109 protein-coding genes, 4 tRNA genes and 1 pseudogene (2 of these 114 cut by a window edge) are annotated in these 114,239 nt (G+C 74.1%); 56 read left to right on the top strand and 58 right to left on the bottom strand.

The window, feature by feature from the left end:
• Together O2W16_RS03425 and O2W16_RS03420 are read right to left on the bottom strand one after the other, a co-directional pair.
• Positions 1-638, bottom strand: partial view of a hypothetical protein gene (locus tag O2W16_RS03425; RefSeq protein ID WP_269157384.1) — the 5' portion only. The gene continues 49 nt to the left of window position 1, outside the view; the window shows 638 of its 687 coding nt (coding positions 1-638); the start codon lies at positions 636-638; the stop codon falls past the left edge of the window.
• A gap of 52 nt (positions 639-690) precedes the next feature.
• A tRNA-Leu gene (locus tag O2W16_RS03420) sits at positions 691-771 on the bottom strand.
• A gap of 64 nt (positions 772-835) precedes the next feature.
• Between O2W16_RS03420 and O2W16_RS03415 the strand changes: the two genes are divergently transcribed.
• The 6 genes from O2W16_RS03415 to O2W16_RS03390 are packed head-to-tail and all read left to right on the top strand — an operon-like array spanning position 836 to position 4,788.
• The gene (locus O2W16_RS03415; RefSeq protein WP_269157383.1) at positions 836-1,141 is read left to right on the top strand and encodes a DUF3618 domain-containing protein; all 306 of its coding nucleotides are present in this window, start codon (positions 836-838) and stop codon (positions 1,139-1,141) included.
• A 39-nt stretch (positions 1,142-1,180) separates the two neighbouring features.
• Positions 1,181-1,678 (top strand): DUF427 domain-containing protein, encoded by a 498-nt coding sequence (locus O2W16_RS03410; RefSeq protein ID WP_269157382.1) that lies wholly within the window; start codon positions 1,181-1,183, stop codon positions 1,676-1,678.
• A complete protein-coding gene (locus O2W16_RS03405; protein WP_269157381.1) occupies positions 1,675-1,938 on the top strand; it encodes a hypothetical protein in 264 nt (87 codons plus the stop codon). Before O2W16_RS03410 ends, O2W16_RS03405 begins: the two co-directional genes overlap by 4 nt.
• Before the next feature lie 43 nt (positions 1,939-1,981).
• Positions 1,982-2,275, top strand: coding sequence for a metal-sensitive transcriptional regulator (locus O2W16_RS03400; protein WP_269157380.1), 294 nt, complete (start codon positions 1,982-1,984; stop codon positions 2,273-2,275).
• 39 nt (positions 2,276-2,314) lie between these two features.
• Positions 2,315-2,521 (top strand): heavy-metal-associated domain-containing protein, encoded by a 207-nt coding sequence (locus O2W16_RS03395; protein WP_269157379.1) that lies wholly within the window; start codon positions 2,315-2,317, stop codon positions 2,519-2,521.
• Positions 2,518-4,788 carry a heavy metal translocating P-type ATPase gene (locus tag O2W16_RS03390; RefSeq protein WP_269157378.1) on the top strand — a complete coding sequence of 757 codons (2,271 nt, stop codon included), beginning with the start codon at positions 2,518-2,520 and terminating at the stop codon, positions 4,786-4,788. Before O2W16_RS03395 ends, O2W16_RS03390 begins: the two co-directional genes overlap by 4 nt.
• 20 nt (positions 4,789-4,808) lie before the next feature.
• On the opposite strand, the gene O2W16_RS03385 is transcribed toward O2W16_RS03390, so the two are convergent.
• Positions 4,809-5,429: a TetR/AcrR family transcriptional regulator gene (locus tag O2W16_RS03385; protein WP_269157377.1), complete on the bottom strand. Its 621-nt coding sequence runs from the start codon at positions 5,427-5,429 to the stop codon at positions 4,809-4,811.
• A gap of 120 nt (positions 5,430-5,549) precedes the next feature.
• Between O2W16_RS03385 and O2W16_RS03380 the strand changes: the two genes are divergently transcribed.
• Positions 5,550-6,629 carry an EAL domain-containing protein gene (locus O2W16_RS03380; RefSeq protein WP_269157376.1) on the top strand — a complete coding sequence of 360 codons (1,080 nt, stop codon included), beginning with the start codon at positions 5,550-5,552 and terminating at the stop codon, positions 6,627-6,629.
• A gap of 46 nt (positions 6,630-6,675) precedes the next feature.
• Here O2W16_RS03380 and O2W16_RS03375 read toward each other — a convergent pair whose 3' ends face one another.
• Both O2W16_RS03375 and O2W16_RS03370 read right to left on the bottom strand, forming a co-directional pair.
• Complete coding sequence (locus tag O2W16_RS03375) at positions 6,676-7,275, bottom strand: histidine phosphatase family protein (RefSeq protein WP_269157375.1); 600 nt, start codon at positions 7,273-7,275, stop codon at positions 6,676-6,678.
• Positions 7,268-8,551, bottom strand: coding sequence for an MFS transporter (locus tag O2W16_RS03370; RefSeq protein ID WP_269157374.1), 1,284 nt, complete (start codon positions 8,549-8,551; stop codon positions 7,268-7,270). The genes O2W16_RS03375 and O2W16_RS03370 overlap by 8 nt, the downstream gene beginning before the upstream one ends.
• A gap of 166 nt (positions 8,552-8,717) precedes the next feature.
• On the opposite strand from O2W16_RS03370, the gene O2W16_RS03365 reads away from it, so the two are divergent.
• The gene (locus tag O2W16_RS03365) at positions 8,718-9,572 is read left to right on the top strand and encodes an aldo/keto reductase (protein ID WP_269157373.1); all 855 of its coding nucleotides are present in this window, start codon (positions 8,718-8,720) and stop codon (positions 9,570-9,572) included.
• Positions 9,573-9,642: 70 nt separating this feature from the next.
• Positions 9,643-10,797: an acyl-CoA dehydrogenase family protein gene (locus O2W16_RS03360; protein WP_269157372.1), complete on the top strand. Its 1,155-nt coding sequence runs from the start codon at positions 9,643-9,645 to the stop codon at positions 10,795-10,797.
• 91 nt (positions 10,798-10,888) lie between these two features.
• Here the strand turns inward: O2W16_RS03360 and O2W16_RS03355 are convergent, their stop codons facing one another.
• The 5 genes from O2W16_RS03355 to O2W16_RS03335 form a co-directional block, all read right to left on the bottom strand.
• Positions 10,889-11,968: an NAD-dependent epimerase/dehydratase family protein gene (locus O2W16_RS03355; protein WP_269157371.1), complete on the bottom strand. Its 1,080-nt coding sequence runs from the start codon at positions 11,966-11,968 to the stop codon at positions 10,889-10,891.
• A 29-nt stretch (positions 11,969-11,997) separates the two neighbouring features.
• Positions 11,998-13,503 carry a PP2C family protein-serine/threonine phosphatase gene (locus O2W16_RS03350; protein ID WP_331253725.1) on the bottom strand — a complete coding sequence of 502 codons (1,506 nt, stop codon included), beginning with the start codon at positions 13,501-13,503 and terminating at the stop codon, positions 11,998-12,000.
• Between the two features lie 316 nt (positions 13,504-13,819).
• Positions 13,820-14,698: an alpha/beta fold hydrolase gene (locus O2W16_RS03345; RefSeq protein WP_269157370.1), complete on the bottom strand. Its 879-nt coding sequence runs from the start codon at positions 14,696-14,698 to the stop codon at positions 13,820-13,822.
• Positions 14,699-14,713: 15 nt separating this feature from the next.
• On the bottom strand, positions 14,714-15,157 hold the full coding sequence (locus O2W16_RS03340; protein WP_269157369.1) for a PPC domain-containing DNA-binding protein: 444 nt from the start codon (positions 15,155-15,157) through the stop codon (positions 14,714-14,716).
• Positions 15,158-15,162: 5 nt separating this feature from the next.
• Entirely contained in the window at positions 15,163-15,393 is a 231-nt protein-coding gene (locus O2W16_RS03335; protein ID WP_269157368.1) for a hypothetical protein, read from the bottom strand.
• Between the two features lie 179 nt (positions 15,394-15,572).
• Here O2W16_RS03335 and O2W16_RS03330 point away from each other — a divergent pair, with 179 nt between their 5' ends.
• The 4 genes from O2W16_RS03330 (at position 15,573) to O2W16_RS03315 (ending at position 22,034) form a co-directional block, all read left to right on the top strand.
• Positions 15,573-17,360 (top strand): thiamine pyrophosphate-requiring protein, encoded by a 1,788-nt coding sequence (locus O2W16_RS03330; protein ID WP_269157367.1) that lies wholly within the window; start codon positions 15,573-15,575, stop codon positions 17,358-17,360.
• Between the two features lie 3 nt (positions 17,361-17,363).
• Entirely contained in the window at positions 17,364-20,453 is a 3,090-nt protein-coding gene (locus O2W16_RS03325) for an FAD-binding and (Fe-S)-binding domain-containing protein (protein WP_269157366.1), read from the top strand.
• Complete coding sequence (locus O2W16_RS03320; RefSeq protein ID WP_269157365.1) at positions 20,453-21,583, top strand: enolase C-terminal domain-like protein; 1,131 nt, start codon at positions 20,453-20,455, stop codon at positions 21,581-21,583. Before O2W16_RS03325 ends, O2W16_RS03320 begins: the two co-directional genes overlap by 1 nt.
• 64 nt (positions 21,584-21,647) lie before the next feature.
• Positions 21,648-22,034: a DUF2267 domain-containing protein gene (locus O2W16_RS03315; protein ID WP_269157364.1), complete on the top strand. Its 387-nt coding sequence runs from the start codon at positions 21,648-21,650 to the stop codon at positions 22,032-22,034.
• A gap of 39 nt (positions 22,035-22,073) precedes the next feature.
• Here the strand turns inward: O2W16_RS03315 and O2W16_RS03310 are convergent, their stop codons facing one another.
• Positions 22,074-24,638 (bottom strand): EAL domain-containing protein, encoded by a 2,565-nt coding sequence (locus tag O2W16_RS03310; RefSeq protein WP_269157363.1) that lies wholly within the window; start codon positions 24,636-24,638, stop codon positions 22,074-22,076.
• A 149-nt stretch (positions 24,639-24,787) separates the two neighbouring features.
• On the opposite strand from O2W16_RS03310, the gene idi reads away from it, so the two are divergent.
• A complete protein-coding gene (gene idi, locus O2W16_RS03305) occupies positions 24,788-25,387 on the top strand; it encodes an isopentenyl-diphosphate Delta-isomerase (RefSeq protein WP_269157362.1) in 600 nt (199 codons plus the stop codon).
• Positions 25,388-25,449: 62 nt separating this feature from the next.
• Here idi and O2W16_RS03300 read toward each other — a convergent pair whose 3' ends face one another.
• Positions 25,450-26,484 carry an ATP-binding protein gene (locus tag O2W16_RS03300; protein WP_269157361.1) on the bottom strand — a complete coding sequence of 345 codons (1,035 nt, stop codon included), beginning with the start codon at positions 26,482-26,484 and terminating at the stop codon, positions 25,450-25,452.
• Positions 26,485-26,840: 356 nt separating this feature from the next.
• Here O2W16_RS03300 and O2W16_RS03295 point away from each other — a divergent pair, with 356 nt between their 5' ends.
• From O2W16_RS03295 to O2W16_RS03275, 5 genes are all read left to right on the top strand, one after another.
• Positions 26,841-27,656 carry a methylenetetrahydrofolate reductase gene (locus O2W16_RS03295; RefSeq protein ID WP_269157360.1) on the top strand — a complete coding sequence of 272 codons (816 nt, stop codon included), beginning with the start codon at positions 26,841-26,843 and terminating at the stop codon, positions 27,654-27,656.
• Entirely contained in the window at positions 27,653-28,417 is a 765-nt protein-coding gene (locus O2W16_RS03290) for a class I SAM-dependent methyltransferase (protein ID WP_269157359.1), read from the top strand. The genes O2W16_RS03295 and O2W16_RS03290 overlap by 4 nt, the downstream gene beginning before the upstream one ends.
• A gap of 44 nt (positions 28,418-28,461) precedes the next feature.
• Positions 28,462-29,511, top strand: coding sequence for an FAD-dependent oxidoreductase (locus O2W16_RS03285; RefSeq protein ID WP_269157358.1), 1,050 nt, complete (start codon positions 28,462-28,464; stop codon positions 29,509-29,511).
• A gap of 181 nt (positions 29,512-29,692) precedes the next feature.
• Complete coding sequence (locus tag O2W16_RS03280; protein WP_269157357.1) at positions 29,693-30,724, top strand: ice-binding family protein; 1,032 nt, start codon at positions 29,693-29,695, stop codon at positions 30,722-30,724.
• On the top strand, positions 30,721-31,362 hold the full coding sequence (locus tag O2W16_RS03275; protein ID WP_269157356.1) for a class F sortase: 642 nt from the start codon (positions 30,721-30,723) through the stop codon (positions 31,360-31,362). Before O2W16_RS03280 ends, O2W16_RS03275 begins: the two co-directional genes overlap by 4 nt.
• Before the next feature lie 36 nt (positions 31,363-31,398).
• Here the strand turns inward: O2W16_RS03275 and O2W16_RS03270 are convergent, their stop codons facing one another.
• From O2W16_RS03270 to O2W16_RS03260, 3 genes are read right to left on the bottom strand one after another with little or no spacing between them, the layout of a single operon-like run.
• On the bottom strand, positions 31,399-33,786 hold the full coding sequence (locus tag O2W16_RS03270; protein ID WP_269157355.1) for a SpoIIE family protein phosphatase: 2,388 nt from the start codon (positions 33,784-33,786) through the stop codon (positions 31,399-31,401).
• On the bottom strand, positions 33,783-33,911 hold the full coding sequence (locus O2W16_RS03265) for a hypothetical protein (RefSeq protein WP_269157354.1): 129 nt from the start codon (positions 33,909-33,911) through the stop codon (positions 33,783-33,785). The genes O2W16_RS03270 and O2W16_RS03265 overlap by 4 nt, the downstream gene beginning before the upstream one ends.
• Before the next feature lie 41 nt (positions 33,912-33,952).
• Entirely contained in the window at positions 33,953-35,149 is a 1,197-nt protein-coding gene (locus tag O2W16_RS03260; protein WP_269157353.1) for a PucR family transcriptional regulator, read from the bottom strand.
• Between the two features lie 147 nt (positions 35,150-35,296).
• Here O2W16_RS03260 and O2W16_RS03255 point away from each other — a divergent pair, with 147 nt between their 5' ends.
• Positions 35,297-36,229 (top strand): proline dehydrogenase family protein, encoded by a 933-nt coding sequence (locus tag O2W16_RS03255; protein WP_269157352.1) that lies wholly within the window; start codon positions 35,297-35,299, stop codon positions 36,227-36,229.
• A gap of 55 nt (positions 36,230-36,284) precedes the next feature.
• Complete coding sequence (gene pruA, locus O2W16_RS03250; protein WP_269157351.1) at positions 36,285-37,910, top strand: L-glutamate gamma-semialdehyde dehydrogenase; 1,626 nt, start codon at positions 36,285-36,287, stop codon at positions 37,908-37,910.
• Positions 37,911-37,965: 55 nt separating this feature from the next.
• Here pruA and O2W16_RS03245 read toward each other — a convergent pair whose 3' ends face one another.
• Positions 37,966-38,514, bottom strand: a complete 549-nt coding sequence (locus tag O2W16_RS03245; protein ID WP_269157350.1) for a gluconokinase — start codon at positions 38,512-38,514, stop codon at positions 37,966-37,968.
• 103 nt (positions 38,515-38,617) lie between these two features.
• On the opposite strand from O2W16_RS03245, the gene O2W16_RS03240 reads away from it, so the two are divergent.
• A complete protein-coding gene (locus tag O2W16_RS03240) occupies positions 38,618-39,748 on the top strand; it encodes an MFS transporter (protein ID WP_269157349.1) in 1,131 nt (376 codons plus the stop codon).
• 3 nt (positions 39,749-39,751) lie between these two features.
• Here O2W16_RS03240 and O2W16_RS03235 read toward each other — a convergent pair whose 3' ends face one another.
• Genes O2W16_RS03235 through O2W16_RS03225 form a run of 3 tightly spaced genes read right to left on the bottom strand, consistent with a single transcriptional unit; the run spans position 39,752 to position 41,696 of the window.
• Complete coding sequence (locus O2W16_RS03235; RefSeq protein ID WP_269157348.1) at positions 39,752-40,123, bottom strand: hypothetical protein; 372 nt, start codon at positions 40,121-40,123, stop codon at positions 39,752-39,754.
• A 20-nt stretch (positions 40,124-40,143) separates the two neighbouring features.
• A complete protein-coding gene (locus tag O2W16_RS03230; RefSeq protein WP_269157347.1) occupies positions 40,144-40,938 on the bottom strand; it encodes an enoyl-CoA hydratase/isomerase family protein in 795 nt (264 codons plus the stop codon).
• Between the two features lie 32 nt (positions 40,939-40,970).
• Positions 40,971-41,696 carry a GAF and ANTAR domain-containing protein gene (locus O2W16_RS03225; protein ID WP_269157346.1) on the bottom strand — a complete coding sequence of 242 codons (726 nt, stop codon included), beginning with the start codon at positions 41,694-41,696 and terminating at the stop codon, positions 40,971-40,973.
• A gap of 326 nt (positions 41,697-42,022) precedes the next feature.
• Here O2W16_RS03225 and O2W16_RS03220 point away from each other — a divergent pair, with 326 nt between their 5' ends.
• The gene (locus tag O2W16_RS03220) at positions 42,023-42,760 is read left to right on the top strand and encodes a GAF and ANTAR domain-containing protein (RefSeq protein WP_269157345.1); all 738 of its coding nucleotides are present in this window, start codon (positions 42,023-42,025) and stop codon (positions 42,758-42,760) included.
• Between the two features lie 67 nt (positions 42,761-42,827).
• Positions 42,828-43,673, top strand: coding sequence for a GNAT family N-acetyltransferase (locus O2W16_RS21645; RefSeq protein ID WP_442928896.1), 846 nt, complete (start codon positions 42,828-42,830; stop codon positions 43,671-43,673).
• Here the strand turns inward: O2W16_RS21645 and O2W16_RS03215 are convergent.
• Both O2W16_RS03215 and O2W16_RS03210 read right to left on the bottom strand, forming a co-directional pair.
• Complete coding sequence (locus O2W16_RS03215; protein WP_269157344.1) at positions 43,627-45,069, bottom strand: polysaccharide deacetylase family protein; 1,443 nt, start codon at positions 45,067-45,069, stop codon at positions 43,627-43,629. The genes O2W16_RS21645 and O2W16_RS03215 overlap by 47 nt on opposite strands.
• Before the next feature lie 336 nt (positions 45,070-45,405).
• Positions 45,406-45,478: transfer RNA gene (locus O2W16_RS03210), tRNA-Lys, on the bottom strand.
• Between the two features lie 199 nt (positions 45,479-45,677).
• Between O2W16_RS03210 and O2W16_RS03205 the strand changes: the two genes are divergently transcribed.
• Positions 45,678-46,892: a L,D-transpeptidase gene (locus tag O2W16_RS03205; protein ID WP_269157343.1), complete on the top strand. Its 1,215-nt coding sequence runs from the start codon at positions 45,678-45,680 to the stop codon at positions 46,890-46,892.
• A gap of 81 nt (positions 46,893-46,973) precedes the next feature.
• On the opposite strand, the gene O2W16_RS03200 is transcribed toward O2W16_RS03205, so the two are convergent.
• Positions 46,974-47,516 carry a DUF1353 domain-containing protein gene (locus O2W16_RS03200; RefSeq protein WP_269157342.1) on the bottom strand — a complete coding sequence of 181 codons (543 nt, stop codon included), beginning with the start codon at positions 47,514-47,516 and terminating at the stop codon, positions 46,974-46,976.
• A gap of 135 nt (positions 47,517-47,651) precedes the next feature.
• Between O2W16_RS03200 and O2W16_RS03195 the strand changes: the two genes are divergently transcribed.
• The 4 genes from O2W16_RS03195 to O2W16_RS03180 are packed head-to-tail and all read left to right on the top strand — an operon-like array spanning position 47,652 to position 49,414.
• A complete protein-coding gene (locus O2W16_RS03195) occupies positions 47,652-48,008 on the top strand; it encodes a DMT family transporter (protein ID WP_269157341.1) in 357 nt (118 codons plus the stop codon).
• Complete coding sequence (locus tag O2W16_RS03190) at positions 48,005-48,325, top strand: DMT family transporter (RefSeq protein ID WP_269157340.1); 321 nt, start codon at positions 48,005-48,007, stop codon at positions 48,323-48,325. The genes O2W16_RS03195 and O2W16_RS03190 overlap by 4 nt, the downstream gene beginning before the upstream one ends.
• A 43-nt stretch (positions 48,326-48,368) precedes the next feature.
• Entirely contained in the window at positions 48,369-48,767 is a 399-nt protein-coding gene (locus tag O2W16_RS03185; protein WP_269157339.1) for an ArsR/SmtB family transcription factor, read from the top strand.
• Positions 48,764-49,414, top strand: coding sequence for a cation diffusion facilitator family transporter (locus tag O2W16_RS03180; protein WP_269157338.1), 651 nt, complete (start codon positions 48,764-48,766; stop codon positions 49,412-49,414). The genes O2W16_RS03185 and O2W16_RS03180 overlap by 4 nt, the downstream gene beginning before the upstream one ends.
• Positions 49,415-49,421: 7 nt before the next feature.
• Here O2W16_RS03180 and O2W16_RS03175 read toward each other — a convergent pair whose 3' ends face one another.
• The 4 genes from O2W16_RS03175 to O2W16_RS03160 form a co-directional block, all read right to left on the bottom strand.
• The gene (locus tag O2W16_RS03175; RefSeq protein WP_269157337.1) at positions 49,422-50,732 is read right to left on the bottom strand and encodes a PP2C family protein-serine/threonine phosphatase; all 1,311 of its coding nucleotides are present in this window, start codon (positions 50,730-50,732) and stop codon (positions 49,422-49,424) included.
• 160 nt (positions 50,733-50,892) lie between these two features.
• Entirely contained in the window at positions 50,893-51,654 is a 762-nt protein-coding gene (locus tag O2W16_RS03170) for an energy-coupling factor transporter transmembrane component T (protein ID WP_269157336.1), read from the bottom strand.
• Positions 51,654-53,408 carry an ABC transporter ATP-binding protein gene (locus tag O2W16_RS03165; protein WP_269157335.1) on the bottom strand — a complete coding sequence of 585 codons (1,755 nt, stop codon included), beginning with the start codon at positions 53,406-53,408 and terminating at the stop codon, positions 51,654-51,656. Before O2W16_RS03165 ends, O2W16_RS03170 begins: the two co-directional genes overlap by 1 nt.
• On the bottom strand, positions 53,405-54,139 hold the full coding sequence (locus O2W16_RS03160) for a hypothetical protein (protein WP_269157334.1): 735 nt from the start codon (positions 54,137-54,139) through the stop codon (positions 53,405-53,407). The genes O2W16_RS03165 and O2W16_RS03160 overlap by 4 nt, the downstream gene beginning before the upstream one ends.
• Before the next feature lie 224 nt (positions 54,140-54,363).
• On the opposite strand from O2W16_RS03160, the gene O2W16_RS03155 reads away from it, so the two are divergent.
• The 3 genes and pseudogenes from O2W16_RS03155 to O2W16_RS03145 form a co-directional block, all read left to right on the top strand.
• Complete coding sequence (locus O2W16_RS03155) at positions 54,364-55,077, top strand: TVP38/TMEM64 family protein (RefSeq protein ID WP_269157333.1); 714 nt, start codon at positions 54,364-54,366, stop codon at positions 55,075-55,077.
• Between the two features lie 111 nt (positions 55,078-55,188).
• Positions 55,189-55,389, top strand: coding sequence for a hypothetical protein (locus tag O2W16_RS03150; protein WP_269157332.1), 201 nt, complete (start codon positions 55,189-55,191; stop codon positions 55,387-55,389).
• A gap of 21 nt (positions 55,390-55,410) precedes the next feature.
• Positions 55,411-55,644, top strand: a pseudogene (locus O2W16_RS03145) (OsmC family protein); the annotation flags it as partial.
• A gap of 6 nt (positions 55,645-55,650) precedes the next feature.
• On the opposite strand, the gene O2W16_RS03140 reads toward O2W16_RS03145, so the two are convergent.
• The 6 genes from O2W16_RS03140 to orn form a co-directional block, all read right to left on the bottom strand.
• Positions 55,651-56,322, bottom strand: a complete 672-nt coding sequence (locus O2W16_RS03140) for a haloacid dehalogenase type II (RefSeq protein ID WP_269157331.1) — start codon at positions 56,320-56,322, stop codon at positions 55,651-55,653.
• Between the two features lie 64 nt (positions 56,323-56,386).
• Entirely contained in the window at positions 56,387-57,160 is a 774-nt protein-coding gene (locus tag O2W16_RS03135) for a hypothetical protein (RefSeq protein ID WP_269157330.1), read from the bottom strand.
• Positions 57,150-57,995 carry an alpha/beta fold hydrolase gene (locus O2W16_RS03130; RefSeq protein ID WP_269157329.1) on the bottom strand — a complete coding sequence of 282 codons (846 nt, stop codon included), beginning with the start codon at positions 57,993-57,995 and terminating at the stop codon, positions 57,150-57,152. Before O2W16_RS03130 ends, O2W16_RS03135 begins: the two co-directional genes overlap by 11 nt.
• Positions 57,992-58,480: a vitamin K epoxide reductase family protein gene (locus O2W16_RS03125; protein WP_269157328.1), complete on the bottom strand. Its 489-nt coding sequence runs from the start codon at positions 58,478-58,480 to the stop codon at positions 57,992-57,994. The genes O2W16_RS03130 and O2W16_RS03125 overlap by 4 nt, the downstream gene beginning before the upstream one ends.
• 263 nt (positions 58,481-58,743) lie before the next feature.
• Positions 58,744-58,819 (bottom strand) — tRNA-His (locus O2W16_RS03120).
• Positions 58,820-58,881: 62 nt separating this feature from the next.
• Positions 58,882-59,562: an oligoribonuclease gene (gene orn / locus O2W16_RS03115; protein ID WP_269157327.1), complete on the bottom strand. Its 681-nt coding sequence runs from the start codon at positions 59,560-59,562 to the stop codon at positions 58,882-58,884.
• Between the two features lie 139 nt (positions 59,563-59,701).
• Between orn and O2W16_RS03110 the strand changes: the two genes are divergently transcribed.
• Both O2W16_RS03110 and O2W16_RS03105 read left to right on the top strand, forming a co-directional pair.
• Positions 59,702-60,925 carry a hypothetical protein gene (locus O2W16_RS03110; RefSeq protein ID WP_269157326.1) on the top strand — a complete coding sequence of 408 codons (1,224 nt, stop codon included), beginning with the start codon at positions 59,702-59,704 and terminating at the stop codon, positions 60,923-60,925.
• 118 nt (positions 60,926-61,043) lie between these two features.
• Positions 61,044-62,816, top strand: a complete 1,773-nt coding sequence (locus O2W16_RS03105; RefSeq protein WP_269157325.1) for a hypothetical protein — start codon at positions 61,044-61,046, stop codon at positions 62,814-62,816.
• 10 nt (positions 62,817-62,826) lie between these two features.
• On the opposite strand, the gene O2W16_RS03100 is transcribed toward O2W16_RS03105, so the two are convergent.
• Complete coding sequence (locus O2W16_RS03100) at positions 62,827-63,423, bottom strand: SACE_7040 family transcriptional regulator (protein ID WP_269157324.1); 597 nt, start codon at positions 63,421-63,423, stop codon at positions 62,827-62,829.
• A gap of 63 nt (positions 63,424-63,486) precedes the next feature.
• Here O2W16_RS03100 and O2W16_RS03095 point away from each other — a divergent pair, with 63 nt between their 5' ends.
• Positions 63,487-65,088 (top strand): carboxyl transferase domain-containing protein, encoded by a 1,602-nt coding sequence (locus O2W16_RS03095; protein ID WP_269157323.1) that lies wholly within the window; start codon positions 63,487-63,489, stop codon positions 65,086-65,088.
• Between the two features lie 52 nt (positions 65,089-65,140).
• Here O2W16_RS03095 and O2W16_RS03090 read toward each other — a convergent pair whose 3' ends face one another.
• Positions 65,141-65,671: a ferritin gene (locus O2W16_RS03090; protein WP_269157322.1), complete on the bottom strand. Its 531-nt coding sequence runs from the start codon at positions 65,669-65,671 to the stop codon at positions 65,141-65,143.
• A 98-nt stretch (positions 65,672-65,769) separates the two neighbouring features.
• On the opposite strand from O2W16_RS03090, the gene O2W16_RS03085 reads away from it, so the two are divergent.
• The 4 genes from O2W16_RS03085 to O2W16_RS03070 all read left to right on the top strand — a co-directional run bounded on the left by O2W16_RS03085 (position 65,770) and on the right by O2W16_RS03070 (position 71,661).
• Positions 65,770-65,955 (top strand): hypothetical protein, encoded by a 186-nt coding sequence (locus O2W16_RS03085; protein WP_269157321.1) that lies wholly within the window; start codon positions 65,770-65,772, stop codon positions 65,953-65,955.
• Positions 65,956-66,010: 55 nt separating this feature from the next.
• Positions 66,011-68,005 carry an ATP-binding protein gene (locus tag O2W16_RS03080; protein WP_269157320.1) on the top strand — a complete coding sequence of 665 codons (1,995 nt, stop codon included), beginning with the start codon at positions 66,011-66,013 and terminating at the stop codon, positions 68,003-68,005.
• Positions 68,002-69,162 carry an acyl-CoA dehydrogenase family protein gene (locus O2W16_RS03075; RefSeq protein WP_269157319.1) on the top strand — a complete coding sequence of 387 codons (1,161 nt, stop codon included), beginning with the start codon at positions 68,002-68,004 and terminating at the stop codon, positions 69,160-69,162. Before O2W16_RS03080 ends, O2W16_RS03075 begins: the two co-directional genes overlap by 4 nt.
• Before the next feature lie 168 nt (positions 69,163-69,330).
• A complete protein-coding gene (locus O2W16_RS03070; RefSeq protein ID WP_269157318.1) occupies positions 69,331-71,661 on the top strand; it encodes a LamG-like jellyroll fold domain-containing protein in 2,331 nt (776 codons plus the stop codon).
• 92 nt (positions 71,662-71,753) lie between these two features.
• Here O2W16_RS03070 and codB read toward each other — a convergent pair whose 3' ends face one another.
• Together codB and O2W16_RS03060 are read right to left on the bottom strand one after the other, a co-directional pair.
• Positions 71,754-73,049 (bottom strand): cytosine permease, encoded by a 1,296-nt coding sequence (gene codB, locus O2W16_RS03065; protein ID WP_269157317.1) that lies wholly within the window; start codon positions 73,047-73,049, stop codon positions 71,754-71,756.
• Positions 73,046-73,549, bottom strand: a complete 504-nt coding sequence (locus O2W16_RS03060) for a nucleoside deaminase (RefSeq protein WP_269157316.1) — start codon at positions 73,547-73,549, stop codon at positions 73,046-73,048. Before O2W16_RS03060 ends, codB begins: the two co-directional genes overlap by 4 nt.
• Before the next feature lie 149 nt (positions 73,550-73,698).
• Here O2W16_RS03060 and O2W16_RS03055 point away from each other — a divergent pair, with 149 nt between their 5' ends.
• Complete coding sequence (locus O2W16_RS03055; RefSeq protein WP_269157478.1) at positions 73,699-75,228, top strand: helix-turn-helix domain-containing protein; 1,530 nt, start codon at positions 73,699-73,701, stop codon at positions 75,226-75,228.
• Here O2W16_RS03055 and O2W16_RS03050 read toward each other — a convergent pair.
• The 4 genes from O2W16_RS03050 to O2W16_RS03035 form a co-directional block, all read right to left on the bottom strand.
• Positions 75,225-76,238, bottom strand: coding sequence for an NADPH:quinone reductase (locus O2W16_RS03050; protein WP_269157315.1), 1,014 nt, complete (start codon positions 76,236-76,238; stop codon positions 75,225-75,227). The genes O2W16_RS03055 and O2W16_RS03050 overlap by 4 nt on opposite strands.
• A gap of 38 nt (positions 76,239-76,276) precedes the next feature.
• On the bottom strand, positions 76,277-76,540 hold the full coding sequence (locus tag O2W16_RS03045) for a WhiB family transcriptional regulator (protein ID WP_269157477.1): 264 nt from the start codon (positions 76,538-76,540) through the stop codon (positions 76,277-76,279).
• A 391-nt stretch (positions 76,541-76,931) separates the two neighbouring features.
• A complete protein-coding gene (locus O2W16_RS03040; RefSeq protein WP_269157314.1) occupies positions 76,932-78,611 on the bottom strand; it encodes a DUF885 domain-containing protein in 1,680 nt (559 codons plus the stop codon).
• Positions 78,612-78,653: 42 nt separating this feature from the next.
• On the bottom strand, positions 78,654-79,103 hold the full coding sequence (locus O2W16_RS03035) for a cupin domain-containing protein (RefSeq protein WP_269157313.1): 450 nt from the start codon (positions 79,101-79,103) through the stop codon (positions 78,654-78,656).
• Positions 79,104-79,236: 133 nt separating this feature from the next.
• Between O2W16_RS03035 and O2W16_RS03030 the strand changes: the two genes are divergently transcribed.
• Both O2W16_RS03030 and O2W16_RS03025 read left to right on the top strand, forming a co-directional pair.
• On the top strand, positions 79,237-80,082 hold the full coding sequence (locus O2W16_RS03030) for an SRPBCC family protein (RefSeq protein ID WP_269157312.1): 846 nt from the start codon (positions 79,237-79,239) through the stop codon (positions 80,080-80,082).
• A 155-nt stretch (positions 80,083-80,237) separates the two neighbouring features.
• Positions 80,238-82,163: a glycosyl hydrolase family 28-related protein gene (locus tag O2W16_RS03025; protein WP_269157311.1), complete on the top strand. Its 1,926-nt coding sequence runs from the start codon at positions 80,238-80,240 to the stop codon at positions 82,161-82,163.
• A gap of 42 nt (positions 82,164-82,205) precedes the next feature.
• Here the strand turns inward: O2W16_RS03025 and O2W16_RS03020 are convergent, their stop codons facing one another.
• Together O2W16_RS03020 and yczE are read right to left on the bottom strand one after the other, a co-directional pair.
• Positions 82,206-83,186, bottom strand: a complete 981-nt coding sequence (locus tag O2W16_RS03020; RefSeq protein ID WP_269157310.1) for a LacI family DNA-binding transcriptional regulator — start codon at positions 83,184-83,186, stop codon at positions 82,206-82,208.
• A gap of 79 nt (positions 83,187-83,265) precedes the next feature.
• Complete coding sequence (gene yczE, locus O2W16_RS03015) at positions 83,266-83,922, bottom strand: membrane protein YczE (RefSeq protein WP_269157309.1); 657 nt, start codon at positions 83,920-83,922, stop codon at positions 83,266-83,268.
• A gap of 60 nt (positions 83,923-83,982) precedes the next feature.
• Between yczE and yczR the strand changes: the two genes are divergently transcribed.
• The gene (yczR, locus tag O2W16_RS03010) at positions 83,983-85,365 is read left to right on the top strand and encodes a MocR-like transcription factor YczR (RefSeq protein WP_269157308.1); all 1,383 of its coding nucleotides are present in this window, start codon (positions 83,983-83,985) and stop codon (positions 85,363-85,365) included.
• 8 nt (positions 85,366-85,373) lie between these two features.
• Here yczR and O2W16_RS03005 read toward each other — a convergent pair whose 3' ends face one another.
• Positions 85,374-87,974: a bifunctional FO biosynthesis protein CofGH gene (locus tag O2W16_RS03005; RefSeq protein ID WP_269157307.1), complete on the bottom strand. Its 2,601-nt coding sequence runs from the start codon at positions 87,972-87,974 to the stop codon at positions 85,374-85,376.
• 230 nt (positions 87,975-88,204) lie between these two features.
• Complete coding sequence (locus O2W16_RS03000; RefSeq protein WP_269157306.1) at positions 88,205-88,714, bottom strand: flavin reductase family protein; 510 nt, start codon at positions 88,712-88,714, stop codon at positions 88,205-88,207.
• 26 nt (positions 88,715-88,740) lie between these two features.
• Between O2W16_RS03000 and O2W16_RS02995 the strand changes: the two genes are divergently transcribed.
• The gene (locus tag O2W16_RS02995) at positions 88,741-90,165 is read left to right on the top strand and encodes a dihydrolipoyl dehydrogenase family protein (RefSeq protein WP_269157305.1); all 1,425 of its coding nucleotides are present in this window, start codon (positions 88,741-88,743) and stop codon (positions 90,163-90,165) included.
• 3 nt (positions 90,166-90,168) lie between these two features.
• On the top strand, positions 90,169-91,152 hold the full coding sequence (locus O2W16_RS02990) for an NAD(+)/NADH kinase (protein ID WP_269157304.1): 984 nt from the start codon (positions 90,169-90,171) through the stop codon (positions 91,150-91,152).
• Between the two features lie 12 nt (positions 91,153-91,164).
• On the opposite strand, the gene O2W16_RS02985 is transcribed toward O2W16_RS02990, so the two are convergent.
• Entirely contained in the window at positions 91,165-91,950 is a 786-nt protein-coding gene (locus O2W16_RS02985; RefSeq protein ID WP_269157303.1) for a transglutaminase-like domain-containing protein, read from the bottom strand.
• Positions 91,951-92,059: 109 nt separating this feature from the next.
• Here O2W16_RS02985 and O2W16_RS02980 point away from each other — a divergent pair, with 109 nt between their 5' ends.
• On the top strand, positions 92,060-92,890 hold the full coding sequence (locus tag O2W16_RS02980; RefSeq protein WP_269157302.1) for an SGNH/GDSL hydrolase family protein: 831 nt from the start codon (positions 92,060-92,062) through the stop codon (positions 92,888-92,890).
• 56 nt (positions 92,891-92,946) lie between these two features.
• Here O2W16_RS02980 and O2W16_RS02975 read toward each other — a convergent pair whose 3' ends face one another.
• The 3 genes from O2W16_RS02975 to O2W16_RS02965 form a co-directional block, all read right to left on the bottom strand.
• Positions 92,947-95,265 (bottom strand): putative bifunctional diguanylate cyclase/phosphodiesterase, encoded by a 2,319-nt coding sequence (locus O2W16_RS02975; protein WP_269157301.1) that lies wholly within the window; start codon positions 95,263-95,265, stop codon positions 92,947-92,949.
• A gap of 96 nt (positions 95,266-95,361) precedes the next feature.
• Positions 95,362-95,775 carry an STAS domain-containing protein gene (locus O2W16_RS02970; protein ID WP_269157300.1) on the bottom strand — a complete coding sequence of 138 codons (414 nt, stop codon included), beginning with the start codon at positions 95,773-95,775 and terminating at the stop codon, positions 95,362-95,364.
• A gap of 112 nt (positions 95,776-95,887) precedes the next feature.
• Positions 95,888-96,190, bottom strand: coding sequence for a DUF427 domain-containing protein (locus O2W16_RS02965; protein ID WP_269157299.1), 303 nt, complete (start codon positions 96,188-96,190; stop codon positions 95,888-95,890).
• A gap of 131 nt (positions 96,191-96,321) precedes the next feature.
• Here O2W16_RS02965 and O2W16_RS02960 point away from each other — a divergent pair, with 131 nt between their 5' ends.
• Entirely contained in the window at positions 96,322-97,374 is a 1,053-nt protein-coding gene (locus O2W16_RS02960; protein WP_269157298.1) for an LLM class flavin-dependent oxidoreductase, read from the top strand.
• Between the two features lie 9 nt (positions 97,375-97,383).
• Here O2W16_RS02960 and O2W16_RS02955 read toward each other — a convergent pair whose 3' ends face one another.
• On the bottom strand, positions 97,384-98,118 hold the full coding sequence (locus O2W16_RS02955; protein ID WP_269157297.1) for a GAF and ANTAR domain-containing protein: 735 nt from the start codon (positions 98,116-98,118) through the stop codon (positions 97,384-97,386).
• Positions 98,119-98,420: 302 nt separating this feature from the next.
• On the opposite strand from O2W16_RS02955, the gene O2W16_RS02950 reads away from it, so the two are divergent.
• Positions 98,421-99,545 carry a hypothetical protein gene (locus tag O2W16_RS02950; protein WP_269157296.1) on the top strand — a complete coding sequence of 375 codons (1,125 nt, stop codon included), beginning with the start codon at positions 98,421-98,423 and terminating at the stop codon, positions 99,543-99,545.
• Between the two features lie 70 nt (positions 99,546-99,615).
• Here O2W16_RS02950 and O2W16_RS02945 read toward each other — a convergent pair whose 3' ends face one another.
• Positions 99,616-100,290 (bottom strand): response regulator transcription factor, encoded by a 675-nt coding sequence (locus tag O2W16_RS02945; RefSeq protein ID WP_269157295.1) that lies wholly within the window; start codon positions 100,288-100,290, stop codon positions 99,616-99,618.
• Between the two features lie 319 nt (positions 100,291-100,609).
• Here O2W16_RS02945 and O2W16_RS02940 point away from each other — a divergent pair, with 319 nt between their 5' ends.
• Positions 100,610-101,287, top strand: coding sequence for a response regulator transcription factor (locus O2W16_RS02940; RefSeq protein WP_269157294.1), 678 nt, complete (start codon positions 100,610-100,612; stop codon positions 101,285-101,287).
• Here O2W16_RS02940 and O2W16_RS02935 read toward each other — a convergent pair.
• On the bottom strand, positions 101,271-102,050 hold the full coding sequence (locus tag O2W16_RS02935) for a formate/nitrite transporter family protein (RefSeq protein WP_269157293.1): 780 nt from the start codon (positions 102,048-102,050) through the stop codon (positions 101,271-101,273). The two genes, O2W16_RS02940 and O2W16_RS02935, sit on opposite strands and share 17 nt — an antisense overlap.
• Before the next feature lie 439 nt (positions 102,051-102,489).
• On the opposite strand from O2W16_RS02935, the gene O2W16_RS02930 reads away from it, so the two are divergent.
• The 3 genes from O2W16_RS02930 to O2W16_RS02920 all read left to right on the top strand — a co-directional run bounded on the left by O2W16_RS02930 (position 102,490) and on the right by O2W16_RS02920 (position 104,059).
• Positions 102,490-102,663, top strand: coding sequence for a hypothetical protein (locus O2W16_RS02930; RefSeq protein ID WP_269157292.1), 174 nt, complete (start codon positions 102,490-102,492; stop codon positions 102,661-102,663).
• A gap of 169 nt (positions 102,664-102,832) precedes the next feature.
• Positions 102,833-103,633 (top strand): TIGR02587 family membrane protein, encoded by an 801-nt coding sequence (locus tag O2W16_RS02925; protein ID WP_269157291.1) that lies wholly within the window; start codon positions 102,833-102,835, stop codon positions 103,631-103,633.
• A gap of 12 nt (positions 103,634-103,645) precedes the next feature.
• Positions 103,646-104,059 (top strand): hypothetical protein, encoded by a 414-nt coding sequence (locus O2W16_RS02920; protein WP_269157290.1) that lies wholly within the window; start codon positions 103,646-103,648, stop codon positions 104,057-104,059.
• Positions 104,060-104,076: 17 nt separating this feature from the next.
• Here the strand turns inward: O2W16_RS02920 and O2W16_RS02915 are convergent.
• Positions 104,077-104,149: transfer RNA gene (locus O2W16_RS02915), tRNA-Arg, on the bottom strand.
• A gap of 201 nt (positions 104,150-104,350) precedes the next feature.
• Here O2W16_RS02915 and O2W16_RS02910 point away from each other — a divergent pair.
• Both O2W16_RS02910 and ettA read left to right on the top strand, forming a co-directional pair.
• Positions 104,351-104,878 carry a single-stranded DNA-binding protein gene (locus tag O2W16_RS02910; protein ID WP_269157289.1) on the top strand — a complete coding sequence of 176 codons (528 nt, stop codon included), beginning with the start codon at positions 104,351-104,353 and terminating at the stop codon, positions 104,876-104,878.
• A gap of 114 nt (positions 104,879-104,992) precedes the next feature.
• Entirely contained in the window at positions 104,993-106,663 is a 1,671-nt protein-coding gene (ettA, locus tag O2W16_RS02905; protein WP_269157288.1) for an energy-dependent translational throttle protein EttA, read from the top strand.
• A 148-nt stretch (positions 106,664-106,811) separates the two neighbouring features.
• Here ettA and O2W16_RS02900 read toward each other — a convergent pair whose 3' ends face one another.
• Complete coding sequence (locus O2W16_RS02900; RefSeq protein ID WP_269157287.1) at positions 106,812-107,243, bottom strand: protein-tyrosine phosphatase family protein; 432 nt, start codon at positions 107,241-107,243, stop codon at positions 106,812-106,814.
• A gap of 81 nt (positions 107,244-107,324) precedes the next feature.
• Between O2W16_RS02900 and O2W16_RS02895 the strand changes: the two genes are divergently transcribed.
• Complete coding sequence (locus O2W16_RS02895; protein WP_269157286.1) at positions 107,325-107,738, top strand: acyl-CoA thioesterase; 414 nt, start codon at positions 107,325-107,327, stop codon at positions 107,736-107,738.
• Positions 107,739-107,826: 88 nt separating this feature from the next.
• Here the strand turns inward: O2W16_RS02895 and O2W16_RS02890 are convergent, their stop codons facing one another.
• The 4 genes from O2W16_RS02890 to O2W16_RS02875 all read right to left on the bottom strand — a co-directional run bounded on the left by O2W16_RS02890 (position 107,827) and on the right by O2W16_RS02875 (position 111,877).
• Entirely contained in the window at positions 107,827-108,426 is a 600-nt protein-coding gene (locus tag O2W16_RS02890) for a biotin transporter BioY (protein ID WP_269157285.1), read from the bottom strand.
• A gap of 95 nt (positions 108,427-108,521) precedes the next feature.
• Positions 108,522-110,033, bottom strand: a complete 1,512-nt coding sequence (locus O2W16_RS02885) for a glycoside hydrolase family 13 protein (protein WP_269157284.1) — start codon at positions 110,031-110,033, stop codon at positions 108,522-108,524.
• A gap of 126 nt (positions 110,034-110,159) precedes the next feature.
• A complete protein-coding gene (locus O2W16_RS02880) occupies positions 110,160-110,558 on the bottom strand; it encodes a globin (protein WP_269157283.1) in 399 nt (132 codons plus the stop codon).
• Positions 110,555-111,877: an MFS transporter gene (locus tag O2W16_RS02875; protein WP_269157476.1), complete on the bottom strand. Its 1,323-nt coding sequence runs from the start codon at positions 111,875-111,877 to the stop codon at positions 110,555-110,557. The genes O2W16_RS02880 and O2W16_RS02875 overlap by 4 nt, the downstream gene beginning before the upstream one ends.
• A 322-nt stretch (positions 111,878-112,199) precedes the next feature.
• On the opposite strand from O2W16_RS02875, the gene O2W16_RS02870 reads away from it, so the two are divergent.
• On the top strand, positions 112,200-113,171 hold the full coding sequence (locus O2W16_RS02870) for an ABC transporter substrate-binding protein (RefSeq protein ID WP_269157282.1): 972 nt from the start codon (positions 112,200-112,202) through the stop codon (positions 113,169-113,171).
• Between the two features lie 18 nt (positions 113,172-113,189).
• Here O2W16_RS02870 and O2W16_RS02865 read toward each other — a convergent pair whose 3' ends face one another.
• A protein-coding gene (locus tag O2W16_RS02865; RefSeq protein WP_269157281.1) for a prolyl oligopeptidase family serine peptidase crosses the window boundary here: on the bottom strand, positions 113,190-114,239 show its 3' portion. Its footprint extends 1,029 nt past the window's final position; the window shows 1,050 of its 2,079 coding nt (coding positions 1,030-2,079); the start codon falls outside the window, past its right edge — the gene reads right to left on this strand; its stop codon occupies positions 113,190-113,192.

Raw genomic sequence — 114,239 nt, 5'->3', positions numbered from 1 at the left:
AGGAAGTAGGCGCCCAGCGCGCCGGCCAGCGTGGCGAACACCGCGACCGAGTAGACGGCCAGGGCCACCTCGAGGAAGCGGGCGAGACCGTGGTCGGTGTCGAGCACCTGCCCGGTGATCGTCGCCAGCGCGGCGTCGTGCAGGGCCGGTCCGTAGGTGTCGTAGGCCCCCACCACGTAGAGCAGCTGGCTGCTGGCCAGGACGACGACGCCGGTCACCGCGGTGAGCCAGCCGATCCGGTTGGTGAGCAGCCGGCCGGCCGACCGGGAGCCGCGGACGGCGGCGGACAGCACGCCGCCGATGCGGGCGGTCCGCAGCAGGGTGAGGGCGCGGGCGAACCGGAGGAACGGCAGCGCCAGGAAGATCAGCTGCCACCAGTTGCGCAGCCAGAAGCGCCGCTGGCTGGGCGCCCGGACCGCACGGAAGACGAACTCGGCCACGAAGACCGCCCAGCAGATCCAGCCCAGGACGGTCAGCGTCGTGACCAGCCAGGGCTCCCGGGCCAGTGCCTGGCCCAGGACGATGAGCACGAACACCAGGCCCAGCGCGCCCATCGGCCGGTCGAGCCGGGTGGCCAGCCCCTCGGTCTCGACCGCCGGGTCGGGAGGGGGTCTGCGGGTCGTGCCCTCGTCGCGCATGGGACAAGCCCTACCCGCCGGCATCCGGCGGCCGCACGTCGGTGTCCGCCCGTGCGGGAGGCGGGAGTCGAACCCGCACGCCCGAAGGCACCAGATCCTAAGTCTGGCGTGGCTGCCGTTACACCACTCCCGCGTTGGAGGGAGTGTAGGAGGCTCCCGTTCGGCCGCGGCCGGACCGATCTGGCAGGCTGTCGCCCGTGCCGAGGACCCCTGAGCAGATCCAGCAGGAGATCGACGCCGCCCGCGAGTCGCTGGGGGCCACCCTGGACGACCTGGCGTTCCGCACGAACCCGCAGCGCCTGGCCGACCAGGGCAAGGCGAAGGTGCAGGAGTTCCTGCAGAGCCCGCCCGGGATCGCGCTCGTCAGCGTGGTCGGCCTGACGGTCACCTTCGTGGTGACCCGGAAGGTCGTCCGCCGCGTCCGGGGCACCGACCGCCGCCGGGTCGAGCCCGTGGTCACCTACCGCCGGGAGCCCGTGGTCACCTACCGCAGGGTGCGCTGACCCGACCGGCCTCCGCCGGTGAGGCGCACACTCGACGGCGTGTACCCGCCGCCGCGTGACCCCGTCGGACCCGGCCAGGAGTCGGTCTGGAGCTACCCGCGCCCGCCGTCGGCCGAGGTGACCGGACGACGCATCGAGCTGACCCTGGGCGGGCGGGTCGTCGCCCGTACCGACCGCGCCGTCCGGGTCTGCGAGACCAGCCACCCGCCGGTCTTCTACGTGCCGCGCGAGGACGTCGAGGCCGAGGTGCTGGAGCGGGGCGCCGGCTCGTCGTGGTGCGAGTTCAAGGGCATGGCCACCTACTGGGACGCCGTGGTCGACGGGGTGCGGCACCCGTCGATCGCCTGGTCCTACGAGCAGCCCACCGCCGGCTACGAGCAGCTGTGCGGCGCGCTGGCCTTCTACCCGAGCCGGCTGGACGGCGCGACGGTCGACGGTGAGCCGGTGCGGGCGCAGTCCGGCGACTTCTACGGCGGCTGGATCACCGACGAGGTGGTCGGCCCGTTCAAGGGGGAACCCGGCACGCGCGGCTGGTGAGCTGGAGCCGTCTCGCCACGCTGGCCGCGACCATCCGCGTCAGCGGGGAGCGGGCGGCGGAGGTCGGCGTCGTCCTGGAGTCGAGTCGGGACGTGCGGTACTGCGCGGACGGCGACGCCCGGCCGGCCGCCGACCACGTCGCCCTGGAGAACACCGCGTACTCCCACCCGGAGCTGGTCACCGTGGGCAGGTGGACCCGGAGCGGGGTGACCGGCAGCTGTCCGGACGAGCGCGACCGGGTCTGCCTGCCCCTCGGCTGACCCGGGCTTGTCACCCCTACCCCCTAGGGGTATCTTTGCGGTCGTGACGGGCTACGACGGCAACAAGGACCAGCTGCTCGCGCGACTCAAGCGCGTGGAGGGCCAGGTCCGCGGCATCGCGCGGATGGTCGAGGACGACACGTACTGCATCGACGTCCTCACCCAGGTCTCCGCCGCGACCAAGGCGCTGCAGGCGGTCGCCATCGGCCTGCTCGACGACCACCTGGCGCACTGCGTGCGGGAGGCCGTCGCCAGCAGCGCCGAGGACGACGGCGCCGCCGCCGACGCCAAGATCGCCGAGGCTTCCGCGGCCATCGCCCGGCTCGTCCGTTCCTGACCCAGCCACCCTGACCCAGCCACCGAGGAGAGAATCACCGTGCAGACCCTGGACTTCACCGTCACCGGCATGACCTGCCAGCACTGCGTCGCCTCCGTGACCGAGGAGGTCACCGAGCTCTCCGGCGTGCAGGAGGTCGACGTCGACCTGGCCACCGGCCGGCTGCACGTCGTCGGTGACGTGACCGCCGACCAGGTGCAGGCCGCCGTGGCCGAAGCGGGCGACTACACCGCCCAGCCGGCATGAGCGCCGGGCCCCAGGCGGAGCGGTCGGCAGCCGGGGGCCCGGCCGCCGAGGACGAGGTCCGCCTCGACATCACCGGCATGACCTGCGCGAGCTGCGCGAACCGGATCGAGCGCAAGCTCAACAAGCTCGACGGCGTCGAGGCCAGCGTCAACTACGCCACCGAGGCCGCCACCGTCCGGTTCGACCCGACGCGGGTCGACCCCGACCAGCTGGTGGCCACGGTGGCAGCCGCCGGCTACTCCGCCGCGCTGCCGGCCCCGCCGGTCACCGAGGACGACGCCGGGGCACCGGACGAGGCGGCCCGGACGCCGGAGGCCGCGCTGCGGCAGCGGCTGCTGGTCAGCGCCGCGCTCACCCTGCCGGTCCTGGTGCTGTCGATGGTCCCGGCGCTGCAGTTCGACAACTGGCAGTGGCTGGCGCTCACCCTGGCCAGCCCGGTCGCGGTCTGGGGTGCCTGGCCGTTCCACCGTGCCGCGGTGGTCAACGCCCGGCACGGCGCCAGCACGATGGACACCCTGGTCTCGATCGGGATCAGTGCCGCTTATCTCTGGTCGCTGTGGGCGCTCTTCCTCGGCGACGCGGGGATGCCGGGCATGCGGATGGAGTTCACGCTCCTCCCCGAACGCGGCGCCGGCACGCACGAGATCTACCTGGAGGTGGCCGCGGCGGTCACCGTCTTCCTGCTCGCCGGCCGCTGGGCCGAGGCGCGCGCCAAGCGCCGGTCCGGTGCCGCGCTGACCGCGCTGCTCGAGCTGGGGGCCAAGGACGCCGCGGTGCTGCGGGACGGGCGCGAGGTGCGGGTGCCGATCGGCCAGCTCGCCGTCGGCGACCGGTTCGTCGTCCGGCCGGGGGAGAAGGTCGCCACCGACGGCGTCGTCGTCAGCGGCAGCTCCGCGGTCGACCTGTCCATGCTGACCGGGGAGAGCGTGCCGGTCGAGGTCGCCGCCGGCGACCGGGTCACCGGTGCGACGGTCAACGTCGGCGGCCGGCTGGTCGTCGAGGCGACCCGGGTGGGCACCGACACGACGCTGGCCCAGCTCGGCCGGCTGGTCACCCAGGCGCAGAGCGGCAAGGCGCCGGTGCAGCGGCTGGCCGACCGGGTCTCGGCGGTCTTCGTCCCCGTCGTCCTGCTCATCGCGGTGGCCACGCTGGTCACCTGGCTGGTCGTGACCGGCGACGTGACGGCGGCCTTCACCGCCGCGGTCGCCGTGCTCGTGATCGCCTGCCCGTGCGCCCTGGGCCTGGCCACGCCCACCGCGCTGCTGGTCGGCACCGGTCGCGGCGCCCAGCTCGGCGTGCTGATCAAGGGCCCGGAGGTGCTGGAGAGCACCCGCCGGGTGGACACCGTGCTGCTGGACAAGACCGGCACCGTCACCACCGGCCAGATGAGCCTGGTGGACGTGGCCGGGCACCCGGAGACGCTGCGGCTGGCGGCCGCGGTGGAGGCCGGGTCCGAGCACCCGATCGCCCGGGCGATCGTCGCCGGCGCCGGGGAGCTCCCCGAGGTCGAGGGCTTCGCCAGCGAGCAGGGGATCGGCGTGCGGGGCCGGGTCGAGGGCCGGGACGTCGTCGTCGGGCGGACCTCGGCGATGCCGGCCCCGGTGCCGGCCGAGCTGGCGCGGGTCGTCGAGCGCGCCGAGCAAGCCGGGCAGACCGCCGTCCTGGTCGCCGTGGACGGCGCGGTCGCCGGGGTCTGCGTGGTCGCCGACACCGTCAAGCCCACCAGTGCGGCGGCGATCGTGCGGTTGCGGGAGCTGGGCCTGGCGCCGGTGCTGCTGACCGGTGACAACGCCGGCGCCGCCGCAGCGGTGGCCCGCTCGGTCGGGCTGGACCCCGACCGCGGCGAGGTCATCGCCGGGGTGCTGCCCGCGGGCAAGGTCGACGTCGTCCGGCAGCTGCAGGCGCAGGGCCGGGTGGTGGCGATGGTCGGGGACGGCGTGAACGACGCCCCCGCGCTGGCCCAGGCCGACCTCGGGCTGGCGATGGGCTCGGGCACCGACGTCGCGATCGAGGCCAGCGACCTGACCCTGGTGCGCGCCGACCTGGACGCCGCGGTCGACGCCGTCCGGCTCTCCCGGCGGACCCTTGCGGTGATCAAGGGCAACCTGTTCTGGGCGTTCGCCTACAACGTGGCGCTGGTGCCGCTGGCCGCCCTGGGGTTCCTCAACCCGCTGCTGGCCGGGCTCGCGATGGCGGCGTCCTCGGTGCTGGTGGTCACCAACAGCCTGCGGCTGCGCGCCTTCCGGTCCAGCGCGCCGGCGGCCTGAGGCCGCCGGCGCAGGCCGGCTCAGGCCGCGCGGCGGGCCTGGACCAGCGGCAGGACGACGTCGGTGAGCACCTCGTCGGCGAACTCGACCGGGACCGGCCCCCCGCCGAAGAGCCAGCGCTGCAGGATCGGCGAGCTCGCCGTCGAGGCCACCGCGGTGCCCAGCGCGGCCGGGTGCACCTCGCCGCGGGCCTCGGCCCGCTCCCACACCTGACGGAAGGACGAGCTCCAGACCTCCATCGGGCCCTGGTGGAAGGCCTCGCGGAGCTCAGGCTCGTGCGGCAGGGCCGACAGCAGCGACAGCGTGGCCGCGCCGAGCGGGCCGTTGACCGCATCGACCAGCCAGCGCAGCAGCAGCCGGAGGTCACCCTCCAGCGAGCCGGTGTCGGGCGGTTCGATCGACTTCTCGCTCAGGTCGGCCACCGCGTCGGCCACCAGCTCGGACTTGGTGCGCCACCGCCGGTAGATCGTGGCCTTGCCGACGCCGGCGGCCGAGGCGACGGCGTCCATGGTCAGCGCCCCGTAGCCGGACTCCGCCAGCACCTGGAGGATCGCTGCCCGGATGGCCCCGTCACGGGAGGGATCGCGGGGCCGGCCGCCGCGACCGGAGGGTGCACCATCGGCGGGAGTAAGGGGAGGCACACCTGGGACAGTAACCGAGTTGATCTTCGATGGCCTGTGACGTCGGGCAACCCGGACCCGGTGGCGCCCCGGTCCGCGCGCCTGCGTGTTCACGGGGTCACCGTCGGTCATCCTGCAGCGGTGAACGGGCCTGCCGACGTCGTCCGTCCCTCCTGGGAGACCCCCCAACGCGCTCGCCGGCTGTTGCTGGCCAGCACGCTCAGCCACGTGCTGCCCAGCATCTCCCGGATCGCCGGGGCGATGGGGCTGCGGATCGGCACTGCCCCCGGTCTCCTGGACATCGTCGACGACGAGGGCGGCCGACGGGTCGACCGGCTGTTCCAGCGGCTGGCCCGGGAGCTCACCGCCGCGGAGACCGAGGCCGTCCGGGTGACCACCGACCCGCCGAGCGACGGGGTCGCCCTGGCCACCCGGCTGCTCATCGCACCCACGCTCGCCGTCGAGCTGGCCCGCCGCGGGGTGACCGTGGAGATGGCGCTGCTCACCGACGCCGAGCTGTGGCCGGTCTACCAGCCGATCATGTCCCTCACGACCGGCGGGATGGTCGGCCACGAGGCGCTGCTGCGCGGCCGGGTCGACGGGCGCGAGGTGGGCGGCGGCGACCTGTTCTTCCTCGCCGAGCGGGCCGGCTGGCTGCGCCGGCTGGACCGGGTGGCCCGCGAGGCCGCGATCCGCGGCGCGGCCGGCTGGCTGGGCAGCGCCGACCTCTACGTGAACTCCGACCCGGCGGCTGTCCACCGGCCCTCGGTCTGCCTGGCCAGCACCGAGCGGGCGGTGCACGACAGCGGCATCGACCCGCGGCAGCTGGTCTTCGAGGTGGTCGCCTCGCACGCGGTGATCGACCACGAGCACCTGCTCTCGGTGCTGGAACACCACCGTTCGCTGGGCTGGCGGGTCGCGCTGGACGACGTCGGCGTCGGCTGGTCGAGCCTCGCCCTGGTCAGCGTGGTCCGCCCCGACGTCGTCAAGCTCAGCAAGACCCTGGTGTCCCGGCTGCACGAACCCGGCGCGCACGCCATCGCCCGGGCCCTCACCGAGCTGACCCACCTGCAGGGCGGCGTGGTGGTGGCCGAGGGGATCGAGTCCGAGCGGATCGCCGACCAGGCGCGCGCGGTGGGGGCCGACCTCGGCCAGGGCTGGCTGTTCGGCCGGCCCGTGCGCCCGGAGCCCGAGGCCGAGCCGGAGCTCGCCTTCGCCTGACGGAGGACCTCGCCCCCGGCCGCGAGCTCGCGGCCGGGGGTCTCCGTCAGGGGCAGCCGGCGTTCCAGCTGGTCAGTGCGGGCCACTCGTGGTCGAACCCGAGCGTGCCGTACCGGCCGGTGGCGAGCGGCAGCAGCGCGCCCCGCTCCGGGCCGAAGCCGATCCAGCGGGCGGCGAGGACCCGCAGCACGTGGCCGTGCGCCACCAGTGCGACGTCGCCGTCGGCCAGCAGCGGGCGGGCCTTCTCCAGCACCCGGTCGACCCGCTCGGCCACCTGCGCCAGCGTCTCGCCCGGGGAGTCGCCGGGGACCGTGCCGTCGTGCCACAGCGACCAGGACCGGCCGACCCGCTCGCTGATCTCCGGCGTCGTCAGCCCCTCCCAGCCGCCGTAGTCCACCTCGACGAGGTCGGGCTCCAGCCGGGCGTCGATGCCGTCCTCGAACAGCCCGGCGAGCTCGGCGGTGTGCCGGGCCCGGATCAGGGGGCTGACGAAGGCGTGCGTGATCTCCCGCTGCTCGAGCACCGAGCGCAGCCGCCGGCCGTCGTCCTCGCCGTTCGGCAACAGCGGCAGGTCGGTCAGGCCGGTGTGCTGCCCGCTCGCGCTCCACTCGGTCTGTCCGTGCCGGACGACCACCAGCTCACCCACGGTGTTCCTTTCCCGCGGGGACCGGTGCCGGCCCCGCCTCGGTTGCGTTCTCGGTCCGGCCCCCGGCGGATGCCGTGCCGGCCACTGCCATGACGATCACGGAGCCCAGGATGACCAGCAGCGGTGCGCTCCAGCCACCGCTCGCCTCGTGCACGCTGCCGATCACCAGGGGACCGGTCGCGGCCACGACGTAACCGCCACCCTGCACCATCGCCGAGAGGCGGCGGTTCTCGGTCAGGTCCCGGGACCGGCGCACGATCGCGATGAAGACGATCGTGATGCCACCACCCTGGGCGATCCCGGCCAGCGAGCACCACAGGGCCCACAGCGACGGGGCGGTCAGCAGCCCCAGCGGCAGCGCCGCCCAGACGACGGTGACCGCCAGCAGCACCAGCGACGGGCGCTTCCACCAGGCCACCAGCGCCGGCACGGAGAAGGCGCCGACGACGGCGAACACCTGGAACAGCGCGGAGCTGGCGCCGGCCGCCGCCCGGGACATCCCGTTCACGTCGGCCAGCAGGGTGGGCAACCAGGCGGTCGCCCCGTAGTAGCTGAACGCCTGGCCGGCGAACGCCAGCGTCAGGCCCCAGGCCGCCGGCTGCCGCCAGACCGAGCGGCCGGGCGCGACCGGTGCCGGCGGGGGCGGTGCGGTGCCCGCCGCCTCGGCCGCGGCGGTGCGGGCGACCTGCTGCCGCAGTGCGGCGGTCCAGACGGTGGCGGCGACGACGACCAGGAGCCCCCAGGCGGCCAGGGCCAGCTGCCAGCCGACCAGGTCGGCGAGGGGGGCGGTGAGCGCGGAGGTGAGCGTGGAACCGACGTTCAGGGCGGCGGTGTAGGCGGCGGTCACCACGTTGGTGGCACCGGGGAAGTCGCGGCCGATGACGACCGGGACGACGACGTTGCCGACGGTGATCGCCAGGCCGATGACGACGGTGCCCGCGATCGCGGCCGTGGGGCTGCCCAGCGAGCGCAGCAGCGTGCCCGCGAGCACCCCGGCCATCGAGACGACGACCGCGCGGTGGACCCCGGTGCGGGCGATGAGCAGCGAGGCCAGCGGGGCGGCCAGCCCGAAGCAGAGCACCGGGATGCTGGTCAGCAGCCCGATCGTGCCGGTGGAGACCTGCAGGTCGGCCCGCATGGCGTCGACCACGGGGGCGATCGCCACCAGCGGCCCGCGCAGGTTCAGCGCGACCAGCACGACCGCGGCCAGCAGGAGGAACGGCAGAGCCGTCGTCCCGGCCCGCCCTCTCGGCTGCGCCAGGCCACCTCGTTGCACCGGTCCACCTTCCTCCAGTCGAGGGCGCGGGTCGACGGCGGGGGACGAGGGGTGGTGCCGGTCACAGTCGGCCCAGGTGGGAAGGGTCGGCGAACGGAACACCTTGTGCACAACAGGACCCGCCGGCACGGCCGCGGGCACCAGGACCCGATGCGCAGGAGGACCCATGACCACCGCCACCACCCCGCTGACCTTCGACCTCGGTGGGGACCTGACCGTCCACCGCCTGGGCTACGGCGCCATGCAGCTCACCGGCCCCGGCGTCTGGGACGAGCCGGCCGACCGCCCGGGCGCGATCAAGGTCGTGCAGGCCGCGATCGAGGCGGGGGTCGACTTCATCGACACCGCCGACTCCTACGGTCCCCAGGTCAGCGAGCAGATCATCGCCGAGGCGGCGTTCCCCTACCCCGACGGCCTGGTCATCGGCACGAAGGCCGGCCTGACCCGGACCGGCCCCGGCGTGTGGCCGATCTGCGGGCGCCCGGAGTACCTCACCCAGCAGGTCGAGCTGTCGCTGCGCAACCTGAAGGTGGACCGGATCGACCTGATCCAGCTGCACCGGATCGACCCGCAGGTGCCGCTCGCCGACCAGCTCGGCGCCTTCGCCGACCTCAAGGAGCAGGGCAAGGTGCGCCACATCGGCGTCTCCGAGGTCTCCGTCGAGGAGCTGAAGGCCGCCCGCGCGATCACCGAGATCGTCAGCGTGCAGAACCTCTACAACCTGACCAACCGGCAGTCCCAGGACGTGCTGGACTACGCCGAGGCCGAGGGCATCGCCTTCATCCCGTGGTTCCCCATCGCCACCGGTGACCTGGCCAAGCCCGACAGCCCGGTCGCGGCCGTGGCGAAGGAGCTCGACGCCACCCCGTCGCAGGTCGCGCTGGCCTGGCTGCTGCAGAAGTCCCCGGTGCTCCTGCCCATCCCGGGCACCAAGTCGATCGACCACCTGACCGAGAACCTCGGCGCCGCGCAGCTCACGCTCTCCGCCGACGAGATGGCCCGGCTCGACGAGCTCGCGTAGTCGTCCGCCCGACGACGGTGTGCTGGACCCCCGGTCGCGATCCCTGCGGCCGGGGGTTCAGCATGTCGGCATGGACACCGATGTCTTCCGCCAGGTCAAGGACGCCGTCCGGCAGCTGGTCCGGGAGGTGGTCGTCCCCCGCGAGGAGGAGATCGACCTCGACGACCGGATTCCCGACGAGCTGCGCAGCGCGGCCGCGGAGATGGGGCTCTTCGGCTATGCACTGCCCGAGGAGCACGGCGGCCTCGGCGTCACCATGACCGAGGACGTCCAGCTGGCCTTCGAGTTCGGCTACACCACACCGGCGTTCCGGTCGCTGTTCGGCACGAACAACGGCATCGCCGGGCAGGTGATCGCCAAGTTCGGCAACGAGGAGCAGCAGAAGACGTACCTGCCGCGGCTGGCGGCGGGAGAGCTGATCGGCTCCTTCGCGCTCACCGAGGCCGAGGCCGGCTCCGACCCGGCCGGCCTGCGCACCACCGCCCGCCGGGACGGCGACGGGTGGGTGATCAGCGGCGGGAAGCGCTACATCACCAATGCGCCGATCGCCGACCTCTTCGTCGTCTTCGCCCGGACCGACCCGGCCGAGCGCGGTGGCCGGGGCATCTCCACCTTCGTGGTGGACGCCACCGCCCCTGGGGTCACGGTCGGGCCCAAGGACAAGAAGATGGGCCAGTCCGGCGCCTGGACCGCCGAGGTGTTCTTCGACGACGCGCGGGTCGACGCCGGGGCGCTGATCGGCGAGGAGGGCCGCGGCTACGCCAAGGCGCTGACCGTGCTGGCCCGCGGGCGGCTGCACATCGCCGCGCTGTGCGTCGGGATGGCGCAGCGGGTGCTGGACGAGTCGGTCGCCTACGCCGCCACCGCGAAGCAGGGCGGGGCGCCGATCGGCCGGTTCCAGCTGGTGCAGGCGATGCTCGCCGACATGCACACCGAGCTGCTGGCCGCCCGCAGCATGGTGGTCGACGTGGCCGCCCGGTACGACTCGGGGGAGGACACCTCGGTCGGCCCCTCGGCCGCGAAGCTGTTCTGCAGCGAGATGGTCGGCCGGGCCACCGACCGCGCGGTGCAGGTGCACGGCGGCCTGGGCTACCTGCGGTCGACGCCGGTCGAGCGCTTCTACCGGGACGCCCGGCTGTACCGGCTGTACGAGGGCACCAGCGAGGTGCAGAAGGTGATCATCGGCGGCGCGCTGCTCCGCGCCGCCGGCATGCCGAGGGGCTGAGCACCGCCGCTCTCGCGCATCTCCCGCTGCTCCACCCGTGGTGCAACGGCCCGGGAGTGCCTGGAACTGCGCGAGAGCTGCCGGAGGTGGTTCAGGCGGGGGTGTGCTCGGGGCCGGTGCCGGCGTGCAACAGCGGGCCGGTGTGGCCCTCGCCCTTGCTCAGCGCGGCCACGAACTCGCGCAGCAGGTCGCCGCCGCGGTGCCGGGCGACCCACTCCAGGTGGGTGCGGGCGCGGGTGGTGTCCAGCGGCGGCACCCCCAGCCCGAGGTCGAGCCAGCCGGGCTCGATCTGCAGCAGGTGCGCGAGGAACGCCGCCTGCATGCCGGTGCGCAGCACCGGGGCGGGCACCGGCACCCGCCGCACGCCCAGGGCCCCGGCCAGCCCGTCGGCGTCGAAGTTGGGCGGGGCGGAGAGGTTGAACGCCCCGGGCGCCGAGCGGTCGAGGATCCGGGCGATCGCGTCGGCGACGTCGTCGGCGTGCACGAACCCGAGGTGCAGAGAGCTCGGCAACGGCAGGGGCAGCAGCTTGGCCACCGCCCCGGGCAGGGCCCGCGCGGCCGGGAAGAAGACAGGGCCGAGGAAGTACCGGCCGATCTCACTCGCCGCATCGGGCTGCAGCACCAGCGTCGGGCGGGTCACCGAGACGGTGGTGTCGGGGTGCGCGGCGTCGAACTCCCGCACGAACTGCTCGCACTGCACCTTCTGCCGGCTGTACTGCGAGCTGGGGACGCCCGTGGTGGGCCAGTCCTCGCGCACCGGGTGGGTCTGCGGGCCGGCGGCGTAGGTGCCGATCGAGGACATGTGCACCACGTGCCGGACGCCCGCGGCGCCGGCGGCGGCGAGCACCCGGCGGGTGCCCTCGATGTTCACCGCGTGCAGCACGTCGGGCTCCCGGTCGGGGATCAGCGCCCAGGCCAGGTGGACGACGGCGTCGACGCCGTCGAGGAACTCGGCCAGCACCGGCTCGCTGTCCGCGGAGCCCAGGTCGGCGCGGTACCACCGCACCCCGGCGTAGGGCTCCTCCTCGGGTGGACGGCGGCGGGCCAGCCCGCGCACCTCGGCCACCCCGGTGTCGGCGAGGGCGCGCAGCACCGCCGTCCCCACGTTGCCGCTCGCGCCGGTGATCGCCACGGTCATGCCCGGGAGGAGTCCGCTGTTCAGCTCAGCCATGTCCCGGCGCTACCCGCACCACCCCGTCGTCACCCGTCGATCCCGGTCCCCGGCAGGTCGGGGCCCTCGGGACGGACCCGGACCGCGACCAGGGCGACGTCGTCGGCGGCGCTCGCGGGCACCAGCCGGGCGAGCAGCGTGTCGCACAGCTCTGCCACCGGCGCCCGCCCGAGGTCGGTGAGGGCCGCCTGCAGGTCGGCCAGCCCCGCGTCCAGGTCTGCTCCGCGCCGCTCGATGAGGCCGTCGGTGTACAGCAGCAGCGTGGCGTGGTCGGGCAACGGCGCCTCGTGGCCGGTGCGCACGGTGTCGGGGGAGACCCCCAGCATCAGGTCGGGCCGGCGGTCCAGCAGGGTGCTCGTGCCGTCGGGGGCCAGCAGCAGTGGCGGCGGGTGGCCGGCGCTGGTCCAGCGCAGGAGGCGCGTCGCGGAGCCCGGCAGGCCGGGGCGCCGCTCGATCCGGGCCAGCAGTGCGGTGGCGAGCGTGCTCACGCCCAGGCCGAGGGCGGTCCGCTCGGCCCGGCGCAGGACGGCCGGGAGGTCGTCGGCGTCGTCGTAGGCCAGGGCGCGCATCAGTCCGCGCCACTGGCCCATCGCCGCGGCCGCCCGGCTGTCGTGCCCGACGACGTCACCGATCACCAGGACCGTCGCTCCGTCGGGCTGCCGGAACGCGTCGTACCAGTCGCCGCCGACCTGGGCGCCGCGGGCGGCCGGCTGGTAGCGGACGACGACGTGCAGGTGATCGGGCTCGGGTGGCGGGGTCAGCAGCGCCTGCTGGAGCCGATCGGACAGCGCCCGTTCCTGGGCGGCCTGCTCCTCGAGCCGGTGCAGCTCCGCGGCCTGCTCGGCGGCGGCCAGTCGGTCGGTCAGGTCGCGGAAGGAGACCACGACACCGGTGACGGCGCCGTCCTCGATCGTGGGGACGGCGACCAGCTCGACCGGGACCGGGGTGCCGTCGCGGCGCCAGAAGACCTCGTCGTCGGCGACGACCCGGGCGCCGGTCCGCAGCGCCCGCCAGGTGGGGCACTCCTCGAGCGGGTAGGGGGAGCCGTCGCGGCGGTGGCCGTGGATCAGGGCGTGCTGGTCACCGCCCAGCTGCTCCTCGCGGCTGTGGCCGGTGATCCGGACGGCTGCGGGGTTGACGAACTCGACCCGGCCGTCGGTGTCGAGCCCGTAGATGCCGTCCGCGGTGTTGGCCAGCACCTTCTCCGAGAGCTCCAGCGCCCGGGACAGCTGTGCCTCGACCGCGCGGAGGGCGGCGAGGTCGGCGGCGCGGGTCACGTCCGCCCGGCGCAGGGCGTCGACCTCGGCCTGCGCGACGGTGGCCTGGGCAGTGGCGTGGTCGGCCGCCAGCCGGTCGGTGACGTCCGTGCCGTTGGGCAGGAGGTAGGCCACCCCGGTGGCCTGGTCCTGGACCAGCTGCAGGGTCAGGTCCAGGGTGCCCTCGCTGCCGTCGGCCCGGAACCAGGAGGTCTGGGCGCGCACCGGTGCGCCACCGGCGGCCACCTCGGCGCACCAGGCGCGGACCCGGTCCTGCACCGCAGCGCTGCCGCGCCACCAGCCGGTGGCCCAGAACGGCCGGCCGACCTCCTGGGCCGGCAGCAGGCCACTGCCCTCGAAGGCCTGCCGGTTGGCGGCGAGCAGGGTGCCGTCGGTACGGCAGATCGCGAGCAGTGTCAGGGTCGTGTCGTCGAGGGCGTGGAACCAGGCCGGCGCCCCGCCGACGGCGACCGCACCGTCGGCCGGTGGGCTGGGCTGGGGGATGTCGATGACGGCTCCTGGGGGTCGGGTGCGTCGGTCGGAGGCTGGGGAGGAGCATGCCCAACGCCACCGACGAGGGTGCAGATCGTCCGGGTCAGCCGCGCGGTGGCCCGGCCGTGCGCACGTGCGCGGTGATCAGCTCCGCGGTCCGCTCGGTGGCCAGCTCGGGGATCCAGTGGCCGGTCTCCTCGAGCACCTCCAGGGCGTACGCGGCGGTGACGAACGCAGCGGTCGCCTCGGTCGCGGCCCGGCCCAGGTAGGGGTCCTGGGCGCCCCAGACGTGCAGGGTGGGCACGCTCACCGGGCCCACCGGTGCACCGCCGGAGAGCGGCAGCGCGCGGTACCAGTTCAACGCCGCGGTGAGCGCCCCCGGCCGGCGCATCCGGTCCACGTAGCGGTCGACCAGGTCGGCCGGCAGCCCGCCCTGGCCCAGCGTCCGGCGCAGCAGCGCGCCCTGGCCGGCCAGCAGCGCGGCCTCCGGGACGGCGGGCAGCTGGAAGAACCCGACGTAGGCCGATCGGACCGCCTGGTCGCTGTGCCCCAGCGCCTGGGTCATCGCCGCGGGGTGCGGCACCGACAGGGCGGTCAGCGTGCGCACCCGCCACGGGTGCCAGGCCGCCAGCGCCCACGCCGCGATCCCGCCCCAGTCGTGGCCGACGACGTGCGCGCTGGGGAGGCCGGCGGCGTCCAGCAGCGCCAGCACGTCGTCGACGACCGCCCGCAGCCGGTAGGCCGACCGCCCCGTGGGCCGGGCGCCGGGGGAGTAGCCGCGCTGGTCGGGGGCGAGCGTGCGCAGCCCGGCCTGGTGCAGGGCCGGGCTCAGCCGGTCGAACGCGCCGGCGTCCTGCGGGAAGCCGTGCAGCAGGACGACGGGCTCGCCGTCCGCCGGCCCGGAGTCGCGGACGTCGAAGACGAGGTCGCCGTGGCGGAAGGTGTCCATGCCCGGCTCACTGCCCGCTCTGCCCGGGCTCACGCGCCGAACAGCTCCTCAGGAGGCGTCCAGGTCGATCAGCGCCAGGCCGGAGGCGGGGTCGTGTCGGCGCCGCAGGTGGCTCGCGCCGGTGGTGACCACCAGCTCGAGGGTCGGGCGGGTCACCGCACGGAGCAGGTGCCCGCCCACGGTGGACCCGTCCCGCCGGCCGCACACCACGTGCGCGTGCACCTGCCAGCCGCCCTCGCCGTCCCGGGTGATGTCGCCGGCCAGGGTCAGCACCTCCACCTGGTCGGGCACCGGGATCTCGGCGTACTCCTGCTCGTCCAGGTCGTAGTACCCGACCGTCGCCGAGGAGAAGGCGCCGATGCCGGTGAAGGAGCTGCCCGGCAGGTCGTTCTGCTCGGCCCAGCCGGTGAGCCCGCCCACGACCTCGTCGTCGGTGTCGAAGACGACGGCGTGCTGTCGGGGCGGGCCGTCGGTGAGCAGCTTCGTCCGCATCCGGGTCAGCTGCCCAGGCGGGCCTTGAGCATGGCCTTGCCCTGCTCGCCGCCCTTGCGGCTCTCGTTCTGCGCCTTGCGGAAGAACTCCGCCAGCTCGGAGTCGCCGGCGCGTTCGGCGTCCTGGACGTAGGTCTCCAGGCGCAGCGCGTTGTCCAGACTGGCCTGGGTGAACCAGAGCAGGTTGTAGTCCTTGTCAGCGGTGCCGGTGACGTTGCCGGTCTCGTGGGTGCTCATGGCGTGGTCCTCCGTTCCGTCGGTGATGTGGACCACTTCTCCGTACCCCTTCGAACCCGCTCAAACATCCGGACGGGGGCCCTGCACAGCCGGCCCGATTCCGGGCGGGTCGTCGTTTTCGGTCCCGGGTCACGGGTAGGCGGGCGGAGGACGTGCTTCCGATCAGAGGGGATTCCCCGATGAGCCAGACAGTCGCGGACGTGTTGCTGGAACGACTGCACGAGTGGGACGTCGACAAGGTCTTCGCCTACCCGGGGGACGGGATCAACGGGATCCTGGCGTCGTTCGGGAAGCAGGACCACCTGCAGTTCGTGCAGTCCCGGCACGAGGAGATGTCCGCCTTCGAGGCGGTCGGGTACGCCAAGTTCACCGGTCGCGTCGGGGTCTGCATGGCCACCTCCGGCCCGGGAGCCATCCACCTGCTCAACGGCCTCTACGACGCCAAGCTCGACCACGTGCCGGTCGTCGCGATCGTCGGGCAGACCGACCGCAGCGCGATGGGCGGCTCCTACCAGCAGGAGGTCGACCTCCTGTCGCTGTTCAAGGACGTCGCCCACCACTACGTGCACGTGGTCAACGTCCCCGAGCAGCTGCCCAACGTCCTGGACCGGGCCATGCGGACAGCCGCGGCCGAGCACGCGCCGACGGCGATCATCATCCCGGCGGACGTGCAGGAGCTGGAGTACAGCCCGCCGACGCACGAGCACAAGATGGTGCCCTCGAGCGGCGGGCACACCTCCACGCCGAGGGTGACCCCCGACGACCCCTCCATCCGCGCCGCCGCCGACCTGCTCAACGCCGGGGGCAAGGTGGCGATGCTGGTCGGGCAGGGCGCCCGGGGTGCTCGCGACGAGGTGGTCGAGGTCGCCGACCTGCTCGGCGCCGGTGTGGCCAAGGCGCTGCTGGGCAAGGACGTGCTCCCCGACGACCTGCCGTTCGTCACCGGGTCGATCGGGCTGCTGGGCACGCGCCCGACCTGGGACATGATGAAGGACTGCGACACCCTGCTGACCGTGGGCTCGAACCTGCCGTACAGCGAGTTCTTCCCCGAGTACGACCAGGCCCGCGGCGTGCAGATCGACCACGACGCGAAGTTCATCGGGATGCGCTACCCCTACGAGCTCAACCTCGTCGGCGACGCGGCGGCCACGCTGCGCGCGCTGATCCCGCTGCTGCAGCGCAAGCAGGACCGGTCCTGGCGGGAGGGCATCGAGGACGGCGTCCGGCGGTGGTGGGAGACCATCCACATGCGGGCGATGACCGACGCCGACCCGGTCAACCCGATGCGGCTGTTCTGGGAGCTGAACGACCGGTTGCCCGGCAACGCGATCCTCACCGCGGACTCCGGGTCGGCGGCGAACTGGTACGCCCGGCACGTGCGGTTCGGCCCGGACAACCGCGGTTCGCTCTCGGGCACCCTGGCCACCATGGGGCCGGCCGTGCCCTACGGCATCGGCGCCAAGTTCGGTCACCCCGACCGGCCGGTCATCGCCTTCGCCGGTGACGGCGCGATGCAGATGAACGGCCTGGCCGAGCTGATCACGATCTCCCGCTACTGGCAGGAGTGGACCGACCCGCGGCTGGTCGTGGCCGTGCTGCACAACAACGACCTGAACCAGGTGACCTGGGAGATGCGGGCCATGGGCGGGGAGCCGAAGCTGGCCGAGTCCCAGACGCTCCCGGACGTCTCCTACGCGGCCTTCGCCGCCGGGCTGGGGTTCGAGGCCATCACGGTCGACGACCCCGACCAGATCGGGCCCGCCTGGGACCGCGCGCTGGCCGCCGGGAAGCCGGCCGTCATCGACGTGCTGTGTGACGGGGACGTCCCGCCGATCCCGCCGCACGCGACGCTCGAGCAGATGACCGAGACCGCCAAGTCGTTGTTCAAGGGCGACGAGAACGCCTGGGGAGTGGTCAAGCAGGGCGCCAAGACCAAGATCCAGGAGTTCCTGCCGCACCGGAGCTGAGCCGTGGCCACCACCGACCTCCCCGATCCGCGCACCGTGTGGCCGAGCCCGGCCGGCCGGCAGGACGTCGACGTGGCGGCGCTCGAGGCCGAGCTGTCCCGCCGGGTCGACGGCGAGGTGCGGTTCGACGCCGGTACCCGGGGCGCGTACTCCACCGACGCGTCCAACTACCGCATCCCGCCGCTGGGTGTGGTCGAACCCCGCACGGTGGAGGACGCCGTCGAGGCGGCGGCGGTCTGCCGCGAGCACCGGGTCCCGCTGCTGTCCCGCGGCGGCGGGACCAGCCTGGCCGGGCAGACCACGAACGCCGCCGTCGTCCTGGACTGGACCCGGCACTGCAACCGGCTGGAGTCGGTGGACGTCGACAGCCGGACGTGCGTCGTGGAGCCGGGCATGGTGCTGGACCACCTCGACGACCGGCTGGCGGAGCACGGGCTGACCTGGGGGCCGCAGCCGGCCACCCACTGGACGTGCACGGTCGGCGGGATGCTCGGGAACAACGCGTGCGGCTCGTCGGCGCAGGTCTACGGCAAGGCCGTGGACAAGGTGTCCCGGCTGGAGGTGCTCCTCGCCGACGGCACCCGGATGTGGGTGGGCCCCACGTCGGACGAGGAGTACGCCCGCGTCATCGAGGCCGGCGGGCGCCCGGCCGAGGTGTACCGCGGCCTCCGCGAGCTGCGGGACGCACACCTGGCCCAGATCCGGACCGGGTACCCGCAGATCCCGCGGCGGGTGTCGGGCTACAACCTGGACTCACTGCTGCCGGAGAACGGCTTCGACCTGGCCCGGGCGCTGGTCGGCAGCGAGGGAACGCTGGTGACCGTCCTGCGCGCCGAGCTCCAGCTCTCCGAGCTGCCCCGGCACCGGCGGCTGGCCGTGCTGGGCTACCCGGACGTGGTGACCGCCGGCCGGGAGGTGACCCGGGTGCTGCCCTGGCGACCGCACCGGCTGGAGGGCGTCGACGACGTCCTGCGCCGCAACCAGGACGAGGAGGGGATGAACCCGCGGGCGCTGGAGAAGCTGCCGGAGGGGGACGGCTGGCTGCTCGTCGAGCTCGCCGACGACGACCCCGACGAGCTCGCCCGTCGGATGGACGGGCTGGTCGCCGACGTCTGCGCGGCGTCGGAGCCGCCGTCGGTCCTGGTGCTGGACGACCCCGCGGCGCAGGCCGACCTCTGGGCCTTCCGGGAGGCCGGGCTCGGTGCCACGGCGCACCCGCCGAGCGGGCGCGACACCTGGCCCGGCTGGGAGGACTCCGCGGTGGCGCCGGAGGACCTGGGGCCCTACCTGGAGGAGCTGCGGGACCTGCTGGACCGGCACGGGCTGACCCCCGCGTCCACGTACGGGCACTTCGGGCACGGCTGCGTGCACCTGCGCATCCCGTTCGAGCTCGGTTCCCCCGGCGGCGCCGCGGACTACCGGGCCTTCCTGGAGGAGGCCGCGGACCTGGTCACCCGGTACGGCGGCTCGCTGTCCGGCGAGCACGGCGACGGGCAGGTCCGGGGTGAGCTGCTCGGCCGGATGTTCCCCCCGGAGCTGATCGGCGCCTTCGAGCAGATGAAGCAGCTCTTCGACCCGGAGAACCGGATGAACCCGGGCAAGGTGGTGGTCCCGCGACCGCTGGACGCGGACCTGCGGCTCACCCCCGCCTTCCCCGCCTGGGAGCCGGAGGTGACCTTCGGCTACCCCGAGGACGGCGGCTCCTTCGCGCAGGCGGCGGCCCGCTGCGTCGGTGTCGGCAAGTGCCGGGCCTCGCTGGGCGAGGGCGCCGAGGGTGCGGTGATGTGCCCGAGCTACCAGGTGACCGGCGACGAGGTGCACTCCACCCGGGGACGGGCCCGGCTGCTGTTCGAGATGCTCCGCGGCGACGTCATCCGGGACCGGTGGCGCTCCACCGCCGTCCGGGACGCCCTGGACCTCTGCCTGGCCTGCAAGGGCTGCAAGAGCGACTGCCCGGTCGACGTCGACATGGCGACCTACAAGGCGGAGTTCCTGTCCCACCACTACGCCGGCCGGGTCCGCCCACGTACCCACTACTCGCTGGGCTGGCTGCCGCTCGTCGCCCGCGTCGCGGCGCTGGCCCCCGGGGTCGTCAACATCGCGACCCAGACGCCGGGGCTGCGCCGGCTCGCGCAGGCCGCCGGCGGGCTCACCCACGAGCGGGAGCTGCCGCTGTTCGCGCACGAGCGGTTCACCCACTGGTACCGGGAGCGCGGACCGCGCGGGGACGGCCGGCGCGGTGAGGTGCTGCTGTGGCCGGACACCTTCACCGAGTTCTTCCACCCGGCCATCGGCCGGGCGGCGGTCACGGTGCTGGAGGACGCCGGCTTCCGGGTGCGGTTGCCCGAGCAGGAGCTCTGCTGCGGCCTCACCTGGATCTCCACCGGCCAGCTGGGCGTGGCCGCCCGGGTGCTGCGGCGCACGGCGCAGGCGCTCGGCCCCGCAGTGCGGGACGGGGTGCCGGTGGTCGGGCTGGAGCCCAGCTGCACCGCGGTGTTCCGGGCCGACGCCCCCGAGCTCCTCCCGGACGACGACGACGTGCGCCGGCTCGCCGAGAGCACCCGGACCCTCGCCGAGCTGCTCGCCGAGCGGGCCCCGGACTGGTCCCCGCCGGCGGCCGAGCGGGCGGCGATGGTGCAGACCCACTGCCACCAGCACTCGATCATGGGGTTCGACGCCGACCGCGAGCTGCTGGCCAAGGCCGGGTTCGACGCCGACGTGCTGGACTCCGGCTGCTGCGGGCTCGCCGGGAACTTCGGGTTCGAGCAGGGTCACCACGAGGTCTCGATGGCGTGCGGGGAGCAGGTGCTGCTGCCGGCCGTGCGGGAGGGCGACCCCCGGGCGGTGGTGCTGGCGGACGGCTTCAGCTGCCGCACCCAGATCGAGCAGGGCGACACCGGGCGGCGCGCGGTGCACTCCGCGGAGGCGCTGGCCGGCCTGGTCGAGGGGGCGCGACTGGGCGAGCACCCCGAGCAGGTGCTGGCCGACCGGCCGCAGCCGCCCGGCCGGGTCGCCCAGGGCGCGGTGCTGGCCGCCGCGGCCGGCCTGGGGCTGGCCGCGGCAGCCGGCGGACTGCGCCGGGGGCGTGGCTGATGCTGGCGCGACCGGGGGAGCGCGGGACGCCGTCGGACCCGCGGGTCGATGGCCTGGAGGTCGCCGTCTACCGGCTGCCCACGGACCGCCCGGAGGCGGACGGGACGCTGAGCTGGGACGCCACCACCGCCGTCGTGGTGCGCGCCTCCGGCGGCGGCAGCACCGGGGTCGGCTGGACTTACGCCGACGCCTCGGCCGCTGCGGTGGTCCGCGGCCTGCTGGCCGAGGTGGTGTTGGGCTGCCCGGTGCTCGACCCGCCGGGCGCGGCCCTCGACATGGCGCGGACGGTCCGCAACGCAGGCGCGCCGGGCCTGGTGGCGATGGCGATCTCGGCGGTCGACGTCGCCCTGTGGGACCTGAAGGCCCGGTTGCTCGACGTCCCGCTCGCCGGTCTGCTGGGTGCGGTGCGCCCGGACGCCGCGGTCTACGCCAGCGGCGGCTTCACCAGCTACGACGACGCCGCCACCCGCGACCAGCTCGGCGGCTGGATGGCCCGCGGCCACGACCAGGTGAAGATCAAGATCGGGGAGTCGTGGGGGACAGCGGTGCCCCGGGACCTCGCCCGCACCCGGCTGGCCCGCGAGGTGCTGGGGGAGGACGTCGCCCTGCTCGTCGACGCCAACGGTGGCTACACCGCGAAGCAGGCGGTCCGCGTCGGTCGGGAGCTCGACGACCTCAGCGTCGTCTGGTTCGAGGAGCCGGTCTCCTCCGACGACCTGGCCGGGCTGCGGCTGGTCCGCGAGAGCCTCGACTGCGACGTGGCAGCCGGGGAGTACGGCGCCCGGCTGCCCGACTTCGCGGCGATGTGCGGTGCCGGCGCGGTCGACTGCCTGCAGGTGGACGCCAGCCGGTGCGGCGGCGTGACCGAGTGGCTCCGGGCCTGCGCGGTGGCCGCCGGGCACCAACTGGAGGTGTCGTCGCACTGCGTGCCCACCCTGCACGCGCACCTGGGACAGGCGACGCCGAACCTGCGGCACCTGGAGTGGTTCCACGACCACGAGCGGTTCGAGCGACGGCTCTTCGACGGCGTCGTCGAGCCGGTGCGCGGCCGCGCCCGGCCGCCGGGTGACGCGCCCGGGCTGGGGCTCTCGCTGCGCACCGAGGACATCGAGGACCTCCGCATCGGCTGACCGGTGCGGTCCGGCGCCCGCGGACCTCGCGGGCGCATCATCCGAGGAACGAGGAGGAACGACCATGCAGGAACACGAGTTCGTCTCCGCCGTGCAGCAGTCCGCCGGCATCCCCGACCACGAGCACGCCCAGCAGGCGGTCCGGGCCACCCTCATGGTGCTGGGCCAGCGGCTCTCCACCGAGGCGGCTGACCTGGCGGCGCAGCTGCCGGGGGAGCTGGCCGGCGCCGTCCCGACCGACGGGTCGGTCGAACGCTTCGACCTGGCGGAGTTCTACCGCCGGGTGGCCGAGGCCGAAGGGCGGGGCTGCACGCCCGAGCAGGCGCGTCAGCACGCGCGCGCGGTCACGGCGGCCCTCCGGGAGGCGGTGGGAGCCGAGTACCTGCACGTGCTGGACCAGCTGCCCGCCGACTACGGCGACCTGATGCACACCGAGAACGCCCAGCACTGACCGGTGAGCCCGCCGGCCGCCGAGCTCACCGCCCCCGGCTCAGACCGCGGGGACGGGGCCCGGCGCCGGCTCGGGCAGGACGTGGGAGAAGACCGACGTCGGCTCCCCGGCCTGGTCCCGGACCACCGAGACGCGCACCAGCACCGGCACCTCGCTGCCGTCGGCGTGCCGGAAGCGGGTGCAGAGCTCGGTGACGCCGATGAACTCGGTGAACAGCGCGTCGACCGCTGCCCGGCCGTCCGCGGGGGTCAGGTCCTGGACGCGGCAGGCGGCGAGAGCCTCGGTCGTCGTGCCCAGCAGCGCCGCGAAGGACTTGTTCACCCGCACCAGCGAGCCGTCCATCCGGGTCAGCGTCATCCCGATCGGGGCGTCGTCGAAGGCGTGCCGGAACATCAGCTCGCTGTCGGCCAGGTCCCGCCGTGCCTCGACGGTCGCGGTGACGTCCCGGGAGACCGACAGCACCTCCCGCACCGTGCCGTCGTCGGCGGTCAGCCGCCGGGTGTCGCTCTCCAGCCAGCGGACGCTGCCGTCCCGGTGCAGGACTCGGTGCACGCCCATGCCGGTGGCGAACCGGGCAGCGAGTTCGGGGTCCGCGCTGACCCGGGCGGCGTCCTCGGGGTGCATGAAGTCGCCCACGGACATGCCCACCATCTCCTGGGGCAGCCAGCCGAGGATCGGCCCGCTGCTGGCCGAGGCGTAGGTGATGACCCGCGCGGGAGTGGTCACCAGGACGAGTTCGTCGTTGCCGCCCAGCGGCAGCACGGCGTCGGTGGCCAGCGGCTCGGCCAGTGCCCGGGAGGTGAGCAGTGCAGCGAGCCGGGGCGAGGCCGGCTCCGGGCGGCCGAACAGCCAGCCCTGCGCCGAGTCGCAGCCCATCGAGACCAGCTGCTGTGCCTGCTCGGCGGTCTCCACGCCCTCGGCGCAGACCCGACGGCCCAGGCTGTGCGCCGCCTCGATGACCAGCCGGACCAGCACGGCGTCCGCGGTGTCGCTGGCGACCCGCTCGATGAAGGACCGGTCGATCTTGACCAGGTGCACCGGCAGGGCGCGCAGCAGCGTCAGCGCGGAGTGCCCGGCGCCGAAGTCGTCCAGCGCCAACCGCACGCCGAGGTCGCGCACCTGGGTGAGCCGCGCCGCGGTGGCGGTGAGGTCGGTGATCGCCGCGGTCTCGGTGATCTCCAGGCACAGTCGGTCCGGTGCCAGCCCGCTGTCGTTCAGTGCCTGCGTGACGTCGTCGATGAAGCCCCGCTGGGCCAGCTGGACCGGGGAGACGTTGACGGCCACGGTCGGGGGCAGCCCGGAGGGGCCGGCCGGCCACCCGGCGGCCTCGCGGCAGGCCGTCTGCAGGACCCACCGCCCGAGGTCGACGACCAGGCCGGTCTGCTCGGCGAGCGGGATGAACTGGTCCGGTGGCACCCGGCCGAGCTCGTCGTCCTCCCAGCGGGCCAGCGCCTCCACCCCGGTCACCCGGCCGGACGGCAGCGTGACGACGGGCTGGTAGTGCAGGGAGAGCGAGCGCGACTCGATCGCCAGCCGCAGCCGCCGCTCCATCCGGTGCCGAGCACGCACTGCGTCGGTTGTCTCGGCGTCCTCCAGCAGCTCCGTACCGAAGTGCGCCACCCGGCCGCGGCCCAGCGACTTCGCCCGGAGCAACGCCAGGTCAGCGCGGTGCAGCAGCTCGTCCGGCGAGTACACCTCCGCCGTGCAGCCGGCCACCCCGACGCTCGCACCGAGGCTGACCAGCTGCTCGGCGTCCCGGTCGGCGTTCCGCGGGGAGACGACGAAGGGCGCCGCCGCGGTCAGCACGATCCGCTCCGCGAGCGCGGTGCTCTGCGCGGTGGTCAGCGGCGGCGTCAGCAGCGCGAACTCATCGCCGTTGAGCCGGACCACCAGGTCCTCGCTGCGGGCGACGGTGCGCAGCCGCTGCGCGAACTCGGTCAGCACGTCGTCCCCGGCCGCGTGGCCGAGGTGGTCGTTGATGTCCTTGAACCGGTCCAGGTCGATGACGAACAGCACGGCCGAGGACCCGGGGCAGACCGCCTGCCGCAGCCGCTCCAGCAGGAACAGCCGGTTCGGCAGCCCGGTGAGCGGGTCGTGCAGGGCCTGGTAGGCGTACTCCTGGGCGAGCTGCTCGAACACGGCGGTCACCGGTGCGACGCCCAGCCGACCGTCGGGCCAGCAGACGAGCACGCCGTCGAGCAGGTCCTCGCCCGCGGCGCGCCGGTGGATGACGGCGGCGGCCGCGCGGGCGACCGGGCAGTCGGCGGGGTACCGCAGCGTGTCCGGCGGGGCGGCGTCCCGTACCCGGCGCCGTTGCTGCAGCAGCCGGCCGTAGCCCAGCCGGCCGGTCATGGACAGCTCGAACCAGGAACGGCTGACCAGCACCGGTTCGCCGGGCCCGTCGACGACGATCCAGCGGAGGGCGGCATCGCGGCGGAAGAGCGCGTCGACCGAGGACATCGTGGCGCCCTCCGACACCCGGTGGACGGGCTGTGCGAGCTCGCGGAGGGTCCCGCCGGCGTCGACGCGGCCCAGGTCGGCGGAGAGCGCGACCTGGAGGGCCACGTCAGGGACGGCGACGATCGATGCCGTGGTGCTGCTCATCCGTGCTGGTCCTCTCGGGTCGCCTGCCGTGGTGACGCGGCCAGTGTGCAAACGATTGCGCAGCGTGACGATGCCGCCTCACCCGTCCGAGGCGGTCCCGATCGGAACCCGTACGCGCGCAATGCGCGCCCGTCGGGGACGATGGAGACGTGGTGGCATCCCCGGCGGCAGAGCTGATCGTGCTGGTCGACGAGGACGGGGCGGAGATCGGCACCATGCCCAAGCCCCTCGTGCACACCGGCGAGACGCCGTTGCACCGCGCGTTCTCCGCCTACCTCTTCGCCGACGACGGTCGGCTGCTGGTCACCCGGCGTGCGCAGGACAAGGCCACCTTCCCGGGGATGTGGACCAACACCGTCTGCGGGCACCCAGGGCCGGGGGAGGGCGACCTGGAGGCGATCGCCCGGCGTGCCCGCTTCGAGCTCGGGGTCGACGTGACCGACCTGCGTCCGGCGCTGCCCTCCTACCGGTACCGGGCCGAGTTCCGGGGAGTCGTGGAGAACGAGATCTGCCCGGTCTACCTCGGCCGGTTCGCCGGCACACCGGCGCCCGAGCCCACCGAGGTGGGGGAGTGGGAGGTGGTCGACTGGGCCACCTTCCGCGCCCGGCAGGAGACCCAGCAGCACGACGCGTGGTCACCCTGGTGCCGCGAGCAGGCCCGGCTCATCGAGGCCGCCGGCCTCCTGGAGGACCTCGCTGCCCCTCGCCACCCGCGCGCTCGCAGCGGTCCCCTGCAGCGAGGCCGTTAGGCACTGACAGCCAGGCCGTCAGGCACTGACAGCCAGGCCGTCAGGCACTGACAGCCAGACCGCTAGGCGTTGACGACCAGGCGCACGGTGCATCCGTCGCCGGACTCGTCGGCCGGCGTCGCGGTCAGGCTGTCGACCGAACGGCGGGCCAGCCACAGGCCCATCCCGCCGACCGCCATGTCCCCGTGTGCCGGGCCGTAGCCCACCAGTGGGTCGTCGAACGCCGTGCCCCGGTCGGTGACCGCGCACAGCAGTCGTTCCGGGGTGCACCACAGCCGCACGTCGACCGGGGGCACGCCGTGTTCGGCGGCGTTGGCGGTGATCTCGTCGATGGCCAGCACGAAGTCCTGGGCCGCGTCCGGGGACAGGGTGCTGTCGGCCAGCACCCGGTGCAGCGCCTGGCGCAGGACCCGCATGTCGTCGAGGTCGACCATGGCGAGCGTCGGCTCGGTCTCCTCCAGCGGGTCGGGGACCGTGCCCCGCTGCACCTCGCGGAGCAGCTCGTCGGGTGCCCGGAAGTCCGGGCTGCGGACGATGCCGTCCTCGGTCAGCAGCCAGGGGTGGGTGGCCGCGGCGACGGCGTCGACGTCCGGACCGCCCTCGACCGTCGGGCCCAGCAGGCACACGTGGTCGACCGGCCGCTCGGCGAGCACGTGGTTCAGCAGCGCCTCCGTCTGCACCCACACCGCCGGATCGGCCTCCGGGCCCCCGGGCCCGGTCACCAGGTGGAGCCGGCGACCGGCGCCCGGCGCGCGCTGGTCGACCAGCCCCGCGATCGCTGCGAGCACGGCCGGCGGCCGGTCGTCGATCCGCTGGGTCGGGGCGACGTGCACGTCCCCGGCCCCGCGCAGGGCGTCCACCAGGGCGTCCGCCACCTCCTCGGGGCAGGCGACCACCACCGGCTCCCCGGCGGCCAGCGCCTGCCGGAGCACCGGGCCGACCACCCTGGTCAGGTCCTGGCCCGGCCGGAGCACGTGCCCGATGTGCCGGTACCCCTGGTGCTGGATCCCCTGCTGCTCGACCCGCTGCTGCTCGACCCGCTGGTGCTCGACCCGCTGGTGCTGGGACGTCTGGTGCTCCTCGTCGCGCTGCGTCACGGGACCACCTCCTCGTCGTCTTCTCCGACTCACCGCCAGTGCCCGAGGAGCGTGATCGGGACACATCCGTACCTGGCGCGACACCAGCGGCCGTTCGAGGTTTCGGTCGGGGTGCGCCGGGTCAGCGACCAGGAGTGGGTGCAGCGGAGCAGACGAGCACTGCTCAGGAACGGCCGGGCTGCCCCAAGCGGATGGTCTTCGGGCCGTGCGGTGGGGTGCGGGACGAGGGGGCCTGCGAGCTGGCGGCGTACCCGTGCGTCTTCCTCGCGCCGCCGCTGCCGCGCTGGACCGGTCCGACACCGCCAGCACCGCTGCTTCCTCCGGGCGGGTTGCTGGACCGGGCCCGGACCGGGCCCGTGGTCCTCATCGACCTCACGGTGCGCCCGTTCGACCCGGCCTCGGTGCGGGCGGTCGTGGCTGCGCTGGCACCGGTCAGCGACGGCCTGCTGATCGGTGAGCACCAGAACCGGCCCGACCTGCCGCCCACGCTGATGGCGCAGGAGGTGCTGGCCGGCGGCGGCCGGCCCTGGACGACGCTGGCCTGCCGGGACCGCAACCGGGTCGTGCTGGAGCAGGAGCTGGCCGGCCTCGCCGCGGTGGGGGTCGACGGGGTGCTGTGCGTGACCGGCGACGGCCGCGGCCCGGGCGTGCGGCCCGGCGTCAGCTCGGTGTTCGACCTCGACGGGACCCGGCTCGCCGCGCTGGCCGCCGCGGCCGGGCTGACCGCGGCGGTGCCCGAGTCGCCGGACGCGCCGCCGGTGCCGCTGCGCCCGCAGCGGGTGGCCGAGAAGGAACGCGCCGGAGCCCGGCTGTGCGTGCTCAACCACGTGGCCGGCCCGGCCCGGCTCGCCGCCTTCACCGCGGCCGCCCGGGCGGCCGGGGCCACCCTGCCGTTCCTCGCCTCGGTCGCCGTCTACACCGATGAGCGCTCGGCGCGCGTGCTGCAGGCCTTCCCCGGCCTGCACCTCGACGACGCGGCCGTGGAGCGGGTGCTCGCCGCAGCCGACCCGGTGGCCGCCGGCATCGAGGCCGCGGTCCGGGAGGCCCGCACGCTGCTCGCCGTGCCCGGGGTCGTGGGGGTCAACCTGTCCGGGCTGGCATCGGCCGGTGGGCCGGCCGCTGCGGCCGCAGTCAAGGCCGAGGTGGCCACCAGGATCCGGGAGGACGCGTGAGCGAGATCGCCAGCGAGGCGATGGAGTCGGAGTTCGGCACGGTGGCCGGCTGGACCGAGGAGGCCGTGCGGACCCTCGGCCCGGAGCACGCCGTGCCGGCCGGTTGCCGGGGCAGCGGCAGCGAGGGTGCGCTGCGCTGGCTGGCCGATTCGCTGGCCCTCCGTGCCGAGGACCGAGTGCTCGACGCCGGCGCCGGGGTCGGCGGCCCGGCCGGCTGGCTGGCCGCCGACCGCGGCGTGCGGGCGGTCTGCGCCGAGCCGATGGCCGAGGCGGTGCACGCCAGCCGCACGCTGTTCGGGCTGCCCTCGGTGGTGGCGCTGTCGCAGGCGCTGCCGTTCGCCGACGCCTCCTTCGACGCGGCCTGGAGCCTGGGTGTGCTCTGCACCACCGAGGAGAAGCCCCCGATGCTCGCCGAGCTGGCGCGGGTGCTCGCGCCCGGCGGCCGGCTCGGGCTGCTGGTGTTCGTCGCCGAGGCGCCGCTGCCGCCGCCCCTGCCGGAGGGCAACAGCTTCCCGAGCCCGGCGGAGGTCGACGCCCTCCTGGACCGGGCCGGCTTCTCGGTCACCGGCCGCGCCGACGCCGACCTCGCCGACAGTCCCCCCGAGTGGCAACAGCGGGCCGACGCGGTCGACGCCGAGGTGCAGCGCGGGCACGGGGACGACCCGGCGTGGGCGCAGGCGCAGGAGCAGTCCCGCCGGGTGGGCCGGCTGCTGGGCTCGGGCGCACTGCGCCCCCGGCTGCTCACCGCCGTCCGCGCCTGATCACCGCTGGGCACAGGTTCGGGGGTCGTGCTGTTGCAGGGGGCGTGCACAGCGACGTCGTGGTGATCGGAGCCGGTCAGGCCGGGTTGTCGGCGGCGTACGCGCTACAGCGGGCGGGCGCGGACTCCGCCGTCCTCGACGGGGACGCCGGGCCGGGCGGCGCCTGGCAGCACCGCTGGCCCTCGCTGCGGCTGGACGCCGCCCACCGGATCCACCCGCTGCCCGGCCTGGCCCTGCCCGACGCCGACCCGGCGGCACCGGCCAGCCAGGTGGTCGCCGACTACTTCGCCGACTACGCGCGGCGCTTCGACCTGCCCGTGCACCGGCCGGTCGGCGTCCGTTCCGTCCGGCGCACCCCCGAGGGCTTCGCCCTGGACACCAGCGTGGGGGAGTGGACGGCGCGGGGGCTGGTCAACGCCACCGGCACCTGGACCCGGCCGTTCTGGCCGGCCTACCCCGGCCGGGAGCTCTTCGGCGGCCGGCAGCTGCACGCCGCCGAGTACCGCGACGCCGAGGAGTTCCGCGGCCGGCACGTGGTCGTCGTCGGCGGCGGGACGTCCGCGGTGCAGCAGCTGGTCGAGATCAGTGCGGTCACCAGCACCACCTGGGTGACCCGGCACGAGCCGGTCTGGCGCACCGGTGGGTTCGACGAGGACGCCGGCCGGGCCGCGGTGGCGCTGGTCGAGGAACGGGTGCGCGCGGGTCTGCCCCCGGGCAGCGTGGTCGGCGTGACCGGACTGGTCGAGACCCCAGCGGTGCTCGCCGCCCGGGGCCGCGGCGTGCTGGACCGGCTGCCGGTGTTCGACCGGCTCACCGCCGACGGGGTGGTCTGGGACGGCGACCCGGGCCGGTTCGTGCCGGCGGACGTCGTGCTGTGGGCGACCGGGTTCCGGCCGGCGCTGGAGCACCTGGCGCCGCTGCACCTGCGGGCGCCGGGCGGGGGCATCGCGATGGACGGCACCCGCGTGGTCGCCGAACCGCGGCTGCACCTGGTGGGCTACGGGCCCTCGGCGAGCACGATCGGGGCCAACCGAGCCGGCCCGCGCGCCGTGCGAGAACTGCTCCGGACGTTGCGGGACGACGTCGCGGCCTGAACACATCCTGCTGAAGAAGGGCGGCAGGTCCGTCACCCATTGGGACTACAGCGAGTAGTTCAACGATTACGGTTGCGTACTGTCCGGGGCGAGGGCACCTCGAGCATCGGCATCCACGTCGATGACGTCTTCAGCGCACTGCGAGTCCGACGCCCGCGTCGGAGACAGGAGCGCCGACGTGGTGTCGGTTCCCAGCACACTCCCCAGCCCCAGCCGCCGGACACGTCGTGGCCGGCTCCGGTCGCCCGGCGCCCACCGCACCACGCTCTGCGGCGTCGCGGTGGTGGCCGCCTCGGCCCTCGTCCTCAGCACCGCCGGCAGTGCCCAGGCGGCGCCCGCGGCGACCGCCGTGCCGCTGGGCACCGCCGAGCCGTTCGCCGTGCTGTCCGGATCGGCGTTCTCCAACACCGGCCCCACCGTGATCGCCGGGGACATCGGCGCGTCCGACCCCTCGATGGTCGGCACCACCTCGATCACCCTCACCGGCACCAACCACGGCAACGACAGCGTCACCGCCAGCGCGAACGCCGCACTGACCAACGCCCTGGTGTCGGCCGCCGGCCAGGGGCCCGGGGACCCCATCACGGCCGACCTGGCCGGACAGACGCTCACCCCGGGCATCTACACCTCGCCGTCGGCGCTCAGCATCGCCGGCCCCACCCCGCTGGTCCTGGACGGTCAGAACGACCCCAACGCGGTCTTCCTCTTCCAGGCGGGTTCCACGCTCATCACCCAGCCGGGCACATCGGTCAGCCTGATCAACGGGGCGACCGCGTGCAACGTGTTCTGGCAGGTCGGCAGCTCGACCACGCTGGGCGTGAACTCGTTCTTCAGCGGCGTCGTGCTGACGCTGACGGACACCACGCTGAACACCGGCGCGACGCTGGAGGGATCGGTGCTCTCCAGCGGCTCGGTGACCCTGGACAGCAACACGATCATCCGGCCGGCCTGCGCGACACCGCCCACGACGCCCCCGGTGACGGCACCGCCCACGACGGCACCGCCGACCACGACGGCACCGCCGACCACGGCAGCCCCGACGACGACGGCGTCCCCGACCGCGGCCGCAGGCACGACCGGCTCCGGGGACGAGGCGGACACCGGCGACGAGGACGAGTCGACCTACGGCCAGGTCGGTCGCGTCCCGGTCGGCTCGGTCGACACCGGTGACGGCAGCACCGCAGACGTCCCCCCGGCGCGGCCGACCCGGTGACGGCTCCCGGACGGCGCCGACCGCGCCGCTCCTGGCCGACCCGGGCACTGCTCGCCGTCGTCCTGACCGTCCTGGCGGTCACCACCAGCGGCTGTGCCGACCCCGCGCCGGCTGCCGCGCCGGCACCGACGAGCACCGCCGCGCCGGACACCGCCGCGCCGGCCGCCGTCCTGCCCGCCGTGCTGGCCGCGTCCCGGCCGGTGCGGGTGCAGATCCCGGCCATCGGCGTCGACTCCGACCTGATGGACCTCGGCCTGCAGCCCGACGGCACGCTCGAGGTGCCGCCGTCCGGCTTCCCGGCCGGCTGGTTCACCGACGCGCCCACCCCGGGTGAGCGCGGGCCGGCCGTCATCGCCGGGCACGTCGACTGGGCGGGCTCCCCGGGGGTCTTCGCCGAGCTGGGCGACATGGTGGTCGGTGACGAGATCGCCGTGCAGCGGGAGGACGGCAGCACCGCGCTGTTCCGGGTCACCGAGGTCGGGCAGTACCCGAAGGACGCGTTCCCGACCGCTGCCGTCTACGCGGACCTGGACCACGCAGGGCTGCGCCTCATCACCTGCAGCGGCGAGTTCGACCCCGCCGCGCACAGCTACCTGGACAACACCGTCGTCTTCGCCGACCTGGTGCTGCCGGCCTGACCCCGGAGTCCACCGACGCCTGGCGCCGGTCCGGGGTCAGGCGGGGCGGTCCTGCGCCTTCAGCCGCACGGTGACCAGCGCGACGTCGTCCTCCGCGCGATCGGGCAGCATCCGGGCCAGCAGCTGGTCGGCCAGCTCGTCGACCGGCTCCTGCCAGACCCGGCCGAACTCCTCCCGCAGCCGTTCCACCCCGGTGTCGAAGAGCTGGTCGCGGCGCTCGACCAGCCCGTCGGTGTAGAGCAGCACGGTCGAGCCGCGGGGGATGGTCAGCACGTGGTCGCGGCGCGCAGCCGTGGGGTCGACGCCCAGCAGCATGTCGGCACGTGCGCCGTCGAGGACCTCGACCTGCCCGTCCGGGCCGGCGACCACCGGCGGCAGGTGACCGGCGTTGGCCCAGCGCAGCCGGGTGACCCCGCGCCCGAGCTCCTCCTCCGTCTGCTCCAGGCGGGCGACGAGCACCGACGCCATCGTCTTCAGCTCGAGACCGGACATGGCCCGGTCCAGCCGCTGGAGCACCCCGGCGGGGCTGTCGTCGCTGTCGTAGGTGATGCCGCGCAGGAGCCCCCGCAGCTGGCCCATGCAGGCGGCGGCCTCCGTGTCGTGCCCGACGACGTCCCCGATCACCAGCATCGTGGCGCCGTCGGGCTGCTGGAAGACGTCGTACCAGTCACCGCCGACCTGGGCCTCCCGCGCGGCCGGCACGTAGCGCACCGCGAAGTCCAGGTCGTCGCGCTCCGGTGGTGCCGACAGCAGGCTGCGCTGCAGGGTCAGGGCGGTGCGGGCCACCCGCCGGGAGCGGGCGTACAGCGCCTCCAGCAGGTTGTTGCGCAGCTCGCCGGCCTCGGCCAGCTCCGCCGGGCTCCACGGCTCGGAGCGGTTGCGCACCGTCTCCCGCCACCGGTCGAAGGACTTGCGCGGGGAGAGCCGGATGGAGTCGCCCTCCCGCTCGGCGATCGCCTTGTTGTGCGGATCGCCGCCCCAGTCGACCGAGTGCACCTGCTCGCTGCGGGTCCAGATCACGTACTGCCCCTCGGGCAGCGGCAGCGCCAGCACGCCGCAGGCCAGCTCCGCGGGGACGTCCAACTGGGGTGCGACGAGCGGCAGTCGATCGGTGCTCACGACGTCGTCGGACTGCTGCGCGGCCCAGCGGGCCACCGCGCCGGCCACCTCCGGGGGAAGGGGGACACCGGCGCCGCCGGCATGCCCCTGCAGGTTCACCACCACCGAGGAGGCCGGGACGACGTCGAGCAGGCCCGGGCGGCCGAGCACCGTCTCCGACAGCGGCCGGTCCTCGTCCAGCGCCGCGGCGGTCAGCCACGCCATCGTCGACCGGACCCGCAGCGCCCGGCGGTGCTCCTCGTCCTCGGCGCGGTCGACCAGCCGCAGCGACAGCGTGGAGCCGAGGAACTCCGCTGCCGCGCGGGTGGCGTACGGCGGGGCGTGCGGACCGGTGTAGTGGTGACAGGCGATGAGGCCCCAGAGCTTCTCCCCGCGGAGCAGCGAGATCGACATCGAGGACCGGACGCCCATGTTCTGCAGGTACTCGCAGTGGATGGGCGAGACGCTGCGCAGCGTGGAGTAGGTGAGGTCCAGTGGTCGGCCGGTCGCAGGGAGGTCGACCGGCTCCAGCGGCGACGGCGTGTAGTCGACGTCGGAGATCAGCCGGATCCAGTTCTTCTCGTACAGCGCCCGGGCCTGGGCGGGGACGTCCGAGGCCGGGTAGTGCAACCCGAGGAAGGAGTTCAGCTCGGGCAGCTTCGCCTCCGCGACGACCTCGCCGTTGTAGTCGGCGTCGTAGCGGTAGACCATCACCCGGTCGAACCCGGTGAGCGCCCGGACCGCCTCGGCGGTGATGTCGTAGAGCGCCTGCAGCGAGCCGGCCCGGTTGAGGTCGGCGATCGTCCCGCGCACCGCCTGGTAGGTGTTCGGGAAGGAGAACGGCCGCGGCCCGTAGGCGGGCTCGAGCTCGACGATCAGCGTGCTGGCCGAGGGGGTCACGACCTGGCCGCTGACCGACGAGGCGGCCGTGGCGGTCGGCAGCGTGCTGCCGTCGGGGGCGTGGTTGGCCCGGTGCAGGATCGCGTCGACCGGGCAGGGCGTGCCGTCGCAGTCCAGGACCAGCTCGACCGGGTTGCGTTCGCGCAGGTCGCCGAAGGCGCTGGCCGACCGGGCGATCGCCCCGGCCGGGCCCACTCCGACCACGTCGGCGAGCGGACGGCCCAGGGCGTCGGACCAGGTCATGCCGACGACGTCGGCCAGGTTGCGGGACACCTGGCGGACCACCAGGTCCGGTTCGCTGACCGCCAGCAGCACGCCCCGCGGCTGGATGCTGCCGGGGACGTGGATCGGCTCGCGCTCGCAGTTGCTCAGGTCGACCGGTTCGCCGGGCGCCAGCCAGGGGCCCGCCTGCAGTTGGTCCGTCACGCAGTGGCCCCGTTCATCGCCGGAGTGGAGGCCCGCCGCTGTTCGACGGGGTGGTGACCGGCCGTCCCGGAGGACGGGAGACGGAACCCGTCGGCGTTCTCGGCCACCCGGTCCTCGTCGGTCATGGCGTCGCTCCCGGCCCGGGCGGACGCTCGTCGTGCAGAGTTCATGAGTCAGCCGAGCTTAGGTCACCGGTGCGGCCGGGGGGTTCCGGAACCGGGTTCGACGACGTGAGCCGTGCCGCACGGACGCCCAGGTGCAGCAGCAGCCGGTCGGCGCCGTCGGCGAGGTCCAGTCCGGTGAGCTCGGAGATCCGGCCGAGCCGGTAGTAGAGCGTCTGGCGGTGGATGCACAGCTGTGCCGCCGCCCGCTGCGGGCTGCCGGCGCAGTCCAGCCACGCCTCGGCGGTGCCGGTGAGCACCGGGTCGGCGAGCAGCCGCGCCAGCGAGGGGTCCGGCCCGGGTAGCGCGGCCACCTGCCGCCACGGGCCGAGCTCGGACCAGGACGCCGCCGGGGCCAGCCGGGGGTCGACGGCGGCGACCCGGGCCGCGGTCCGCGCCTCGTGCCACTGGTCGGGGAGCTCCAAGCAGCCGCGCCGGGGAGCAGCGACGCCGGCGGTGCTGCCCGCCGGGAGACGGGCGAGGGCCGCGGCGCTCAGCGCCCCGGCCGGACGGGTGTCGCCGTCCCCGGACAGGGGCAGCAGCACCGCGACCGTGACGGCGTCGGTGCGCGCGGGGAGCACGGCGGTGACCGCGCCGGCCCCGGGCGGCGTCCAGCCGGTGGGCAGGCTGCCGGCGGCCGGGCGCAGGGCCACCAGCGTCACCGTCGTCCGGTCGCCCCCCAGGGCGTCGGTCAGCTCCCGCACCGCCCGGCCGGGTGCCGCACCGGTGAGCACGGCACGCAGCGCGGCGGACAGGTCGGCGGTGCCGGGCCGGCCCTCCGCGAGCAGCCGGCCCGCCTCGGCGGCCAGCGTGACCGCCTCGGCCAGGCCGGGGGCAGCCGGGTCGCCGACGTCGGTGCGGCCCCCGTCGAGCAGCCAGAGGTAGCCCTGCAGCCGCCCGCTGGCTCGCACCGGCAGGCACAGCCGGGTGAGGATGCCGGCCGCCGGGTCGGCCGGCACCCGCAGCGGGTCGGTGGCGTCGGCGATGCCGAACTCCTCGAACCGGCGGCGCACCTCCGGCGTCGAGCCCCGGCCCAGGATGGAGCGCGCCCGGACGGCGTCCATCGTGCTGCCGGCGTCCCCGCCCTCCAGCTCGCCGTGGGCGCAGGCCGCGAGCATCGTGAAGTCGCGGTCCTCCAGCGTCGCCGGGGCGGCGAGCAGCCGGGAGACCTCGTCCACCAGGTCCTGCAGGTCGTCACGCACCGGGAGTTCCTCTCGCCGTCTCAGACGATCGTACGAGGGTGTCCCGGCGAGTCCGGACATCTGTCGATGGTGCGCGGCCGGTCGTCGTCCCTAGCGTTCGGAGCACCGCACCACCCACGCTGAACACCGCCCCGTCGGAGGCGCCCCGTGCTCACCCAGAAGGCGCTCCTCGCCGCCGCCCGCCGCCCGGGTCTGCGCAAGGTGGTCACCGGCACGCCCGTCACCCGCCGGGTGGTCGAGCGCTTCGTCGCCGGGGAGACCCTGCCCGAGGCGATCGAGGTCGTGCAGGCGCTGGCCGCGGACGGCCTCGCGGTCACCCTCGACCACCTCGGCGAGGACGTGACCGACCGCAGCGAGGCCCGGCGCAGCCGGGACGCCTACCTGGCCGCGCTCGAGGCGCTGGCGCCGCTGGACCTGGGCCGGGCCGCCGAGGTCTCGGTGAAGCTGTCCGCGTTCGGCCAGGCGCTCCCCGTCGGCGGTGACGACCTCGCGCTGGAGCTGGTGCGCCCGGTGGTGGAGCTGGCGACCTCGCTGGGCACCACCGTCACCCTGGACATGGAGGAGTCGCACACCGTCGACTCCACCCTCGGCGTGCTGGCCGAGCTGCGCCGCGACCACCCGGGCACCGGTGCGGTGCTCCAGGCGATGCTGCGCCGCACCGAGGACGACGCCCGCGCCCTCGCCCTCCCCGGGTCGCGGGTGCGGCTGGTCAAGGGCGCCTACCACGAGCCCCCGTCGGCCGCCCACCAGGACAAGGCCGCCGTCGACGCCGCCTACGGCCGCTGCCTGGAGACGCTGGTCCGCGGGCCCGGGTACCCGATGGCCGGCACGCACGACCCGCGGTTCGTCCAGCAGCTGCTGGACCTGGTCGCCGAGACCGGCCGCAGCACCGACAGCTACGAGTTCCAGCTGCTCTACGGGATCCGCCCCGACGAGCAGACCCGGTTGGCCGCCGACGGGCACACCGTCCGGGCCTACGTGCCCTACGGCGCCGACTGGTACGGCTACTTCATGCGCCGGTTGGCCGAGCGCCCGGCCAACCTCCAGTTCTTCCTCCGCTCCCTCGCCACCAAGTCCTGAACCGCTTCCACCAAAATGGCCATTTTGGTGCCACCCGTCTCCTGAGGAGCACCCCATGGACGCCGTCACCCAGGTCCCTGCGCCGCACAACGAGCCGGTGCGGGACTACGCCCCCGGCTCACCCGAGCGGGCCGAGCTGCAGCAGCGGCTCACCGAACTCGCTGCCGGACCCGTCGAGCTGACCGCCACCGTCGGCGGGACCCAGCGGATGGCCGGGGGAGCTGCGTTCGACGTCGTCGCCCCGCACCGGCACGCCCAGGTGCTCGGCACCTCGGCCGCCGCCACCGCCGCCGACGCCCAGGAGGCGGTGCGCTGTGCCAAGGACGCCGCACCCGGCTGGTCGGAGCTGTCCTTCGACGACCGGGCCGCGGTCTTCCTCCGGGCCGCCGACCTGCTGGCCGGGCCGTGGCGGCAGACGCTCAACGCCGCGACGATGCTCGGGCAGAGCAAGACCGCCTACCAGGCCGAGATCGACTCCGCCTGCGAGCTGATCGACTTCTGGCGCTACAACGTGCACTTCGCCCGGGAGATCCTCGCCGAGCAGCCGGTGTCCGGTCCCGGGGTGTGGAACCGCGTCGACCACCGTCCGCTGGAGGGCTTCGTCTACGCGGTCACCCCGTTCAACTTCACCGCCATCGCCGGCAACCTGCCCACTGCGCCGGCCCTGATGGGCAACACGGTCATCTGGAAGCCCGCCCCCACCCAGCAGTTCGCCGCGCACTTCCTCATGCGGCTGCTCGAGGCCGCCGGCCTGCCGCCGGGCGTGATCAACATGCTGCCGGGCGACGGGGTCGCCGTCTCCGACGTCGTGCTCGCCGACCGCGACCTGGCCGGCATCCACTTCACCGGCTCGACCCCGGTGTTCCAGCACCTGTGGCGCACCGTGGGGGAGAACATCGCCGGCTACCGCGGCTACCCGCGGCTGGTGGGGGAGACCGGCGGCAAGGACTTCATCGTCGCGCACCCCTCCGCCGACCCCGACGTGCTGCGCACCGCGATGATCCGCGGCTCCTTCGAGTACCAGGGGCAGAAGTGCTCGGCGGCCTCGCGGGCCTACGTGCCGCGCAGCCTCTGGGGCCAGATCCGCGACGACCTGATCGGCACCGTCGAGGAGCTCCCGATGGGCGACGTCACCGACTTCTCGAACTTCATGGGCGCGGTCATCGACCGCAAGTCCTTCACCAAGCTGTCGAGGGTGCTCGAGTCGGCGAAGGACGACGACGCGCTCACCGTGGTCGCCGGCGGCACCGCCGACGACAGCGAGGGCTTCTTCGTCCGGCCCACGGTCATCGAGGGCACCGACCCCGGGCACGAGGTGTTCACCACCGAGTACTTCGGCCCGGTGCTGGCGGTGCACGTGTACGACGACGCCGACTACGACCGGGTGCTGACCCAGATGGAGTCCGCAGCGCCCTACGCGCTCACCGGCGCCGTCATCGCCCAGGACCGGACGGCGATCGACCACGCGCGCCGGTTCCTCCGGCACGCTGCCGGCAACTTCTACGTCAACGACAAGCCCACCGGCGCCGTCGTCGGCCAGCAGCCCTTCGGCGGCGGCCGCGGCTCGGGCACCAACGACAAGGCGGGGGCGAAGCAGAACCTGCAGCGCTGGACGAGCACCCGCGCGCTCAAGGAGACGTTCGTCCCCGCGACCGACCACCGCTACCCGCACATGTCGTAGTCGACCGTGGGTCATCGGCGAGGGGCGGCCGGCCACTCGCCGATGACCGCGGTGCTCAGTCGGGGAGCTGGATCCCCCGCTCGTCGCACAGCTCGGCGAGCAGGTCACCGACCGTCTCCTCCACCGAGCCCTCGCCGGGGACGACCGCACCCGGCTCGTCCTCGGCCAGCGGCTCCAGGGTGTCCAGCTGGCTGCGCAACAGGGACGGCGGCATGTAGTGGCCCTGGCGCTTGGCCAGCCGCTCGGTGAGGGTCTCCTCCGAGGTGTTCGCGTGCGCGAACCACACCGAGGGGTGCCCGTCGCAGAGCAGGTCCCGGTAGCTGCGCTTGAGCGCCGAGCAGGTGAGGATCAACGACGTCCCCGCAGCCTCGTGCTCGCCGATCAGCTCGGCCATCCGGCGCAGCCAGGGCCAGCGGTCCTCGTCGTCCAGCGGGGTGCCGCCGCGCATCTTCTCCACGTTCTCCGGCGGGTGCAGGTCATCGCCCTCGATGAACTCCCACTGCAGTCGGCGGGCGAGCTCGGTGGCGACCGTCGACTTGCCGGAGCCGGAGACCCCCATGACGACGATCGAGGTGGTCGCCGGGATGCTGGACGTGGTTTCCATGCCCTGACCGTAGGGAGTCCAGGGACGAGTTGGTGAACCGGGGACGGGGGCAGACCGCGTGACGACGACGGAGCGACGGAGTTCGCTGTGGCGACTCCCGGCCGTGCGCTCCCTGTTCGCGCTCAACGCGCTCGGGTTCCTCAGCTACTCGCTGCTGCTGTCGGCGCTGCCGGCACACGCTGCCGCACTGGGTGCAGGGCTCACCGCTGCGGGGGCCGTGACCACGGTGTTCCTGGTGGCCACCGTGCTCGCCCAGATGGTGGTGCCAACGCTGGTCGCCCGGCTGGGCATCGCCCCGGTGCTCGCCGGCGGACTGGTCGCCCTGGGGGCGCCGTCCCCGCTCTACCTGCTGGCCGACGACGTGCGCTGGTTCGCCGTCGTCTCGGTGGTGCGCGGTCTGGGGTTCGCGGTGCTCACCGTGCTCGGCTCCACGATCGCGGCCCAGGCGGTGCCGCCCGAGCGGCGCGGTGAGTCGATCGGCATCTACGGGTTGGCGATCTCGGTGCCGACGCTCGCGGCGGTGCCGGGCGGGACGGCGCTCACCCTGGCCGGGCACTTCCCGTGGGTCGCCGCGATGGCGGCGGCGCCGGTGCTCGCACTGGTGTTCGTGCCGGGGCTGGTGCGCGCCCTCGGCCCGCCGGAGGTGCCCACCCCGGGTGGTTCGCGGGCGGCGGTGTGGGCGGCGGCCGCGCCGTCGCTGATGCTGCTGGTGGTGACCCTGGCCGGCGGCGGGCTGGTGACCTTCCTGCCGATCGAGCTGCCCGACGGCGCCCTGGCGGTGGTGGCGCTGCTGGTGTTCGGGGTGAGCACTGCCCTGTGCCGGTGGGGTGCCGGGCTGCTCGTCGACCGGCTGGGTGCGCGGGTCCTGCTCCCGGCGACGCTGGCCAGCGGGGTCGTCGGGATGCTGCTGGTCGCGCTGGGGCTCCGGGCGGCCGGTGCCGGCGGGGCCGCGGCCGTGCTGACCGGGGCCTTCGCGCTGGGCGTCGCCTACGGCGCGGTGCAGAACCTGACCCTGGTGATCGCTCTTGCCCGGGCCGGCGCCGGGCAGACCACGACGGTCAGCGCCGTGTGGAACGCCTGCTACGACACCGGCACCGCGATCGGTGCGCTGGCGGTCGGGGCGGTGGCCGCCCAGGTCGGCCTGTCGTTGAGCTACGTCTTCGTGGCGGCGCTGCTGGCCCTGGCGCTGCCGCTGGCGGTCACGCTGCCCCGGGCGCTGCGCGCCGCACGCTGAGGTTCAGCCGGCGGAGGCCTGGTCGCCCAGTCGCTGCCGGGCCGCCTCGGCCAGCCGCTCCACGGTCTGCACCTCTGCGGCGGCCTCCCGCAGCCAGGTGCGCAGCCCGTCGACGTCGAACCGGTTGCGGTCGCGCAGCTGGCCCAACAGCACCTGGCGGGCGCTGGCCTGGGCGCGCATCGCCGTGGGCAGCGTGCGCCCGGTACGGCGGGCCCGGGTGGTGAGGCTCGCGCCCAGGAAGACCAGTTCGCGGACGTCGGTCAGGCCGGCCAGGAGCGCCTCGGCGTCCTCGGGCCGGTCGTCGGCCAGCAGCTGCAGGTACTCGTCGGCGCGGCGGGCGCCGGTGTCGGCGGGGGTCTCAGACGGTGCGGTCACCCCTCCACTGTCCCTGGGAGTCACCGCCCTGACCACTGCGGCGGGCGCTTCTCCAGGTACGCGGCGATCCCCTCGCGCCGGTCCTCGCTCAGGTAGGGGTTCGGGCCGACGTCCAGCCGCAGCGCCGCGGCCAGCGGCAGCTCGAGCCCCTTGACCGCGGTCTCCTTCATCCGGCGCACCGACAGCGGGGCGTTGGCCGCGATCCGCGCGGCGAGGGCCAGGGCGGCGGGCAGCACCTCCTCCACCGGGACGACGCGGTTGACCAGCCCCCACCGGGCGGCGTCCTCGCTGGTCACGTACTCCCCGGTGAACAGCATCTCCAGCGCGATGCCGGTCGGGATCCGCTTGGGCAGCACCACCGAGCCGTAGTTGGCGCCCATCCCGATCGTCGCCTCCGGCAGGCCGAGCTTGATCCCGGGCGCGGCGATCCGGATGTCGCACGCCAGCGCGAGCTCGAACCCGCCGGCGACCGCGTGCCCGCCGAGCGCGGCGATCACCGGTACGTAGGTCTCGCCCAGCACCTCGAACAGGGTGCGGCCGGGGCGGTTCATCGGCGGCCGGAAGGGCTCACCGCGCTGGTCGCGTTCGCGGATCTCCTTGAGGTCGAAGCCGGCGCAGAACGCCGGGCCGTTGCCGGTGACCACGACGGCGCGGACGTCGGCGTCCTCGGCGCAGGCGAGCAGCTCGTCGACCAGGTCGGCCTGCAGCGCCGTGGACAGCGCGTTGCGCCGCTCGGGGCGGTCGAGGGTCAGCACGCGGACGTGCCCCCGGGTCTCGGTGACCAGTCCGGACTCGCGGCGCTGCGGTTCGCTCATGGCCGCGATCCTCCCGCGCCGGGCCCGGCCGGTCAGGCGGAGGGGAGCTCCCCGGTCTGCACCAGGTGGTCGGCGATGTCGCGGACCTTGGTGTTGCTCTCCATCGACAGCTTGGCCAGGGCGGAGAACGCCCGGTCGGCCGGCCACTTGTGCCGCTCCATCAGGATGCCCTTGGCCTGGTCGATGACCGCCCGGGAGTCCAGGGCGGCGCGGAGGTGCTCGGCGCGTTCGACGGCGGTCTCGTAGAGGTACATGTTCGACACCGGGACGACGGCGTAGGCGGCGAAGCGCGCGGCCAGCTCCCGGGACCGCTGGTCCAGGGGCGCATCAGTGCGGGCGTAGACGTTGAGGCCGCCGCGGATCAGCTCCTGCGGGGGCAGCGGGAAGGACAGCATGCTCCGGCAGCCGCGCTGGGCGGCCAGCTTCGGGAACGGGCCCCAGCGCTCGTCGGTGCCGGTGTCGACGACCTCGACCAGCCGGCCGGTGGTGGCGGCCTCCAGGCAGGGACCCGCGTGCTGCGCGTACTGGGCCTGGTCCAGCTGGCGGGCGAGGGGGTGGCTCGCGGCGGGGGTGGCGGGCCTGCCGTCCCCGATGATGGTCACCGAGGTGACCGGTTCGCCAGGGAGGACCTGCGCAGCCAGGTCGGTGACCTTCTGCAGCACCGACTCCAGTGAGTGCGCGGCGAAGGACATGCGACCCAGCTCGTCGAAGGCGAGTTGGACGACGTCGGCGTCGGGATCGGGGATGGGGCGAGTCACGGTGGTACTCCGGCGTCAGATGTGCACCGGACGTCGCTCGTGCCGGCGATGAAGAGCCCCAGGTTCCTCAGGGCTCAGCTGTCGTGGGGTGCGAGACCCCGTGCCGCACGCCGGCTGTGTGACGGTGTGGCGGGACGAGCATAGCCAGCTGCGACAACCGCCCAGGTGGAGCGCCCTGACCGGGTTCCACGGCAGGTACGGTGGACACCGGCGTCCGGGTGAGCCCGGGCGTCAGTGCGTCAGACAGCGGCGTGCACGCGCGCGGGGCCTCAGCGCGGGGTCCTTGCCGAGGGGCATCCCCGGTGCTCTACAGACCGGAGTCTGACGTGCCCACCTCTGATGGACCTCTGACCCGTGACGCCACCGAGGCGCTCGAGCGCCTGGGCAGCCTGGCTCTGCGCGACCACTCGATGGAGTCGGTGCTGCAGACCGTCGCCGACCTGGTCAAGCAGGTCCTGCCCGGTGAGATCGAGGCCTCGATCTCTCTCCTGGTCAACGACCGGGCCACGACCACGGTCTACACCGGCAAGCTCGCCCTGGACCTCGACGAGAGCCAGTACGGCCGCGGCTACGGCCCCTGCCTGCACGCTGCCGCGACCGGCGAGCTGGTCGAGATCCACGATGCCCGCACGGACGACCGCTGGCCCGACTACGCCCGGGTCGCCTGGGAGCGGGGCAGCGGGAGCTCGCTGTCGGTGCCGCTGCCGATCCAGGACCAGATGTCGGGCGCGCTGAACATCTACTCCCGGCAGGTGCACGGCTTCGGCGAGGAAGCGCGGTCGGCCGCCGTGCGGTTCGCGCCGTACGCAGCCGTCGCCGTGTCGAACATGCACGCCTACCAGAGCGCCCGGCACATGGCGGAGAACCTGCAGGTCGCACTGGAGTCCCGTGCGGTGATCGACCAGGCGAAGGGCATCCTGATGGAGCGGCACAAGCTGACCGCCGACCAGGCCTTCCAGGCGATGGCGGCGGTCTCCATGCGGCGCAACCGCAAGGTGCGCGACATCGCCGAGATGCTGGTCCGGACCGGGGAGTTCCAACCCGACGGGCCGATGGCCCGCTGAGCGATTGTCGGTTGCCGTTCGGGTTGGGCCGGGGCGGGGACGGGCACACGGGAGCAGGGGCGTCTGCGTGCCGGCACACAGAGGACCCCAGGTTCGGTGGTCGAGACCATGGCCACCGAACCGCCCCATCCGCGGACGGCGCCCGGCCCGAACACCGGGCGGTTGCGTCGTCCCCCTGCCCCCGGCCGGCGCGGCCGCCCGGCAGGGACCACACCCGTACGTTCGGTGGATCGGGCCGGTTCGGACGTGCCAGGCTCCGCCCGTGTCGACGCCGACCCTCCTGCGCCCGGCCACCCCTGGTGAGGCCGGGCTGCTCAGCGAGCTGGCCATCCGCAGCAAGGCGTACTGGGGGTGCTCGGCCGACTTCCTGGACGCCTGTCGCGCCGACCTCACCGTCGACCCGGCCGACTGTGACGGGGCCTCCGTGGGGATCGCGGAGCGCAGCGGTGAGCCCCTCGGGTCCTGGCGGCTGGCGCCCACCGACGGCCCCCCGCGGGGCGAGCTGGCCGACCCGTTCGTCGATGCGGAGGCGATCGGTACCGGCGTCGGCCGGCGGTTGCTCGATGACGCACTGGCACAGGCCCGAGCCAGCGGCTGGCACGCGCTTCAGTTCGGCGCCGATCCACAAGCCGAAGACCTCTACCGGCACCTCGGCGCGGAGCGAGTCGGCTGCTCCGACAGCACGCGGTCCTCGGCGGGGAAGCGGAGCTGGGCCGCAGTCGCCCACACGAGCCTGAGGACGACGCAGCGGCTCCGTCCCGGAGGACGGGACCGCTGGTCGATCGCATGTGCTGTCGGGGCGACAGAGAACAGTGCAGGACAGGCCACCGAGCCGTCACCGATCGGGGGCAGGGCCCTCCTCCAGATCACCCGGATTCGTGGACGACGGCTCCGGACTCGGGTGTCCACGTGATGTACCCGTTCTGGAAGTCCGAGCGCTGGACGCCGTTCGCCGAGTACTCGCCGCTGACGGGCAAGCCCAGACTGCTCTGTTCGTAGCCCAGCTCAGCCCACCGGTCGTGGATTGCGCCGCGGACCTCGTGGGCGCCGGTGCCCGGGGACCAGTAGATGGAGCCGTCCTGGAAGCGGTTGTAGGCCCCATAGACGGCACTCGTGGGGATCTCGTTGGTCGTGGGAAAGCCCAGACTGCTCTGTTCATAGCCCAGTTCAGCCCACCGGTCGTGGATTGCGCCGCGGACCTCGTGGGCGCCGGTGCCCGGGGACCAGTAGATGGAGCCGTTCTGGAAGTGGTTGAACGCGCCGTAGGCATTCGGGGTCGGGCGCTCGTCGGTGGTGGGGTAGGCCAGCGCCGACTTCTCCCAGCCCAGTGCCGCCCAGGTGTCCCGGATGCCACCGCGGACGAAGTGCGGCCCGGTGGCGGGCGACCAGTAGATCGACCCGTTCTGGTAGTGGGTGAACGCACCGTATCCGTCCGGGGTGGGAAGTTCGTCCGTCACCGGCGCGCCCAGGAAGCTGGCCGGCCCGCCCAGTTGGTTGTAGCGCTTCTGGATGGCGCTCGAGGCGAAGGTCTGCCCAGCCGGGTCGGTGAAGACGTAGCCGCGGTCGGCGTAGTAGCTGATGATCCGGTCCAGCGCAGCTGCGGTGTTGTACCGGTAGTTCCCGGGGGGCCCGTCGTGCATGAGGACGATCGGGTGCGACGACCGTGGTGCTGTGGCCCGCTGCACGATCCTGTCCTGGAAGGCAGTGCTCGGGCTCGCCGGCGCCTCCCAGTCCCGGGTGTCCAGCGACCACCCGGCGACGTTCATGTCGCGCTCCCAGGCCAGTGACTGCACCGACGCACCGTTGTGGGTGCCGTAGGGGCCCCGGAAGAAGCAGGGGCGGACGCCGGTGGCGTCGCCGATCGCCTGGGTGGTGCGGTCCATCTGGCTTTCTTCGACCGATGGGGGCACCTGGGTCAGGTCCGGATGGGTGTAAGTGTGGTTGCCGATCAGGTGTCCCTCGGCCACGATCCGCCGCGCCATCTCGGGATGGTCCGCGACGTTGCGGCCGATGAGGAAGAAGGTCGCCTTGACCCCGCGGGCGCGCAGCACGTCCAGCACCTCGGGCGTCCACTGCGGCGAGGGACCGTCGTCGAAGGTCAGTGCGACCGTGTTGGCGTAGGTCGCGGGCGTCGTATCCAGCACCGCTCGGATCGGTTCGGGGCAGGAGTTGGTCGCCCCGGCCGAGGGTGCCTGGAGGACGCCCAGGGCCAATGCGGCCGCCGACAGCGACCCCGTGACGGCCAGCCGGAGGCGGTGGCTGAGCTGGCTCGTTCCGTTCGCGGTCGTGCCGTCGCTGCGCTGCGTCATGTTGCTCCTCCGCGGTCGGGTCCGTGGATCCAGGCCCCACATGCTAGGGAGGGCCCGAGCAGCTCGCGGGACTCAGACGGTGACGCCGGTTCCCGATCTCAGGCCGAGACGGTGCGGTGCAGACCGAGTCAGGGCCAGCCGGGCAGGGCGACCGGTACGACGGCACGTCGCCGGGTTCGAGGGGACGTGATCTGTCCGGCGGCAGCCGAACCACCGACACCCGAACGGGGAGGGGCTCCCACGGAGCGCCGTCCGGCTGAGGACGGGGTCAGGCGCTGTCTCGGCCTGGGTGGACAGTGCAGTCCGGGCTGCGATGCCCGGGCCGATCTGTAAAGGTGCGCCATCAGGGACTCGAACCCCGAACCCGCTGATTAAGAGTCAGCTGCTCTGCCAATTGAGCTAATGGCGCGTGTCGCTCGACGTGGTCGGGCAACAGGAGAGGACTCTACACGCCGATCCCGCTGCACCGCCCGATGGGTCGAGTCATCCGCGTCACGTGTTGCGGCAGACAACGAACTGTCAGCTCGGGCGTGGACACTGGGCGACGGTGCGCGACGCCCGCCGGGAGGGTCCCGGTCGGCGTGCACCGGAACTGGGGGCAGGTCTTCGTGGGTTCTCTGCAGGCGAGACGGATCGCTGCACTGCTCGTCGCGGCGTTGCTCGCCGTCCTGGCGGGTTGCTCGGGTTCGTCCTCCGGCAGCTCCCCGGACGACGCGGCCGGGACGCCGACCGGCACGCCGACCCCGGCGCCCGCCGAGGTGACGCTGAGCCTGGCCGACGGCGCCGTCGACGTCTCACCGATCACCCCGCTGGAGGTCACGGTCGCCAGCGGTGAGCTGGACGACGTCACCGTCGCCGACGACGCGGGCACCGAGGTGGCGGGCAGCGTCGAGCCCGAGCCGGGCGACCCGTCGACCGTCGTCTGGACGCCGGAGACCGAACTCGGCTACGGCACGAGCTACACGGTGACCGCCACGGCCGCCAACGCCTCCGCCGACGAGACCACCGCGACCTCGACCTTCACCACGGTGACCCCGGAGACGCTGTCCACCCCGGGCATCGGCCCGCTGGACGGCACGACCGTGGGGGTCGGCATGCCGATCCGGGTGTTCTTCGACGAGCCGGTCGCCGACCAGGCCGAGGTGGAGCGCCACCTGCTGGTGACCAGCAGCACGCCCACCGACGGGGTGTGGAACTGGGTCCGCGACGACGAGGTGCACTTCCGGCCCTCCACCTACTGGCCGGCCGACAGCGAGGTGACCTTGGAGGCCGACCTCTACGGGGTCGACTTCGGCGAGGGCGTCTGGGGTGAGAAGGACCGCACCATCTCCTTCAGCGTGGGCGAGCGGCACGTCTCCGTCGCCGACGCCGCGGCCCACACCCTGACCGTCCACGACGGCGACCAGCTCGTCCAGACCTTCCCGATGAGCGCCGGCGACGCGGAGAACCCGACGCACAACGGTGCGCACGTCGTCCTGGAGAAGTTCGCCGACATCACCATGGACTCCTCGACGTTCGGTCTGGCCGTCGACGCACCCGGTGGGTACCGCACCGACGTCCAGTACGCGACGCGCATCTCCAACAACGGCGAGTTCGTGCACGCCGCCCCGTGGTCGTTGGCCGACCAGGGCGTGCGGAACGTGAGCCACGGCTGCATCAACCTGGCCACCGAGAACGCGAAGTGGTTCTACGACTTCTCCCAGCCCGGTGACGTCGTCGAGGTCGTCAACTCGATCGGCGGGACGCTGACCGCCGCCGACGGCGACATCTACGACTGGGCCATCCCGTGGAAGGAGTGGACGGCCGGCAGCGCGCTGTCCTGACCTGAGCCGTCCCGCAGCGGCCGCGTCCCCATCCCGGGGCGCGGCCGCCGCGGCGTCCTCCGACGCCCCTCGCCGGGCCGGTCAGTGCCACACGTCGTGCTCCGGCTCCTCCGCCCGACCCTCCGTCAGGGCGATGACCGCCGACTCCGCGGCCCGGTAGACCGTCAGCGCGACCGCGATCACCGCCGCCGGCGGGACGACGAACGGTGCAGCCACCACCGACAGGGCCAGCACCCGCGGGGCGTCGAGCCACCAGCCCGCCCGGCGCACCGGGTTGGCCAGGGCGCCCCAGCGGACGCCGCACCACATCAGCCAGCGGCGCAGCGGCGGGACCCCGAGCTCACGCATCACCCGCCGGAACACCCCGTCGGCGTCCCGGGCCGAGAGCACCCCGGTGGGCACCCCGACGTCGGTCAGCCAGTCGTGCAGGACGGCGGCGGGGGTGTAGCGACCGGAGCGTGGGAAGAGCCAGACCACGACGCGGGGCACCGAGGCGAAGTCGGTCCGGAAGCCGGACGGGACGACGAAGGTGTCCCGGTCGCCGCGGTAGACCAGCGGCGCCAGGACCTCCCACGAGGTGTCGGTGGCCCGGCGCACGGTCAGGGCGAGGGAGTCGAAGGGCACCGCCGCAGGATCCCCCCGGTCGCCGTCCCCGACACCCGCCCACGCCGATCGGCGGTCCGGGCGGGAAGGTGGGGTGGGCGGACGGCGCCAGGGTGGGGCCGGCGGACCGTTCCGGCGATCGAGACAGGGGGCCTGGTGAACCGGTGGCTGTGGCTGGCCGGGGCGATCGTCGTCGAGGTCGCCGCCACGCTCGCCCTGCGGGCGGCCGTCGAGCAGGCGGCCTGGTACCTGCCCGTGGTCGTGGGCTACGTCGCCTCGTTCCTCCTCCTGGCCGGCACGCTGCGCCGGGGGATGGCCATCGGGGTCGCCTACGGCATCTGGGGTGCCAGCGGGGTGATGCTCACGGCCGTCGCCGCCGCCTTCCTGTTCGGTGAGGCGCTGACCCCGCTGATGGGCCTCGGCTTCGCGGTGATCGTCGCCGGGGTCCTGCTGGTGGAGTTCGGCGCGCACCGCGCCGAGCGCCTCGTCGCGGGGCCGGGGGAGGGGCGGTGACCTGGGTGTTCCTCGCCGCCGCGATCGCGTGCGAGGTCGGCGCCACCATGTCGTTGCGCGCCTCGGAGGGCTTGCGCGACAAGCGCTGGGCCCCGCTGATCGTCCTGGGTTACCTGGCCTGCTTCTCCTTCCTCACCCTCGCGCTGCGGGCGGGCCTGGCCATCGGTGTCGCCTACGGCATCTGGGCCGCGAGCGGCGTCGCCCTGACCGCGGTGATCGCGCACCTGGCGTTCCGCGACCCGCTCACCCGGACGATGGGTGCCGGGATCGCGCTCATCGCGGTCGGCGTGCTGCTCGTCGAGCTCGGCGCCCACTGACCAGCAACCAGCCAGCAACGATAGAGGGCGCTATCATCGCCCGATGACGATGACCGAGGTGGACGGGGAAGCCGTGCCGCGGCGCAGGGGTGACACCCCTGCTGTCGACGAGTCCGCGGCGCTGAGCGCGGCGGCGTGCATGTTCCGCAGCCTGGGCGACCCGGCCCGGCTGGCGATCGTGCGGCACCTGACCCTCGGGGAGCACAAGGTCGTGGAGCTGACCGAGCACCTGGGGCTGGCCCAGTCGACCGTGTCGGCGCACCTGTCCTGCCTGCGCGACTGCGGGCTGGTCACCTCCCGGCCGCAGGGGCGGGCCTCGATGTGGTCGCTGACGACCGCCCCGCAGTTGCTGGCGCTGCTGGCCGCCGCCGAGCAGCTGCTCGCCGTCACCGGCGATGCGGTCGCGCTGTGCCCCACCTACGGCGAAGGTGCTCGGGCGTGACCGGCCGGCCGAGCGCCCTGACCGACGTCGAGACCGAACGGCTGACCCGCCGCGGGCTGCGTCTGGCGCAGTTCACCGTGGTCTACAACGTCGCCGAGGGCGCCGTCGCGATCACCGCCGGTCTGCTCGCCGGGCTGGTGTCGCTGGTCGGGTTCGGTGTCGACTCCGGCATCGAGTCCTTCGCCGCGGTCCTGGTCGGGCTCCGGCTGTCGGCCCGGCTGCGGCACGGCAGCACCGACGAGCGCAAGGAACGTCGTGCGCTGAAGGCCGTGGCGATCACCTTCTTCGTCCTGGCCGCGTACGTGGTGATCGAGGGCGTCCGCAGCCTGCTCGGCGACGAGGAGCCCGACACCTCCACGGTCGGGCTGGTGCTGCTGGCTGCTTCCATCGTGGTCATGCCGCTCCTGGCCCGCGCGAAGCGCCGGGTCGGACTGGCGCTCGGCGGTGACCCGCTGGTCCTCGCCGACGCGGCCGAGACCCGGATCTGCGTGCTGCTGAGCATCTCCACCCTCGTCGGGCTGGGGCTCTACGCCCTCACCGGTGCCGCCTGGCTCGACCCGGTCGCCGGCTTCGTCATTGCGGCCTTCGCCGTCCACGAGGGGCGGGAGGCGTGGGAGGGCGAGCTCGTCGACGAGGACGACGACTGATGCGGCGTCAGGTGGCGACGCGGCGGAGCTCGTCCTCGCCGCCGGGGCCGGTCCACTCGACCAGGAGCAGGGTGGTGTCGTCGGAGGTCTTGCCGTCCCGCCCGCTCATCAGCGCCCGGGACAGCCGGCGGATCGTCTCCGGGGTGTTGATGCCCTCCGCCCCGGCCCGCTCGAGCAGGTCGACGAGGCGGTCCTCGCCGAACTGCTCGCCGCCGCTGAGCCGCTCCTCGACCACCCCGTCGGTGTAGAACAGCACCCGGTCACCGGGCTCCAGCTGACGGGTCTGCACCGACGGGGTGGCACCACCGAAGCCCACCGGCCGGGTGGTGGCGCCGGTGAGCTCGGCGACCACGCGGCGGCCGCGCAGCAGCAGCGGCGCGGGGTGTCCGGCGTTGACCCAGGTGAGCTCGCCGGTGGAGACGTCCAGTTCGCCCATCTGGGCGGTGGCGAACCGGCCGGGGAACTGCGCGGCGATCGCGCTGTCCATCTCGGCGTACAGGTCCACGAGGGAGACCCCGGCGCGGCGGGCGTGCCGGTACGCGGCGATCGCGACGGTGGCCATGGTCGCGGCATCCAGCCCGTGGCCCATCGCGTCGATGATGGCCAGCCCGAGCACGTGGTCGTTGAGCGCGTAGTCGAAGCTGTCCCCGCCCACGTCGTAGGCGGGCTCCAGGATGCCGGCGACCGCGACCCGTGGGGTGGTCATGGTCAGCGGTGGCAGCAGCTGCCACTGCAGCTGGGCCGGCAGGCTCATCGGCCGGCTGGCGCGGGCGAGGAAGAAGCTGTCGGTGTAGGCACCCTTGGTGACGATCATGTCCGCGGCCAGGCCGGCCAGCCGCCGGGCGAGTCGCCGGTCGTCGTCGTCCACCCGGGGAAGGGTGAAGGCGAGGACCCCGACCCGGTCGGAGCCGTCCAGCATGGGCAGGAACAGGCGCATGCCGCCGTCGTCCTGCGACTGTTCGATCGCGGTGTCGGAGGAGAAGGCGCGGCCCGCCCAGCTGCCCTCGACCGGGACCGGGTCGGTGTCGGTCAGCCCCTCGCCGGGCAGCGGGCGGAGCCAGGCCTGGTCGTAGTCCTGGAGGTAGACGGTCACGTCCCGGCCGCCGACCGCGACGATCTCCTGGGCCAGCAGCGGTGCCAGCAACCGGGGTGGCATGACGTGCGCGCGGTCGATCAGGGAGCCCAGCAGCCGCTCTCCCAGGCTCTCGGGCTTGCCCTGCTGCCCGGTGTCGTCGGTGAAGCCGAGATCGGTTCCGCCGGTACCGGCCGACCGGTCCGGCCCGTCACTCGCCTCGGGCGTCGTGGAACTGTGCGGCATCGTCCCCGTCTTCCGTCTCCCGGCGAGCAGGCGCCCACCGCACGGCTGACCAGGGTAATCGTCGGCAGCGGCAGCGCGCCGGTGTGCAGGACCGTCGGAGGCGTGCCCACCGTGGCGGCACCTGGGTCCGCACGGCAGGCCGGTCCGGGGGAGGCGGGGCTCAGATCAGCGTCGTCGGCAGCGGGCCCCAGCGGGCGACCGCAGACCCGACGACGACGGCTACGCCGATCGCCAGGACGGCGACGTCGGCGACCCGCAGCCGGCCGAGTTGGGCGTCCTGGGAGTAGCCGCGGATCTGCATGGTCGACATCAGCATGGGGCCGCGCCGGACCACGTTGAACAGCACGGGCAGCGAGACCTGGACCGACTCCGCGATGAACCGGATCGGCCGCCGCCACTCCAGCCGGAGCCCACGCAAGCGCATCGTCTCCGCGATCGAGGCGGTCTCGGTCAGCGTCGTGTAGAGCAGCCGGTAGGCCAGCCCGAGCCCGAAGGCGGCCGCGGCCGGCAGCCCCACCCCGCGGAGGCCCCGGGACAGGTCGTCGGGGTCGATGGTGGAGAAGAGGCTGACGCTGACCAGGATCGCCCCCGTCCAGGCCAGGACGAGCCGGAGGTGGGCGCCACCGGCATCGATCACCCCGGCCCAGTCGCCGGAGGTCACCGACCCCCATCCGCCGATCAGGATGAGCGCCACGAACGTGGGGATGTGGATCGCCCACAGCACCACCAACCAGCGCCACGGTGTGCGGGCGAGGACGGCCAGCAGCAGCCCGCCCAGGACCGCGAGGGACATCCACTGGGCGCTGGGCGCCACGAAGATGAAGACGAACAGCAGGCCGAGGAGCAAGACCTTGACCCGAGGGTCGCGCCGGTGGACGACCGTGTCGTGATCGCGGTAGAGGACGGGGACGCGGGACGGCATCAGGCACCTCCGCCGGTCGGTGCAGGCGCCGTCACGGGGGCGACGGCCGGTGGAGGCTCGGTCGAGGACGGCCCGTCGGTGTCCGGTGGTGGCGCCGCGGACAGCGCCTCCACCAGGTCGTCGAGCGTGCAGGCGTCCACGCCGACGGCATCGGCGAGGACCCCGGCGGTGGGGAGGCCGATGCGACGGGCGGCGAGTTCGGCGCGGCGGGTGGACCGCAGCAGTTCGTGCACCGGGCCCTGTGCGGCGACCGTGCCGCGGTCCAGGACGGTCACCGTGTCGGCGACCTCCACGACGACGTCGGTGTCGTGCTCGGTGATCAGCACGGCGACCCCGCGCGAGCGCAGGTCGGCCAGGGCGGCTGCGAGGCGCAGCCTGCCCCCGTGGCTCAGCCCGGTCGTCGGGGAGTCCAGCACGACCACGGCCGGCTCGACCACCAGCGCTGCGGCGAGGGCGACGAGCATCCGGTGCGCCCGGGGCAGCAGGAGGGGATCGGCCGGGAGCACGTCCTCGGGCAGGCCCACGAGCCGGCGTACCCGGTCGACCCGGTCGTCGAGGCCGTCGGTGCGCTTGCGACGGCGCAGGCTCAGCGCGATCTCGTCGCGCACGGTGCGCTGGGAGAGGGTCTGGTCGGCGTCCTGCAGCACGGTCGCGACCCGCAGGGCCAGGTCGGTGGGGTGCACCGTCGCGGTGTCCTGGTCGTCGACGACGACGGAGCCGCGCACCGGCCGGAGCAGGCCGCAGAGCAACCGGACGAGGGTGCTCTTGCCCGCGCCGGTGTGGCCGAGCACCGCGTGCACCTCGCCGGGTCGGACCTCCAGGTCCAGGCCGCGCAGGGCAGGGGACCGGTCGGGATGGCCGAAGTCGACGTTCCGCACCTGGATGCGCGGCCGGTCCTCGCGCCAGGGGGGCGCGGCCCGGTCGCCGTGGTGTCCGTTCGGTCGGGCGGTCCCTCCGGTGGGCAGGCGGCCGACGCCGCACACGGCGGCGCGGAAGGCCTCGGTGGTCAGGGGGCGGGAGGGCAGACGCAGCCGCCGGGCGGCGGCCAGGGTCCCGGGTGTGCCGAGGTCTGCGGCGGCCCGGACGGCGTCGTCGTCGAGCAGTTCCGCGGGTGTGCCGACGGCCCGCACCCTGCCCTCCTCCAGCACGACCAGCCGATCGGCGACCTCGCCGAGCAGCGTGGCGTCCTGCTCCACCAGCAGGACGGTGCGGGCGCCCGCCTCGTCGCGGAGCAGCCCGAGGACCCCGGCGCGGTGGGTGGCGTCCAGCGACCCCATGACCGTGTCGAGGATCAGGACGTCGGGCTGCGTCGCCAGGGTGGCGGCCAGGGCGAGGAGGACCTGCTGGCCCTCCGACAGCTCCCAGACCCACCGGCCGGCGAGGTCCTCCCCGCCCAGGCCGACGCGCTCCAGGAGACGGTGGGCCTCCCGGACGGCGTCGTCCCGGCTCGCGCCGCGGGTGCGGAGCGGATCGGTCACCTCGGAGAGGGCGCGCAGTTGGGTGAGCTGTCCGTCGGGGTCCTCGAAGACGATGCCCACCGCTCCCTCGACGCGGACCGAGCCGGAGAGCTCACCCCCGGTGATGCCCGGGACCAGCCCGGCCACCGCCATGCACAAGGTCGTCTTGCCCGCCCCCGGCGGACCGACGAGGCCGAGCAGTTCGCCCTCGTGGACCTGGAAGGACACGCCGTCGAGGACCAGGTGCTCGGTGGCGGGATAGCGGAAGGACACGTCGTCGACCTCGATGCAGTTCACGGTCGTCCTCCTCCGGGTGCACTGGATGTCGCACCGGCACCGGCCGGGCGGGCGTCGGGTCCACCGGGTGCGCCGGGTGGCTCTCCTCTGGCGCCCCGGCCGTCGGACGGGGACTCCGGTGCGGGTTCGGGCAGCGGCTCGAGGCGGGGGCGCGGGACCGCCGGCGTCCGGGAGCCGTAGTGCCGGTACCCGCGCGGCTCGTAGCCGAGGTAGCGGTCGATGCGGCCGTACAGCAGCGGCACCACCGGCAGCAGCGGCAGCGCGCCGAGCAGGACGCCGTCACCGACCACGTTGCCGGCGGCGCTGTAGACGGCGATGGACAGCAGCTCGCCGTCGAAGAGCACGAGGGCGCAGGCCTCGATGACCGCGTGCAGCACCGCGGCGACGAGGGCGGCGGCGACCAGCCGCACCTTGCTCAGCGGCCGCTGCCCCACCAGGTAGCCGGCCGCGGCGAAGCCGACGACGTAGCCGACGGCGCCGAGCGCGTCGTCGGGCTCGTACCCCTCGAGCATGTCCCGGAGGAACTCCCCGGCCATGCCGCCGATCGCCACGGCCAGCACCGGTTTCCCCCACGGCACCAGCACGGCGAGGGCCACCGGGATGAAGAAGGGCTTGACGTCGATGTCGACTGGGATCTCCGGGATGACCTCCACCAGGGTCAGCCCCAGGAAGAAGGCCGTGGTCGTCAGCACCGCGACGATCGTGAGCCGGGAGGACTCTGCCGATTGCATGTGACCACCCACCGTGGGGTCCGAGGGTCTCGTGCCGGGCAGGGACCACGGTTCCCCCGGTGGGTGACGCGAGGGTGAACGGCGGCGGGTGCCCCGGTGACGATGCGACGGGGGCCAGTCGGCGTGGCCGCGCAGCGGGCTCCTCGCCTCCGAGGAGCGTCCGGTCGTGTCTGATGGTCCACGTGTCCGCCGGTCAGCGCCCCCTGCGAGCCGGGCATCGCCGGGTGATCCGGGCACGGGTGTGCGCCCGGCGGTCGACGTGGCTGCGGCTGACCGTGCTGGTGCTGCTGATCGCGATCGCCGTGGTCGTCGCGGTCGCGGTGGGGGTGCCGGACGCACAGCAGCTGCGGGCGGACGTCGCCGCGGTGGGGCCGGCCGCTCCTGTCCTCTTCGTCCTGGTCTATGCGGTGGCCAGCCTCGCTCCGGTGCCCAAGAACGTGTTCAGCGTGGCGGCCGGCCTGCTGTTCGGCCTCGGCGAGGGCACCGGCATCGTCCTGTTGGCCGCACTGCTGGGAGCGCTCGCCGCCTTCGCGCTGGGGCGTGCGCTCGGTCGGGAGGCGGTCGAACGGATGACCGGCGGCCGGGTGGCCCGCGTCGACGCGCTCCTCGGCCGGCACGGGTTCCTGGCCGTCCTGGGCGTGCGGCTGGTGCCGGTGCTGCCCTTCACCGCGATCAACTACGCGGCCGGGCTGACCGCCGTCCGCCTCGGCGACTACGTCCTCGGGACCGCGGTCGGCATCCTCCCGGGCACCGTCGCCCACGTCGCTCTCGGCGCGTACGGGACGTCCCCGGGATCGTGGCCCTTCGTGGCCGCCGTGCTGGGACTCGTCGCGCTGACGGCCGGAGGTGCAGCAGCCGTCCACCGCCACCGCCGCAAGGGGGCGACGCCGGGGGCCCAGCGGGCGACCGCGGGGTCGGCGCAGTCAGGAGAGGGCTGACCGCGGTGGGCCGAGAGCGGGCCGAGCCCCTGATCTCGTCCCACCTCGCGGTGACCCGTGCCGAGCGGGATGGTGGAGGCGGCATGGCCGCCGAGCAGCAGGGAGGAACCCATGGGTGACATCGCGTACGTGTCCGAGGTGAGGGTCGAGCGCATGGGTGGATCGCTGCGGGCGGCCCACCTGCCGGGCGAGGAGCAGCCGACGATCTACGGCATGCACGGTGCGATCGCCGAGCACTACGGCGCCGAGCCCGGGCAGTTCGAGAGCCATGCGTCGACGATCGACCACCTGGTCGGCGCCGCGCTCGGTTAGCTCACCGGGACGTTCGCCGGAGCCCTGGCGGCTCGGCGGATCGACCCCACCGGTCTGGTGGGGCACGCCCGGGGCGAGGTCGAGCTGGACGGCAAGGTGCTGGTGGTCAAGCGGATCGCGGTCACCTACCGCGGCCTGACCTTCGCGGACGAGGATGCCGAGAAGGTCGAACGAGTGCTGGCGGTCCACGCGAAGGGCTGCCCGGTCGCGCGGAGCCTCGAGGGGGCGATCGAGATCACCACGCAGCTGGGCTGAACTTGGTCAACCCAGCTGGTCGGCGAGGTCGGTCAGGCCGGTGGCGCGCAGCGACGGCGGGGTGAAGACGTGCGGGTACGGCGTCCCGGCGCGGTCGAGCCACGCGGTGCGCAGCCCGGCGCGGGCGGCGCCGTCGATGTCCCAGGGGTGGACGGCCACCAGGAGCATGTCGGCCGGATCGGTCCCGCAGGCCTGCGCCGCGTACTCGTAGGCGCCGCGGGCCGGCTTCCAGATGCCGGCGTCCTCCACCGACAGCAGGGCCTCGAACTGGTCCCGGATGCCGGCGGAGGAGAACAGCTGCTCGGAGACCTGGGCGGATCCGTTGGTCAGGGTGACCAGCCGCCGCCCCGATGCGCGCAGGGCTCGCACGCCGTCGGGGACGTCGGGGTGCACCGACAGCTGCATGAAGCCGCTGAGGACGTGCTCGACGGCCGCGTCGACGTCCCGGTCGAGGTCGATGCCGTGCAGCACCGAGCGCAGTGCGTCGGCACCGAGTTCGGCGAAGGGGCGGGAGGCGCCGACGGCGGTCAGGGCGAACCCGTCGCGCAGCAGCGAGGCGAACCACAGCTTCGCCAGGTGCGCCGGTGCACCGACGTCGCTGAACCGCTGGGCCATCGGGCTCATGTCGGACAGGGTCTCGTTGACGTCGAAGACGATCAGGGACGGCGAAGCGCTCAACGCGGGGCTCCTGGGGATCGGTGCGGCGGGGGGCGGACGGCGGATCGGGGGCCGGGCCCGGCGCTCATCCGGCGTCCGCACTGGAGGCCACCAGGACGAGGACCCGCGGGAGGGTCGCGCGGTAGGCGTCCAGGACGGCGGCCATGCCGGGGCGGGCATCGGTCACCCCGGCATGCTCGAGGGCGGCCGGTGAGGCGGCGACCCGCCAGGGGAGGCTGCGCGCGGCCTCGGAGGCCCTCTCCTGCAGGTGGTCGGCGGCCGGTCGGCTGACCCCGACCTGGGGGCGCAGGGCTGCCCACGCCGGTTCCAGGAGGTCCCGTGCGGCCAACGAGCGCCAGACGGTGTTGACGATCGGTGTCTCCAGCGCGGCGCAGATCTCGCCGTAGACCTGCGGCGCCGGGGCGTCCGCGGGAGAGGGGGCAGGCTGCCGTGGCTGCACCGGCCGGGGCGCGGGGGCGTTCCCCGACGCGGACGGCAGGTCGAGCTCGCCGTCCAGTGCCAGCCGCAGACCGGCGGCGAGCAGCAGCATCCGGCTGAGCGGGCCGGCGAAGCCCGCGAGCCCGGCTCGGACGTCGGCGTCGGCAGGCGGCTCCGCGACGTCCCGCACCGAGGTGACGAGCTGCTGGGCGGCCGACCCGAACTCGTCGGTGGGCAGGACGGGGACGGCCTGGGCGTGGGCCAACACCAGGTAGCCCGGGCACAGCGCCAGGGACGTGAACAGGCTGGGCACGAACGGCATGGTCTCGAGGAGGTCGGCGTAGACGGCGGCGACGACGCCGGTGGCGTCGGCCTCCTCCACCATGGGATAGCTCGCGACCCCCGCCGCATCAGTTCCCATGGTCGTCCCCCGGTGACCGGGCGAGGAGCTCGTCGATGGCTGCCGCGACGACCTCCGGGTGGTCCTCGGGGGTGAAGTGCTTGCCGCCGGGGATGGTCTGCAGGGTCGTGCCGAGGTCGGCGGCCAGGCGGCGGCCGTACTCGACCTTCTGGAACTGGTCGGCGTCCCCCCAGACAACGCGGGCCGGCAGGCCCAGGGTGGGCAGCCGGTCGGCGACGGCGATCGTGTCGGCCACGTCTAGTGCGCTGGCCTGGCGCATCAGGCTGCGGGCGGCGCCGTGGGTGACGTAGTGCTGCCAGTGCACACCGATCGACTCCAGCGCCCGGGCCCGGTCGTCGTGCCCGCGGTGGACCAGCTGGACGAACGAGGGGTAGAGCGCGAGCTCGGGCAGGTGCCGCAGCACCGGTGCGGCCCGCTGCATCGCCTTCACGCTGGGGATGGGCCAGGAGTCGTAGCAGACGGCGTTGGTGAGCACGATGCCGGAGAACCGCCCCGGGGCCCGGACCGCCGCGATCTGGGCGACCCCGCCGCCGAGGTCGTGGCCGACGAGCACCGGTGACTCCACACCGACCATGTCCAGCCAGCGCAGCAGCCGATCGGCCTGGGCGGCCAGCCCGAGGTCGCGGCCCTCGCCGTCGGGGATGGAGCTGCCGTAGCCGACCATCTCCAGTGCCAGCGACCGGCCGCTGACCAGGGGCATGACGTGCCGCCACAGTCGGGGCGAGGTCGGGATGCCGTGGACGAGGACGACGGGCGGCCCCTCGCCGTGCTCCAGCCAGCGGATCGGCTCGCCGTCCAGGAGCTCCTCGTGCAGGTGCACGCCGGCTCGGCTCACGACCGGCCCCGCAGGCGGCGGAGAGCCGCGCGCGCCTCGGGCAGTGCCAGCGGGAGGGTGGCGACCTGGGCCACCGCGGCCACCGTGCACCAGGAACAGACCTTCCGGTGCTTGGTGAGCTGCTCGGCGAACAGGAAGACGCCACCGCCGGCGTCCGCGGCGGTCTTGGCGGCCAGTGCCAACGGCACCCACGGCATGGTCCTGGCTCGGTCGCGGTCGCCCATCCCGGCCAGGACCAGCGTGACCCCGGCGCTGAGCAGCCCCAGGGCGGCATCCGGCGTCCGCAGCTCCTGGTAGGCCTCACCGGAGGCGTCGACGGCGTCGGCGTCGAGGAACGGCAGCGACAGTTCGGGCACCCGGCGCAGCAGCCCGAACTGGTAGAGCCCGACCACGCCCAGCGCGGCCGACGCCAGGGAGGTCAGCCCCGCCACCCGGCGACGCTGCTCCAGGAAGCTGCCGGTGCCGCGGCGCAGGTCGTCGCTCACCCGCTCCGCCGCCGGGGAACTCGACCGGCCGATCCCCCCGGACCGTGGCCGCACCGAGGCGGCCTCCGGTCCGGCGGCGCGCTCTCGTCTCGTCGTCCTCAGCATGGGGTCCTCCTCCGGTCGGGTGGACAGGGCCATGCCCCCGGACGTGCCCGTGAACCGCGGTGGGTCCACGCGCATGGGTCAGGCCGGCACCGCGGGCCCGACATCCGGCCGACGCAACGCAAGAGGCCCTGGTCAGCGAGCTGACCAGGGCCTCCGGGTGGGGTGAGTGACGGGACTTGAACCCGCGACATCCAGGATCACAACCTGGCGCTCTACCAGCTGAGCTACACCCACCATGTACACCGGGCGGCTGGCGAGAGCCGGCCCGGTGGACGAGCACACGATACCGGAGGCGGTCAGCTCTCCGACGAGGCCGGGGTCGCGGCCGGCTCGGTGTCGTCGGCGTCGGCCGCCAGCAGGGGCGCGAAGGCCGCCACGACGTCGGTGGCCGCCGCCTGGGCCTGGTCGCTGCTGGGGCCCGGCTCGGGCACGAAGAGGGTCTGCCGGTAGTAGGCCAGCTCCCGGATCGACTCCAGGATGTCGGCCAGCGCCCGGTGGGCCAGGCCCTTGGGCGGCTGGGCGAAGTAGACCCGGGGGAACCAGCGGCGGGCCAGCTCCTTGATCGAGGAGACGTCGATCATCCGGTAGTGCAGGTGGTCGTCGAGCTCGGGCATGTCCCGGGCCAGGAAGCCGCGGTCGGTGCCGATCGAGTTGCCGCACAGCGGCGCGGTGCGGCGTTCGGGCACGAACCGCTTCACGTAGGCGAGCACCAGGGCCTGGGCCTCCTCGAGGGTGACCGTCGAGGCGCGCACCTCCTCGGTGAGCCCGGACTTGGCGTGCATCTCGGTGACCACGTCGGCCATCCCCGCCAGGTCGGCGTCCTCGGCGTGGATGATCACGTCCAGGCCGGGGTCGAGCACGTTGAGCTGGGAGTCGGTCACCACCACCGCGACCTCGATGAGCTTGTCGCCGACCAGGTCGAGCCCGGTCATCTCACAGTCGATCCAGACGAGGTTGTTCGCTGCGCTGTCCGCCACGGCCGCGACCCTACGCACCGCGGTGGCAGCCCACCGGCCACACCCGCCCCAGGGCTCGCGGCCCGCCGTGGGAACGGGCCTCCGGGGTCTCCCGCGTGGCTACAGTCCGGGCTCCTGCACCGACCTCGCGGAGCCGCTCGTGTCCTCCAGCACCTCTGTCACGTCGCCGTCCGGGCCGTCGGTGCCCGCACCGGCCTCCCCGGGCGCCGCGTTCCGGCACCCGGTCGCGCTCCTCCGCTGGCTCTGGCAGGACCACATGACCCCCGGCCTCCCCGGCCGCCCCACCGGCCCGGACGCGCTGCGCTGGATCTACCTGGCCTGGCTGGGGGCCTTCGCGCTGAAGATGCTCGGCTCCTCCTGGGACGTCTCCTGGCACTTCACGTGGCTGCGCGACGACCTGGCCCCGCCGCACCTGCTCAACTCGGCCGGCACCGCCCTCGTCGTCGCCCTCGTCGTCTTCCACAGCTACAGCGGCCACGGCGTCGACCGGCGCGCGCTGCGGCTCATGCAGGCCGGCATCGGCACCTTCCTGGTCGCCGTCCCGATCGACGTCGTCAACCACCGCGTCAACGGGCTGGACATCACCAGCTGGAGCCCCAGCCACGCGCTGCTCTACCTCGGGACGGCGATCATGCTCGCCGGCGCCATCCGGGGCTGGTGGCTGTACGCGGCACCCGGCCGGCTGCGCGACCTGGTGTCGCTGGGGCTGTGGCTGTTCTTCCTGGAGAACGTGATGTTCCCCAACCAGCACCAGGAGTACGGCGTGCTGTCCCTGGCCGCCTACCGGGCCGGGCGGACCACCGCCGAACCGCAGCTGCTGGACTTCGCCGCCGCACAGGGGCAGACGCCCGTCCAGTTCATGCTGCCCGTGCCTCCCTGGGTGCACCCGGCCTGGCTGGTCTGCGCCGGGCTGCTCGCCCTCGTGGTGGCCCGCCGGGCCGTCGGCCTGCGCTGGACGGCGACCGTCCTGGCCGGTGGCTACCTCGCCTACCGGGCGGTGACCGGGCTGCTGCTGGACGCCACCGGTTTCCCGCCCTCCGTCCTGCCGCTGATGCTGCTGGCCGGCGCGGTCCTCGTCGACCTGGCCGTGCTCGCCCGGGTGCCGGGCTTGCTGGCCGGCCTGGCCGTCACCGGGGGAGCGGCCGCCGGGGCGTTCGTCCAGTCGGCGCTCGACGTCATCCCGCCGTGGGACTGGTCGGCGCTGCCGGTGGTGGCGGTCGGCCTGGCCGTGCTCTGGGGCGGGCTGGACCTGGTCACCAGGAGCCGGCGGTTCGCCCGGTGGCAGGCGCCGGTGGAGCCGGGCGGTCCCGCGTCCGGGGACACGCCGGTCGGCGCACCGGCGGGCGGCGCGTCCCCGCGCTGAGCCCGGAACGGGCCCGGCGATGACGTAACGTCGAACCGGTCCGCCGCCCAGCCGCCGCGGCGCCCGCCGCGGTCGCTCCCGTCCTGCTGCGCCCACGCTGCCTGCCCCTGGAGAGTCCGTGCTGATCCTCACGCCGACGCCGCTGCAGACAGCGGCCGAGCGTGCGTTCTTCGCCGAACTCGCGGGCTGGGACACCGGCAGCGGCGTCCGGGGTGCCGTCATGGCCTCGCTGCCGGTCACCGAGGGTCCGAGGCAGCGCCGGCAGTCCGACGCGGTCCTGTTCGTGCCCGAGGGCGTCGCCGTCGTCCGGGTCGTCGAGGTGGAGCGCCAGTCCGGCGTCGTCACCGCCGCACCCGAGGGTGCCTGGACGATCGGGCCCGGCGACGGGCCCGGTGAGGTGCTCCAGCTGGCCGGTGGCGGGTCCAACCCGCTCGACGGTCTGATGCGGTCGGGGATGCACGCCGCGGTGACCCTGCGGAAGGCCGGGCTGGAGCCCGGGCGGATCGCCCGGCTGACCGTCCTCACCGGCTCGGTGACCGGGCTGCTGCCGGCCGACGGCGACCTGGGCGAGGGCGACCAGGTCGCCCTCCTGGAGCCGGGCTCGCTGCAGTTCGGCATCGCCCGCGCGGCCCGACACGCGGGCACGGACAACCCACGACTGTGGACGACGGCCGACGTCCGTGCTGGGATCGAGGCCCTCGGCATGGCCGGCCGGATCCCCACGGTCGAGGAGCTCAACGGCGAGGGCTTCCCCTACTCGCCCTACGTGCTGCGCCGTCCGGACCTGCTGACCCCCGCCGCGCTCAACGCCGCACCGCGCCGCACCACCGCCCTCGCCGCCGGCACACCCGCCCCGCAGGCCAGGCGCGCCGGCGGCGAGGGCGGGCCGCTGGTCGACCCGGCAGCCGCTGCCCGGATCGCCGCCGCCGCGGTCCAGGCGCAGGAGGCGGCCGAGCGGAGGGACGACGTGCCCCAGTCCGCCGCCGTCCCCACTGCGGAGGCAGCGCCTGTTCCCGGCGCCCCCCGGGCGCCGGCCCGCCCCGGCGACACCATGGCGCTGGTCCACCAGCCGGGCGACGCCCCGGCGGAGGACACCGGTGGCCTGGGTGGGCTCTTCGGTGGCCCCGGCACCCCCGAGGCCGGCGCGGGACCTGCGGAGCAGCGGCTCCGTGAGCTGCCGCCGGGACTCCGTCCCCGTCCGCAGGGCCGCCCCGTCCAGCCGGCGTCGGGCAGTACCGCGTCGACCCCCGGAGGCGGTTCCTCCCGCCGCCGCCAGCTCCTGCTCGTGGCGGCGGCGCTGGCGGTGGTGGCGCTGCTCACCGTCGTCGGTGTCCTCGCCCTCACCGAGGACGACGGCGATGCGGGGACGACGACGGCGGGTGTGACCGCCGGCGCCGCGCCCACCACGTCGGCGCCCCCGGGCCCCGTCATCGGCTCCACCGCGGTCGTCAACGGCACCACCTTCACGCTGCAGGTGGCCGAGGAGGACGCGACCTGCAACGGGCACGCCTACGACGCCGTCGCCGGGTTCTTCGCCAACAGCGACTGCACCGACCTGGACCGGGCGCTGTGGTCGGCGGAGGTCGACGGCCTGCCCGTGGTCGTCTCCGTGGCCCGGGTCACCATGCCCGACCCGGCCAGTGCCCAGGCGCTCCGGTCGCTGACCGACACCGACGGCAGCGGCAACGTCAGCGACCTGCTGCGCGAGGGGGTGCGCTACGACGGCGCGCCCGAGCGGCTCTCCAGCGCCCAGTACGCCAGCAGTCAGCAGGGCTCCACGGTCACCATCGTGGAGACCTCGTGGGCCGGGGCCCAGGCGGGCGCCACCTCGGGCCTGGACGCCGTGGCCAGCGCCGGGCTCTCGCTGCCTGGCGAGAGCGTCACCAACTGAGGCAGCGCCGTCAACTGGTGGCGGCGGCCATGGCCATGCCGGCCAGCAGCCCGGCCATCGCCGGGCGGGTGACCCGGCCCGCGCTGTGTGGCGTGGAGTTGATCAGCCCGAACAGGGCGTGCGCCCGGGCCCGGCAGGCCGCGGTCGACGCCTCGGGGTGGACCCGGGCGAGCACGGCCACCCACTCCTCGACGTAGCGCCGCTGCAGCTGCCGCACCTGGCGGGCGTCCCGGTCGGTCAGCGCGCCCAGGTCCCGGTCCTGCACCGTGATCAGCGCGGGGTTGTCCAGGGCGAAGTCGACCTGGAACTCCACCAGGGCGCGCAGCTGGTCGACCGGTGAGTCGCCGGCCGCCGCGATCCGCTCGGTGCCGCCGGCCAGCAGCCGCTCGCTGATCCGCAGCAGCATCTCGGCCAGCATGGCGTCCTTGCTGGCGAAGTGCCGGTAGATCGCCGGGCCGGTCACGCCCACGGCTGCACCGACGTCGTCGACGCCGACCGAGCGCGAGCCCCGCTCGGCGAACAGCTGGGCGGCTGCGCGCAGGATCTGCTCCCGGCGGGAGGGGTTCGCCGCGTCGCTGTGCAGGGCGCTGTCCTGCTGGGACGTCACGGCGTGAGGTTAATGGCCGTTCACCCTGGACCGGAACTGTGAACCGTGGTTAACCTCACTCCCGTGGACGCACCGGTGCTGCCCAGTGCCCCGTCGGCCGACCCGGCGGTGGCCGGCAACGCCGCGCACCACGCCGGCCTGGCTGCCGCGCTGGCCGCCCAGCTGGCCCGGGTGGCGCTCGGTGGGGGTGAGCGGGCCCGGCAGCGGCACACCGACCGGGGCAAGCTGCTGCCCCGCGAGCGCGTCGACGCGCTGCTGGACCCGGGGAGCCCGTTCCTGGAGCTGTCGCCGCTGGCCGCGCACGGGCTGTACGACGACGAGGCGCCGGCCGCCGGGATCATCACCGGGGTCGGCCGGGTGGCCGGGCGTGAGGTGGTCGTCGTCGCCAACGACGCCACCGTCAAGGGCGGCACCTACTACCCGATGACGGTGAAGAAGCACCTGCGGGCGCAGGAGGTGGCCAAGGAGAACCGGCTGCCCTGCATCTACCTGGTCGACTCCGGCGGGGCCTTCCTGCCCTTGCAGGACGAGGTCTTCCCCGACCGCGAGCACTTCGGCCGGATCTTCTTCAACCAGGCGAACCTGTCCAAGGCGGGGATCCCGCAGATCGCCGCCGTCCTCGGCTCGTGCACCGCCGGCGGTGCCTACGTGCCGGCGATGAGCGACGAGGCGGTCATCGTCCGCGGCCAGGGCACGATCTTCCTGGGCGGCCCGCCGCTGGTGAAGGCGGCGACGGGGGAGGAGGTCAGCGCCGAGGACCTCGGCGGCGGCGACCTGCACTCCCGGGTCAGCGGGGTCACCGACCACCTCGCCGAGGACGATGCGCACGCGCTGCAGATCGTCCGGCAGATCGTCGGCACCCTCGGCCCGCGTGAGCTCCGGCCCTGGGACGTCGAGCCGGTCGAGGAGCCCGCGTACCCGGCGGAGAGCCTCTACGACGTCGTCCCGGTCGACACCCGCACGCCCTACGACGTCCGCGAGGTGATCGCCCGGCTGGTCGACGGCAGCCGGTTCGCCGAGTTCAAGCCGCTGTACGGGTCGACCCTGGTCACCGGCTTCGCCCGGCTGCACGGGCACCCGGTGGGGATCATCGCCAACAACGGCGTGCTGTTCGCCGAGTCGGCCCTCAAGGGCGCGCACTTCATCGAGCTGTGCGACCGGCGGAAGACCCCGCTGCTGTTCCTGCAGAACATCTCCGGCTTCATGGTCGGCCGGGACTACGAGGCCGGCGGCATTGCCAAGCACGGCGCGAAGATGGTCACCGCCGTCGCCTGCGCGCGGGTGCCCAAGCTGACCGTCGTCATCGGCGGCTCGTTCGGCGCCGGCAACTACTCGATGTGCGGCCGGGCGTACTCGCCCCGCTTCCTGTTCACCTGGCCCAACGCGCGCATCTCGGTGATGGGCGGGGAGCAGGCGGCCAGCGTGCTGGCGCAGGTCCGCCGGGACCGGCTCGGGGACGACTGGAGCGCCGAGGACGAGGAGGCGTTCAAGGCGCCGATCCGCGCCCGCTACGAGGAGCAGGGCCACCCGTACCACGCCACGGCCCGGCTCTGGGACGACGGCGTCATCGACCCCGCCCAGACCCGCACCGTGCTCGGGCTCGCGCTCTCCGCGTGCGCCAACGCCCCCCTCGAGGAGGTCGGCTATGGCGTCTTCCGCATGTGAGCGGTCGCCCTGGTCCCACCAAAATGGCCATTTCGGTGGGACCGGAGCGGGGTCAGCCGGTGGCGCCGGCGATCGCGGGGGCCATCGGGTCGGTGCCCTCGGGCTTGACTTCGCGCAGCACGTAGTCCTCGATCTGCTCCACGTCGTGGGCCGAGCGGCGGACGACGGTGAGCAGGTCGCTCATCTTGCTGACCTCCTCGACCTGCTCCTTGATGAACCACTGCATGAACTGGTCGGAGGCGAAGTCGTTGTGCTGCCGGGCGACCGCGGTGAGCTGGTTGATCTGCTCGGTGACCCGCTTCTCCTGCGCCAGGGCCAGGGCGACCGGCGCGACGACGTCGGCGAACTCGGTGATCGGGGCGGCGATGCCGGGGATCTTCACCGGGGCGTCGGCGTCGAGCAGGTAGCGGACCATCATCATCGCGTGGTCGCGCTCCTCGCCGGCCTGGTCGAAGAAGAGCTGCGCGGTCTGCGGCATGGTCTGCTCGTCGAAGTAGATGGCGCAGGCCACGTACTGCTGGTGGGCGGCGAACTCGTGGCCGATCTGGGCGTTGAGCAGGTCGATGAAGGCATCGGCGGCCATCGGGACTCCTGTAGGTCGCAAGGTGACGTCCCCGGAACGGTAGCGGGCGACACGCCGCACCCGTGGACGGGTCGGCAAGGCATGGCTAACCTCACCGCGTGGGGAAGCCGGCGAAGATGCCCAAGAAGAAGTGCTGCGTCAACAAGCCGCGGTGCGGTCGTTGCCCGCTGCGTGCGCTCGCCGAGGGCACCCTCCCGCCCGGCTACACCGTCAAGAAGCGCCGGCTGGTCAAGGCCACCAAGGCCGACGTCGTCCTCGCGAAGAGCACCCGCAAGGCGGCCTGACCCCACCAGGGGCCAAAGTCGCGATTTTGGCCCCTTCCGCGGGGGGTGCTGAGGCGTGTTCGAGACCGTCCTGGTCGCCAACCGCGGGGAGATCGCCGTCCGGGTCATCCGGACGCTGCGGGCGATGGGCATCCGCTCGGTCGCGGTGCACAGCGAGGCCGACACCGGCGCGCTGCACACTCGGCTGGCCGACGTCGCCGTGCCGATCGGTCCCGCGCCGGCGGCGCTGAGCTACCTGTCGATCGACCGGGTGCTGGACGCCGCCCGCCGCACCGGCGCGCAGGCCGTCCACCCCGGCTACGGCTTCCTGTCCGAGAACGTCGAGTTCGCCCGCGCCTGCGCGGCCGCCGGGACCGTCTTCATCGGCCCGCCGGTCGACGCGATCGAGGCGATGGGCGACAAGATCCGGGCCAAGCAGACCGTCGCCGCGGCCGGCGTCCCGGTCGTGCCCGGCCGCACCGAGCCGGGCATGGACGACGCCGCGGTCGCCCGGGCCGCGGTCGAGGTGGGCTTCCCGGTGCTGCTCAAGCCCAGCGCCGGGGGCGGCGGCAAGGGCATGCGGGTGGTCCGCGATCCGGCCGAGCTGGCCGAGCAGATCGCCGGTGCCCGCCGCGAGGCCCGCAGCTCCTTCGGCGACGACACGCTGCTGGTCGAGCGGTACCTCGGCCACTCCCGGCACATCGAGGTGCAGGTCTTCGGCGACACGCACGGCACCGTGGTCCACCTGGGCGAGCGGGAGTGCAGCCTGCAGCGCCGGCACCAGAAGGTGGTCGAGGAGGCGCCGTCCCCGCTGCTGTCGGAGGCCCAGCGTGAGGCGATGGGAGCGGCGGCGGTCGAGGCGGCCCGGGCGGTCGGCTACACCGGCGCCGGCACGGTCGAGTTCATCGTCGACGCCGACTCCCCGCGGGACTTCTTCTTCCTGGAGATGAACACCCGGCTCCAGGTCGAGCACCCGGTCACCGAGTGCGTGACCGGGCTGGACCTGGTGGAGCTCCAGTTGCGGGTGGCGGCCGGCGAGCGGCTGCCGATCGGGCAGGACGACGTCCGGCTGACCGGCCACGCGATCGAGGCGCGGGTCTACGCCGAGGACCCGGCGCGGGGGTTCCTGCCGCAGGCCGGGGAGGTCGTCGGGCTGGTCGAGCCGACCGGCGCGGGCATCCGGGTGGACAGCTCGCTGCGGGTCGGCGGCGTCATCGGCACCGACTACGACCCGATGCTGGCCAAGGTGATCGCCTGGGGCCCGGACCGGGAGACCGCCCGCGCCCGGCTGGTCACCGCGCTCGGTGACACCGCCGTCCTGGGCGTGGCCACCAACACCGGCTTCCTGCGCGACCTGCTGACCGACCCCGACGTCGTCGCCGGCCGGCTGGACACCGGCCTGATCGAACGGCGCGGCGAGGCGCTGACCGGTGCCCGCCCGACCCCGCCGCACGTCCACGCGGCGGCGGCGCTTGCGCTGCTGGCCGAGGGCGAGCCGTGCGGAGCGGTCGTCGACCCGTGGGCGGACACCTCCGGGTGGCGGCTCGGCGAGCCGGCCTGGACGGTCCGCCGGCTGCAGGCGCCCGGTGCGGACCCGGTGACGGTCCGGGTGCGCGGCCGCACCACGGCCGCACAGGTGCGGGTGGGGGACGGCGAGCCGATGGCCGCCCGGGTCGCCCGGGACGGCGACCAGCTCAGCGTGACCCTGGACGACGTCACCACCCGCTACACGGTGGTGCACGCCGGCGGCACCGTCTGGCTCGCCGGGGACGGGCAGGCGGTCGGGCTGCGCGAGCACGAGCGGCTGGCGACGGCCGGGGCGACGGCCGGGTCCGACGGTGCGGTGTCCGCACCGATGCCCGGCACGGTCACGGTCGTGCAGGTGTCCCTCGGGGACCAGGTCGAGGCGGGCGCCCCGCTGCTGGTCGTCGAGGCGATGAAGATGGAGCACGTGCTGACCGCCCCCCTCGCGGGGACGGTCACCGAGCTCCCGGTGACGGCCGGCCAGTCGGTCCGGCTCGACGAGCGGGTGGCCGTGGTGACCCCACCGGCGCCCGGCGAGGGGGAGTGACCGTGCTGGACTACCGGCTCGACGAGGAGACCGAGGCGCTGCGGAAGGTGGTCCGCGAGTTCGCCGTGGAGGTCATCGCACCGCAGATCGGCGGGTTCTACGAACGCGACGAGTTCCCCACCGACATCGTGCGGCAGATGGGCGAGCTGGGGCTGTTCGGCCTGCCGTTCCCCGAGGAGTACGGCGGATCCGGCGGCGACTACTTCACCCTGTGCGTGGCGCTGGAGGAGCTGGCCCGCGTCGACAGCTCGGTGGCGATCACCCTGGAGGCCGGGGTGTCGCTGGGGGCGATGCCGATCTTCCGGTTCGGCACCGAGGAGCAGAAGCAGCAGTGGCTGCCCCGGCTGTGCGCCGGTGAGGCCCTGGGCGCCTTCGGGCTCACCGAGCCCGGTGGCGGCTCGGACGCCGGGGCCACGAAGACCACCGCCCGGCTCGAGGACGGCGAGTGGGTGATCAACGGCTCGAAGGCGTTCATCACCAACTCCGGCACCGACATCACCGACCTGGTCACCGTCACCGCGGTCACCGGCACGAAGGCCGACGGCAGCAAGGAGATATCCGCGATCATCGTGCCCTCGGGCACCCCCGGTTTCATCGTCGGGCAGCGGTACGCGAAGGTCGGCTGGAACGCCTCGGACACCCGGGAGCTCTCCTTCAGCGACTGCCGGGTGCCGGCGGAGAACCTGGTGGGGGAGCAGGGGCGGGGGTACGCCCAGTTCCTGTCGATCCTGGACGAGGGCCGGATCGCGATCTCCGCGCTGGCCGTGGGGCTGGCCCAGGGCTGCGTCGACGAGTCGGTCAAGTACGCCGGGGAGCGGGAGGCGTTCGGGCAGCCGATCGGCCGCAACCAGGCGGTGCAGTTCATGATCGCCGACATGGAGGTGCGGGCCTCGACCGCGCGGCTGGCCTACTACCGGGCGGCGGAGAAGATGCTGCGCGGGGAGCCGTTCAAGCGGGAGGCCTCGATCGCCAAGCTGTACAGCTCGGAGATGGCGATGGAGAACGCCCGCTACGCCACCCAGGTGCACGGCGGGTACGGGTTCATGACCGAGTTCCCGGTCGGCCGGTTCTACCGGGACGCCAAGATCCTGGAGATCGGCGAGGGGACGTCCGAGGTGCAGCGGATGCTCATCGCCCGCTCCCTCGGCCTCGGCTGAGGGCGCCGCGGTTCCGGTACGTCCGGGGTCGGAAAGTTGATCTAGATGCTTCACGTCCGGCTGGTGCGGCGTACACAGCGCGGACACCAGTCGGCCACAGCTGCTCGACAGCGTGCCTGGGGCGGTGGGACCACCCACCGCCCCAGGCACCGTCGAAGGGCACCTCCCATGCACCTGCTCAGATCACGGCCCGCACCCCGCGGCGCCACCCCCACCCGGACGGCGTGCCTGCGGGCTGTCGCCGGCGTCGGGGTGGCGGCCACGGTCGCCGGTCTCGCCACCGCCGGTGGCCTGGTCACCGCCGGCCCGGCGGCAGCCGCACCCGCCGAGGCTGCACCCGGGATGGCTGCGGCCACCGAGCCGGCCTCCCGGTTCACCCTCGCCGTCCTGCCGGACACGCAGTTCTACTCCCGCTACGCCGAGTCGGAGTTCGAGCGGCCCGACCGGTACGGCGACGGCAACAACCCCTTCGCCGCGCAGACCGAGTGGCTGGCCGAGCACGCCGACGAGCTGCGCATCCCGTTCGTCACCCACCTCGGCGACGTCGTGGACCAGGTCAACACCGAGGGCGAGTGGCGCACCGCCGACGCCGCCATGCAGACCCTGGAGGACGCCGAGCTGCCCTACTCGGTCCTCGCCGGCAACCACGACGTCCGGAACTCGGCGAGCAACTGGTTCGACGACCAGTACGACCTGGCCGCCGAGCCCTTCCTGCGCTGGTTCGGCCCGGACCGCGCCGCCGAGCAGTCGACCTACGGCGGCAGCGACCCGACGGGGATGAACCAGTACCACGTGTTCGAGGCCGAGGGTCAGCAGTTCATGGTGCTGGCGCTGTCCTGGCGGGCCTCGGACGCCACGCTCCGCTGGGCCGACGAGGTGATGGCCCAGCACCCGACCCTGCCGGTCATCCTGACCTCGCACGACATCATCGGCATCCAGGACGACGGCGTCTCCCCGCAGGAGACCGGCTACGGCCTGCGGCTGTGGGACCAGCTCATCAAGGGCAACGACCAGATCTTCCTGACCCTCAACGGCCACTTCCACGGTGCGACGCAGCTGGTCAAGACCAACGACGCCGGGCACGCGGTGACCCAGGTCCTGATGGACTACCAGATGGCCTACGAGGGCGGGAACGGCTACCTCGGGCTGTTCGAGTTCGACCTCACCAACGACACGATCTCGGTGCAGACCGGCTCGCCGTGGGTGGTCGCCAAGCCGCAGGAGAAGCTCACCTCCTACGACCAGGCGTTCCTGGAGGGCCCGAACCAGCAGTTCGCCCTGGACATCGACTTCGAGCAGCGGTTCGGTGGGTTCAACCCGGAGTTCACCGCGGGCTCCGCGGACGAACCCTCGCTGACCCAGGCGGCGCGCGACATCCTGCTCGACGGCTTCGTCGCCCCGGACCCGATCACCACCTCGCTGCCCGGCTCGACGAGTGACTACCCGGTCGTCGAGGGCACCCTGGCGCACTGGCGGATGAACGGGCGCAACGGCGTGGTCGCCCAGGGCGGGGTCATCCGCGACGTCGCCGGCAACAACCGGAACAACCTGATGCGCGTGCCGATCGCGCAGTCCGGGTCGCCCACGGCCCAGCTCGGCGACGTCCGGTTCACCGACGACGCGAACCCGTTCTCCTCCGACGGTGCCGCCGTCTGCTTCGCCAACTCGAGCAAGCAGACCGACCGGTACAGCTACCTGACGACCCGGTCCGACGCCCCGGTCAACACCGCTGCCCTCGCCGACGGGTACACGATCGAGACGTTCCTGAAGATCGACGAGAGCTGGACCCAGAGCGACAACGCCTGGATGAAGGCGATCGTGCGGTCGGGCAACCGCTCGGAGATCGGCGTGCCGCGCACCCGCTGGGACTGGACGGCGTCCCCGGTCGCCCTCGGCCTGTCGAACCTGAAGGAGTTCCAGTGGACCGAGGTGCCGATCGACACCGCCAAGGGTGACCGCACCGCGTGGTCGGGCGAGATCATGGTCGACACGTGGGTCCACGTCGCGGTCGTCAACGACCCCGCGACGGCCACCACGACCATGTACGTCGACGGTGCGCCGGTGCTGCGCAACGCCTCGAACACCGTGGGCCACGGCCTGGACGGCGCGATGCCGTGGCTGTTCGGTGCCGACTGGGTCGACGACCAGGCCACCAACGGCTGGAACGGCTGCATCGGGGAGACCCGGGTCGTCGACCACCCGATCGGCCAGGACCAGTGGCTGACCGCGCGGGTGGACCTCGACGGGCTGACCGTCACCACCCCGGCGCCGGACGCGACCCTGCCGCGGACGCTCACGGCCAGTGGCACCGGCACGCCCGGGGCGACCGTCACGGTGGAGGCGAACATCGACCGCAGGGTCACCGTCGGCGCGGACGGCGTCTGGCGGGCGAACCTCGGGACCCTGCGCCCCGGCACGCAGGAGCTGGTCGCCCGGCAGTCCATGGGCGACCGATCGGCCGATCCGGTGACCGTCTCCTTCACCGTCGCCGGCCGGTGACCCCCCGGCGGCCGGCTCGCCCCCGGGCCGGCCGCTGAACACAGCGGGGGGTGCGGACCACGGTCCGCACCCCCCGCTGTCGCGCTCCCGGCTCAGCCGACCGGGACCGGGCGCCGGCCGCGCTGCACGGCCAGCACCCCCAGCACTGCCACGACGACACCGATCACCGGCGGGATGCCCCAGCCGGCCTCGTTGCTCGCCCAGGCGGCGAGCGAGGCCACCACGTAGACGGCCAGGTTGCGCCACTCGACGCTGGGCAGCAGCGCCGTCGCCCCGGTCATCCCACCCCGCCACCGGGCCAGGAAGTCACCGATCACCACGCCGCCGAGCGGGGGGACGAGGATGCCCAGCCAGACCAGGTAGTCGATGAGGTTGTCGTAGATGCCGGTGACGGCCAGCAGCGTGCCCAGCACGACGCCGCCCACCACGAAGGGCTTCTTCGACCGGGAGTCGGCGATCTCGGCGCCGGCGACGCCGAAGTTGTAGGCGGTGTTGTCGTTGGTCGTCCAGAGGTTCGCCACCAGGAAGACCAGCCCCCAGCCGACCAGGCCGAGCTGGTAGAGCACCAGCACGAAGTCACCCTCGCCGAACGCCACGGCGCCGATCGCCCCGAAGCCGAGCATCAGCAGCTGGCCGACGAGGAAGGCGATCAGGCAGGCCCAGAACCCCGCCGACGGGGTGCGCGCGAAGCGGGTCCAGTTCGGCGCCTGGGTGCCCCCGGAGGCGAAGGTGCCGACGACGATCGTCACCGCGACGGCGACGGTCATCGTCTCGGTCGGCACGATCGCGGTCAGCCCGCTCCAGCCGCCCACCTCCTCCAGCGACCGCCAGGTCACCCACCCGGCCAGCACGAGCAGCAGCGGCACCGAGACCAGCGACAGGGCGTACATGCCCTTGTAGCCGAAGTAGGCCGTCGCACCCATCACCGCGCCGCCCACCAGCATCAACGCCACCTCCGGCCCGCGTCCCTCCCAGCCCAGTGCGCTGGCGGTGAGCTGGGCGAGGGTGGCGACGGTGACGCCGTACCAGCCGACCTGGGTGCCGCCGAGCAGCAGCGAGGCGAGCTTCGCCCCCCGCGTGCCGAGCGTGTAGCGGCACATCATCACCGTGGTCAGCCCGGTGCGGGCGCCGATCCCGCCGATGACGGCGACGTAGCCGCCCAGGACGGCGCTGCCCAGCAGCAGCACCCAGATCAGGCTGGTGGCCGGGAAGGCCGCCCCGATCTGCGCGCCGGCCAGCATCGTCGGGGTGAAGAAGGTGAACCCGAGCAGCACGACGGACAGCGAGAACAGCGACCGGCGGGCGGACGCCGGCACCGGGTCGATCGGGTAGTCCGGGTCGACGGCGCCGGCCGGGGACTCCTCGCGGCGGCTGGTGCTGGCGCTCATCGGGTTGCCTCCGCCCCGGCGTGGGGTGCGGCGGTCTCCTCGCCGATGTCCTCGTTCCACAGCGCGGGCTGGGCGGCGATGAAGTCGGTCATCAGGTCGACGCACCCCGGGTCGTCGAGGACGACGACCTCCACGCCGTGCTCGGCGAGCCAGTCGTGCCCACCGGAGAAGGTGCGGGCCTCGCCGACCACGAGCCGGGTGATGCCGAACTGGCGCACCAGCCCGCTGCAGTACCAGCAGGGGGACAGCGTGGTCACCATCGTGGTGCCGCGGTAGGAGGGCCGGCGGCCGGCCGCCCGGAACGCCGCCGTCTCGGCGTGGACGGAGGGGTCGCCGTCCTGCACCCGTCGGTTGTGGCCGCGGCCCCACACCTCGCCGTCCGGGCCGATCAGTGCTGCGCCGATCGGCACCCCGCCGGTGGCCAGCCCGGCTCGGGCCTCCTCCAGTGCCACCGCCAGCCAGGCGCGGTCCTGGTCCTGCTCGTGCTGCCTGGTGGTCATCTGCGTGGTCCTCCTCGTGGTGCCGGCACCGCGTGGTGGCGGGCTCGGCATGAGGGTCGCCGAGCCCGTACCGCTGGGCAATGAGCAGAACGTCATGGATCATCGCGGGGGTCCTTGACGATCTGTCCGGCCGGAGGCCGCCCGTGGCGATGACGCTGGCCGAGTTCCTGCTGCTGCCGTCGGTGCGGCAGGCCCGGCCGGAGGTCGCCGTCCCGCCCGCCCAGCTGGGGGCGACCGTCCGCTGGGTGCACTCCAGCGAGATCTACGAGATCGGCCCGCTGCTCTCGGCCGGGGACCTGCTGCTCACCACCGGCCTGGGCCTGGCCGGGGCGGACGCCGGTGCCCGGCGGCACTGGGTCCGCGAACTGGCCGCGCGCGGGGTGGCGGCGGTGGCGATGGAGCTGGGCCGGTCGCTGCCCGACCTGCCGGGCGAGATCCTGGACGAGGCTGCCCGGCAGGGCCTGCCGCTGTATCTCCTGCGCCAGGTCGTCCCCTTCATCCGCATCTCCGAGGAGGCCAACGGCGCGATCCTGCATGCCGACGCCCCCCGGCTGCGGATGGCCGACCAGGTGGTGCACCAGGTGCACGCCGAGCTGGCCGCCGGCGGCGGGACGCCGGCGGTGGTCGGCTGCGCGGCCGCCGTGACCGGGGGCCCGGCCGCCCTCGTCACCCGGTCGGGCCAGGTGGTCGCCGCAGCGGGTGTGCGGGACCAGCGGGCCACCGAACGGCTGCTCCGCCGGCCCGCGGCAAGCTCGCCGGTGCGCATCTGGGACGTCGACTGGGGGTCGGTGCTCCTGGGGCCGGGGCCCGGCACCGACCTGCCCGGGCTGCGGGTGCTGGCCGCCCGGCTGGCGAGCGTGGCGGCGGTGGCCGTCGGGCAGTCGGGCACCGGGTCGCCGGGGGACCTGGCGGCGCCGCTGCTGGCCGACCTGCTCGCCGACGCCGTCCCCGGGGTGCGTGAGCTGCTGGTCCGCGCGGGGCTGGCGCGCTTCCACCCCTCGCCGGACGCGCGGGTGCTCGGCATCGCCGCGTCCGCGCCCGATCCCCGGCAGGTGCTGGCCACCTGGACTCGCGTGGCGGTGACCCACGACCTGGAACTGCTCGCCGACCGGGTCCGGGGTGAGGCCGTGGGGCTGGTCGCGGTCCCGCCCGCCCCGGACCGGCCCGACCCGGCCGGGTGGCTGGCGGGCGCCCTGCCGTCGGCCGGTGCGGTCACCACCGTCGGGCCGGAGGTGCCGGTCGCCGACGCCGGCCGGTCGCTGCGGGAAGCGCACGACGCGCTGCCGGTGGCCACGCTGCTCGGCCGGGGCACCGCGGTGACCCGCGACCTGGCCCTGTTCCGGCTGCTGGGGCGGCTGGACGACCGGGCGCTGACCCTGCTGGTGGACGACGCGCTGGCGCCGTTGCTCAGCTGGGACGCCGCGCACGGCAGTGACCTGGTGGAGACCTTGGCCGTCCACCTGCGGCACGGCGGCAGCAAGACCCGGACCGCCGAAGAGCTGCACGTGCAGCGGCAGTCGCTCTACCAGCGGCTGGCCCGGATCGAGGTGCTCCTGGGGCGCCCCGTCGACGACCCGACGTCCCACGAGCACCTCGTCCTCGCCACCAGCGCCCGTGCGCTGCTGGACGCACGGATCGCCCAGCAGCACCCGCGACGTCGCCGGCCGGGGTCTGGCTAGGCGGTGACGTCGATGAGCACCTTGCCGACGGCGCCGTCCTGCACCGCCTGGTGGGCGGCCGCCGTCTCGGCCAGCGGGTGGATGTGCAGCGGCAGCCCGGCGTCCTCACCGACCCGGACCGCGCCGTCGAGCACCGCGGCGTTGACGTCCCCGACGGCGATGTCCTTGGCGCGGGTGGGCTCGGTGTAGACGAGCACGAACTGCCAGCGGGCGTTGGGCACCATCTGCGAGCGGACCGGGACGGTCACCTCGGCGCCACCGTCGTCGGCGTACATGGCGACCGCGCCGTGCGTCGCGACCACCTGGGCGTCGATGGCCGCGTTCTGGGCGGCGGAGACCTCGACGATCGAGTCGACGCCGTCCGGCGCGATCTTGCGCACCTCGGCGACGACGTCCTGGGACGTGTAGTCGATGACGTGGTCGGCGCCGGCCTTCGCGGCCAGCTGGGCCTTCATCGGGGAGCTCACCGTGGCGATGACGGTGGCCTCGGCCCAGCGGGCCAGCTGGATCGCCGCGTTGCCGACTGCGCCGGCACCGCCCTGCACCAGCACGGTGCGGCCGTTCAGCGACCCGGGGGAGAGCCGGTCGGGCAGTGACTCGGCGACGGTGAGACAGCGGTGTGCGGTCAGGAAGGGGATGCCGAGGGCGGCGCCCAGTTCGAAGGAGGGGTCGGCGCCCAGGAGCACGGTCTGCCGGGCCGGGACGACGGTGTACTCGGCCGCCGTGCCGTGCGGCCGCTGCCACGCGGCCTCCCAGATCCACACCCGTTCGCCGACGAGCACGGGGTCGACGCCCTCGCCGACTGCGTCGATCGTGCCGGCGCCGTCCTGGTTGGGCACCTGGCCGTCGGGACCGGGCTGGGCGGTGCTGCGGGTCTTCCAGTCGGTGGGGTTCACGCCGGAGAAGGCCAGGCGCACCCGCACCTCACCGGGGCCGGGGTCGGGGGTGGGGCGGTCGACGAGCTGAAGGACGTCGGGGCCGCCGGGCTGGGTGTAGGTGATGGCTCGCACGAGCCGCTCCTACCCGTGGGACGGGCTCCGATACGCCGTCAGCTGGCGCGGCGGCGCAGCCGGCGACGCTCGCGCTCGGAGAGCCCGCCCCAGATGCCGAAGCGCTCGTCCATGGTCAGGGCGTACTCCAGGCACTCGGCGCGGACGTCGCAGCCGGTGCAGATCTTCTTGGCCTCGCGGGTGGAGCCGCCCTTCTCCGGGAAGAACGCCTCCGGGTCGGTCTCGGCGCACAGGGCGCGCTCCTGCCAGCTCTGGTCCTCGGTGTCCATGCCCGGGAAGCCGGCGTCGTAGACGTCGGCCATGCCCAGCACGTCCTGGCCGTAGGTGACCGGCGCCGCCTCGGCAGCAGCAGTCCGGTAGTCGCTCATCCACGTCACGTCAGCCATCACGATGCGTCCCCCTGCGTCTCGTTCCGGCGTCCGCGGTTGCGGTTGCCGTTTCGTCACCGTCGGTGACGTCGAGGGGAATTACACGGGGGTGGTTCCCCAGGCGTCAAATGTCCGGCAGATGACGCCGGACCCCGCCAGTCACAGCCGCCCCACTGGCCTCGGGAGGATGTGGAGATCGGCGCGACACGCCGTGTCCGGGGTCAGGTTCTGCCCACCGGGGGGATCCGGTTCGTCCAGATCCAGATCGGTCGGGATCGCTCGATCTGGACGAACCTGGCCCCGTTCGTCCACTCTCCCGGCGAGGTCAGAGCCGGGCGAGCTCGGCCGCGAGCGGGCCCAGCCCCAGTGGACCGAGGTCCAGGACGGCGCGGTGCCAGGCCTTGAGGTCGAAGTCCGCACTGGCGCGCTGCTCGGCCTGCGCGCGACAGGTCAGGAACACCCGCTCGCCGACCTTGTAGGACGGCGCCTGGCCGGGCCAGCCCAGGTAGCGGTGCAGCTCGTCGACCCGCATCGCGTCGTCCATGTCGACGTGCTCGCGGAGGAACGCCAGTGCCACGTCGTAGGTCCAGCGGTCACCGGCGGCCCGGCCCGGCGGGATGGGCAGGTCCAGGTGCACGCCGATGTCCAGGACGACGCGGGCGGCCCGCAGCTCCTGGGCGTCGAGCATGCCGAGCCGGTCACCCGGGTCGTCCAGGAAGCCCAGCTCGCCCATCAGCCGCTCGGAGTACAGCGCCCAGCCCTCGCCGTGTCCGGAGCACCAGCAGAGCAGCCGCTGCCAGCGGTTGAGCAGGGCGGCGTTGTGGACGGTCTGCCCGATCTGCAGGTGGTGGCCGGGCACGCCCTCGTGGAAGACGGTGGTGGTCTCCCGCCAGGTGGTCGTGTCGGTGACGCCGTCGGGCAGCGACCACCACATCCGGCCCGGCCGGCTGAAGTCCTCGGTCGGGCCGGTGTAGTAGACGCCCTCCCCGGAGGTGGGGGTGAGCCGGCCCTCGATCCGCTTCACCGGGCCGGGGACGTCGAAGTGCACGCCGTCCAGCGCGGCGATCGCCCGGTCGGCCGTGTCCTGCAGCCAGGCCTGCAGCGCGTCCCGCCCGCGCACCTGCCGGGCCGGGTCGGCGTCCAGGGCGGCGATCGCGCCTGCGATGCCCTGCCCGGGGGCGATCTGCTCGGCGACCGCCTGCTTCTCGGCGACGATCCGGGCCAGCTCCGCCCACCCCCAGGCGTAGGTCTCCTCCAGGTCCAGGTCCACGCCGGTGAACAGCCGGGACTCCAGCGCGTACCGCTCGCGGCCGACGCCGTCGGCCTCCGGTGCGCGGGGGAGGAGCTCGCGTTCGACGGTGTCGGCGAAGTCGAGGAGCGACGCGTCCACCCCGGCCACGGCCCGGTCGAGGTCGGCCCGCAGCGCGTCGCCGACCTGGGCCCGGCCGGTGAGCTCCGCGTAGAAGCTGGGCTGCCCGGCGGCCCCGGCCCAGCGGCGGGCGATGCCGGCGGCCAGCCGGACCTGGCGGGCCGCGGAGACCCGGCCGCGGTCGGCGGCGTCGGTCAGCCCGGCCACGTAGCCGGCCAGCGCCCCGGGGAGGGCGGTCAGCCGGCGGGCGACGGTGGCCCAGTCGTCCTCGGTCTCGGTCGGCATCAGGTCGAACGGCGTGCGGAAGTCCTGCAGCGGGCTCTCCATGCTGTTGAGCGCAGCCTGCGTCCAGCCGGCGTCGCGCAGCGCCAACTCGGCGCCGAGCCGCTCGAGCATCGCGCTGCGGGCGACGTCGTCCCGCCGGTCGACCGGCTCGATCGCCTGCACCTCGGCGATCGTGCGGCGCAGCAGCTCGGCGCTGCCCGCCTGCCCGCCGGGGGTGAGGTCCGGCCAGCGGTCGTCGTGCCCGGGCACGCCGATGTAGGTCGCGACGGTGGGCTGGTCGGCGGCGTAGGCGTCGACGAAGCGGTCGGCCAGCTGGTCGAGGGGGGACGGCGGTCGCACGGGCTCGCTCACGCCGGGGACGCTAGCCGCGCCCCCGCGCGCGTGCAGCCGAGATCAGTCGTCGGCGCCGCCGCCCTGCGGCAGCAGCGAGGGCAGGTTCACCACGATCGCCTCCTGGCTGCTGCGGGCGATCAGCACCACGGCCTCCTCGTCGTTGAGGTTCTCCTCGCGGTGCGGCGTGTACGGGGGCACGAAGACGTAGTCGCCCGGCCCGGTCTGCAGTCGCACCTCCTCACCGTGCGCGGCGAAGACGAACACCGGGTGGCCGCGCAGCACGTGGATCGCGGTCTCCGAGTCGCCGTGGTGGTGGTCGCCGGACCCGGTGTGCGGAGGCACGTGGGTCTCGCCCATCCAGAGCCGCTGCGCTCCGACCGACACGGCCGAGATCGCCTCCCGCCGCGCCATGCCGGAGGTCTGGGCGGTCTCCTCGGACAGCTCCCCGGCGCGGATGTGCCGCAGCGGCTGGTGCCACTCATCGGGGAAGTCCTGCTGCGATCGGGTCACGGTGCTCCTCCAGCGGATCGGGACGTCGCCCCCATCCTCGCCGACGCGGCGTCCCGGTGGGCGGGGCGTGCATCCCCGGCGCGACCGGGTAGGGGGTGAGCCAGAGCACGTCCCGCTACGAGGAGGAACGACGATGAGCACGAAGGTCGAAGAGTCGATCCAGGTCGACGTCCCGGTGCGCACGGCGTACGACCAGTGGACGCAGTTCGAGGACTTCCCGCACTTCATGGGCGGGGTCAAGGAGGTCCAGCAGCACGGGGACCAGCGGCTGCACTGGGTGGCCGAGATCGCCGGGGTGCGGCGCGAGTGGGATGCCGCCGTCCTGGAGCAGGTGCCCGACCAGAAGATCGCCTGGGCCGCCACGGGGGGCGCGACCAACGCCGGCGCCGTCCGGTTCTCCCCGGCCGGTCCGGCGTCGACGATCGTCCACCTGACCCTGGAGTACGAGCCCGAGGGCCTGGTGGAGCAGGCCGGGGACAAGCTCGGCGTCGTGAGCCGGCAGGTGAAGTCCGACCTGCAGAAGTTCAAGTCCCTGATCGAGGACGAGGGCTACGCGAGTGGTGCGTGGCGCGGGGCGATCCGGCCCGGCATGGGGGCCGGCACGCCCGGCGTCGAGGACGCGGCGTCCTCGCGGGGGGACAGTGGCAAGGCCGGGGTCTCGGCGAAGACCGTCGCCGCCGGCGCGGCTGCCGTCGCCGCCGCCGGGGCGGCCATGGCCGCATCGAAGAGCGGTTCGAAGAGCGGCTCGGAGACCGAGCAGCCGCGTGAGGTGCCGGCCTCTCCGCCGGTGACCGCCACGCAGCCGGCGGCCGTCCCGCCGCCGGTGACCGCCACACCGCCGGTCGAGGAGGCGCAGGCCGAGGTGCTGGTCGAGCAGCCCGAGGGCGGGGCCCGGATCACCCCGACCGAGGAGGACGGCACGACGACCGGGCGTGACGACGGCGAGGAGCCGATGATCGCCGGCGGCCACCCCCGCTGAGCAGCGCCGTGGGAGGAGGGGCCGTCGCGGCCCCTCCTCGCACGGCTGCGTCGTGGCGCGGACCGGCGCGCCGACGACCTCTTGACAGCGCTGTGGGGCTCCTCGAACCTTCGAGTCGGTGACACGTGTCACCCACTCAACGACGAGGACCCCGCATGGCATCTCGCAGCGTCCCTGCCCGCCCGCCGTCCCCACCCCGCCGGCGATCGCCCGCCGCCGGACGGAACCGCCTCGGCCGCCTGCTGGCCCTGGCCCTGCCGCTGGGGCTGGCGTTCACAGCCGTCCCGGCGACCGCGAGCGCCGCGCCGCCCGGCGACCGGCCGGACGGGGGCGCGGTCGACCTCGGCCCGAACGTCACCGTCTTCGACCCGTCCATGCCGGTGGACCAGATCCAGGCCACCCTCGACGCCACCTACGCCCAGCAGGTGGACAACGAGATGGGCACCGAGCGGTACGCCTACCTCTTCGAGCCGGGCACCTACGGCACCGACAGTGATCCGCTGCAGATCAAGGTCGGCTACTACACGGAGATCTCCGGGCTCGGGGCCTCGCCGTCCGACGTGGTGATCAACGGCAAGGTCGAGACCTACAACCGCTGCCTCGCCCCGGACAACTGCATCGCACTGAACAACTTCTGGCGCACCGTGTCCAACCTGACCATCCAGGTGAACGGCATCGGGCAGGACGACTGCCGGGCGCCGACGAACTTCTGGGCCGTCTCCCAGGCGGTGTCCATGCGCCGGGTCCAGGTGCAGGGGGGCGACCTCTCGCTGATGGACTACTGCACCGCCGGCCCGCAGTACGCCAGCGGCGGGTTCATCGCCGACTCGACCGCCGACACCGTCATCAACGGCTCGCAGCAGCAGTGGTACACCCGCAACAGCGTGATCGGTGAGTGGACCAACGGCGTGTGGAACCAGGTCTTCTCCGGCGTCGAGGGCGCCCCGACCGACGCCACGTTCCCCGACCCGCCGTACACGACGCTGGAGACCACTCCGGTGAGCCGGGAGAAGCCGTTCCTGTTCGTGGACGAGCGCGGCCGCTACGCCGTCCGGGTGCCGGACGCCCAGCGCGACACCCGCGGGGTGAGCTGGGACGACGGGATGACCGCCGGGCGCACGATCCCGTTGTCCGAGTTCCTCGTCGTCACCCCGGACACCGGGTTCGGGCGGATCAACGCGCAGCTCGCCCGGGGTGGGCACCTGCTGTTCACCCCGGGGGTCTACGGCGTCGCGCACAGCCTGAAGGTCAAGCGGGCGGACACCGTCGTGCTGGGCATCGGGCACGCGACGCTCACAGCCGACCGCGGTGTCACGCCGCTGGAGATCGAGGACGTGCCGGGCGTGGTCGTCGCCGGGATGACCATCGACGCCGGAAGCCAGCTGTCCCCGGTCCTGCTGCAGGTGGGCGACGGCAAGGGCCGGTCGCGGTCCGACGCGGCGAACCCGACGACGCTGTCCGACGTCTACTTCCGGGTCGGCGGCCCGCACGTCGGGAAGACCGACGTCGCCCTGCAGGTGAACAGCGACGACGTGCTGATCGACCACACCTGGGTCTGGCGCGCCGACCACGGGGTGGAGCCGTTCACCGCCGGCGTCAACGGGGACACCGACCGGTGGCGGACCAACACCGGGCGCAACGGCGTGGTGGTCAACGGTGACGACGTCACCGCGACCGGCCTGTTCGTCGAGCACTTCCAGCAGCACAACACCATCTGGAACGGCGAGCGCGGCCGCGTCGTGCTCTACCAGAACGAGATCCCGTACGACCCGCCGTCGCAGGCCGACTGGCAGGAGCCGGACGGCACGCTCGGCTGGGCGGGCTACAAGGTCGGTGACCAGGTCCGGGAGCACCGGCTCGACGGCGGTGGGGTCTACGGCTACCAGCGCAACGCCGAGCCGGGCATCACCACCGAGACGGGGTTCGAGGTGCCGGTCACCCCGGGCGTGCAGCTGCACCACGTCATGACCGTCCACCTCGACGGCATCGGTGTGATCGAGAACGTGGTCAACGACGTGGGCGGCCGGTCGGACGCCAGCACCCAGGGGACGCCGCAGTACGTCGTGGACTACCCGGGCTGACCCGCTGACGGCGGGCCGGGGCGTGGTGCCCCGGCCCGCCGGTCACGCCGAGCCCCGCACCACCAGCCGCAGCACCTCGGTCGGGTCGGGGGAGGGCGGCGGCGTGCCGCCGTCCAGGGCCGCGGCGACGGCGGCGGCGATCGCCCGGGCCTGCACCCCCGCGTCCTGGGCCACGGTGGTCAGTGCCGGGTCGCTCAGTCGCGCGGCGGGGACGTCGTCGACGCCGACCACCGCGAGCTGGCCCGGCACGACCAGCCCGCAGGCCCGGGCGCCCGCCAGGACCGCCAGTGCGACCTCGTCGTTGTAGGCGGCCACCGCGGTGACCCCGGCGCCGCGCCAGGCGCGGACGGCGTGGGTGGCGGAGCCGACGTCCAGGTCGACCTCCCGCACCACCGGCGCGGCCAGGCCGCGCCGCGCGCACTCGGCGCGGACCCCGCTCAGCCGCCGCTCGGCGAAGTCGGCCAGCCGGGGCTCGGCGGGTGCGGCCCAGCCGAGCCGGACGTGCCCGGTGTCGGCCAGGTGCCGCACCTGCAGCTGCCCGACCCGGGTCTGCGGCACGGCGAACACGGCGTGCGGGTCGTCGTCGAGGGAGGCGTTGAGCACCTGGATGCCGGCCCCGCGCATCGCGTCGGCGTCCTCGGCGCCGAAGGCGGTGAAGCCGACGACGGCGCGCGGGGTGACCGCCCGCCACAGCTCCGTCAGCGGGCGTGGGCCCCGGCCGTGGTGCACCAGCACCGACAGCTGCCGATCGGCCAGCTCCCGGGTGAGCTCGTCGAGGACGGTGTCCAGGACCGGGCCCACCGTCCAGTTCGGCAGCACGCAGAGCACCAGGTCGCTGCGGCCGCTGCGCAGCGTCCGGGCGGCGGCCGAGGGGGAGTAGCCGAGCCGGGTCGCCGCCGCCAGCACCCGTTCCCGGGTGTCCGCGGAGATCATCGCGCCGTGCTTGTCGTTGAGCACGTAGCTCACCGTCGTCCGGGAGACGCCGCTCTCCCGGGCGACGTCGGCGCTGGTCACCCGTGGCACGTCTGTCCTCCTGCCCGCTGTGGTCCGGTGATCGTGCCGCACCGGTCGCGGACGGAGGACGCGCTCGTGCGCCGGCCGGTCAGTCGGGGGCGACGGTCGAGACCGGGGGGCCTGCGACCGCAGCGGCCTGTCCGTCGCGGAGCCGGAACACGGGGAGCATGCTGTGCATCAGCGGCCCGATCGCGGCGGCGTACAGCACCGTCCCGACGCCGAGGGTGCCGCCGAGCAGCCAGCCGACGCCCAGCACCAGCAGCTCGATCGTCGTCCGCACCACCCGCACGGAGTGACCGCGGGCGGCGATGCCGGTGGTCAGCCCGTCGCGGGGCCCGGCACCGAGGCCGGCGCCGATGTAGGCGCAGGTGGCCACCGCGTTGAGCAGCACCCCGGCCAGCAGCAGCGGGACGCGGGCGGTGAGCGCCTCCGGTGCCGGCAGCAGCGCCAGCGTGGCGTTGATGGACAGCCCGATGAGGACGACGTTGCACAGGGTCCCGAGGCCCGGGCGGCGGTGCAGCGGCACCCACAGCAGCAGCACCACCGCGCCGACCAGGATCGAGCCGGTGCCGACCTCGATGCCCAGCACGCCGGCCACCCCCTGGTCCAGCACGCCCCAGGGCATCTGCCCCAGCCCGGCCTGCAGCATCATCGCGACGCTGACGCCGTAGAGGGCCAGGCCGCCGAGCAGCAGCGCCAGCCGGGCGGGACGGCGGTCGGCGGGCACCGGGTCGATCAGTCGCATGAGGCCACCCTGGACGACTTGGCCCTGTCCGGACAGGGCCAAGTCCCGGACAATGGCCCGGTGCACACCGAGCGACTGGCCGACCTCCTGGGACCGTGGCTGGGCGACGGCCGGGCCTACGCCGGCGTCGCGGCCGGGATCCGCGGCCTCGCCCTGGACGGTCGGCTGTCGGTGGGTGCCCGGGTGCCCTCGGAACGGCAGCTCGCCCAGGCGCTGGGGCTCAGCCGCACCACCGTGAGCGCCGCCTACGACCTGCTCCGGGGCGAGGGGTACCTGCACAGCGCGGCCGGTGCCGGGAGTCGGGTGACCCTCCCGTCGCCCGCGCCGGTCCGCCCGGACGCCGACCCGGGGGAGCCGGCCGTCGTCCGGGACCTCACCATCGCGGCCGCACCGGCCCCCGCCCAGCTGCTCGACGCCGTCGCCGGGGCCACCGCCGACCTGCGCCCGCTGCTGGCCGGCCACGGCCTGCACCCCTACGGCCTGCCCGCGCTGCGCGCCGCGGTCGCCCGGCACCTGACCCGCCGGGGGCTGGCCACCGAGCCGGAGCAGGTGCTGGTCACCAACGGCGCGCTGGCGGGCTGGGACCTGCTGCTGCGCACCGTCACCCGGCCGGGGCAGCGGGCACTGGTCGAGCAGCCCACCTACCCCGCGGCGTTGGACTGTCTCGCGGCCCACCACCTGCGGCCGGTCGCGCTGCCGGTGAGCAGCGAGGGCTGGGAGCTGCCGGCCGCCGCGGCCGACGTCGCGCTGGTCACCCCGGACGGCCAGAACCCCACCGGCCTGCTCGCCGACGACGGCCGGCGCCGGGCGCTGCTGTCCGCCCTCGACGCCCCGGTGGTCGCCACGGACGAGACCTTCGCCGAGCTCGTGCTCGACGGCGCCCGGCCCACCGCGCTCGCCGCGCTCGACCGCCGGGTGGTCACCCTCGGCTCGATGAGCAAGGCCTACTGGTCGGGGCTGCGGGTGGGCTGGGTGCGCGCCGACCCGCCGCTGCTGGCCCGGCTGGCCCAGGCGCGCGGCACGATCGACCTCAGCAGCCCGGTGCTGGAGCAGCTGGTCGCCGCCCGGCTGCTCGCCGTCGCCGACGACGTGCTCGCCGACCGGGTCGCCTGGCTGACCGCCGCCCGGGACGCGCTGCTCGCCGCGCTCGCCGCCCGGCTGCCGGACTGGCGCGTCGAGCGGCCGCGGGCCGGCTCGGTGCTCTGGGTGCAGCTGCCGGGGGAGAGCTCCACCCGGCTCGCCGCGCACGCCCTCGACCTGGGCCTGCGGGTGACCCCGGGGCCGCGGTTCACCGTCGACGGCACCGCCGACCGGTGGCTGCGGCTGCCGCTGAGCGTGCCGCCGGAGCAGGCCGACGAGGTGGCCGACGTGCTGCAGGCCGCCTGGGCGCGCACGGCGAGCGGCGCCGACAGCCGCCGCACCCCGTCCCGCTGGACCGCCTGACCGGCGGCTCAGAGCAGCCTGAGGGTGAGCGCCTGACGGCCCTCCTCCGAGCGGGCGGTGGCCATCCGCTCGGCCGAGGGCGTGCCGTAGTCCGTCGTCCGCTGACGGGCCGGCCGGCCGATCGCGGCGGCCATCGCCTCCAGCTCGGCGATCGTCTTCAGCGACCCGTTGCCCGAGCCGGCCATCCGGCTGATCGTCTCCTCCATCAGCGTGCCGCCCAGGTCGTTGGCCCCGCCGTCGAGCATCGCCTGCGTGCCGGTGTCGCCGAGCTTCACCCACGAGGTCTGGATGTTGTCGATCCGGCCGTGCAGCAGCAGCCGGGCGACGGCGTGCACCGCCCGGTTCTCCCGGTTCGTCGGCCCCGGCCGGGCCACGCCGGCCAGGTAGATCGGCGAGTTGTGGTGCACGAAGGGCAGCAGCACGAACTCGCGGAACCCGCCGGTCCGGTCCTGCAGGGCGGCGAGGGTGCGCAGGTGCGCGACCCAGTGCGCGGGGGTGTCGACGTGGCCGTACATCATCGTCGAGGTCGTCGGCAGGCCCACCTCGTGCGCCGTCTTCACGATCTCCAGCCAGGTCGCCGTCGGCAGCTTGCCCTTGGTGAGCACCCAGCGGACGTCGTCGTCCAGGATCTCCGCCGCGGTGCCGGGGAGGGAGTCGACGCCGGCCTCCTTGACCGCGGTGAGGAAGTCGCGGAACGACAGCCCGGTGCGGGCCGCGCCGTTGACCACCTCCATCGGGGAGAACGCGTGCAGGTGGATGTCGGGACGGCGGGACTTCACCTCGCGGGCCAGGTCGAAGTAGGCGGTGCCGGGCAGGTCGGGGTGGATGCCGCCCTGCATGCAGATCTCGGTCGCCCCGCCGGCCCAGGCCTCGTCGACCCGGTCGCCGACCTGCTGCATCGACAGCGTGAACGCGTCCGCGTCGGTGCGCCGCTGGGCGAACGCGCAGAACCGGCAGCCGGTGTAGCAGACGTTGGTGAAGTTGACGTTCCGGTTCACCACGTAGGTGACGTCGTCGCCGTTGACGTCCCGGCGGACGGCGTCGGCCAGCGCGCACAGGTGCTCCAGGTCGGTGCCGTCGGCGCCGAGCAGGGTCAGGTACTCGGCGTCGCTCAGCCCGGCCGGGTCCTGCTCGGCGTGCCGCAGCGCGGCCAGCACCTCCCGGTCGCCGACGGTCAGCGCGGTGGAGGAGCCGTCGCGGGCGGCGACGGTCGCCTCGCGGAGCTCCGACCAGTCGCCGTAGACGGCGTCGAAGTCGCTGCGCCGGTCACCGGTGCGGCCCACGGTGTCGATCTCGGTGTGCAGGTCGACCCGGCCGGAGGAGGTCCAGGCCTCGTCCGGCTCCTGCCACGGCAGGCCCACCGGGAGCCGGCCCTCGACCGCCAGGCCATCGGGGCCGGCGAGGGCGGAGACGTGCGGGCGCACCCGCGGGTCCAGCCACGGCTCGGGCTGGGTCACGTAGCCGGGCTGGGCGGCCAGCCGCTCGCGCAGCGTGAACTCGGCCTCGGCGCTCAGCGCGGCGAGCTTGTCGATGTTCGGCCACGGCCGCTCGGGATTGACGTGGTCGGGGGTGAGCGGGGAGACCCCGCCCCAGTCGTCGACCCCGGCGCGCAACAGCAGCGCCAGCTCGGTGGAGTCGCTCAGGTTCGGCGGTGCCTGCACCCGCGCCGCCGGCCCCAGCATCAGCCGGCTGACCGCCACCGCGGCCACGTACTCCTGCAGCTCCAGGTCGTCGTGCGCGGCCATCGCGGTGCGCGGCTTGGCGCGGAAGTTCTGCACGATGACCTCTTGCACGTGCTGGTGCCGCCGGGCCGAGGCGCGGATCTCGGCGATCGCGTCGACCCGCTCGGCGTAGGTCTCCCCGATGCCCAGCAGCACGCCGGTGGTGAACGGGACGGCGGAGCGGCCGGCGTCCTCGAGCACGCGGAGCCGGACGGCGGGCTCCTTGTCCGGGCTGCCGAAGTGCGGGCCGCCCTTCTCCGACCAGAGCCGGGTCGCCGTCGTCTCCAGCATCATCCCCATCGAGGCGGCGACCGGCTTGAGCCGCTGGATCTCCTCCCACGACAGCACCCCGGGGTTGAGGTGGGGGAGCAGCCCGGTCTCCTCCAGCACCCGGATCGCCATCGCCCGCAGGTAGCCCAGCGTCGAGTCGAACCCGTGCGCCTCCAGCCACTCGGCGGCGACCGGCCAGCGCTCCTCCGGGCGGTCGCCCAGGGTGAACAGCGCCTCCTTGCAGCCCAGCGCGGCCCCGGCCCGGGCGATGTCGAGCACCTCGTCCGGCGACAGGTACGGGGCCTTGCCCTCGGTGCGCAGCTGTCCGGGCGTGGTCACGAACGTGCAGTAGTGGCACCGGTCGCGGCACAGGTGGGTCAGCGGGATGAACACCTTGCGGCTGTAGGTGACCACCCCGGGGCGCCCGGCCGAGGCGAGCCCGGCGTCCCGTACCCGGGAGGCGGCGGTCAGCAGCCGGTCCAGCGGTTCGCCCTCGCTCAGCCCGCGGGCGTGCAGCAGGGTCTCGGCCTCGGTGGCGTCCAGCGTGACCCCGCGCTCGGCGCGCACCAGGGCGCGGCGGAGGGTGGAGTCGGACGGGGCGGGCAGGGCGTTGCTCATCGGCGACGACGCTAACCCCGCGGCGTGACCACCGCGTTCCGTGGCCTCCGCTCCGGGCCGGTCCGGGCCGGTCCGAGCAGTCGATGAGATGGGTCAAGCCGCGTGAGCTGGGGTTGAGCCGCGTCGTGGCGCGGCTCAACCCCAGCTGGCCCGGGTCAACCCGGACGGCGGTCAACCCGGGACGGCGGGTGGCCCGGACAGGGAAGCGGGTCGGGGCGGGAAGACGGGCGCTAGGGCCGGCGGAGGGGCGCGCCGACGCCGTCGGCCCAGCGGCCGCGGAGGCGCACCAGCGGGTCGCCGTCCCCGAGCACCGGCACGCCCTCCACCGACAGCAGCACCACCACGTGGCTGCCGGCCTCGACGACCGAGGCGACCGTGCAGTCCAGCGCCGTGAGGGCCTCGTCCAGCACGATCGCGTCGCTGACCGGGGCGCGGTGCCAGGGCACCGACTCCAGCAGGTGCCGGGCGCTGGGCCGCCCGGCGGAGGCGAACCGGCTGGCCAGGATCGCCTGCCCGGTGCTCAGCACGTTCACCGCGCCGCTGCCGATGCCCTGCAGCACCTCGGCCGGGTACCCGTCGGCGGCCAGCCCCACGGCGATCAGCGGGGGGTCGGCGGAGACGCTCATCACCGAGGTCACCGTCGTCCCCACGTCGTCGATGTCGTCGCGCACGGTCAGCAGCACGACCCCGGCGGCGTACTGGCGCAGGGCGGCGGCGTGGTCGGCGGGATCGACAGGCACGGGGGTCAGTCGACCACAATGCCCAGGTGACCACTGCGGAGCGGACGTACGACGTCATCGTCCTGGGCGCCGGATCGACGGGGGAGAACGTCGCGGACATCGCCACCTGCGGCGGGTTGAGCACGGTGCTGGTGGAGAGCGAGCTGGTCGGCGGCGAGTGCTCCTACTGGGCGTGCATGCCCAGCAAGGCGCTGCTGCGGGGCAGTGAGGCGCTCGCCCAGGCCCGTGCCGTGTCCGGCGCTGCGGCGGCGGTGACCGGCGAGCAGGACGTCGCCGCCACCCTCGCCCGCCGGGACGGCTTCACCAGTCACTGGGACGACGCCGGCCAGGCGCGGTGGGTCGAGGGCGCCGGCATCGCCCTGGTGCGCGGGCACGGCCGGCTGGCGGGGGAGAAGCAGGTCGTCGTGGCCCAGGACGACGGCACGGAGCTGGTGCTCACCGCCCGGCACGCCGTCGCCGTGTGCACCGGGTCCCGGGGCGCCGTCCCGCCGGTCGAGGGCCTCGCCGACGTGCAGCCGTGGACCCCGCGGGAGGCGACCAGCGCCAAGGAGGCACCCGGCCGGCTGCTGGTGCTCGGCGGCGGCTACGTGGGCAGCGAGATGGCGACGGCCTGGCAGCAGCTGGGCTCCGCGGTGACCCTGCTGCAGCGCGGGCCCCGGCTGCTGCCGAACCTGGAACCGGCCGCCGCGGCGGCGGTCGAGGCGTCCCTGCGGGAGATGGGCGTCGACGTCCGGCTGGGCAGCGAGGTGCGCTCGGCCCGCCGGGAGGACGGCGGCGACGTGGTCCTCAGCACCGCCGACGGCGAGTTCCGCGGCGACGAGGTGCTGGTGGCCACCGGCCGCGCCGCCAACACCGACGAGATCGGCCTGGACGCCGTCGGCCTGGAGCCGGGCGGGTACCTCGACGTCGACGAGTCGCTGCAGGTGCCCGGCGTCCCGTGGCTCTACGGCGTCGGAGACGTGAACGGCCGCCAGCAGCTGACCCACATGGGCAAGTACCAGGCCCGCCAGGCCGGCGCCGCGATCGTGGCCCGGGCCCGCGGGCAGCACGTCGACCTGGCCGACTGGTCGCCGTTCGTGGCCACCGCCGACCGCCGGGCGACGCCGAGCGTGGTCTTCACCGAGCCCCAGGTGGGGTCGGTCGGGATGACCGCGGCCCAGGCGGCCGACGCCGGCGTCGCGCACCGGGTCGTGGAGTACGCGATCGGCGGCGTCGCCGGCGCCGCGCTCTTCGCCGACGGCTACTCCGGGACGGCGATCGCCGTGGTGGACACCGAGCGCGAGGTGCTGCTCGGCGTCACGTTCGTCGGCCCGGGGGTGGCCGAACTGCTGCACTCGGCGACGGTCGCGGTGGTCGGTGAGGTGCCGATCAGCCGGCTCTGGCACGCCGTCCCGTCCTACCCGACGATCAGCGAGGTCTGGTTGCGGCTGCTCGAGACCTACCGGGGCTGACGGGTGCACGACGGCAGCCGGATCGGCCTGGTGCTGCACCCGCACCGCGACTGCGCCGGCGCGGTGGCCCAGGTGGTCGCCTGGACCACGACGCACGGGGTGGAGCTGGTCGCCGCGGCGGCGGACGTCGAGCGGCTGCACCTGCACGGCGTGACACCGGTGGACGTCGCCGAGCTGGCCACCAGCTGCGACGGGCTCATCGCCCTCGGCGGCGACGGGACGCTGCTCGGCGCGATGCGGATGGTGGTCGCCGACCCGGTCCCGGTGCTGGGCGTCAACTTCGGCCGGCTGGGCTTCCTGACCGAGGTCGAGGGTCAGGAGCTGGACGGGGCGCTCACCGCGCTGGCCGAGGGCCGCTCGACGCTGGAGTCGCGCAGCTGCCTGGTGGTGCGCGGGCCGGGCTGGGAGACCGTCGCGTTCAACGACGTCGTCCTGGCCCGGGTGCCGGGGGAGGGCATGGTCGACGCGACCCTGTCGGTGGCCGGTCGCCGTTACGGCCACTACCGCAGTGACGCGCTGATCATCGCCACCCCGATGGGGTCGACGGCCTACAACTTCGCCGCCGGCGGTCCGGTGATGTCCCCCGGGGCCGCGGGCGTGCTGGTCACCCCGTCGGCGCCGCTGAACGGCATCGACCGCACCGTCGTGCTGGGGCCGCACGAGCCGCTGCACCTGGCGCTGCCGGAGACCGCCGGCCGCCCGGCCGTGGAGGTGGACGGCCTGGTGGTCGGTCGCCTGGGGCCGGGGGACGAGCTGCACGTCGAGGCCCGCGCGGACGCCGGGCTGCTGGTGCGGCTGGACGACTGGCTGGCCGCCGACCGCAGCCGGGTCAAGCTCTCGCTGCTGGACCTGCCGCTGCTGCCGGAGGAGCTGGTGGAGCTGGTGCCCGAGGAGCTGCGCCGTCGGACACCGGGCGGGGTGCCGGCCCCGGGCACCGGCCCGGTCCGGGCCCCGCAGGGCGCCCGCGGTCCCGGCGACGTCAGCTGAGCCGGGCCGGCCTCAGGGCAACGGGAACGGCTCGTCGGCAGGTGCGGGGAGGTCGCCGTCCACGGTGGCGGTGACCGTCATGCCCCGGAAGGCGGCCCGCCCGCCGAACAGCGAGAGGAAGGCGGTGTCCGCGGCGTCGCGGCCGGTGCAGATCCGGACGAGGGCCGAGGTCGGGGCGAGCCGGGTGGCGTCGACGGTCTGCCACACCCCGTCGACGTCGGCCTCGACGACCGCGTGGAAGTCCATCGGCGACAGGCCCGGGGCGTAGACGGCGACCAGCCGGGCGGGGACCTCCAGCGCACGGAGCAGCGTGATCGTCAGGTGCGCGTAGTCGCGGCACACGCCCTGGCCGAGCAGCAGGGTGTCGACCGCGGTGTCCACCGGGCGGCTGGACCCGGTGGTGTAGACCAGCCGGCGGCTCACCCAGGCGGCGACGGCGGCGACCAGCTCGGCGCGGGGCAGCGACCGGTCGAACTCAGCCCCGGCGTAGCCCTCCAGCTGGTCGGAGGGGCAGTAGCGGCTGGGCCGGACGAACTCCGCCCAGTCGGCCGGGCTCACCGGCCGCGGGCCGCCGCCGGAGGAGACGTGCGCGCAGTAGCTGATCGTCGTCTCACCGGCGGGCAGCTGCAGGCGGTGCACCCGCGCGCCGGGGACGGCGACCTCCTCGGCGGGCACCGGGCGGCCGTCGGTGAGCACGATCAGCTGTTCGTCGGCGGGCGCGGCGACGGCGACCTGCAGCAGCGCGGTCGCCGGTGCGGGAGAGGAGACGGTGAGCGAGCAGGCGACGTCGGTGCGCATGACCGCAGATCCTGGCCTCCCCGTGTCACCGACAGGAGTCCAGCGGATGTGGTCTCCGGCACGGGACCCCTCGCCCGGGCGCCGGGAGGGGCGTGGTGCAGTAGGGGACGTGCAACCGGGCAGTGATCGTCGGACGTGGCAGCGGTACATCGCGCTGGGGGACTCCTTCACCGAGGGCCTCAGCGACCCCGAGCCGGGGTCGCCGGACTCCTTCCGGGGCTGGGCCGACCGGCTCGCCGAGCACCTGGCCGCCGCCGCGCCCTCGGGCAGCGTCGAGTACGCCAACCTCGCCGTCCGCGGCCGGCTGCTGCCGCAGGTGCTGGCCGAGCAGGTGCCGGTCGCGCTCGCCTCCCGGCCCGACCTGGTCAGCCTGGTCGCCGGCGGCAACGACCTGCTCCGCCCCGGCGCCGACCCCGACCGGCTGGCCGCGGACCTGGAGGCCGCCGTCGTGTCCCTCCGCGAGGCCGGGGCGGACGTGCTGCTGGCCACCGGTGTGGACCCGCGGCAGACGCCGATCATCCGCCGCACCCGGGGCCGGGTCGCGGTCTTCAACACCCACCTGTGGTCGATCGCCGCGCGGCAGGGCGCCGTCGTGCTCGACCAGTGGGGTGCCGCCTGGCTGCAGGACGCCCGGATGTGGGACCCGGGCGACCGCATCCACCTGACCGCCGAGGGGCACCGGCGGACGGCGCTGGCCGCCGCGGCCGCGCTCGGCGTCCCGGTGGCCGGCGACGGCACGGACTGGCGCACCCCGCTGGACCCGGCGCCGCCGCTGCCGGTGCGGCAGGTGGTCGGGCAGGAGCTCGCCTGGGTCCGCGGGTTCGTCCTGCCCTGGATCGGCCGCCGGTTGCGCGGTGAGTCCTCGGGCGACGGGCGCGCGGCGAAGCGGCCCGAGGCGATCCCGTTGCGGGCCGCCCTCACCGCCGTGCACGACTCCTGACCCCGGGGCGGGCCGGCGGGCTCCTCGTCGGGAGCTCGGCCGGCACCGCCCCGGGATCAGCTGCGGCCGACCTCCGGGAGGTCGCCGGTGTCCAGCGGGCCCAGCCGCTGCTGGAAGGACTCCAGCCAGGGGCGGAGCCCGGAGAGGTCGGTCGGGTCGGCGGTCAGGGCGCGCAGGTCACCCAGCTCCGCCGGTTGCCGCGGCCCGGGGACACCCGGGGTGTCGGGGGCGCCGTTGGCGGCCAGCAGGGCGCGCAGCTCCAGGAGCTCGTCGGAGGGTCGGAAGACCCCCGGGTCGAAGGAGTCGCCGGGCTCCGCGCCCGCCTCGGTGTCCGCAGGCGGCTCAGCCGCCTGCGGCGCTGCGGGCTCCGGTGTGGTCCCCGGCAGCTGGAACGAGTCGAGCTGGGGGACGGCGGCACTGGCCACGACCGGGCCGGGCCCCTCGAGGTCCTGCTCGGCGAGTGCGGCACCCAGGTCGAACCCGTGCCCCTCCTCCGGCTCCTCGTCGTCCCGCCCGGACCACTCGTGCTCGGACGTGGCGGCGTCCGCACCGGCGGCGGGTTCGTGGTGCGGTTCGGCCGGGGGGTCGGTGGCCGGGTCGTCGAGGTCGTGCAGCCCCGCGGGCGCCGGGTACTGGCCGAGCTCGCGGGCCGGCAGCGGGGCGGGCCGGCCGAAGGCGTAGCCCTGGGCCATCGAGCAGCCGTGCTCGAGCAGCCACCGGGCCTGCTCGACGTCCTCGATGCCCTCGGCGATCACCTGCAGGCCCATGCCCTGACCGAGCTGGAGCAGGCCCTGCACCAGTGCCGCGGTGGCCGGCTGGGCCACGATGTCGGCGACGAAGGAGCGGTCGATCTTCAGGGTGTGGATGGGCAGCCGGTGCAGCGCGGTGATCGCCGAGTAGCCGGTGCCGAAGTCGTCCAGCGCGAGGGTCACACCGGTCTCGGTGACCGTGTCGACGGCGTGCAGCGTCGCGTCCGCGGCGAACAGGGCGGTCGACTCGGTGATCTCCAGCTCCAGCCGCTCCGGGGCCAGCCCCGACTCGGCGAGGGCGTCGGCGACCAGCTCGCTGAAGCCCGGCTCGGCCAGGTGCCGGGCGGAGATGTTCACGTGCACCCGGAGCGCGGGGTCCCAGCCGGCGGCGTCCCAGCAGGCCTGGTGCAGCACCCAGGCGCCGAGGCGCGAGGTGAGCCGGTTGTCCTCGGCGGCGGACAGGAACGCCCCCGGCGGCAGCAGCCCACGGGTCGGGTGCTGCCAGCGGATGAGCGCCTCGTAGCCGAGCAGGTGCTCGTCGGAGAGCGCGACGATCGGTTGGTAGAACAGCCGCAGCTCGCCGGCCTCCAGTGCGTGCCGCAGGTCGGTCTCCAGCTGGAGCTGGTCGACGTAGCCCTCGCTGAGCGCCCCGTCGTGCACCTCGACCCGGCCCCGGCCGCCGCTGGCCTTGGCCCGGGCGAGCGCCGTGTGCGCCTGGCGCAGCAGCGCCTCGGGCGTGAGGTCGGTCCCCAGGGTCATGCCGATGCTGGCCGAGAGGGTGACCTCCCGGTCGAGCACGTGGAAGGGCTCGTCGAGCACGCCGAGCAGGCGGTCGGCCAGGGTCCGCAGCCCCTCGACGTCCTCGACGTCCTCGGCCAGGACGAGGAACTCGTCGGCCCCGAAGCGCACGGCGGTGTCCTCGACCCGGGTGCTCCAGCGCAGCCGGTCGGCGACCTGGCAGAGCAGCTGGTCCCCGCCCTCGTGGCCGAGGGAGTCGTTCACGGCGGTGAAGCGGTCCAGGTCCAGGTGCAGCAGCCCGACCAGCGTCCCGCGCCGGCCGGACCCGGCCAGCGCCCGCTGCAGCCGCTCGGTGAGGGCCCGCCGGTTGGGCAGCCCGGTCAGCGGGTCGGTGAAGGTGCGGCGGACCAGGTCGTCCTCCACCCGGCGACGGTCGGTGACGTCGACCAGGGTGAGGAGCACGAACTGCGGCTCGCCGTTGGTGCGGTGGATGAGCTCCTGGGTCTGCATCGCCCAGATGCTGCTGCCGTCCGCGCGGCGCAGCCGGCGCTCGCCGACGACCTGCAGCTGGGGGTCCAGCAGTGGGGTGCCGGGCAGGTGCTCGGCCGCGCGGTCCTCCACGGGGACGTCGTCGGGGTGGGTGAGCAGGTCCAGGTGCCGGCCGACGAGCTCGCCGGACGTCCGCCCGGTCAGCTCGCACATCGCCGGGTTGACGACGAGCAGCCGCCCGCTGGGGTCGACGACGGCCTTGGCGACGGGTGCGGACAGGAAGAGGGCGCGGAAGAGCTGGCCGCGATCGGCCAGCAGCACGTCGGCCGCAGCCAGTCGTCGCCCGGCAGTGCCGGCGGGCACGGGAGCGGCCGGCGACTCGGGGGCGGAGGAGGTCACCGCGACAGCGTCGCGCATCGAGCCCCGTCAGCCGTGGAACCCGGCCGATCGAGATGTGTTCGTGCCGTCACGTTGGGTGATGGACCGCCCCTCTCGTCACACCGCCCGCGGTGTGTCACACCCGACGCGCCGGAGCGGCGTGTGCGCCCGTCGTGCGGTGTCGGCGATCAGCTGGTCGAGGCCGCTCAACCGGAGGAGCCGGTCGACGCAGCGGGGGGTCCCGGTCAGCCGGAGTTCCCGGCCCGAGTCCACGGCCAGCGCGTGGGCCGCGGCCAGGCCCCGGAGCCCGCCGGCGTCACACCAGGTCACCCCGGCCGTGTCGAGCACCCAGCGGGGGTTGCTGGTCGTGGACAGGGCCAGGAACGCACCGGTCAGGTGGTGGACCGAGTCCCGGTCCAGTTCACCGCGCAGCACGACGGTCGCGTGCACCCAGTCGACGGAGACGGTGAGCTCCTCGGACGGAGCCCGGCCGGTGATCGGGGGTGAGGCGGTGGTCAGCAGCAGCGACATGGCGAGTCCCAACCGGGGCCCGGGAGTCGAGGTTCCGACGCGCACGGCCCCACGAGCGGGCGGTACGGCCGGTGGTTCGACCAGGCACCCGACCGTACGCCCGTGCCGTCGATCATGCAGCGACGGTGATCCCCGGCGAGAAGGCGACGTAGCCGGCGAAGTCCCGGCCGACCCGGTCGACCGCCGACGGCTTGAGGTCGGGGTAGCTCCAGGCGCCGTCCCTGCGGGTGCCCTCGGGGGTGACCACGTCGAAGTACTGGGCCGGGCCCTTCCACGGGCAGGTGTAGGCCGTCGGGCTCTCGGTGAGTGCGCCGGGCGCGACGGCCGACGGCGGGAAGTACCAGTTGCCCTCGATGCGGACGAGGTCGGACTCGGGTGCCTCGGCGATGACGGTGCCGTCGACGGTGGCGCGCATGGCTGTGGCTCCTCAGCTGCTGTGGTCCTGGACACGCTGGGCAACGCACGCACCGGCCCGGCCCATCCCACCGGGGCACGCGGGAACACCGCCGGGCCCGCCGGCGCTGGCCGCAGGGCAGACGACGAGAGGTGAGTGCAGTGGACAAGCGGATCGGTTTCCTGTCCTTCGGGCACTGGCAGCCCATCCCGGGCTCGCAGGTGCGGACCGGGCGGGACGCCCTGGTGCAGAGCGTCGAGCTGGCGGTGGCCGCCGAGGAGCTGGGCCTGGACGGCGCGTACGTGCGGGTGCACCACTTCGCCCGGCAGCTGGCCTCGCCCTTCCCGCTGCTGACCGCGATGGCGATGCGCACCAGCCGGATCGAGCTGGGCACCGGCGTGATCGACATGCGGTACGAGAACCCGCTGTACATGGCCGAGGAGGCCGCGGCCACCGACCTGCTCAGCGCGGGCCGTCTGCAGCTCGGCGTGAGCCGGGGATCGCCGGAGACGGCGCTGCGCGGCTCGGAGGCCTTCGGCTACGTGCCCGCCGACGGCGGCAGTGACGCCGAGCTGGCCCGGGAGAAGACCACGCTGTTCCTCGCCGCGATCAGCGGGGCCACCGTCGTGGACACGGACCCGCGGATGACCGGCGGGGCGTCCGGGCGGCTCGCCGTCCAGCCGCAGTCCCCGGGGCTCCGGCAGCGCATCTGGTGGGGATCGGGCACCCGGCAGACCGCGGTCTGGACCGCGGAGCAGGGGATGAACCTGATGAGCTCGACGCTGCTGTCCGAGGACACCGGGGTGCCCTTCGACGAGCTGCAGGCCGAGCAGATCGCGCTGTACCGCGCGGCCTGGGCCGACGCCGGCTGGGCGCACGAGCCGCGGGTCTCGGTCAGCCGCAGCGTCCTGCCGATCACCACCGACACCGACCGGCAGTACTTCGGCTCGGGTCAGGGGGGCGACGACCAGGTCGGTCTCCTGGAGGGCGTGCGGGCCCGGTTCGGCAAGAGCTACGTCGGTGAGCCCGACCAGCTGGCCGAGGAGCTGGCCAAGGACGCCGCCGTCCGGGACGCCGACACGCTGCTGCTGACCGTGCCGAACATGCTCGGTGTCGAGTACAACGCCCACCTGCTGGAGACGGTGGTGCGGCACGTCGCACCGGCGATCGGCTGGGTGCCGCCGGGGGAGCGCCCGGCGACCTGAGGGCGGCGGTCAGTCGGTCGTCATGGCCCCGGTGCTGGTCAGCTCGTCGGCGACGTCGAGCAGCTTGCGGTTGGTGTGCGACGACGCCCGCACCAGGAGCTCGAAGGCCTGGGACGCGGTCAGCCGGTGGCGCTCCATCAGGATCCCCTTGGCCTGGCCGATCAGGTCTCGGCTGTCCATGGCAGAACGCAGGTTCGACTCCTGTCGCGCGGCGGACAGCGCGATGGCGGCGTGCGAGGCGAAGATCTGCCCCACGGTCTCCGACTCGGCGTCGAAGGAGTGCGGCTCCTGGGCGAAGAGGTTCAGGGCGCCCAGGTTGTCGCCCTCGGTGAACAGCTGGAAGCTCAGCATGCTGCCGGCACCGCGCCGGGAGGCCTCGGCGGCGAAACGGGGCCAGCGCCTGTCGTCGGCGAGGTCGTCGACCCGGACGGTCTGCTGCTCACGGAGGGCGTCCAGGCAGGGCCCCTCGTCGAACTCGGACTGCAGGGCGTCGATCTCCTGGGCCTGCTCGCTGGTGGCGGCCTGCGGCTCGACACGGCGGCGGATGACCAGGCTGATGCTGGCCATGTCCGTTCCCGGCACGGTGTCCACCGCGGCGGCGGTGATCGACGCCAGGGTCCGGTCGACGTCGCCGTGTTCCTCCTGCAACGTGCGGGCGATCCGGCCCATCACGTCCCCGAGGTCGTCCGGCATCCGGCTGGAGTGATCCGATCCGGCTTCGGCTGGGACCTGTGGTGCGGACATGCGGGCAGCGTAGGCCCCTGGCGCGCGGTCCGCGGCCCGTCGTCCGCACCACCTGGTCGCCGGCAGCGCGCGGACGACGTCACTCCTCGACGGGCGACGCGTGGCAGCTCAGCTCCCCTGGCACCGGGCGCCGCGAGCAGCCGGCAGCTGAACGGTGAGAAGACTCTCTCGGCATCCCCGGGCGTGCCTCGCTCCGACCCCGCAGGCTGTGACCGGCCTGTGACATCAGCTGCGAACAGACGGGTCGTCCACGCACCCCCGTCGGCGAGATGTCCGAACCCCTCAACGCGCTTGGAGCTCTCGTGCGCCCGTCCCGCATCGTGCTGGCAGCGCTGGTCGCGCTGCTCGCCACCGCCACCGCCACGCCCGCTGTCGCCGCCCCGACCGGCGGATCGGGCGGCCCGCTCACCGACCGCACGTTCCAGACCTCCACCGGCGCCGGGTACACCGCTCAGCACCACCTGTACGCGGCCGGGATCGACCGTTCCCAGCCGGTCGGGCTGCTCGTCTACGCCGACGGCACCGGCGAGTACGGGTTCGAGAACCCGTCGGCCAGCTACTCGCTCGGCGGGGTCAACGGCGTCGTCGCCGTGGCGAAGCGGAACAACATGGTCCTGCTGGTGCCCTCCAGCCCCAACCGCGCCTGTCAGTGCTGGGAGCGGGGCGACCCGACCGGGTACGCCGACCACCTCGCCGCGCTGATCGACTCGGTCTACGGCCAGTACGACATCGACCGGGACCGCGTGTGGCTGGGCGGGTACAGCAGCGGCGCGCAGTTGGTGACCCGGTTCCTGTTCCCCCGGCACTCGGAGCTCTTGACCGGCGGCGGGACCATCGTGATCGGCGGGGGTGGCACACCCGCGGTCGCCGCGGACGCGTTCCCCGCGTCGCTCCAGGCCAACGTGCACATGCACTGGGACACCGGCGAGCTGGACACCGACACCAACGGGTCCGCGCCTGGCGGCCTGAACTCGCTGAACGGTCCCTATGGGGCCCAGGCCGGCGAGGCCTGGTACGCCGACCGCGGATTCCAGACGTCGCACGAGCACCCGGCCGGGGTCGGCCACGCCCGGAACGGTCAGTTCGGCACCATCATCGAGGGCGTCCTCAACCGGTACTCCACCCCGATCGCCGGATCCGCACCCGCGGCCGGCCCGCAGCCGTGGGAACACACCGTCACCCCGAGCCGCATCGGCGTGACCGTGTCCGCGTACGTCCCCCCGAACACGGCGCGGACCACCCTCCGGGTCTCCGCCTCACCGTTCGGCTCGCAGACCGGCTTCTACACCTACCGCACGACCGACAACGACGTCGTCCCGCTGTCCCTCACCCGCAGCCTCGCCCCGAACCGGTCCTACCACTACCAACTGGAGACCGGGACGGACCGGACGGTGGTCGCCTCGGGCACCTTCCAGACGCTTCCCTGAGGCGGCCTGCCGTGTCGGACCACGAGGCGGTCGACGGTGCACCCGCGGCGCGCACCCGCCGGGTCGCCGGTCACCCGGGGAGGCGATATCCCATGCCTCGCACCGTCGTCACCACGGTCGGCCGGGACGGCGTGGGCTCGATCTTCTTGCGGAGGCGCCACACGTGGACGTCGACGAGCCGGGAGTCGCCGACGTGGTCCGCGCCCCAGACCCGTTCGATCAGCTCTTCCCGGCTGACCGCCCGCCCGCGTTCGATGGCGAGCTCGCTGAGCAGCTTGAACTCCGTCCTGGTGAGCGCGACGGGCTCACCGGACCGGGTCACCATCCCGTCTCGGGGGGCGATGTCCAGCTCGCCGACCTGGATCCTCGGTCCTGGCAGCCCGCGCGTCCGGCGGCCCAGGCCCCGGATGCGTGCGGACAGCTCTTCGGTGGTGAAGGGTGCGACGACGTAGTCGTCCGCCCCCGCGTCCAGCCCGACGACGACGTCGCGGCTGGTGGTCCGGAGGGCGATCACGATGATCGGGGTGTCCGTGCGCCTGCGGATGGCGCGGCACATCTGGAAGCCGTCGCGGTCGGGCACCTTCAGGTCGAGGAGCACGACGTCGTGCGGCCGCTCGTCCAGGAGGCGGAGCCCCCGCCCCTCGGTCGCCGCCTCGGTCACGTCGAGTCCCTCCCGCCGGAGCGTCGTCGCGAGGACGCGACGGATGTGTTCGACCCCCTCGACGACGAGCACGGAGTACGACACCCCGAGGGTCTTCCCGCTCGGGCGTCGCTGAACCGCCGTCGCACGGCCTCGGGCTCCGGAGGCCCGGTGGTCGTCCCCGGTCCCGGTGCCGGGTGGACGCGGCGAGGACCGCTGAGTCAGGGACGACGAGTGGCCTGCGCTGCCCGCCGCAGGGCAGGATCGAGGAGTCGGCCACCGCACGACCCGCGGCGCCAGTGCGCTCGGGGACTCGCGGGGTGGCCGGCCCGCGCGCGGGGCCCGTCCAGCGGAGCTCCGCGCGACCTCGAGGACCGGGGTCTGTCTGCGGGCGATCGCGAAGGGCCTGACCGTGGTGCACTCGGTGCTCGTCATCCAGGAGGACGCGGCGCGGCGTCGAGACCTCAGCAGGGGGTTGGCCGCTGAGGGGATCGAGGTGCGCGAGGCCGGGACGGCTGCGGACGCACGGCGGCGGCTGTCGGAGCGCCGTGCCGATGTCGTGCTGATCGAGATCACGCGGTCCGACCGGGCCGGCCTCGCGATGTGCCGGGAGCTGCGCGACAGCTGGCAGACCCCGGTGATCGTGCTCAGCGCCCGGCGGGGGAGCCGTGACGTCGTGGCTGCGATCGACGCAGGTGCCGACCACCACGTCTCCACGCCGTGGACGGCGGAGGAGGTCTCGGCACGGGTCCGGGCGTTGTGCCGCCGCCACCAGGGGGGCGCGAGCCCGCGGCGGATCCCTGCGGGGGACCTGGAGATCCTGCCGGACGGCGGGGTGGTCCTGTGCGCCGGACGTGCTGTCGACCTCACCCGGACGGAGTTCTGCATCCTGCGGGAGCTGGCGCTGGCGCAGGGGTCCGTCGTCTCGCAGGAGGACCTCCTCGACCGGGTCTGGGGGCCGGGGTACCGCGGCGACCGTGCGCTGCTCCACACCCACGTGCGCAGGCTCCGGACGAAGGTGGAGCCCGACCCGGCCCAGCCGCAACTGGTCACGACGGTGCGCGGGCGTGGCTACTCGTGTGGCTTCATCGGGAGCTCTTGACCTGTGCCGTGTGCGTCAAGGTGATCAACAGCAGGCCACCGGCGAGGTTGCCGGCCGTGGCCAGCCCGACGTTGCGGAACAGGTCGACGTAGGTCACCGCATCGGACAACCAGACGCCGAAGAGGATCTGCAGGCCCGAGACGGCGGCGTGGTCGAAGGGGCCGAGGGCGAGGAAGAAGCCCACCATCGCGCTGACCAGGATGCGCGCGCTGACCGAGTTCACCGCCTTCAGCATGTACGACAGGAGGGTGACCAGTGCCCCGGCGAGAACGGCCCGGGCGAGGGTCGGGGCCCAGCCGAGCGATGCGGTGGCCTCGGCGAGGTGCACCAGCACCTGGTCGGCGTCACCGGGCAGGGCGCCCTCGACCGTCATGACCCCGACCAGCGCGGCGCCGCCGACGAGGTTGAGCAGCAGGATGGTGCCCCACAGCCGCACCATGCGGACCCAGACCCGCACTCCGCCTTCCTCGATGGCGGCCGCCACCGGGTCGAAGAAGTTCTCGCTGAACAGCTCGGTCCGCCCGACGATGAGGAAGACCACCCCGAACGAGAAGCCGACGGCGCCCACCACCTCGGCGGGCCGCTCGCCCATCGCCGAGTCCAGCAACGCCACGATCACGCCCAGGGCCACGATCCCGAAGACGATCGTGACCCCCGCGATGAAGCCGGTGCTCACCTGCTCCAGCGGGGGCATGTACAGCCGCCGGTGCCCCTCCTTGCGGGCGCGCTCGTAGATCTCGTCGGGGTCCGGTGCCACAGCCATGGGCCTGAGCTACCACCGGCCCGGTGCCGGGACACCTGTTCGCCGGCGGTATCGCCGCCCTGGTCGACGAGCAGGCCGAGGGAATGCACGGCCCGACGGGGGGGCGGCGGCCTGGTCTGGCGGGAGGCGCCGGCGGTGGCCGACGCCCACATCGAGCCGCCGGCGTGGACGCGGCACGAGCTCCGCAACGGCGAGCGGTACACCGGCCCGGTCGACGTCGTCCTCGCCGACGTGGGCTTCGAGCCGGGTCGCGAGCCGGGCCCCGCGGCGCCGAGACGTGCCGCGCAGGCTGAGCGCCCGACCTGCCCCGTGCCGGGTCCGCTCGTCCTTACGGCTTCCTGACGACGGCGATGATCGGGGATTGGGATCGCAGGTGGCTGGGCATGTCGGCCGTGCGTACATCCGACGTCGGCCATGGCCGACCGACCCGAGGAGAACGATGACCAGCATCTCACTGCCCGCACGCCGCAACCGGTGGCGCTCCGCCGCGGCTGGTGTCGCCATCGCCGCCGCGTCCTTCACCATGACCGCTTGCGGAAGTGAAGAAGAGGGCGTCGACGACACGGGCGTGGTCGAGGAGGGCGACGTCCTCGAAGAGGAGGAGGACGAGTAAGACTCGTCTGGTCGCGACAGCTGAGTCGGTCGGCGGGGTGCGAGGTCTGCGCCCCGCCGACCGATTGCGTTCCGGCGGCTGACCGGCTCGGGACCTGGCGCAGCCGGCCGCCCTGACCCGGATGCCGACCGCAGCCACAGGGCCCACCTGCCGTCGGCGAGGGAGCGCGATGCCACCGCAGACCGAGATCCACCACCTGACCCGGGGGTTCGGCCGTGCGGTCGGCGGGGCCCTGTTGTTCGCCCTGCCCGTCCTGATGACGATGGAGGTGTGGCGGCTCAGCCTGAGCGTCGACCGCCACCGGCTCCTCGTCCTCACCGTCGGGACGATCCTCCTGGTGGTCGGCCTCGCCCGGCACCTCGGCGTTGCCGGAGGTGGTTGGCGCGCCGCCCTGGTGGACGCGGGCGTGGCGTTCCTCGCTGCGGCCGTGGCCGCCGCGGTCGTCCTCACTGCACTGGGCGTCCTGGACTGGCTCAGGGACTGGCGGGACGCGACGTCGGTCCTCGGACTCGCCCTGCTGCCGGCCGCGGTCGGTGCCTCGTACGCCCGGGCCCAGCTCGGCGACGGAGGCTCTCCCTCGGCCAGGTCCGGGTACGGCCACGAGGTCTTCCTCATGGCGGCCGGTGCGGTCGTGTTCGCAGCCAGCCTGGCGCCGACGGAGGAGATCGTGCTGCTGGCGGCCACGATGACCCCCTGGCACACGCTGGCACTCCTCGGCGTCACGCTCGCGCTGATGCACGCGTTCGTCTACCAGGTCGGCTTCGGTGGGCAGGAGCACGATGACGGCCCGGTCCGGGCGTTCGTGGGCTTCACCCTCGTCGGCTATGCGGTGGCGCTGTGCCTCTCGGCCTACCTCCTGTGGGCGCTCGGCCGCTTCGACGACACCGGGCTGGTCATGGTGGTCACCGAGACGGTCGTACTCGCTCTCCCCGCGGGCCTGGGTGCCGCGGTGGCCCGGCTCATCCTGTGACGAGAGGGAACTGTGTCTGATCCGGACGAGGACACCGAGAGCACGGAGCACGGTGGCACGTCGGTTGCCGAGTACGCCGTGGGCGGACTGGGCGCACTGCTCGTGCTGCTGCTGGTCGCCTTCCTCGGCTACCAGGCCCTCGCCGTCCGGGAGAGCGGACCGGAGCTCGCTGTGGAGATCACCGCGGTCCGGTCGGTGGGCACCGGGTACGAGGTGCGCCTGGACGTGACCAACGACGGTGGCACCACCGCCGAGGCGGTCCACCTCGGCGGCGAGCTGAGGCGAGACGGTCGGCAGGTGGAACAGGCGTCGGCCAGCATCGCCTACGTCCCTCCGGAGAGCCTGCGGGAGGCGGTCCTGGTCTTCACCGCCGACCCACGCGACGGCGACCTCGCCGTCGGCGTGGAGGGTTACCACCCCGCGTGAGGTGACGGAGCCAGGGGCGCGCCCGGCAGGGATCGAACCTGCGACCAAGTGCTTAGAAGGCACCTGCTCTATCCACTGAGCTACGGGCGCTCGCGGCCAGATCATCGCATCGGACCGGGCCACCGTGCCGGAACCGGGGGCGTAGCGGTCGGCCCCGACTGCTCGGCGCTGCTCGTCCACAGCCGGCGGGCGCGTCCACAGTCCGCGCTGACGCCTGTCCTGGCCCGCCGCTGCGCTCCACGGTGGTCCCAGCCCGGCAGGTCGCCGGGGGACCGCACCCTGAGGAGCACCGTGAACGACACCCCTCTGCACGTCGTCGGCAACGTGGTCGACGTCCCGCGCCAGAACCGGACCAGCAACGGGTCGGTGACCAACTTCCGGATGGCCTCCACCTCCCGCCGCTGGGACGAGGAGACCAAGGGCTTCGTCGACGGCGCCACGCTCTGGATCGACGTGGCCTGCTGGAACGAGCTGGGCGGCAACGTGGCCCGCAGCGTGACCAAGGGCGACCCGGTGGTCGTCGTCGGCAACCTGCTGACCGAGTCCTGGGAGAGCGAGGCCGGGCGCCGCAGCGCGAACCGGATCAAGGCGATCGCGGTGGGGTTGAACCTCGCCCGGGGCTGGTCGGACTTCACCCGGCCGCCGCGCGTCGACCGGTCCGCCGGGCTCGCCGCCCCGCAGGAGCCGGGCGAGGACGAGCCGCCGACCGCGGACCCCTACGCCCACCGCCCCACGGACTACACCGAGGGGGCGGAGACGTTGCACAACTCGGACTCCGAGGTCACGTCCGAGGAGCCGGCGGTCCCGGCGCTGACGTGACCCTCCCCGGCTGGGAGGATCGGAGCTGAGAACGCAGGGGGCGGGGCCGGTGCTCGCCGGGCACGGCCGCCCGCCCCGCCCCCCACTCGCGACCCGACGGAAGGCTCCCACTCAGTGGCCCAGTACATCTACTCGATGGTCCGTGCGCGCAAGGCGCACGGCGACAAGGTGATCCTCGACGACGTGACCCTGGCGTTCCTGCCCGGCGCCAAGATCGGTGTCGTCGGCCCCAACGGCGCCGGCAAGTCGACCGTCCTGAAGATCATGGCCGGCATGGAGACCGCCTCCAACGGCGACACCGTGCTCGCCCCCGGCGCCTCGGTCGGCATCCTGGAGCAGGAGCCGCCGCTCAACGAGGACCTCGACGTCCGCGGCAACGTGGAAGAAGCGGTGAAGGACCTGCGCGCGGCGCTCACCCGCTTCGAGGAGGTCAGCGCCGCCATGGGGGAGCCCGACGCCGACTTCGACTCGCTGATGGCCGAGCAGGGCGAGCTCATGGAGGTCATCGAGAACGCCGACGGCTGGGAGCTCGACAACCGCATCGAGCAGGCGATGGACGCACTGCGCTGCCCGCCCGGCGACGCCGACGTCCGCGTGCTCTCCGGTGGTGAGCGTCGCCGCGTGGCGCTGTGCAAGCTGCTGCTGGAGGCCCCGGACCTGTTGCTGCTGGACGAGCCCACCAACCACCTGGACGCGGAGAGCGTCGCGTGGCTGGAGCAGCACCTGGAGAAGTACGCCGGCACCGTCGTCGCCGTGACCCACGACCGGTACTTCCTGGACAACGTGGCCCAGTGGATCCTCGAGCTCGACCGCGGCCGGGCCTACCCCTACGAGGGCAACTACTCCACCTACCTGGAGACCAAGCAGACCCGGCTCAAGGTCGAGGGTGCCAAGGACGCCAAGCGCGCCAAGCGGCTGAAGGACGAGCTGGAGTGGGTCCGCTCCGGCGCCAAGGCCCGCCAGGCCAAGAGCAAGGCGCGGCTGGCCCGCTACGAGGAGATGGCCACCGAGGCCGACAAGTTCCGCAAGCTGGACTTCGAGGAGATCCAGATCCCGCCGGGCCCGCGGCTGGGCAGCGTGGTCATCGAGACCAAGGACCTCACCAAGGGCTTCGGCGACCGGGTGCTGATCGACGACCTGTCCTTCACGCTGCCGCGCAACGGCATCGTCGGCGTGGTGGGGCCCAACGGCGTCGGCAAGACCACGCTGTTCAAGATGCTGGTGGGCGAGGACAAGCCCGACGACGGCGACATCAAGATCGGTGAGACGGTCAAGGTCGCCTACGTCGCGCAGGACCGCAGCGGCATCGACCCGGCCAAGAGCCTGTGGGAGGTCGTCTCCGACGGCCTGGACCACATCAAGGTCGGCAACGTCGAGATGCCCTCCCGCGCCTACGTCTCGGCGTTCGGGTTCAAGGGCCCGGACCAGCAGAAGAAGGCCGGCGTGCTCTCCGGCGGTGAGCGCAACCGGCTGAACCTGGCGTTGACGCTCAAGCAGGGCGGCAACCTGCTGCTGCTCGACGAGCCCACCAACGACCTGGACACCGAGACGCTGACCAGCCTGGAGGGGGCGCTGCTGGAGTTCCCCGGCTGCGCCGTGGTCGTGAGCCACGACCGCTGGTTCCTCGACCGGGTGGCGACGCACATCCTGGCCTACGAGGGCGACTCGAAGTGGTTCTGGTTCGAGGGCAACTTCGACGACTACGAGAAGAACAAGGTCGAGCGGCTCGGCCCGGACGCCGCCCGCCCGCACCGCGCCACCTACCGGAAGCTCACCCGGGACTGACGAAGGACCCCCGCTGCCCCCACGCCTCGTTCCTCGGCACGGGCCCCGGCAGCGGGGCCGGGGGAGGCATCGACGGCCGGCCGGAGCTCTGCGCTCCGGCCGGCCGTCGCCGCGTGGCGGGTCTCCGCTGCGCGGGGCACGGGACGGGTCAGCCGCCGAACCGGGCGACGAAGCGCATCTGGCTGCGGGTCTCCACGGCGTGCCGGCGGTAGTGCCCCCGCACGAAGGCGACCGCCCGGGCCGGCGGGAGCCCGTCCAGGACCGCGAGACAGGCCAGCGCCGTCCCGGTGCGGCCGGTGCCGCCCGCGCAGGCGACCTCGACCCGCTCGGTCTCCGCCCGCTGCCACAGCTCACGGAGTGCGTCGTGCAGGTCGCCGGGGGCGGTGGGCAACCGGAAGTCCGGCCAGCGCACCCAGCGGGTCGTCCAGGGGACAGGACACGGGGGTCGGCCCAGCAGGTACAGGCCGTACGTGGGCATCGGATCGCCCTCAGGCAGTGGCCGGCGCAGGCCACGACCGCGGACCCGGCGTCCCGACGGCAGCACCAGCACGCCTGGCTCGGTCTCTGCCCACGGGTCCACGAGCGCACGGTAGGCCTGCACGGGGCGCGGGGGAACAGGGCCGGTGCGGACGGCGGCGGGCCATGAGGCAGGGTGACCGGTGTGAGGCACACCGTCGCCGTCCCGATGCGCTGGTCGGACATGGACGCCTACCAGCACATCAACAACGTGGCCTTCCTCGGCTACTTCGAGATGGCGCGGGTCGACCTGTTCTTCGACCAGCCGACCCACGACGAGAAGACCGGCCTGCGCCGGGGCATCGTGGTCGCGACCCACGAGATCGCCTACAAGCGGCCGGTGCTCTACGACGCCGACCCGCTGCAGGTGCAGATCTGGGTGTCCGGCGTCCGGGCTGCCGCGTTCACCTGCCACTACGAGCTCTTCGACCACGGTCAGCTGGCCGTCACCGGGAGCACCCTGCTGGTGACGTTCGACTTCGCGCTGAACCGGCCGCGCCGGCTCACCCCGGAGGAGAAGACCTTCCTGGCCCGCTACCTCGACGAGCCCGGCGACTGATCAACCGGAGCGACGAGAACCGCCCCGCTGCGGCATCCGCGGAGGCGGACACCGCAGCGGGGCGGTCCTGGTCAGGTGCCGGGCGTGGTCAGCGGCTGCGGCGGACCAGCGCCCAGGCGCCGCTCAGCACACCGGCGGCCACGACCGCCTTGACGAGGCCTCCGACGATGAACGGGTAGAAGCCCGCCTCCAGCGCCGCAGAGGCCGAGAGCCCGGCGCTGACGGCCAGCCAGGGCACCCCGACGGCGAAGATGACCGCCTGGCCGGCGACGAACAGCGGCGCGGCCTTCAGCGGCTGCCGGTCCATCCCGTGACGGGCGGCCAGGCCGATCAGGAAGGCGGCGGGGATGAAGCCGACGACGTACCCGCCGGTGGCACCGAAGACGACCTCGACGCCGCCGCTGGCCTCCGAGTAGAACGGGAGCCCGACCAGTGCCGCGATGATGTAGACGGCCTGCACCGCCACCCCGCGGACCGGCCCGAGGCTGGCCGCGGTCAGCACGACCGCCAGCGTCTGGCCGGTGATCGGCACCGGGGAGCCGGGGACCGGGATGGACACCTGGGCCAGCAGTGCGGTGAACAGCACGCCGAGCCCGACCAGTGCGACGTTGCGCGCCCGGACGGCCGGCACGAGGTCGGCGAGAACGAGTGGGCGCGCCGGGAGCGCGGGCAGCGAGGCAGTGGCCACGGGTCCTCCTGAGGTGCAGGTCGGCGCGGTGCGCCGTGGGTCGGCTGAGAGTCTGCCCTACCCGGGCGCGTACCCGAAGGGCTGGTCCGCCCAGGTCACGCCCGCAGCCACACCGCGCCGTCGACCGGCACCGCGCCGTCGGTGACCGGCGCGCTCGCCAGGAGGACGTGCCCCTCCGGCAGCGGGACCGGGGCGGCCGAGAGGTTGAGCAGGCAGACCAGCCCACCGGGTCGCCGGAACACCAGGCAGCCCTCCGGTGCGGGCAGCCACTCCACGCCGTCTCCGGCGAAGGCGGGGGAGTTGCGGCGCAGCGCCAGCGCTGCCCGGTACAGCGACAGCATCGAGTCGGCATCGGCCGCCTGGGCCTCGGCGGTCAGCGGCGCCCAGCCGGCGGGCATCGGCAGCCAGGTGTCGGCGGTCGTGGAGAACCCGTACGGCGGCTGGTCGCCGGACCAGGGCAACGGCACCCGGCAGCCGTCCCGGCCCCGCTCGGTGCGCCCGGAGCGCTCCCAGATCGGGTCCTGCAGCACCTCGTCGGGCAGGTGGACGTCGGGCATGCCGAGCTCGTCGCCGTTGTAGACGTAGGCGACCCCGGGCAGCGCCAACTGCAGCAGCGCCGCGGCCCGCGCCCGCCGGGTGCCCACTTCGCCACCGCCGTAGCGCGTGACGTGCCGCGGTCGGTCGTGGTTGGACAGCACCCAGCAGGCCGGCGCCGGCGTCGGCGCAACCGTGTTCAGCGAGTGCTCCACCGCTGCCTGCAGCTCGGCGGCGTCCCACTCGGCGGTCAGCAGTCGGAAGTTGAAGGCCAGGTGCAGCTCGTCGGGGCGCAGGTAGTGGGAGAGCCGCTCGTCGTCGAACACCCACACCTCCCCGACGGCCATCCGGTCGGGGTAGGTGTCGAGCACCGCACGCACCCGCCGGTGCAGGGCGTGCACGTGGTCCTGGTCGAACCTCAGGTCCCCCGGTCCGTCGTCGGCGAACAGGCCGGTGTCCTCCGCGGGCACCATGTCCGGCAGCCCCGGTGGTTTGGCCATGCCGTGCGCCACGTCGATCCGGAAGCCGTCGACCCCGCGGTCCAGCCAGAAGCGCAGCGTCTCGTCGAGGTCGGCGACGACCTCGGGGTTCGAGTAGTCCAGGTCGGGCTGCTCGGGGGCGAACAGGTGGAGGTACCACTGGCCGTCGGGCACCCGGGTCCAGGCCGGTCCGCCGAACACCGAGGGCCAGTTGTTCGGCGGCTGCGCGCCGTCCGGGCCGGACCCGTCGCGGAAGAAGTACCGGTCCCGGGCCGGTGAGCCGGCCGGGGCGGTCAGCGCCTCGGCGAACCACTCGTGGTCGTGGGAGCTGTGGTTGGGCACCAGGTCGATGGTCACCCGCAGGCCCAGCTCGTGGGCGTCGTGCAGCAGCGCGTCGAAGCCGGCCAGGTCGCCGAAGACCGGCTCCACGCCGCGGGGGTCGGCGACGTCGTAGCCGTGGTCGTGCATCGGCGAGGGGTAGAACGGCGTGATCCAGAGCGCGTCGACGCCGAGCTCGGCGAGGTACGGCAGGTGCGCGCGGATGCCGGCCAGGTCACCGACGCCGTCGCCGGTGGCGTCGGCGAAGCTGCGCACGTAGACCTGGTAGAAGACCGCGTCCCGCCACCAGTCAGCGGTGGTGGGGGAGACGGGCGTCGGGTGCTGGCTCAGCGGAGGCTCCTCGGGAGGTCGGTGCAGGTGCGGCCGCGGCGCAGGGGTCGGTCAGCGGTTCTGCATGCTGTGCGCCGCCAACTCCAGGTAACCCCACAACGTCGCGTCCTGCTCGGCGGTCAGCCCGAGGGAGTCGACGGCGGCCCGCATGTGGGTCAGCCACGCGTCGCGCGCCTTCTCGTCGACGGCGAAGGGTGCGTGGCGCATCCGCAGCCGGGGGTGCCCGCGCTCCTCCGAGTAGGTGCGCGGCCCGCCCCAGTACTGCTCCAGGAACATCCGCAGCCGGGTCTCGGCGCCCTCCCAGTCGTCCGCCGGGTACATCGGGCGCAGGATCGGGTCCTCCCGGACCGCGCCGTAGAAGTGCGCGACCAGGGTGCGGAAGGTCTGCTCGCCGCCGATCTCGTCGTAGAAGCTGCCCGCCGAGGGCAGCGACCGGCTCGTCTCGCTCATGACTGCGATGGTCCTCCAGGGACGGGCGCCGGGTGCACGGGGGCGGTGGCCGCCGCGGGTCGGCTGCGCCGCAGGGCGATCAGTGGGACGACGACGACGACCAGGCCGACGCCGCCCGACAGTGCCACCACCGTGCTCGGCGTCAGGGCCTCGGCCCCGAGCCCGGCCAGCACCACACCGAGCCCCTGGACGCCGGCGAGCCCCGCGGCCGCCACCCCGAACGCCCGCCCGCGGTAGGCGCTGGGCACCGCCTGCACGAAGGCGACGTTCAGCGGGATCGAGCAGGCGCCGCCGATCCCGGCGACGAAGAAGAGCGCCACCACGGCGGTGAACGCCGCGGTGCCGGTGCCCAGCCACACCGGCACCAGCCCGGCCAGCAGCACGCCGGTCAGCGACAGGGCCACCAGCGGGGCCAGCAGTCGTTCGCGGACGTGCGGCGGGCAGAACCGGCCGACGACCAGACCGCCGAGGGCGGTGCCCGCCGGTGCGGCGGCCAGCAGGACGCCGGCGGCCGCGGTCGTGCCCTGCAGCTGCAGACCCAGTGGGGTGGCGATGCCTTCGGGGGCGTTGACGAACAGGGCGGCCACCCAGAGCACCCCGACGATGGACAGCAGCCGGGGCGTGGCGGCGACGAACCGCATGCCGCTGGCGGTCTCCCGCCACAGCGACCGGACCTCGGCCTCGGGATCGGCCAGCCCGGGCGCCGGGCGGGGCTGCAGGCCGAGGGCGAGCCAGCCGGCGGAGACGGCGAAGGTGGCGGCGTTGAGCAGCAACGCCGCCGAGGGGGAGAAGTGCAGCAGCAGGGCGCCGCCGAGCAGGAAGCCGATCAGCTGGGACACCTGGGCCGTGACGCCGGTCAGCGAGGTGGCCACGGCGTAGCGGTCGCCCTCCAGCACGTCGGCCATCAGCGCCGACCGGGCCGCCTCGAAGGGGGGCGAGCACAGCGACACCAGCAGCAGCAGGCCCAGCAGCAGCGCCAGCGGCATGCCCGGGACCGCCATGCCGGCCACCAGGACCGCGCGGATCACGTCGCTGGTGATCAGCACCCGGTGCCGGGGGAGTCGGTCGGCCAGCGCGGCCAGCACCGGGCCACCGAGGACCCACGGCAGGTAGCTGATCCCGAACGTGACAGCTGACAGCAGCGCCGACTGGGTGCGCTGGTAGACGAGCACGGTCAGCGCGACCCGGGCGAGCTCGTCGCCGATCGTGGAGAGCAGGTAGGAGCCGAACAGCGGACGGAACTCACCGACGGCGAAGACCTGCCCGTAGGTGGCCGGCCGGCTGGTCGCGCGCGGTGGACGCGAGCGGGGGCGGCTCAGCAGCGTCCCCTGCCCTCAGCGGCGGCGATCACCGTTCGTGCCCGTTCCATGACGCGGGAGTGTGGCAGGTCGGTGGCGCACCGTCGTCCACCGGCAGTGGAGCCGCCCGGCGTGCCGCCCACGTTCCGGTACCGGGACGCCCGGCTGCGGCCCGGCCTGCTGCGGGGCGGGCGGCTGCCGCACGACGGAAGCCCCCGTTGACGTGACCGGCATCACGACCTAGCGTCCGCCGGCACCCACCCGAACGTCGTCCCGCTGTCTCGTGAGCGGCGGCCGCCGAGATCTACTGGAGGAACGCGTGCTCAGGACGTCCAGGAGCTCGATGGTGGTGGGCTCGATGGTGATCGGCGCCCTGGTGCTCGCCGGATGTGGCGGCGGGGACGACGAGGTGGCCGAGCCCGCGGCCGGTGCGGCGACCGATGAGCTGACCACCGTGCGGGTGGGCGCGATCCCGATCGTGGACGTGGCGCCGCTGTACCTCGCCCAGGAGGTCGGGATCTTCGCCGACCACGGCCTGGAGGTGGAGCCGTTCCTCGCCCAGGGCGGCGCCGCCATCGTGCCGGCGGTGCTCTCCGGGGAGGCGGAGTTCGGCTTCTCCAACATCACCAGCCTGTTGCAGGCCGAGTCGCGCGGGGTGCCGCTCGCACTGGTCGCACCGGGTCCGGGGGCCACCGGCGACCCGGAGGAGGACTTCGCTGCGGTGATCGTCCCCGAGGACTCCGACGTGCAGCAGCCGGCCGACCTGGCCGGGAAGAGGATCGCGATCAACTCGATCAACAACATCAGCGACACCGTCGTCCGGGAGACCGTCCGGCAGGACGGCGGCGACCCCTCGTCGATCCAGTTCGTGGAGCTGGCCTTCCCCAACATGGTCGCCGCGGTCGCCGACGGCTCGGTGGACGCGGCCTTCGCCGTGGAGCCGTTCGCCACCGTCGGGGTGAGCCAGGGCATGCGCGTGGTCGCCGCCCCGTACACCGAGACCGACGAGGCGCTCACCGTCGCCGGCTACTTCACCTCCGACCCGTACGCCGCGGAGAACCCCGAGATCGTGCAGGCCTTCGCCGACGCGATGGAGGAGGCGCAGCAGTACGCCACGGAGCACCCCGACGAGGTGCGCGAGGTGCTGAGCAGCTACACGAACATCGACCCGGCGATCGCCCAGGAGCTGACGCTGCCCACCTACCAGACCGAGATCAACCGCGACTCGGTCGCACGGCTGCTCGAGCTCGGCGTCGAGGACGGGATCATCCCCGAGGGCGTGGACCTGGAGAACGTCTTCGCCGACCTGGAGTGAGCGGGCCGGTGCCCGCCCTCAGCTGCGGGCGGGCGCCAGCCCGGTGTGTGCGGCCAGGAAGGCCAGCTGGTCGGCGGCCAGGCCGACCGTGCGGCTGACCGCCCGGGCCCCGTGCCCCACCGACAGCTCCCGGCGCAGCACGATCGGGGCCGCCGCCGTCGTCGCGTGCTGCAGGGCGGCGGCGAGCTTGCGGGCGTGCAGCGGGTCCACCCGGGTGTCGGATTCGAACGTCGTGAACAGCACCGCCGGGTAGGCGGTGCCCTCGACCACCCGGTGGTAGGGCGAGTAACCCAGCAGCCAGCCCAGCTCCACCGGGTCGGCGGCGGTGCCGTACTCGTCGTTCCAGGTGCGGCCCAGCCCGAACAGCTCGTACCGCACCATGTCCAGCAGCGGTGCGCTGCAGACGACGGCGGCCACCAGTTCGGGGTGCTGGGTGGTCATGGCGCCCACCAGCAGCCCGCCGTTCGAACCGCCCATCACCGCCAGCTGGGCCGACGTCGTCCAGCCCTCGGCGATCAGGTGCCCGGCAGCTGCGGCGAAGTCGTCGAACACGTTCTGCTTGCGCTCCCGCATCCCGGCCCGGTGCCACTCCTCGCCGTGCTCGGAGCCGCCGCGCAGGTTCGCCACCACCCACACCCCGCCGGCGGCCACCCAGGCCAGCGCCTGCGCGCTGTAGGCCGGGGTGAGCGAGACGTTGAAGCCGCCGTAGCCGTAGAGCACAGTCGGCCGCGGGGTGTCGGGGGTGCCGGTGGCGGAGAGCACGAACAGGTGCACCGGCGTCCCGTCCGCCGACGTCGCATGGGCCTCGACCACCTGCACGTCGGGCACGCCGCCGGCCACCGGCGCCTGCTCGTGGGCGGTGAGCGCGGTGGGCTCGGCGGCGTCCCAGCGCAGCACCGACGGGGGCGTCGCGTAGTCGGTGAAGCCGACCCAGGCGGTCGTGCCGCCCTCCGGCGGGGCGCTGACTCCGGCGACGCTGCCCGGCGGGAGGGCGGTGACCTCGGTGAGCCGGCCGGAGCCGTCGGCGGCCCACACCGACAGCCGGTCGGTGGCGTCGACCGCGTGGAC

The organism is Modestobacter sp. VKM Ac-2984, from assembly GCF_026967985.1.
In the GTDB taxonomy this organism is placed as follows: Bacteria; Actinomycetota; Actinomycetes; order Mycobacteriales; family Geodermatophilaceae; genus Modestobacter.
This window is presented reverse-complemented; position numbering and strand designations above follow the sequence as displayed.

Coding starts and splice junctions, on each gene's coding strand:
- O2W16_RS03025 (WP_269157311.1), top strand. CDS start 80,238: ATGGCATCTCGCAGCGTCCCTGCCCGCCCGCCGTCCCCACCCCGCCGG.
- O2W16_RS03005 (WP_269157307.1), bottom strand. CDS start 87,974: ATGAGCAACGCCCTGCCCGCCCCGTCCGACTCCACCCTCCGCCGCGCC.
- O2W16_RS03265 (WP_269157354.1), bottom strand. CDS start 33,911: ATGACCGACGAGGACCGGGTGGCCGAGAACGCCGACGGGTTCCGTCTC.
- O2W16_RS03160 (WP_269157334.1), bottom strand. CDS start 54,139: ATGCAATCGGCAGAGTCCTCCCGGCTCACGATCGTCGCGGTGCTGACG.
- O2W16_RS03070 (WP_269157318.1), top strand. CDS start 69,331: ATGCACCTGCTCAGATCACGGCCCGCACCCCGCGGCGCCACCCCCACC.
- O2W16_RS03045 (WP_269157477.1), bottom strand. CDS start 76,540: ATGGCCGACGTCTACGACGCCGGCTTCCCGGGCATGGACACCGAGGAC.
- O2W16_RS03390 (WP_269157378.1), top strand. CDS start 2,518: ATGAGCGCCGGGCCCCAGGCGGAGCGGTCGGCAGCCGGGGGCCCGGCC.
- O2W16_RS03360 (WP_269157372.1), top strand. CDS start 9,643: ATGGACACCGATGTCTTCCGCCAGGTCAAGGACGCCGTCCGGCAGCTG.
- O2W16_RS03175 (WP_269157337.1), bottom strand. CDS start 50,732: ATGCCGCACAGTTCCACGACGCCCGAGGCGAGTGACGGGCCGGACCGG.
- O2W16_RS03320 (WP_269157365.1), top strand. CDS start 20,453: ATGCTGGCGCGACCGGGGGAGCGCGGGACGCCGTCGGACCCGCGGGTC.
- O2W16_RS02970 (WP_269157300.1), bottom strand. CDS start 95,775: ATGTCGCTGCTGCTGACCACCGCCTCACCCCCGATCACCGGCCGGGCT.
- O2W16_RS03090 (WP_269157322.1), bottom strand. CDS start 65,671: ATGGCCGCCGATGCCTTCATCGACCTGCTCAACGCCCAGATCGGCCAC.
- O2W16_RS03245 (WP_269157350.1), bottom strand. CDS start 38,514: ATGGAAACCACGTCCAGCATCCCGGCGACCACCTCGATCGTCGTCATG.
- O2W16_RS02870 (WP_269157282.1), top strand. CDS start 112,200: ATGGTGGTGGGCTCGATGGTGATCGGCGCCCTGGTGCTCGCCGGATGT.
- O2W16_RS02880 (WP_269157283.1), bottom strand. CDS start 110,558: ATGAGCGAGACGAGCCGGTCGCTGCCCTCGGCGGGCAGCTTCTACGAC.
- O2W16_RS02965 (WP_269157299.1), bottom strand. CDS start 96,190: ATGCGCGCCACCGTCGACGGCACCGTCATCGCCGAGGCACCCGAGTCC.
- O2W16_RS03335 (WP_269157368.1), bottom strand. CDS start 15,393: ATGAGCACCCACGAGACCGGCAACGTCACCGGCACCGCTGACAAGGAC.
- O2W16_RS03340 (WP_269157369.1), bottom strand. CDS start 15,157: ATGCGGACGAAGCTGCTCACCGACGGCCCGCCCCGACAGCACGCCGTC.
- yczE (WP_269157309.1), bottom strand. CDS start 83,922: ATGCGACTGATCGACCCGGTGCCCGCCGACCGCCGTCCCGCCCGGCTG.
- O2W16_RS03315 (WP_269157364.1), top strand. CDS start 21,648: ATGCAGGAACACGAGTTCGTCTCCGCCGTGCAGCAGTCCGCCGGCATC.
- O2W16_RS03150 (WP_269157332.1), top strand. CDS start 55,189: ATGGGTGACATCGCGTACGTGTCCGAGGTGAGGGTCGAGCGCATGGGT.
- O2W16_RS02985 (WP_269157303.1), bottom strand. CDS start 91,950: ATGCGCACCGACGTCGCCTGCTCGCTCACCGTCTCCTCTCCCGCACCG.
- O2W16_RS03135 (WP_269157330.1), bottom strand. CDS start 57,160: ATGGGAACTGATGCGGCGGGGGTCGCGAGCTATCCCATGGTGGAGGAG.
- O2W16_RS02925 (WP_269157291.1), top strand. CDS start 102,833: ATGCCACCGCAGACCGAGATCCACCACCTGACCCGGGGGTTCGGCCGT.
- O2W16_RS03365 (WP_269157373.1), top strand. CDS start 8,718: ATGACCACCGCCACCACCCCGCTGACCTTCGACCTCGGTGGGGACCTG.
- O2W16_RS02930 (WP_269157292.1), top strand. CDS start 102,490: ATGACCAGCATCTCACTGCCCGCACGCCGCAACCGGTGGCGCTCCGCC.
- O2W16_RS03055 (WP_269157478.1), top strand. CDS start 73,699: ATGACGCTGGCCGAGTTCCTGCTGCTGCCGTCGGTGCGGCAGGCCCGG.
- O2W16_RS03330 (WP_269157367.1), top strand. CDS start 15,573: ATGAGCCAGACAGTCGCGGACGTGTTGCTGGAACGACTGCACGAGTGG.
- pruA (WP_269157351.1), top strand. CDS start 36,285: ATGGACGCCGTCACCCAGGTCCCTGCGCCGCACAACGAGCCGGTGCGG.
- O2W16_RS03060 (WP_269157316.1), bottom strand. CDS start 73,549: ATGACCACCAGGCAGCACGAGCAGGACCAGGACCGCGCCTGGCTGGCG.
- O2W16_RS03355 (WP_269157371.1), bottom strand. CDS start 11,968: ATGGCTGAGCTGAACAGCGGACTCCTCCCGGGCATGACCGTGGCGATC.
- O2W16_RS03170 (WP_269157336.1), bottom strand. CDS start 51,654: ATGCCGTCCCGCGTCCCCGTCCTCTACCGCGATCACGACACGGTCGTC.
- codB (WP_269157317.1), bottom strand. CDS start 73,049: ATGAGCGCCAGCACCAGCCGCCGCGAGGAGTCCCCGGCCGGCGCCGTC.
- O2W16_RS03230 (WP_269157347.1), bottom strand. CDS start 40,938: ATGAGCGAACCGCAGCGCCGCGAGTCCGGACTGGTCACCGAGACCCGG.
- O2W16_RS03185 (WP_269157339.1), top strand. CDS start 48,369: ATGACGATGACCGAGGTGGACGGGGAAGCCGTGCCGCGGCGCAGGGGT.
- O2W16_RS02935 (WP_269157293.1), bottom strand. CDS start 102,050: ATGGCTGTGGCACCGGACCCCGACGAGATCTACGAGCGCGCCCGCAAG.
- O2W16_RS03310 (WP_269157363.1), bottom strand. CDS start 24,638: ATGAGCAGCACCACGGCATCGATCGTCGCCGTCCCTGACGTGGCCCTC.
- O2W16_RS03030 (WP_269157312.1), top strand. CDS start 79,237: ATGAGCACGAAGGTCGAAGAGTCGATCCAGGTCGACGTCCCGGTGCGC.
- O2W16_RS02955 (WP_269157297.1), bottom strand. CDS start 98,118: ATGTCCGCACCACAGGTCCCAGCCGAAGCCGGATCGGATCACTCCAGC.
- O2W16_RS03215 (WP_269157344.1), bottom strand. CDS start 45,069: ATGACGCAGCGCAGCGACGGCACGACCGCGAACGGAACGAGCCAGCTC.